This is a genomic window from Aquidulcibacter paucihalophilus (genome assembly GCA_030285985.1).
Lineage (GTDB): Bacteria > Pseudomonadota > Alphaproteobacteria > Caulobacterales > Caulobacteraceae > Brevundimonas.
On sequence record CP127384.1, the window covers coordinates 1,553,919 to 1,667,834 of the forward strand.

A 113,916-nucleotide genomic window follows, 5' to 3' on the forward strand; every position below is an offset into this window, starting at 1 on the left:
ACGGTCGCGAGGAGGCGTATTTCGGCGACTATCCGCCCGACTTCTTCGACTTCATCATCATCGACGAATGCCACCGGGGCGGCGCCAACGCCGAGGGTGAGTGGCGGGAGATCCTGGAGTATTTCGCGCCGGCGGTTCAGCTGGGCCTGACGGCCACGCCGCTGAGGAAGGACGAGAACCGGGACACCTACGCCTATTTCGGCAAGCCGGTTTACACTTACTCGCTGCGCGAGGGGATCGAGGACGGGTTCCTGACGCCGTTCAAGGTGCGCCAGCACAAGACGACGCTGGACGACTATGTGTGGACGCCGGACGATGAGGTGGTTCGCGGGGTCGCCGAGCAGGGCCGGGAGTACAAGTCGAAAGATTTCAACCGGACCATTGAGATCGAGGCGCGCGAACGGTACCGGGTCGGCGTCTTCATGCGGGAGATCGGAGCGCGCGAGAAGGCGATCGTCTTCTGCGCCACCCAGGACCATGCGGCCAAGGTGCGCGACCTGATCAACCAGACGTCAGAGAGTACCGATCCCAACTACTGCGTCCGGGTGACCGCCGAGGACGGGGCCATCGGCGAGGCCTGGCTGAGGCAGTTTCAGGACAACGAGAAGACCATCCCGACCATCCTGACCACGTCGCAGAAGCTGTCGACCGGTGTGGATGCCCGCAACGTCCGGCACATCGTTCTGGTGCGGCCGGTGAACAGCATGATCGAGTTCAAACAGATCGTGGGGCGCGGGACGCGGCTTTTCGACGGCAAGGAGTATTTCACCATCCACGACTTCGAGGGGGCGTATCAGCACTTCCTCGATCCGGAGTGGGACGGTGAGCCGATGGAGCCGGTCGCAGCCCCGCCGAAGGGGCCGTTCGGGCCTCCTGACGAGCCGGAGGGGCCCGGCGAGCCGGGGGAACCGAAGGAGCGGCCGGAGAAGGTCGTCATCAAGCTGGCCGACGGCAAGGCGCGGACCATCCAGCACATCAGCGCGACCAGCTTCTGGGGGCCGGACGGGCGGCCACTGTCAGCAGCGGAGTTCATCCAGACCCTCTTCGGCAAGGCGCCGGAGCTGTTCCGCGACGAGGACGAGTTGCGCCGGCTGTGGGGCGCGCCGGAGACGCGGAAGGCGCTGCTGACATCCTTGGCGGAGGCCGGGTTCGGGCTGGAGCCTCTGAAGGAAATGGCGCGGATCATCGACGCGCCCGACAGCGATGTGTTCGATGTGCTGGCCTATGTGGCCTTTGCCCTGCCGCCGCTCAGCCGGGCGGAGCGGGTGGAGACGCGCAAGGCCGCGGTTCTGGACGGGTATGACGCCGCGCTGACGGCCTTCCTCGACTTTGTGCTGGGCCAGTACGTGCAACAGGGCGTGGAAGAACTGGATCAGGACAAGCTGCCGCGTCTGCTGGAGCTTCGCTACGCCAGCGTCAGCGAGGGCGCGCGGAGCCTCGGCGGCGTGCCGAAGGTCCGCGAGGCGTTCCTAAAGTTTCAGAGCGGGCTTTTCACGCCGTAGCCGTTCTCAGTGCACATTGCGAAAAGTACCCTCAAACCCAACGCCGGCCGCTAAGTGAACATTGCGAGAAGGTACTCTGCCGGGCGGGGGAGGCCGCCCGGCTAGCTACGATACAATTTCGAGATCGCGCAGGTTCGTCAGCGCGCGATTTTTCCTCCGAAGCGGGTTGATGCGCTGCGGATAGTCGAAGTCTAGAGCGCTGAACTCGAGCCATCGTCCGTCTGCCGTCCGGCAAACCGCTACAACGCTGATTGGCTTCTCACCGCCGAAGGGCTCTCGGTAGCGCGTGACGAGGTCATCGAGCAGCGCGGACGCAGCCGCTTCGCCGGCTTTCAGCGCCTTCCGCATGGCCTCATTCAGCTTGGATGTGCCTTCCACGTACTCTCTCACCAATGGTCGCCACTGGATCAATCCCTTCCGATCCGCCCGAGCGATGAGGACATCACGCAAAGAGGGGGGAAGCCCCCGAGCAGTGGCAATCAGCTGAATGTCGAAGGCGGCGGAGTAGGAGTGCTGGCGGCGCGCCTTTGGACCTGTCTTACCGTCCGTCCAAGAACTGTTGAATCCCCAAGAGCTGATCGGGAGTGTCTGGTGAAGCGCTGCGTTGCGTAGCCATCGCATAGCTCTGAAACCTGGGAGTTCCGCCTCGAGGACAGCGCGTGCGTCGATGACCGGCTGGGGGTCAACACGCCATCCGCTGCGAGGCGCGGTTTTGAGCAGCCGGCCGGCATGGTCCGCATACATCTGGCCACTGGCCAGCAAGTTGACTAAGTGACGGTCGAGGTCGCGCCTGAGTTCCTCCCACTCATGCCGGTCCTGGTGGCGGCCGACGACGTTCGACACGGTGGCCGCGAGCGCACCTGTCTCGAAGCTCGTGTAGTTCAGGATGAAGACGTCATAGCTCTCCTCTAACGCCAGGCCCGCCATCAGCAGGTCTTTGGCGCGGCGCACCTCTTGATATTGCTCCGGCGACAGCGGCAGAACGTGATCGCAGCCAAGCCAGGTTGTAGCGACTACATGGTCGGTCATCGCAGCTCTCATCGCAGGCAGAGTTGGCCTCGGCGAGGCCGAGCCTCGGTAGCCTGTGCCTGACGCTACAGCGATGTGATCGATTCGAGGTAGCCAGCCCCTGATAGTGGCCCCTGAGCGAGTGGTCGGGAGGGGAGGGCTTCTGCCCCCGAAGCCGACGTTCTGACTGCCGGCTAAGGGTGGCAAGCGGACGTTAGGCATTATCAATGGGCAGGCAAAGCCCTCCGGCGAGCTGTCGAATTGGCGGCACGGGTTGGTAGATCTGGCTGCGACAGCTACGCTAGGTGCCACGGCAAGTGCCGGCATTCATTCTGGGCTGACAGAGCCGTACTGTTCGCTGGGCGGTCATCCGGTCGAAAAGCCGAAATCGAGAGGCCGTCATGCGTCGGACTATAGCCTTTGTGAGTGTCATCATTGCTGCAGCGCCCGTGGGAGAGGCGGTCGCCCAGACCGCATTCCAGTGTGACCCAGAGGAAATAGTCTCTCGAACAATCCCTAGGGCCCACGCTTGGAGAGCCGCTCCCCGGAGCGAAGGCCCTCAGCCACGAGTGACGAGAAGCTGGTTGACGAAGGCCTTGGGGTTGGAATGGCGCGCTATGGATACGGAAGGGTTCGCAGTGACCGAATATCCGGCTCCAATCGGCTACCAAACCGCATTCTTCGCATCGAGACGTGACAGCGGATATTGCGGCAGCGGTGGCTGTGCGATCTCTCTGTACACGTGCGGCGAAGATGGATGTGAGGAACCGTGGGTGGGTTTTGATGGCCCGATTTCGTATCCGGGCAGCACGTCAAACGGCTATGCGGATTTCATAGTGGATGGATCCAATCTTTGGAGCTTTGAGCGCGGACGTTTCCGTAGCGTTTGCAATGTCTCATATGAGTGAAGTTCAAACAGACCTTAGCGTATATTGGTCGTCGGACCTCACTAAAGATTAGATGTGTACTCCCATGGTTTGGTGAGTGCTGTCAGCTAAACGCTAGAGGTCTTCGGAGGGACCTCTTCAACGCCCGGCTTTCTCGGCAGCGGACAGTTGATAACGGGGGGCAGACATTCAGCCGGATTGGCGACCGAACACGTCACTCAGTGCACAATACCAAAAGTGCCCTGACCAGTGACAGGCAAGATAAACCTCATCGGTACGCTGCGTGACTTCCCTAAGCGTCGTCGTCGCAGGGAAAGGTCGCTTGCATGGCCTTCATAAGAGCAATTGGCATAAGGTCTTCTAACTCGATCGTCCCCGCCGTCAGCTCTGACCGAAGGATTTCGTCAAGCTGCTCGGTAACAAGCGCTAGGTTGGGTGGTGCGCAGAACATTTTGGGGAGGCCATTAACCTCATTGTACGCGGTCGCCCATTTAAGGCCGTCGTACAGCGCAATTAGGTAAAGCGATTGGACGAGCTGCGCATCTTCGTTGGGCGCATTGATGTACTCGTCCAACGTCGGCTCGGCCGCCGCGGACCCAACGCCCAGCGACAGCGTCGCGATAATCGTCATCAGCGTGCGGCGCATTCAACCCTCCATGGAATCAACTGAATAGCCGGTCCCGGCCATCGAACGGTAGCCGATTGTGGAGTCTTTGCGCTTCACCGTTTTCGACAGGGGGGCGGGGATGCTGCGCGCCGTTTCCCGCGCTCAGTGTAGATCGTGAAAAGTGCACTGAAGGGGCGGGCTGCGGCGTGCATCGCGCAACGCCCGCTAGCTGGCGAACAGGCCTGCAGGCATGAACAAGACAGGCGAACTCGTCTCAGAGCGCGCAGCCTCAAGCCATTCGCGCGGTCTGATGGCGCGCTCTTCGAGCTCGAGCAGCGGCGCTGCGCGCGTGATCGCGGCGGCTTCGCGTTGCCTAATCTTCAGAGCGATGGGCCGCATCGATTGGTTGGCCGCAGCCTGTGCGAGCGTCCAGTCTAGGGTCCCTGGCTGAGCCTTAGTCTTTTCAAGAACTCCCTGAGAGAGGTCTGCCAGACCAAGCCCTCCGGTCAGTCTCTCGATGCTCTTCGCCCCGTCTCCCGCAGCTTCGCGCGCAGCCAGAGACTCGTCGCAGGCAGCTAGCGATGCGACACGCAGCGCGCTCGCCAAGCTCACTGCGTCCAGGAATGGATCGGCATCGAGGTAATGGTGGGGGGTGCCGTTCAATACGCGGTCGGCGCGCAGCTCGAAGCGAGACTGCTGGCTAAGCGCCCCTCGGGCGACGTCGTGCCAACGGCGCGTCCCTGCGTCGCCGCTCAGTTGCCACGCCTCATCGAAGCTTTTGGCCAAAGACTTGAGCTCAGCGAAATCGACGTCGATCGCGTCTCGCTGTAGCGCGTCTATCTTCGCACTCACCGTACCGATTTGATCGGAAAGTCCATGCACCGCGCGCTCCACGCCGTCGATTTTCGCCGACATCACCGCAAAGCCTGCGATCGACACGCCGATACCAGTCGCGCCGAGCGCAAGGTTCGCGATGCCGAGACTCTGCAGCAAGCCGACTGCCTGTTCGAGACGCGCGACCCCAGCTTTAATCACTTCATTCTGCGCGACCTGAGCGACGCCGATCCCCACCTCAGCCGCCACGCCAACCGGGCCCAGTGACGCGCCATTCATCGCCATCGACGCCAATGGCGCAGCTTCTTGGAGGAACCCGACCCCTTTGCCAGTGGCCAGGTTCTTGATGACAGAGCCGAACACTTTGTACTGGCCGCTAGCGACTCCCTGCACGAGGTGCTCTGGGATCACGCGCAGAAAGATCTGGCCGGCCAGCTCGCCGATCATGACAAGCTCATTCGCGCTGCGTGTGTCGTATCGTCAATCAGCGACACCAGCTGCGCCAACACCGGTCTTGGCTCGCCCGTTCCGCCCATCCAGCTTTGGGCGATGCGTTGCGTCGCTGCCGATCGAAGCCGGTTTTTCAAACCGAGCTTGTCTTGCAGCAGATCATCCGCGGCGGACCCTGCGCCGTCCGCTAAAGACGAAGCGCGTTTGACCAACATCGCCGAGACCCTTGAGATCCCGCGCTTTTGTGGTTGGGTATCCTCCGGTTCCGAAGTGTTGTCCGAACCGACTTCGACGACAGCGGTTGCCGCGGGCAGGGGGGACGAGGCCAGGGGGAGAGCAATCAAATCGGGCCGCGAGAGGGTGTCGGAAATGTCGCCGAGGCGCTGATCAATCGAGGCGAGTTCCCGGGCGGCTATCCCGAGAAACTCAGGCAAGCTTGCGCTCAGCGAGGCACCCATAAGTGCATCGATACGAGAGTTCGCGAGTGCGGAGGGGTTGAAGATCGTCTCTGCTGCGGTCGCGGTTTCGACCTCGCGATCAAACGCAGCGCGGGCGTCGATGGATTTCTGGTTTAGCAGTGCGGCTGCTGCAAGAATCTGTCGGTCGCGCCATTCGGCGACAGCCTGTCTCGAGATCGCTCGTTCCAACGCACTGCACTCCCCAACCCATTCGATCTCTAAGCAGGTTGGTGAGCTGAAGCCATTGATGGTTGCAACAATGCACAGCGGTAGGTGTCGCTCACGCGCTCGGCCGGCCTGGGTATGCGGGTCTTCAGGCCACGATCGCCGAAGCGCCCGATGCCAACCAGCCGCCAGCCTAAAGCGAGTGACGCCAAAGCCATCGACCGCGCTTGCCTTAAACCCCGCCTCTGCTGTCTACCAAACGAATGGCCAAGCGCGCACCCACCGTGAAAAAGACGGTCACCGAGGTGAACCTGCTCGCCCTTGGACCTGAGCGACTGGCTGCCCTGTTATTCGACGCCGCAAACAGCGATCCGAACTTGAAGCGCCGCCTCCGAATGGAGCTCGCCGCTGAGATCAGCGCCGCTGATCTCGCGTTCGAGCTCGACAAGCGTCTCACCACGCTCGCCACCAGTCGCGCTCGTATCTCTTGGCGCAAGCGACCAGCGTTGCTCGCCGACCTGAGCGCGTTGCGCGCCATCATCATCGATCGCTTGTCCCCGCTTGATGTGAAGCTAGCGCTCGATCGCCTGGTCGCCTGGTTCGATCTGTACCCGTCCCTCAGCGCGCGCGTCAGCGATGCAAAGGGGGAACTGCCGTTGCTGTTTGATGCAGCGTCGGTCGACCTTGCGGCGCTCGCGTCGATGGCTGGACCTGACGTTGCAGCACCGGCGCTCACCGAGGCGCTGTCGACGCGCCTGAACCAATGGGCGTCTTGGGTGGGGCGCGGCGCACACGAACTGAGCACTGAGCTCGCACAGAGACTGCTGGTCGAGCTCACCAAGGGGCGCGCTAAACCAACTGGTCGACTTGCGCTGGTGGTACGCAAGCTTGCTGATCGTAGCGGTGACCTCGATGCGTGGATCCAGTCGATCTCTGAAGACGACTTTCGCAAACCAGACATCGCCGCTGAGATCGCGCGGCGACTGGCCGAAGGCGGTCGCGCCGCTGAAGCGCGCATCGCACTCGATGCGTCGCGTATTAGCAGTGAGCCGGTCTTCACGGCGCGTGCCGGGAGAGGGGACCTGCCGGCGCAATCGGATGCCTGGTCAACCGCAGAGATTGTTGTGCTCGAAGCGGAGGGGCGCGCCGAGGAAGCAGACGAGGCGCGATGGCGCGTGTTTGAACGTACGCTGTCTGCTGACGCGCTGCGCACGCTGATCGCGAAGCTTGCTGACTTCGAAGACGTCGTCGCGCTCGACCGCGCATTCGCGCTCGCCGCAGGTCACCCCGACGCCATGAAAGGTCTGTCGTTCCTCATGAACTGGCCAGCGTTGCGTGAAGCAGCTGACCTGATCGTGGTGCGTCGCGCTCAGCTGAGGGGTGGGCATGACGACATACCGCTTTGGTCGTCGCGGTTGGCGGTGAGATATCCGTTGGCTGCGGTGCTGCTGACGAGAGCACGCGCGAGAGCGCTGGTGACGCTGGGGAGTGGGATCACCGAAGAGGTGCAAGGTTTGATCGGGGAGGCGGAGGCGCTCGCGGGCGGTCTCGACGACGACGCGCTGGTCGACGATCACGCATCGTTTGTGAGTGAGCTTCAGACGCTCGCCTCACCGCGACGTCGGCGATGGTGAGCAAGCAGCTCAGCGGCCGCGGAGTCTAAGCGGCCAAAACCGCCTCTTAGTGCAGATGACGACAAACGAACTGAGGCGGTAGTGGCGTCCACGCTCCGCCATCCTTATTGGGGCCTACGACCGATTTTGACGCGCCGCTGACCTATAGGCCTTTCCATTCACCCGTAACGGTTGTCTTATGAGGTGAAGAGAAGTCTTGGGGGTGTGGGGTGAGCGTACTAGGTCGAGGGGATGCGTCTGTCGTTGGGATGGGACGGGCGTCTGTCAGCGATCTGCGCAAGATCTTCGAGCAGCAACGAAACAATGTCGCCGCGCTCGAGGGCCTCAGCGCTGAACTCAAGAAGCGTTCATGCGACGCTGGTTTTGACCTCTTGGCTGAGGTCGCGCGGGCTCTGGTGGCAGCCCGAAAGGTACAGCCGGTAGACACGCAACATCCTGCCCAAGCGATTCTGAGCGCTCGAAAACTAACGCGGCCGGATGGACGCCCGCTCTTTCGGTATCGACTTGAGCTGACCGAGTGGGAGCGGCTGCGGCGCCACTTGCTTCAACTGACTCGAACAAGAGCGATTGAGCGGGCGGATGAGCGAGATGCAGCGGTCTTTGCGATCTATGCAGCGGAGTGGTTTCGTCGGGAGTTCGAAGGGGGGGCTTACCGATGGGATCAGCTGCTCAAGAGCCTAGGCGGTGTCACGCCCGAGATCACGGCGTCGCTGGCGCGACGTGGATTGAAGTGGTGGGGACGCAGCGCGCATCGCACTGATCACGGCGAACAACGGTTGATGTCTCTCGCGCTCGAGGGAGGGTTTCCGACACGTCTGCTCGGTTCAAGGGAGCAGGGGTGGTTGGCAGGCACTCTGCGTCGCCTGATTGCTCGCACCGCGGTGCTGGGCGAACAGAGCCTCGAAGCGGTTGTCGAACTCGCTGTCGCCGACGCAGCAGTCCCCCAAACCTTCCGCAAGCCCGAGTTCTTCACACTGCTTGCCGAGCTGGCACTGGCCATCGTCGAGCTGCGCGTTGAAGTAGCACCCGACGCCCTCCAAGCAGGTGTACCGACGTCGGCTTGGTTGGACGCGCGTCGGGAAGGATGGCGGGACGAACTGCCGATCGCGCTTGAAGGCGAGGGGGCAAGTAGGCTCATTGACGAGCTCGTCAGCCAAAGCCTCGATCGTTTAGGCGGTTCGGCTGCTCGTTGTTGGCGCATGCTCGTCCGAAGGGATGGCGGTTGGTCGCCGGGGCTAAGGCTCGCGGTCGACGGTGAGATTCGCGTCCCCGCGTCGATACGTACGATCCAAACCAGACTGCGCGTTCATGCCATTGGCGATCTTGGCGATCGGCTGGCTGGTGAGATCGCGCTTCTTGATCCGCCCGGTGAAGAAGGCGCTTGGATCGCTCGGCCGCGCCCCGCAGCGCCTCGGCGTTCGTTGCGCAACTTCGCATTCTCCTCCCCCGTGCAGGTGGAGCTACGCTCTGACGGTCAGCGTGTGGCGGCCTTGACCTGGTCGCCGGCTGGGGAGCCGATTCATGCCGAGGTTCTTGCCTTCGTCGACGAGCGCGACACCGACTGCGAGACGGCGGAAGAGCTGATATTGCTAGGGTGCGGCTCGCAGCGAGCACGACACAAGGCCATTTATGTTTGGGCTCCTGCCAGCCACGTCGCAACTACAACAAAAGGTGATGCTCTAGGCAGCATATGGGAGGGCTCGGGGCGCAGGCTCTTTCACATAACCTCACCGGCACTTGTTGGGTCACCTGATGAAGATTTGGGCTTCTATTACGAGCCGAATACCGCCGCTGGGCGCGCAGAGATTCTGCACCTGGATGGTCCGGAAAGTCGAGCCATAAGCGCAGGCTGTCAGGTCTTCATCGGCGTGCCCGCGGTCTTTCTTCAAACGGGCGTGGCGAGGACGGCGTACGGGTTTGGTGAAGTATTCTGGCGTCTTGTCGGGGAACGCGCGTGGACTGACTTGAAGCGTCAGCGACTTGGGTTCGGGCTCGTCGACTTGGTTTGGCGTTCGGCTGACACACGTGCTGCTCGCGACCGTCGTCGCTTCATTATTCTTCCAACCGACCTGGTCGTTCGAAGCCGCGCCATCGCAAACGGGGGTGCGGAGTTTTGGTTGGAGGGTGCAGAGGGCTGGCGTCTCGAGGCGGATCCAACCTTCGGCTATGGAGCTGAAGCGATCGACCGAGGTTTTCGGGCCGTCTGGTCAATCGATCGCCGCAAGACAATCGCTCTTCGCTTGATTACGCCCGAGGGGCGCACGGTGGAGGTCACGACCCGTTTTCCGCTGGGTGACGGGGCCTTGGTCGGCGCCAATGGCGATGTTTTGGCTGACAACGCGTCGGTGACGTTGAAGCAACTGCGGGGGGCGCGAGCGTTTGCTCGGGGCAAAGGCAAGCTCGCGATTGAAACGACAACCCGTGAGAACCGCACTGTTTATCATCAGGTCTTTGAAGACGAATGCTCCCTGTGGTCGCTGAGAGAGCGGATTGCCGCGTTGATGGAGGCGTCTGACGACCTGGATGCCGAGGTGCGTGTCGCTTTCGAACCCAACGGTCCAAGTCTGCGAGTTAGACGGTTTGCTTATGACATCGAGTTAGCTAGTGGCACGGTACGACTGAGCAGGCCGGTGTCAGGGACTGGGGAACAGCTTTCGTTCGAGTGGCGATCGTTGGCCGATATGACAGGGACCGGACAACGGACGATCGCCGAGTTGAGCGTCGCCGACGCAATGTCGATGCGCGCTTTTGCTCTTCCGACTGATCTTTCCGGCCCAGGGATTGTCTATCTGTGCGAGGGAGAGGCGGTTGTCAGCCGTCCCCGGTTTGTTCGGGGTCTCGCCGTGTCTGAGCACGACCTCAACAGCCTCCAGAAGGCAGTTGTTCAAGAAGGTGCGGACTACGATGCATCGCTTAGGGCCGCTTTCGAATTCATCGAGGATTCCGCGAATGACTCGTCGGAAGGTCTGCGGTGGCTGCATCAGCTCGTTGCCGTCAGCTCACGCTTCCCCGCTACAACTTTTAACGTCCTGAAGAACCTCGGTCGTCGGTCCCGCATGTTGGCCCACTTGATCGCTTCAAGCACCACCGATGAAGCGCTTGAACGTGTATGGGCGTTGGAGCCCGAACTGCCCTTCCTCTGGGTTTTGGTTTCGTTGGAAGACTGGCGCCAGGCGTTCAGCAGTCAATACCAACGCACGTACCAAGGTCTGCGGTCGATTGGATGGGATGAATCGAAGGCGCAGGCGACTGCGGCGGCGCAGATCAACGTGACTATCGACAAACTCATTTCGCTCGATGAAGATTTGCGAGCGCCTATTGTAGCAGCTGGGCTCCGGCAACAAGCAGGCGAGAGCGACCTCCGATCACCGCGCGATCTAGGCCAAGACCGGATTCGTAGATTGGCCGGCTCTGATCATGAGCGTAGGCGCAGCTCGTGCTTTATGACCGATGACGTCCTTCGCAATGAGCTCGAAAAGCTCCCTCAGTGGTTCATCGATTTCCATGAGGACCATTGGGAAGGCTTACAGGCCCCCGTGGTCGCTGCACTAAGAGCTGCTGATTTAGTGAAGCTCCTGGCACGTCAACGGCTCCGCATCAGGGAGGCCATGCTGGAAGACCCAGAGCATTTTTCCGAAGCCTATGAGGCCTGTCTGCTGAGTCTGGCCAAAGTTCCCCACGTCGAGGTTTCCGCATGACGCAGGCAAGCATATTTCAGACGCTAGACGACTTGCGGCAGCGTACCACTGAGGCGGTGATTGGCCAGTCGGGCCTCAACCACCCGGGCCTATCCGCAGAAATCCGCCGTCGCTTTGGTTCGTCCGACCCGCTGCACGGCGGGGTCATGCAGCAGCCGGTCATCGAAGCTGCGCCGAGCTATGCTGAAGCTGATGAAACCATGGCCGAACTTGCGGGGTCGCTACTTCATCAAGCGACTGTAGATGCACTGGACGGGGGTTCGGATGACCGCCCAAATCGCTACCGCTTCCGCGCTGAGTGGCGACCTTACGAACATCAAATCTCTGCCTGGCGAAAGCTGAGCGACCCCAGCAGCCCCCAATCTGTTTTGGTCACAAGCGGAACGGGCTCGGGCAAAACAGAGTGCTTTCTCGTACCGATTATCGACGACCTGGCAAGACAGTCAGCCGGATCCGGGCTTGAAGGCGTCCAGGCGGTGATCCTGTATCCGCTTAACGCTCTGATCGCGAGCCAGGAGGAGCGGCTGCGGGACTGGACCGCGCCGTTCAAGGGCAGGCTGAGGTTTTGTCTCTACAACGGACTGCTGCCTGAGGAACTGCCTTCCCACCAACGTCAGGGGCGACCGGAGGCGGTTCGAGATCGTAAATCGCTGCGTGAGAGCCCACCCCCCATCTTGGTGACCAACGTCACCATGCTTGAGTACATGCTGCTGCGAAAAGAGGACGCTCCGATCCTCGCCAAGTCGCAGGGCAAGCTGCGGTACATCGTGCTTGATGAAGCGCACAGCTATGTCGGCGCACAGGCGGCCGAAATTGCACTGCTTCTTCGCCGAGTGTGTCTAGGTTTTGGGGTGTCGCCAACTGATGTGCGCTTCATTGCGACCTCAGCGACGATCGGGGGGACGGATGCCCAGGTTCAGTTGCAACGGTTTCTGGCGGATGTCGCTGGTGTCGCACTCGAGCAAGTGACGGTCATTGAAGGACGCCAGAAATGGCCGGAGTTGCCGTCGATAAGTGATACCGGGCACTTGGCTTCAGCATTTGATGACCCCACCGCCGAAGGAGCCTTTGACACGCTGGCGAGCAGCGCGAACATTCGCCCACTCCTCAACCAGCTGCGTAAAGGGCCGGTCCCGTGGCCGTCGGTGGAGGGCGTGGCGGAAGCCGTCGGTGTTTCGCCAGATGTGCTCCTCCATGCAATCTCAACCGCGCGCAGAGACGATGAAGGTCTATCTCCGCTTCGCGTTCACGCTTTCCATCGGGCAATCCCTGGGATTTGGACTTGCCTCAACAACGCTTGTCGGCGCCCGATCCCGGCAGATTGGCCTTTCGGGTCGATCTCAACAGAAGACGTCGAACGATGCGTTTGTGGTTCACCGACGTTTGATATCGTTCTCTGCAACGCGTGCGGAGAACCCTACGTCGATGTCGCGGAGCGGGGCGATGGTGCTCTGGTGCGAGCGACGCGCGCGGTCGTTTCGGATGAGTATGCGCTCGATGCTGATAGCGCGGATGGTGCCAACGACGACCGCGAAGGTGACGACGAGGGAGACCTCGAGGGTGCCACAGTCAGCTCCAACTTTCATCACCGCCTTGTATGCCGCCCACTGTCTCAAGCTCGATCACTGCACGTCGATGTGCAGTCGTCGAAAGCGTACGACAGCGCAGGGGAGGGCCGAGTCTCATTTCAACGCGTCGATGGCGAAGACTGCCGCTGCTGCCAAGTCTGCCACGCCTCCCGCAAAAACGGACCCGACCTCATAAGGCCGTTGCGATTTGGAGCGCCGTTCATTCTCCAGAACGCCACGCCGGTCCTTTTGGACAGTGCAGCCTCTGCCGCCGACGAAACGACTGCGAAATCGGTTCCGATGGGTGGTCGTCAACTGCTGTCTTTCACCGATAGTCGCCAAGGCACCGCTCGATTTTCAGCGAAGCTGCAGGTTGGCGCGGAACGAAACTTCGTACGGTCGTTCGTCTATCACGCGATGCAGGCTGTGCTCGGGCATCGACCTGACACGACGGAGTTGGACGTTGAGATCGAGCAGCTCCGCGGACCTGCCGCCAGCATGCCTCAACTCCAAGGTCTGCTCGCAAAGCTCGAAGCCCAACGCGCAGCGGCGCTGTCCGGCTCGAGCGCCGGTCTTGGGTGGCAGGAACTCGTGTCCGCGCTCAGCAAGCGGCCAGAAGTACAGCGTTGGTTGGGTGAGCTTTGGTCTCGCCGAGACAGGCGCTTTGAGAACCCTGAGGCACTCGCGCATTTCCTACTCTTGAGAGAGTTCTTCCGGCGGCCTCGCCGAGCGATTTCGATCGAGACGCTTGGTCTGGCTCGATTGAGTTTCGCCGAAGTCGACGCAATCCCGGATGTGCGAGTTCCTACGAGCTTCACGACTTTCGGCGGCTCTGGGGCTGACTGGCGCGACTATCTCAACATCATTCTGACCTATCTCGTGCGTGAAAACGCAGCAGTGAACGTGCCTTGGAATGACCGGCACTGGATCCAACCAAGTGTCTTCTCCGCCGAGTACGTGAAGGGCGCGGACGCCAAAACTGAGAGCTGGCACAAGCTATGGCCGTCAATCCGGCAAGGCGACCGAGCGCTAGGCCCGTTGAGCCGACCGGTGATCTTGCTGGCCCAAGGTCTCGGCGTCCCACTTGACGACGTCGAGGCGAGAGCGGCCGTCCAGGAATGCCTTGATCAGGCGTGGATGCAGACTGCTGGCGTGATGGCCACTGTCGGCTCGAACGGTCGGCAGCTTGAGTTTACCAAAGCGCGCATTACGCCGGTGACTGCTGCCTACATCTGCCCGATTACGAGGCGTGTGCTGGACACCAGCTTCCGCGGCCTGACCCCTTACGGCGCTGAATCACGTCACGCGCCTCCACGTTCAGCTGCGAAAGTTGTCTTGCCTGTGCACCCTCATCCCTTCCTCGGCATGGGGGAGCAGGCAGACCCTGAGACAGCGCGTGAGCTGATCGCCGACTGGTTGAACACCGATCCGGGGATCGCCGAGTTGCGTCTAAGCGGCGCGTGGTCAGACATTTCGGACCGCGTCGCATTGTTTGCCGACTATTTCCGCTCCGCTGAGCATTCCGCTCAGCAACCGCCGCATCGCCTCCGTGAGTACGAAGCTGAGTTCAAGCGCGGCGAGATCAATGTGCTCAACTGTTCGACGACCATGGAGATGGGCGTTGATATCGGCTCGGTCAGCCACGTGATGATGACCAACGTACCGCCTTCTCTCGCATCATACCGTCAACGCATCGGCCGAGCCGGACGCCGTCGCCAGGCCGTGTCGCTAGGGTTTACCTTCTGCAAAAATCGACCACTCGATCGCGCTGCCTTTTCAGACCCGATTGGTTTTCTCCAACGAACCGTTGCAGCGCCAAGAGTCGCTCTCGACAGTACGGTCATCGTTCAGCGTCACGTCAACGCTCTGCTCTTCTCGGTCTTTATCAAGAACCAGGCCGGTAACGCGCTGAAGATGCAGGCTGGGGGGTTCTTCGGCTGCACCTCGGCAGCGGGTGCCCAAGAAGACATCAATAACCCCGCGAAGCAGCTGGCTGACTTCGCAGAGCAATCTTCAACGCGGGAAGCCTATGCCCCTCACGTTGCCAAGCTTGTTCGAGGTTCCGTGCTCGAAAACGACGCGGAGGTTTTTGATCGCGCCGCTGCTGAGATTCGTCGCATTCGCGCTGCTTTCCGCGACGAATGGGCCGCCCTCCAGTCAGTGCGAGCGCTCGGTGGAGCGGATGACACGGCAATTAACCGTGGCCTGGCTATCCAGCTGAAGCGAATGTGCGACGACTACCTGCTTAGCGTCCTCAGTGGTCGTGGATTCCTGCCGGGTCATGGCTTCCCGACGGGTGTGGTCTCGTTCGTTTGTCGAGGCGACGGTCCGAAAGACGCGGGAGCCGAGCGCGCTCGCTTTAACAGCTATCCTCAGCGGCAGTTGGACGTTGCCATCCGTGAGTATGCTCCCGGTTCTGCTGTCGTTATCGATGGTTTGGTGCACCAATCGGCCGGTGTGACGCTGAACTGGCGCCGGCCCGCTTCTGCCGACGGCATCAGAGAAATTCAGAACCTATTGTGGCGTTGGCGTTGCGGCTCTTGCGGGGAATCCGGCACTTCGAGGAGCCGCGAACAAACCGATTGTCCAGCATGTCTCGCGCCCTCACTGAGGTGGACAGAGTATCTGGAGCCTGCCGGCTTTGCCGCCGACCTTATGAGCGAGCCTCACGCCGACCCTGATTTGGTCTCACACGTGCCTGCCGAACCACCAGCAGTCACAATCCAAGACACAGAGTGGACCTCGCTGATCGACCCCGCCTTCGGCCGGCTGAGATCCAGTCGGCACGGTCGCGTTTTCTTCTGCAACACAGGGCCTGCCCGCAAGGGGTACAAGCTCTGTCTGTATTGCGGTCGAGCCGAGCCAGGAGCCAATGCGAGCGATGCGGTTCCCGAGGTCGACGATGGAGTGGTGTGGCGACACAGACCACTGCTCGCGAAGGCCGATGTCGCCGGTGATTGTCCAGGTTCTCTCAAGCCGTTCAGCGTCAAACCATCGCTGAGACTTGGCTATGAGATATCGACCGATGTGTTCGAGCTGCAGGTTTCGGGGATCGAACAGAGCGGTGCTGGTTTGGCGTTGGTGATCGCCTTGCGCGAGACATTGGCCCGCCGGCTGGGCGTTGAACCTGAAGAGATGGGGTTTGCAGTTGAACCTCGTGTCGGAGCGTTTGGGCGTCGATTTAGCCTCTTCCTGTTCGACAAATCTGCGGGAGGCGCTGGCTTTGCAGTGCAGGCCGCCGACATGATTCCTGAGCTGCTGCGTGACTGCGCGAGGTTGCTAGATTGCGCCGTGCCTGGTTGCCAGAACGGCTGCCCGGCGTGTGTTTTGGTCGGTGATCTGAATGATACAGAAGCGCTGTCGCTTGACCGACAAAGTGCGCTGCAAGTGGTGCGGAAGCTTGCTGACAACACCGCCCCGCAACCCGCCGATATGGCGGCCCCTAATGCCCGTCTCATCGCCAACATGTTCGACGCGATCGACCGCTCAGTGGTGAACGGTGCGCATACGGTGCGTCTCAGGCTCGAAGGACCACTCGACCTAGGAGAGCTGACGCAGTGGAGCGCTGCTAAGTCGTCGCGGCGTTGGGCAGGGCTGAAGCGAGCTGTGGTCGTTTCGATCGGCCGTGACGACCTTGCATCGCTCGACGGTGCGTCAAGGTTGGCGCTGCGGGACCGCCTACACGAATGGGGAGCGCGGCTTGAGGAGGGCGACGGCGTAGAGCTGGCGAACGGGGCTAGGGTTCTGGCCGAAGCAGAGAGCGAGACTGAGGTGTTGGTCATCGCGACGCGAGATGCTGACGCGGCGGTCGGTGGCGCGGGTTGGGGGCGGGTCAATGAGTCGCCGCTGGTGGCCTACACGACTGAAACCTCTCTCGTCGGCGGCGATCCGGTGGGCCTTGATCGACTGCAACCGTCACCAAGCGCGCTCGTCAAAGCGATCGACGGGGAGCTCGACGGCGACCTAGCGCGCTTTGGAAAGAAGTTCGCAGCGGAGCTCCAACAGCTGTTGGCCAAGGCCGGTACACCCGATCAACGCATTATCGAACTGAGCTACAGCGATCGGTATCTGAACTCGCCGCTCGTGGTGCGTATGGCGCTCGATTGCTTCAAAGAGCTCTGTCGCCCCACCCCCGGTGAACCGGTCCCGGTCACGCTTCACCTTCAGAATCTGAAACCGAGCGATCGGTCGATGAGAGCGGTTTGGGATGACTGGAAGAAGGGTGATGACCGACTAGATGTCATCAGTCTGTTCGGACGACGGATCGGCCTGGCGGTCACCAGCCGCGAAGGGGCCCTTCGTCACGGCCGCATACTCGAACTGACCTATGCGAATGGCGCAAAAGCGTCAGTGCTGTTGGATCAGGGTTTCGGGGCTTGGGGTGCTTCCGGCTCGCAAGCGTCGTTTGATTTTCACGCCGCGCCTGCTCAACAGACCAACGCGCTTGGAATGACCAATGTGGTGCTGAAGAGTCGACCGGGGGGGACATACGTCGTTGCGCAACTTGGTCATGTCTGAGTTCTGTGCGGCCGCCCAATCATCAGCTCAGTGCAGATCAGCAAAAATGCACTGAGCGGGCAGGGGTGGGCTAGAAGTCCACCCCTTGCGGTCGCGCCTCTTTGCACGCTTTGGCTGTTGATCGGACGACCTTTGCTCTAAGTCGAATGCGAGGGTGAGGCGGAGCTTATTGGCGAACGTTCTCGCGGGCGTGGATTTTGAGGTCCATGCAAAGGGGTGAGTGCGTGAGGCCGTATTTTCAAACGGGAATCGTTGAGCTCGAACGGCTAGTGTCGGCCCACCAAGCCGACCGCGCCGTCCTTGAAGCGATCTCGGCCGAGCTTGCGCATCGCAAGACCGATCGCGCTGCAGCGCTGCGCGCCAAGGTGGACACGGCCCTGAAATCGCATGGTGGTTCCCCCGGCAGAGAACCTGACAAACCTGCCGCTTCGAACGCGCGTCGTCCTTCACCCGCGAGACCTGCCGCAGTCGACACGGACGATCTCTTCGAAGAGAGCGAGAAGCTCGATTCTGACGACGTTGAGACCGTTTCCGGCGCTACAGTCCAACCGACGACAAGTTTCAAAGCGCCGCCCACTGGCCCGCTCACCAACGAGCCTGTGAACATCCTCGCTGCTTGGACGGTCTTGGAGGTGCTCAGTCCAGCGACCTATCTGAGACCAGCCCAACTCGCGGGAGGGGACGCGCGAGCGATCGCAAAACTTTCAGGCGCTCTACCGTGGTCCGGTGACGGCGAAAAATCGCGTCCGGGGAAAAGGCTTTTCTATCATGTGGTGCTTGGTTCGATCGACATGGCGCCGGCCGTTGATCGACTGAGCAAAGCCTACGTCGATCTGCGCGTTGAACGACCACAGGCCCGCGGTGAGAGCATCGTTGCGAGCATCATCGTTGATCGCCAGGGCCGTCCCATCGAGGAGAGCGCTTTCTCGATTTCCAGCTTCGCGTGGGGGCTGCCGATCGCGCTCGCAGGTGATCTAAAAGGTTTGGCTAACTGGCCCGACCAAGAGCGGCAACTCCTTGAGCAGCTCGACAAGCGAGTGCGCCGGCGCAATGCAGACGGTGAAACGCTTTCGCTCACGCGCAAAGACATAGATGACGCGTACAAATGGCTAGCGAGCTGTCTTGGCTTGCCGAAAGAGCTGACGAGCGCTCCGTCGTTCGCTGTTCGCGTCTACCCCTATTACCGGAGCAATGAGCCGCCTGACGCGCTGCTGCTCAATAGCTTCTTTTTGAATGACCTCAGCAAGGCCGCTGCGCTCATGCGCGACGGATCGGCACCAGGCAATCTTTCGCGATATCTCGGCGTGATCAAACCAAGTGCGCGCGACGATCTGCTGCACGACGACACCGCGCTTGCTCGCGCCATCGAGCCTGCGCGGTTCCCGCCGGCCCGATGGCCGAGCCACGGTGGGCATCCATTGGTTTTGCTTCAGCAAGCGGCCGTCAACCTTGCGCTCGACGAACTCAGAGATGGTGGTGTTCTCGCGATCAATGGACCGCCAGGCACCGGGAAAACCACACTTCTGAGAGATCTAGTGAGCGGTCTTGTGACCGACCGCGCCCTGGCGATGGCTCAGTTTTACGATCCCAGCGAAGCCTTCGTGCACAGTGGCGAGAAGGTGAGGGCGGGGAACAGCTGGATCCATCTGTACGAGGTTGATGAGAGCATTCGCGGTTTCGAGATGCTGGTCGCTTCATCGAACAACAAGGCGGTTGAGAACGTAAGCGGTGAAATCCCAACGCTCGGCGCGATTGCCGACGACCAGCCAACGCTTCGATATTTTAGATCGCTCTCTGACGAACTCTGCGGCCAGGCGACATGGGGGTTGGGGGCTGCGGTCTTGGGCAACGGTGGAAACCGGTCGCGTTTTCGTCAGACATTCTGGTGGGATGCGGAGGTCGGTCTCTCGACCTACCTCGCCGCCGCTTCTGGGGCACCGCAGGTCATCGAAGATTCGGCAGAGGCCGCCGCTGCTCTCGCCGAGCGTCCCCCACGCATCGTGACCGAAGAAGACGCACCGACAAGCAATGCCGACGCCCTACGTCGCTGGCGTGTGATCCGAGAAGCCTTTCTGTCGAGTCATCGCGCAATGCAGGATGAGCTTGCGGAGCTGGAGCGGGTGCGTGTGGCATGGTCGCTTCTCCCTGGGCTTCTCCGCGAACTGGCTGATTGGAAGGCGATGGTTGCCCAACGACCCGGCTTCTGGTCGCGATTGTTCGGGACTCGGCGGTGGCGTGTATGGGTGGTGCGGAAGGACGGCGCCGGCGCTCGGCTTCACAGGCAGACCGATGAGGCTGAGGCGGCCAATGTTTTGGCGCGTCAAGCGGCGAGCACCATTCGCTACGAACTTGAGCGAGCGAGAGAACCTCAATCAAGTTGGGCAGCCGCCGTCCACACGCTGTCCGAAACTCTGACCAGCGCACAAGCTCGGCGCGCGGAAATTGGCGATCGGTTCGTAGATGCTGAGTTTTTCAGTCGATCACACGCAGACCGCCATCGAGCGTCGCCTTGGCTGAGCGCTGACCTGCAAAAGAGGCGTGACGGCCTGTTCGTACAGGCGTTGGCGGTTCACAAGGCTTTCATCGACGCCAGCGCCAAACCGCTGCGACATAACCTCGGCGCGATGATGAATGCGCTCGGCGGTGGATCACTCGGATCTCCGCAGAAGGATGCTCTCCTGCCGCATCTCTGGTCGTCTCTCTTCCTTGTGGTCCCCGCGATCTCGACCACGTTCGCGTCGGTCGATCGGATGCTTGGGCGGTTGCCGCCGGAGTCGCTGGGATGGCTGCTGATTGACGAAGCCGGTCAAGCGACGCCCCAGTCTGCCGTCGGTGCACTCATGCGTGCCAAGCGCGCCATCGTCGTCGGCGACCCCCTTCAGATCCAACCCGTCGTGATGCTGCCAGAGACGTTGACCGACGCCATCCATCGTCAGTTCGGAGCAGATCCCGATCTCTACAACGCACCAGGCGCGTCAGTGCAGACACTCGCGGATGCAGCGACGGCGTACGTCGCGGAGTTTGCAGGCCGGAATGGCAGTCGCACCGTGGGCGTCCCTCTCTTGGTGCATCGTCGCTGTTCCGAGCCGATGTTCTCTGTCGCAAACGCGATCGCTTACGAGCGACAGATGGTTCAGGCGAAGACTCCAAAGGAGTCCGCCATTCGCGACGCGCTGGGTGCGTCGCGTTGGATCAATGTGAATGGTCGAGCAGTCGATAAGTGGTCTGCGGCGGAAGGGCAGGTGGTGCTCGATCTGCTCGTAACGGCGACTGCGGGAGGCGGTCTACCAGACCTCTACATCGTAACGCCGTTTGTGGTCGTTCAAGACAACTTGCGTCGCTTGATTGCCGAAAGCGGGATCCTTGCGGCTTTGGTCCCTGACGCCACCGCGTGGCTGCGCGAGAGAGTGGGGACTGTACACACCGTGCAAGGTCGAGAAGCGGAGGCGGTTATCTTTGTTCTGGGGGCGCCGATGGCGTCTCAGACAGGCGCGCGAGGTTGGGCTGGTCGTCAGCCGAACTTGCTCAACGTCGCGGTCACACGGGCCAAGGAAGCTGTCTATGTGGTCGGTTCGCGTGATCGCTGGAAGGATGTTGGGGTTTTTGCGGAGCTACATCGCAGACTGCCCGACTGACCGACTTAGTCGCGACGCAGCAGTGAGCTGCAAAGGGATTTAAGAGTGCAGATCACGACAATCGCCCTGAAACGGCTGAGGCGCGCGCTCGCTGCGACGCTCGTTGCGATCGCGCTCGGTTCGGTCACTGCGTGTGAGCAGGCGGCTACGCTGGTCGCACAGGCCGGCGGAGGGGCTCGAGCTGAGACCATATCGTTTCGGGCGCGGGTGGTTGGGATCACCGACGGAGACACGGTGACTGTGCTCGACGAGCAGAACCAACAGCATACGATCAGACTCGCTGAGATCGACGCACCAGAGCGAGGGCAGCCGTGGGGGGATCGTTCGCGGCAGGCGCTTTCGGCGCTGGTGTTCAGCAAGACGGTCTCGGTGCAGCAGACCGACACCGACCGCTACGGTCGCGTGGTCGCGCGTCTGTTCGCCGACGGTCGCGACGTCAACCGAGCGATGGTGGAGCAGGGGCATGCGTGGGCGTACCGGCAGTACCTGACCGATGAGACGCTGGTCGCGACGGAGACTCGGGCGCGCGCCAGCAGGGCAGGGCTGTGGTCGATGAGCGACCAGCAGACGGTGGCGCCTTGGGAGTGGCGCCAAGGGGTGCGGACCGGAACCGGTGACCAACCCGTGGTTCCTTCGCAGGGGCTGTTCAGTCCAGCGCCTGGTTCGCCTCGGGCCAATGCGCAGTTTAGCTGTTCGGGAAAGCGGTTTTGTCGGCAGATGAGCTCTTGTGCTGAAGCGCACTTTTACCTGGAGCGATGTGGGGTTTCTTCGCTCGATGGCAACGACGATGGCGAACCGTGCGAACAGCTCTGCGGTACGATCAGTCGGTAGAAGAAGCGATACGAGGGGACGCTCTTAGGGCTCGGCCGAGCTTGTCAGTGCACATGTAGAAAAATGCACTTTGGGCTGCTGTGCGATCGGCTGCCAACGACACACGATCAACGGTCCGCACCGCGCACAGGAGGCGATTTGGAATATCAGACTCCGCTTCAGCAACGAGCATTCTGACCGTAAGCTCAGGCTACTCCAACTTTGGGCGAGCCGGCGTGACCGAACTCATCTTCTTCAACTTTGACGTGGACTGGCCCGCTTGGGTCCAAGCCGTTGGTTCCGTGCTCGCCATCCTCGTCGCGATTGCTGTTGCTGCCCATCAGTCTCGTGTCCAACAGCGACGGGATGACGCTCGGGATGACTCATACGTTCGCGGCGCAGTGATCGCCCTGGAACACGCAGAAGCGGCGATGAGCCAGACCCAACTGGATCTCGGCGGTATGAAGTTAGTGTCGAGGGATCAGGTTCTGATCTCGCCCAGTCTTCATCTGCTCGATGCCGTCGACAACGTGCTGTCTTCATTCCCTATTGACCGAGCGCCCTCGGTCGAGGTCGCACGGGCTCTAACGACCTCCCGATTTACGATCCGCAAGGTGAGCGGAGGAATTCGTGCCTTCCTCTCGTCGGACAACACGGGATGCCGGACGAACTACGATGAAGATGAGGCGGAAATCGCCCGTGCAGCAATCGCCCTGCGAGCTGAGGCGAAAAAGCGAGAAGACTGCGTCCGAGACCCGCTCCCCTCAGACAAAGTGTAGATCCAGACAAATCCACTCACGCCAGCCATCACGTTGTCGGCGATCGAACGGACGTTCATGCGGCACCGGTCCTCATTGATGCTGTGCGCCCCTCTCGCGGTCGGGGGAAAGGACGTGCGGGAGGTGTGGAGAAGTCTGCCAAAGCTCTTGGTCGGATTGTAGAGGTTGGTAACGTGTAAGCGTACACACTCAAAAAGAGCGCGCTTATGTCCGAGACGGATTACCCCATCCTGATCATATTTTCTCGGGAGCCTGATGATGAGATGGTGGAACTACTCCGGTTAGCCTTGCGCGCGGAAGGGGCTGAACCCGAAGAAGGCACAGGGGCCGGTCGGTTAAATGGCAGACAAGCTGAGAAATGGCATTCTTCACGCGGCGAATACCTACTCACGCACCACGACGGCCTTGTCCTGCTAGAAGCCACGGCTCCACTGATTGAAGCCATTCGCATGCATGTTCAGCCTCGCGATTTTGATGCCAATGAATAGGAAACGGGTTGCAGGCATTGCGCTCACGATCAGTCTGACTCTCCTGGCAGCGCCTCTCTTCTGGGGCTGTAAGGCGGCTTCGCAGCTCCCGGCGTTCAGGCCTGCTGAGGCGGTGCTGAATAGCTGCGTCGTCGCGCCATACACACCGATGGCGCTCCCGCTCCACTCTCTTGCCAACACGCTGGAGCAAAGAGGACTCGTGATCGCCTGGGAGGCTCATGGATCCAACTTTGTTCTACGGAGCCGGAAGGACGACCACCTGACAGGCGAGGCGTTGCTGATCGATTTCGATATCCAGTTTGACGGAGGGCAGGGCGAGACCACCGCTTCTGAGTCATGTGGACCGGGGCGCGCCATCATCACCCGCATTCAAACCAACGACGGCGTCCATGAGGGGCTGGCAGTCGACCAGCTCCTGGTAGCTTTGGCGATGGTAACTGAACCGCCAGCAAGTCCAACTCAGCAGGACGTGACGGGGAGCCGAGAGGTTGATGCCGTCATTCCAAAGACCGGGGAAGCACGCGGCACGTGCGACGTAACCCTTGAAGGTCTCACGCTTATGTCAGGACCTTGCCAGGGGCTTTTCCACGAGGACCGGGTCGTCCTGAGCAGCCAGCAGGCTGGAGGATGTCACGTCGATCTTCGATGGGACGGCAATGCAGCTGCGGCCATCGTCTACAGCTATCGGAACCCGTGTCTGTCGCCGGTCACCGGAGAATCCCTCGACGCCGATGTGCCCCTAGGGAGCGTGATAAGGGAAGGCCAGTGCTGGACCAACGAGGCGGTTCGAGTATGCCTTGAAGGCTAAGGACGCTCGCGGCCAACGCGTCGCGCAAGGGGCGGATTCACCAGCCCGTCATTGGCAGCGTGCTGTGTATACCCCCACTACCCAGACTACTACTTGTATATAGCTAGTGGGTGGCGTGATGGCGCTGGCGCGACGATCCTTAGAATTCGCGCGACGGAACTGAAGGCTGCGTCTCGCGACTGAAGGTCCGGGTTTTCATTCAACGGGATCGCCTATAGTATCCTCGTTGATGCGGGCATCTGGCTTGGCCAGAAAGCGCCGACCGCTCTTCCGGGCGGCTGAGCTGATATAGCGGACTAACCGCTGACCGGCGCGTCACTCTCATATCATTTCAATCAGCGGGCGCCCGACGTGCCCCTAGGAGTAGTGACGACATGACGCCCAAAAAGCGTGCACAGTTGGCTGCCGATCGTCGATCGGCCGCGGCCATATCGAACCGATGCTGGACTTCAGCCGAGGCAGCGGGAGTGGTGCCAAAATCCGGGTTCGGACGTGATCACATCGAGCTGCCGGACACCCTTGAGCCTTTGCTTGCTATCCGCGAGCGCCGGCTAATGCACAAAGCCATGAAGTATTTCGAGGCCGCATTTCGTTCGGGGTGGGATGTATATCACCTAACGTGGTGCCCTCCCGAGTTCCGAGTGCCTCCGGGTTCGTTGACGCCCGATGTGGTGAAACAGCTCAGGACGATCGCCAGCCGGCGAGCGAGGAATATTCCAACGACCTTGGGGCGACGTTTGATTGGCGGTGTCGATATCGCGTTCAACCCCGATGGTACCCAAGCTGACTGGGGCGTTTGGTGTGTTCATTTGCATGCGCTGGTGATTGTAAGAGACCTAGACGGAGTCAGCGCACAAAATGCCATCAAGTCTGCATTTCGCGTGGACCCGAGGGATCGTGAGGTGCTCGACATCCGGCCTAGGAAGGCGGTCAAGATCAAGGATCTGGCTCACCTTCTGAAAACCATGTCCTACATCTCCGGAGTCCTCGCGTTGGTCGACCATAACCCGCGCCAGAACCGACATCGCCGCTACCGCGAAGTTCGACAGGCGACTTCTTACAAATCCTATCAGATGCTCCCAGGCCATCTTCAGCAGGAACTAACCCGCCTGTACGCGGCGTTGGGGCCCAAGGGCTTTTGGGTACTATCGGGCTTTCGCCGGCGGGGCGATCGGGTCGAACCCGAGCCAGGGTTCACTCAAGCTGAGACTGATGTGCTCAAAGACCTGCGCGGACAGCGCAAATCGGCTCGCAAAGTCCACGGTGGGTTTGGAATGGCCGTGAACGACCTTCGACTCTTTTAGACGACGATGGAGGGGGCGGCTCCGAAGGGGGCTATTTAGTCCACCCGGCAGGTCAATGCTAAGGTGGCCTGATAGACCAGTCGGTACCGCCCCTTCGGTCCAAATCGTCGAAAGTCGAGCGAAGTCATGCGGCCTGAATCCCTGACTAGGGCGGTCTGGTCCCCGAGCTTGCTAATCACGGTCCAGTGCCGATAGCCGGGGCAGGCGATTTGAACGATCACTGCAGTGCCCGGCTTGGCAACAACCTCTCGGAGCTTACTGAGCATCTCAGCCGGGCAAGAAACTGCGCTTCGCTGTAGTGGTTGGTTGAGGCACAGCTGCACGTGGCGGGATGGGGGCCAATGCGAAGCGACTTTCCGGACGGCAAGCCGCAGATCCGCGGCTGTTAATCCGTAGTCCATGGCGGCACGCAGCCTTGGGGCAGGAAGAGCGCTGGTAAGCAGGACGAACAGCTCTTTGTGTGTCCTGCCCCTGGGCTCGCACAAGCCCGCGATGTCCAGAGCGTTAATGATGGCATAGACGCCGCAAAGACCGTCAAAAGTCCCTTGTTTGGCGGGCCTCACGTTCGGTGCCCCACTGGGTGCAGCAGCACGTCAGTACTCTTCCGCCAGCATGATGCTCAGGACCCGCACGCAGGCGGCCGGGTCCGACGGATCAACAGCGTGTGAGGTCATCGAGGCGTCGTAGTAGTCGATCTTCCAGAAGATCCGTTGAGCGCCGACGGTCACGGCCCCGAAGTCGTGTTCGCCGTAGGGGTCGTTCCGCTCGTCGAATTTGTCGAAGTGACGAACAGCCACCAAAGCAGCTGCCGCCATGCCAGGCCCGCCGGCCATGATGCCTGAGCTGACGAGGATGCGCCCTCCGACGTGCTGACGCCGCAGTCGGTCGTTGAGCGCACGGATGCGCTCGCGTCTTTCAACGTTCATGTGTTTTGTCCTGTGGAATGGGCAGCGGTGCGGGTGATCGCAAGCACTGGCTTGAGTGCTGCCGGCCTGTTGGAGGCCGTCCTAGAGACGGCCTATGGGTAGTGGGCTACAGCCCGAGGACGAGCCGACGTTGGGCGTCTGAGTCGCCGTCGATGTATCCTTGGGTCACTTCAATTGAACGGTGACCTGCAAGCAGTTGGATGTCGCGGAGGCTCGCGCCGGCGCGATGGGCGTTGCGGGCCGCAAAGGTGATGAAAGTCCTACGGCCGGAGTGAGACGAGCAACCAGACGCTCCGATGTCGTGGAAGAGGGTTTTGAACCAGTTCACCAAGCTATTGGCCTGCATCCGGTGCCCACTCCGTAGCGAGCGGATGACGGGGCCGCACCGGTCGGTCCTAGCGAGAACGAGGAGTGCGGTTCTTAGCTCCGGGTGGAGGGGTATCCTTCGGCCGCCGCTCTTTTTGGCAATCCTATTCTCTACAGTGAGGCTGGTGCCGACGCGCCCTAACGGGTCAAGCAGCATGGACCAGTCAAGCGCTGCAATTTCACAAGCCCGGAGACCCGCCCGAAGAGACAACAGGAAGATCGCAATATCTCGCTCGGCTGAATGGCGTTTTGAAAGATGCCGTAGTGCCCGTCGAACAACGGGGTCGGTTAGAAGTTTAGCTTGTTTTCCTGGCATTCTGCGGTCCTTGCGCGCAGCCAAAATCGCTCGCTAAGGGGCGAGGGTCTCGGGCATGAGTTGTGAGGATGTGCTGCCCAGCGCGCACTGGGCTGGCATGCTTATTATAGCATAAGCCACGGATAACGCAATAGAAAAAACAATGTTCGTGCAACATCGGGGGCGGTACGAGCGATGACGCATGCGGCTTGCATGCGTTAGACAGACCTGTCATAAACGCATGCAGGAAGGATGTTTTTATGCGCAGAGCTGAGCTACTTCAGATCGTGGGAATACCCGCGACGACCTACAACGCCCTAAACAACCGCGGCCACCTCCCTTTTGCGGGCCGCGCCACGGCCACGGGCTGGACTGACTTCCAGGAGGAACAGGCGGTCCGCCTCGCTTTGCTAATGGACCTCGCAAGGGCCGGCCTGCCGCAGAGTCATGCTGCAACTCTGGTGCGCAATCATTTTGATGACCTTTTAGATCTGGCAAACGAGGGCAGACCCAGCGACGCCGGCCGCTTCCTGTTTGGGGGCGCAACCCTTGAAACCACTGAACCGGTCAGGGCCGCGGAACCCGTCATAAGACCAATCATCGCGGTAACCGGCACCCTTGATAAGGCCATTCGACGTGTCGCCGTTGATCACGGCAGCGGGTCGGACGTTCAGATGTTAGCCATCGTTCTGGTGGACGTGACCACCACCATTTCAGCGCTCTATAGGCGTGTCCGCACCTCCGACGTTCCCAACGCCGAGATGCAGCAGTGGGCCATTCTGTTTGGGGCAGAGAAGGGCCGATTGATTTCGCCGCGGGGGGAACGGTGGTGAGCTCAACCAGTGCAGGTGGTGAGGAAAGCGTCGGCCGGGTTCGCCGGTCTGTATTGCCGTCAAGTTGCCCTCCACGAGGTTTGGGGCGGGCGGCAGCGGCGGAATATATTGGCGTTGGGGTCAGCAAGTTCGACCAGATGGTTGCGGACCGCCGTATGCCGACCGCCAAGGAAATTGACCGCCGCAAGGTATGGGACCGCATAGAACTGGATGAGGCATTCTCGGCTCTGCCGGCAGAGGTTCCCGAGAACCCCTGGGATGCAGTGCTGTGAAGCGCCGTCCGCCATACGCAAGCTACTATCGCGACCGTCACGGGGTGGTTCGGTGGCGGTTCCGGAAGAAGGGCTGCCAGGAAAGCCAGACCCGGGAGCCTTTCGACAGCCAAGCATGGTGGGCTTGGTATGAAGCAGCCAATCTAAATTTGGTCCCTCCCATAGGGTCTTCCCGAACCCGGCCAGGTTCAATCGATGCTCTAGCCGTAGAGTTTTACGCCTCTGCAGAGTGGCAGTCGCTGCGGCCTACGACGCGGCGCACGTACAAGGGGATCCTCGACCGGTTCCGCGACCTGAAGCTCGCTTCAACACGATGCGGCTTCCTGCCGGTTGCTCAGCTGCAGCCCAAACATATCCGTAAGATAATTGATGGGATGGCCGACCGCTCCGCGGCAGCCAACAACCTGCTCAAAATCATACGGGTCGTCTTGGGGTTTTCTGTCGACCGGGGTTGGCGGGACGACAATCCCGCGATTCACATCAAACCTCTTAAGCGCCGGACGGATGGCTTCCTGACTTGGTCGGAAGAAGACATCAGCAAGTTCGAGACCCGCTGGCCGCTTGGGTGCAAGGAGAGGCTCGCCTTCGACTTGCTACTCTACACGGCACAGCGTTCAGGTGACGTTAGGCGTATGGGGCCGCAGCACGTTCAGAACGGCTACATCCGGGTTGTCCAGGAGAAGACGGGTGAGGCGCTGGAGCTCCCCGTTCATGCAAGGCTGCTGGCGTCCCTCGACGCGGTGCCGACAGCCCACCTAACGTTCATTGTGACAAAGCACGGCGAACCGTACACCGCGAAAGGGTTCAGCCAGTGGATCAGTGAGGCGGCCAATCAGGCCGGCTTACCTCGTGCCGCTTCCGCGCACGGTCTCCGGAAAGCGGCCGCGCGGCGGCTCGCGGAAGCTGGCTGCTCGGCTCACATGATCATGTCCGTGACCGGGCATCGAAGCCTCAAAGAGGTCGAGCGCTACACCAGGGCAGCGGGGCAACGCCTCCTGGCGACATCGGCGATGAGCCGCATTACGGGAACATAAGCAGCACAACCGTTGTCTAACTCTGTCGACCGACCTCGGGAAGTTAGACAAAAACGCGTGTAATGTTTTGTTATATAACGTAAAAACAGCGCGCCTGGCGGACAGGGTGGGATTCGAACCCACGGTAGGCTTTCACCTACGGCGGTTTTCAAGACCGCTGCCTTAAACCACTCGGCCACCTGTCCGTGTTCATCGAGCGGACTGGCCGCATAGCGCCAAACGGGTCGTTAACCAAAGCGGAAATGTCTTTGGCCATGCTGATCGTCTTCACAGGCGGGGACATGGCCGGAATTATTTCCAGGAAAGCGCTTCGGGGCGTCGTCGTTGCGGCCTTGCTGTCGCTGGTCGCGGCCTGCGCCGGCGTTGCCCGGCCCGAGGCGTCGCGTCTGCCTGTGGTGACGGATCCGGCCCCCATCGTGCCCGGCGCGATGCGCCGGTATCAGGTGCGCGGCCGCTGGTATCAGCCGGCCGAACAGCCGGGCTATGACGAAACCGGTCTCGCCTCCTGGTACGGGGATCAGTTCAACGGCCGGCCGACCTCCACCGGCGAGCGGTTCGACATGCATGCACTGACGGCGGCTCACAAGACGCTGCCGTTGCCCGGACTGGTCGAGGTGACCAACCTGGCCAATGGCCGCCGGATCGTGGTGCGGGTCAATGACCGCGGGCCCTTTGTCGACAACCGGATCATTGACCTTTCGCGCGGCTCGGCCGAGGCGTTGGGCATGCTGCAGGTGGGTGTGGGAGAGGTCCGGGTCCGCTATCTGGGCCGGGCACCACGGACCGGCGGCGGGACGACGCTTCAGTATGCGGCCGCACCGGATCGAGCCCCACCGGCGGACGCGGAATCATCCTCGCGCGGGGCCTACTGGATCCAGGCCGGGGCCTTCTCGGACCGCCGCGCCGCGCGGCATGTCGCCGATCAGCTCGGTGACCGCGCCACGGTCGACGTCGATCGGACCGATGGCCTTTTCCGGGTCCTCGTCGGGCCCTGGCCCGATCCCAATGCCGCCGAACGGTCGCGGCAGGCGGTGATTGCACGCGGATACGCTGACGCCCTGTTGATATCGGCGCGCTGAGGCTTGCTTGATTGCCCGCCGTCGCCATTGTGCGCCGGTGACCCAGGGCAGATTCATCACGTTCGAAGGCGGCGAGGGGACCGGCAAGTCGACCCAGGCCGCGCGGCTGGTCGACCGGCTGCGCGCGCGTGAGCTGGAGGTCGTCCAGACCCGTGAGCCGGGCGGGTCGCCCGGGGCCGAGGATATCCGCGCCATCGCCCTGAACGGAGATGCCGGGCGCTGGTCACCGGTGACCGAGACCCTGCTGATGTTCGCCGCCCGCAGTGACCATCTGGAGCGTACCATCCGGCCCGCGCTCGAGGCCGGCCGCTGGGTGGTCTGCGATCGTTTCGCCGATTCCAGCCGCGCCTATCAGGGTGTCGGCGGGGGCACGCCGGCGGCGTTCATCGAATCGCTGGACGCAGCTATCGTCGGTGCCACCCAGCCGGACCTGACGCTCATCTTCGACCTCCCGGTCGAGGTCGGGCTGGAGCGGGCGTTCGGCCGCGGTCAGTTCGAGACCCGTTTCGAATCCAAGGGTCTCGAGTTCCATGCGCGTCTGCGTCGCGGCTTCCTCGACATCGCTGCGCGGTATCCCGAGCGGTGCGTCATCATCGACGCTGACGGCGATCAGGACACGGTCGAGGCCCGTGTATGGGCCGCCGTCGAGGCCCGGTTGCCGTGAGTGAACACGCACGGGATCGATTCGACCTGGTCCCCGATGCGGCGGCCGAAGCCGCCTTCCTTGACGCGTTCGGCAAGGATCGGCTGCACCACGCCTGGCTGCTTTGCGGCCCCGAGGGTTCGGGCAAGGCGACCTTCGCCTTCCGCGCCGCGCGCCGCCTGCTGGGGGCCGCGCCCGATCCGTCGCGGGGGCCGCTTGGAACCAGCCCTGAAGATCCGGTGGCGCGGCTGGTCACGGCCCGGTCCCATCCAGACCTGCTGGTGCTTGAGCGGGCCGTCGAGGGCGGCAAGACGAAGAAGTCGATCTCGGTCGACCAGGCCCGCGAGCTGCCCGAATTCTTCGCCAAGAGCCCGTCCCAGGCGCGCTACCGCGTGGCCATCATCGATGCCGCCGACGACCTGAACCTGAACGCCGCCAATGCCTTGCTGAAGGTTCTTGAAGAGCCGCCCGAGCGGGGCGTACTGTTCCTCGTCACCCATGCGCCGGGCCGGCTTTTGGCGACGATCCGTTCCCGCTGTCGTCGGCTGGCCTTTCCGGTCTGGCCGCTGCATGCCCTGGAGGAACTGGTCCGCAATCGCACGGGTGTGAGCTCCGCCGAGGCCGCCCGGATCGCGGGCATGGCCGGCGGCTCACCGGGCCGGGCGCTGGCGCTGGCGTCCGGTGCGACGCTGGAAGCAGACCAGTTGGCGCAGGCCTGGGTTTCGGCACCGAGCGTGGATCGCGCCGAGGCCCTCGCGGTCGCGGACAAATTCCGCGGACCCGAGGGGCAGGACCGGTTCGAGACCCTGATGGACCGGCTCTCGGCGGCCGTGAAGGTGCGGGCGCTGGAGGAGGGGGCGTCCGGCGCGCGCTGGGCGGATCTGTGGAGCCGTCTGGCAGAGTTGCCGGACCGGACGGCCGCAATCAATCTGGACCGGGCGGATGTGCTGGCGGGGGCCCTGGCCGACCTGCAACGGGTCAAGGCAGGCGGCGGATGATCATCGACAGCCACGTCAACCTGCATGCGCATCAGTTCGATGAAGACCGCGATGCGGTGATCGCAAGGGCCCGCGAGGCCGGCGTTCAGATGATGGTGGAGATCTCCGACAAGCTGTCGACCTTCGAGGCCACCCATGGGCTGGCCATGGCCCATGACGACATCTGGTGCACGGTCGGTGCCCATCCGCACGAGGCGAAGGACCATGTCGACCTGACCGTCGACCGGCTGATCGAACTGGCTGGAAGGCCGCGGGTGGTCGGGATCGGGGAGTGCGGGCTGGACTTCCACTACGATCTCAGCCCGCGCGATGTGCAGGCGGCGGTGTTCCGGACCCATATCCACGCCGCGCGCAGGACTGGCTTGCCGCTGGTCGTGCATACGCGCGAGGCGGATGACGTCATGGCCGGCATCCTGGCCGAGGAGCAGGCCGACGGGCCGTTCCGGTTCCTGATGCATTGCTACACCAGTGGGCCAGAACTCGCGGAAAAGGCAGCCAAACTCGGTGCCTGGTTCTCGGTCTCCGGCATCGCCACCTTCAAGGCGGCGAACGAGGTGCGCGAGATCGTGGCCGGCATGCCGCCCGAGCGGATCATCGTGGAGACCGACTGTCCTTATCTGGCGCCCATGCCGCACCGGGGGCGGCGCAATGAGCCGGCCTGGGTGGTTCACGTCCTCGACAAACTGGCTGAGATCCGCGGCTGGAGCCGGGGCGAGGCGGAGGCGCGCACGACCGAAGCCTTCTTCGCCCTGTTCGACCGCATACCGAGGCCGGAGGGCGCATGAGCGAGTCTGGCGCGCTGGAAGTCGTGATCCTCGGCTGCGGCTCGTCCGGCGGCGTGCCGCGCGGAGACGGCGACTGGGGCGACTGCGATCCCGCCGAGCCGAAGAACTATCGTACCCGCTGTTCGCTGCTGGTGCGCCGGCACGGGGCGGACGGGGTGACCAGCGTGCTGGTCGACACCTCGCCGGACCTGCGCGCCCAGATGCTGGCGGCGAACGTCCGCCATGTCGACGCGGTCCTCTACACCCATGACCACGCCGATCAGGTGCATGGCATCGACGATCTGCGGGTCTTCGCCATGCGCGCGCGGCGGCGCATTCCGGCCTGGATGGACGTCGCAACGCGCTATGCCCTGACCGGGCGGTTTCCGTATATTTTCAAGACCCAGGAAGGCTATCCGGCCATTCTGGACGAGATGGCGATCCCGCCGCATGGAGAGCCATGGGCGGTCGGGGGTGCGGGCGGCGCGATCCCGGTCGTGACCTTCGACCAGGCGCATGGCCCGATCCGCTCGGTCGGTTATCGCATCGGGCCGGTGGCCTATTCCAGCGACGTGTCTGACCTCGACGAGGCGGCGATCGAGGCGGTACGCGGCTGCGAGTTCTGGATCGTCGACGCCCTGCGCTGGACCCCGCACCCGACCCACGCCCATGTCGACAAGACGCTGGACTGGATCGCCCGGTCCGGCGTGAAGCGGGCCGTTCTGACCAATCTGCACCTCGACCTCGACTACAACGCCCTGAAGGCCGTCGTGCCGGCCAACGTCGATGTCGCCTACGACGGCTGGTCGGCCCGTCTGTCCCTTGAGACCGGAGCGCCCCGATGAAACGTCTTCTGCCTTTGGTTTGCGGCCTGGCCGCCCTGCTTCTGTCCTCGACGGCGATGGCCCAGCCGGCGCCGCTCGAAGGCGATTTCACCGCGGCCGGTTTCACCCTGACCTCGGGCCAGTCGCTGCCCGAACTGCGGATGCACTACCGCACCCTGGGGCAGCCGCGCCGGGGTGCCGACGGTCGGGTCGAGAACGCAGTCCTGCTGCTGCACGGCACCGGCGGAACCGGCGCGCAGTTCCTGTCGCCGCAGTTCGCGGGCGAGCTGTTCGGGCCCGGCCAGCCGCTCGATACCGCGCGCTACTACATCATCATGCCCGACAACCTCGGCCACGGCGGGTCATCGAAGCCGTCGGACGGGCAGCGGGCGCGGTTCCCGGAATATGGCTATGCCGACATGGTCGAGGCGCAGCGGCGGATGCTGGTCGACGGGCTGGGCGTGGACCGGGTCCGGCTGATGCTGGGCACCTCGATGGGCTGTATGCACATCTTCGTCTGGGCCGAGGCCCATCCCGGGTTCGCCGAAGCGCTCATGCCCATGGCCTGCCAGCCGACGGCCATCGTCGGGCGCAACCGCCTGTGGCGGACCATGCTGAAGGACGCGATCCGCAGCGATCCGGCCTGGGCGGGCGGCGACTATGCGGCCCAGCCGATCGAGGGCCTGCGCACGGCAGTTGATCTGTTGTTGCTCGCGGGCTCCGCGCCGATGGCCATGCAGCAGGATCTGGCGACACCGGCGGCGGTGGACGGCTACCTGGCCGCGCAGATGGACCGACGCCTGCCGGCGCTGGACGCCAACGATCTCTGGTACCAGGTCAACGCCTCGTTCGACTACGATCCCTCGGCGGGGCTGGAGCGGATCACCGCCCCGATGACCTGGATCAACTCCGCCGACGACTTCATCAATCCGCCCGAGCTGGGACTGTCGGAGCAGTTCGTCCCGCGGATCGCCGGCGTCCGCTATCGGCTGGTTCCCAACAGCGCCGGCGGGAAGGGTCACGGGACCCACACCTGGGCGGTGTTCTGGAAGCGGGACCTGATCGACCTGCTGGCGCGGACGGACCGCTAGTCGGCCAATAGCCAGATGGCTCCGAACCAGAAAAGGACGGCGCCGCATACGGCCAGGAACAGGCTCACCGGGCGGACGCGAACCAGGGCGGCCTTGCCGAACCGTAGCTGAATGGCGCCGACCGAAATCATGAACAGGACCATGCCGAGCCCGAGCGCAATGTAGAACAGATAGAATTTCCACTGCTCGACGTAGAATTCCGACCCGTGATTGCTGAAGGCAAAGGTTCGACCAGTCGCCGGGTCGGGGATTGGCGCACTGTCCTTCCCCAGCGCGAAAAAGAACACGAAGGCCCCCAGCCCGATCGACCAGGCCTGATAGGCAACAAAGGTCAGCGCGGTCAGAGTCCCGGGTCGGATGGCCGGGCCCGGATTCATCCTAGGCGCCCAGCAGCCGGGCCGCCTGCGGGGCGAAATAGGTCAGGACCCCGGCGCAGCCCGCGCGTTTGAAGGCGTGCAGGCTTTCGAGGATGGCGCGGTCCTCCTCGAGCCAGCCGTTGGCCATGGCCGCGCGCATCATCGCGTATTCGCCGGACACCTGATAGGCGAAGGTCGGGACTTTGAAAGTCTCCACAACGCGTTGAACAATATCGAGATACAGCATGCCGGGCTTGACCATGACGGCGTCGGCGCCCTCGGCGATGTCCATGGCCACCTCGCGCAGGGCCTCATCGGAATTGGCGTGGTCCATCTGGTAGGTCTTCTTGTCGCCGGTCAGGGCCTTGGCCGAGCCGACCGCATCGCGATAGGGGCCGTAGAAGGCCGAGGCGTATTTCGCCGCATAGGACAGGATCAGGACGTCGTGGAAGCTGTTGGCCTCCAGCGCCTCGCGGATGGCCTGGACCCGGCCGTCCATCATGTCCGAGGGTGCCACGACATCGGCGCCGGCGTGGGCGTGGATGAAGGCCTGTTCCGCCAGCCGCTCGAGGCTGGCGTCATTGAGGATGCGGCCGTTCTCGACCACGCCGTCGTGGCCGTGGTCGGTGTAGCAGTCCAGCGCCACGTCGGTGATGACGCCGATCTCCGGGGCCGCGTCCTTGATCGCCTTGATGCAGTCGGGGATCAGGCCGTCGGGGTCGGTCGCGCCGGTGCCGATGGCGTCCTTGATCGCGCCGTCGACGTTCGGGAACAGCGCGACAGCGGGGATGCCGAGGTCGCGGGCCTCGACGGCGGCGGCGGCGGCGGCCTTGGGCGACAATCGATAGACGCCGGGCATGGAGGCGACCGGAATGCGATCCTCGGCACCGTCGTGCACGATCAGCGGCCAGACCAGATCGGCTGGCGTCAGGACCGTCTCGGCCACCAGCCGGCGCACCCACGGGCTGCTGCGCAGGCGACGGGGCCGGGCGTAGGGAAAGGCGGCGGGGGCGAACGGCTGGGTCATGGTGCGCTCTCTAGCTTCCTTATCCCGCGGGGAGAAGGTTCAAGCCCTCTCCCATCGGAAGAGGGGACCGGATAGAAGCCCTCCAAAGACTCGAGGAAACGCCCCATGGACTTCGCTCTCAACGACGATCAGCGCGCCATCCAGGACGCGGCCCGCCAGTTCGCTGACGCCGAACTGGCCCCGCACAGCGCCGAATGGGACGAGACCAAACATTTCCCCGTCGATGTGATGAAGCACGCGGCCGAGATGGGCTTTTGCGGCATCTACACCGGCGAGGAACACGGCGGCATGGCCCTGGGCCGGGTCGAGGCGGCGCTGATCTTCGAGGAACTGTCGCGCGGCGACGTGTCCACGGCGGCCTTCATCTCGATCCACAACATGGCCACGTGGATGATCGACAGCTTCGGCTCCGACGATCTGCGCGGCCGCTTTGTGCCGCGGCTGACGACAATGGAGCTGATCGCCAGCTACTGCCTGACCGAGCCGGGCTCGGGCTCTGACGCGGCCGGCCTGCGCACCACGGCGAAGCGGGACGGTGACCACTGGGTGCTGAACGGCTCCAAGGCCTTCATCTCCGGTGCCGGCACGTCGGACGTCTATGTGGTCATGGCCCGCACCGGCGCGGACGGCCCCAAGGGCATCTCGACCTTCGTGGTTGAGAAGGACACGCCCGGCCTGAGCTTCGGGGCGCAGGAAAGGAAGATGGGCTGGAACAGCCAGCCCACGGCCATCGTCGCCTTCGACGACTGCCGCATCCCGGCGGCCAATCTGCTGGGAAAGGAAGGCGACGGCTTCCGCTACGCCATGATGGGTCTGGACGGCGGCCGGCTGAACATCGCCGCCTGTTCGCTGGGCGGCGCCCGGCTGGCGCTGGAGACGACCCAGGCCTATGTCACGACCCGCAAACAGTTCGGCAAGTCCCTGGCGGACTTCCAGAATACCCAGTTCAAACTGGCCGACATGGCGACCCAGCTGGAGGCCTGCCGGCTGATGGTCCTGCGCGGGGCCTGGGCCATCGACACCAACCACCCCGAGAAGACCAAATGGTGCGCCATGGCGAAGCGCATGACCACGGACGCCTGTTTCCAGATCGCCGACGAGGCCCTGCAGCTGCACGGCGGCTACGGCTATCTCAAGGACTATCCGCTGGAGCGGATCGTGCGTGACCTGCGGGTGCACCGGATTCTGGAGGGCACCAATGAGATCATGCGGGTGATCACGGCGCGGGAGATGCTGCGGCAGTAGATTTCTTTCGGAGGTCTTCGATGCTTGGATTCGCCATCACTCTTTTGTCCATCGGTCTCTTGGAGCCGCAGGCCCAGCAGGCCGAGGCTCGACACTGGAGTAACGGCCAACTCGCATGGGCGAGGATGCCGTTGCCTGACTTTCCGGTCCGTGAGGCCGGAACGGTCCAGGCGGAAGTGACCTGCACGGTGGCGGAAGCAGGGCGGGTAGAGGATTGTCAGATCCTGCGCACCGCGCCTGATGGGACACGCTTTGGCCGGGAGGTGATCCAGAGCATGCGCCGTGCCCGCCTCGTCGAGGGCCGCGCCAGCACGGGCGACACCATGAGCTTCGTTCTTTGGGCCTGCGATTCCGCCTCCGAGGTCGAGCGCTGCCAGAAGATCGACTGGCCAGCGACTGAACAGTAGCGGCTCGCCATGCCGCGACATCGAGGCTGGACGGGCCGGCCGCCCCCCCTTAGGTCAGCGCCATGAGTGAGTCCGAAGTCCTGACCCGCGTCGATTCCGGCGTCGGGCGTATCACCCTGAACCGGCCAAAGGCGCTGCACGCGCTGAACCGCGCCATGTGCGAGGCGATGACGGAGGCCCTGCTGGCCTGGCGGTCTGACGATGCGGTCAAGTCCGTGCTGATCGATCACGCCGGCGAGCGCGGCTTCTGCGCCGGCGGTGACATCCGGATGATTGCCGAGAGCGGGGCCGGAGACGCGTCGGAGGCGAAAGCCTTCTTCATGGTCGAATACCGGCTGAATCATCTGATGTTCGACTATCCCAAGCCGATCACCGCGATCGTCGACGGCATCGTCATGGGCGGCGGGGTCGGCATTTCGGAGCCGGCGGACGTCCGCATCGCCACCGAACGGACGACCTATGCCATGCCCGAGACCGGCATCGGCCTGTTTCCCGATGTCGGCGGCGGCTGGTTCCTGCCGCGCCTGCCGGGTCAGGCCGGCGTGTGGCTGGCCCTGACCGGGGCGCGACTGAAGGCGGCCGATACCGTCTTCCTCGGCATTCACAGCCACTATCTGCCGGCCGACGCGCTGGATGCCTTCCGCCTGATCCTCGCCGCCGATCCGGCCCATCCGATCGATGTCGCGGACGGTCTCGAGGCCGACCCGGGTGAAGCCCCGGTCGAGGCCCATCTGGCCGCCATCGACCGGCTGTTCGCCTTCGACACGGTCGAGGAAATTTTCGCGGCCCTGGACGCAGACGGCTCCGACTGGGCCCTGGCGCAGCTGGCCACGCTGAAGACCAAGTCGCCGCAGTCGCTGAAGGTGACGCTTCGCCAGCTGCGGCTCGGGGCGGCCATGCCGTCGTTCGCGGACAATATGGCGCTGGAGTACCGGCTCGGCGGGCGCGTGGTCCGGACCCATGACTTCCAGGAGGGCGTCCGCGCCGTGGTGGTGGACAAGGACAATGCGCCGGACTGGTCGCCCGCCGACCTGTCGGGCGTCAGCGAGGCCGACCTCGACCGCCTGTTCGCCCCGCTGCCTGAGGGCCAGGCATGGACGCCGCTGGACTGAGGCCTTGCGTCCGCGACGGTTCCGGGGCGTAGCTGCGCCGGAGCAGGAGGAGAAGATCATGCGTTCCATGTTGATGGCGGGCGTTGCGGCCGTGCTGGCGATGTCCCTGGGCGCGTGCGCCGGATCGCAGTACGCAGGCATCCGGCCGGAGGTTCTGGCACCGCCGCCGCCCGTCGCCTCATGGGCTGAAACAGCCATGAATGACGCCCGGCGGCCGGAAGCGGACCGGGCCCGCGACGACCTGCGCCAGACCCGGGCGATGCTGGAGTTCACAGGGCTGCGGCCGGGCATGGCCGTCGCGGACATCCGGCCGGAGGAAGGCTTCTTCACCCGTTTGTTCTCGGTGATGGTCGGCGAGCAGGGCCGGGCCTATGCCTTCGTGCCCAACCAGACGGCGGCGCGTGAGAATGCCTTCGGCGACGCCCTGGCGACGGACTATCCGAATGTCGTCCGGCTGACCGGCAAGCTCGAGGAGATGAGCTTCGATCGCCCCCTGGACGTCGTCTTCATGGGCGAGGAATACCACGACTTCGCCATTCCGCGTTTCAACGTGGACGTGGCCGCCATGAATGCGGCGGTGTTCGCGGCGCTGAAGCCGGGCGGGCTGTATGTCATCCTCGACCACCAGGCGGCGGACGGCGCGGGGATCAGCGTGGCGGGAACCCTGCATCGCATCGAGGCGGCCGAGCTGCGGCGGCAGGTCGAGGCCGCCGGCTTCATCTTCGACGGCGAGACCGACGCCGTCCGCATGCCGGCGGACGACCACAGCCTGAGCGTCTTTGATGCTAGCATTCGCGGTCGCTCCGACCGGTTCGTCTATCGCTTCCGCAAACCCGGCTGACGACGACCGTCGTTCGGTCTAGGCTGCGCCGTCAGCGCCTGCGCGGCGCCCTGGGAGACATGACCATGCGCCGTTCCGTCATTCTGGCCGCCGTCGCGGCGATGAGCCTGGCGTCGCTGGGCTGTATGGGCGGTATGGGCGCGACGCCTGCCCCGACATTGGCAGACTACGCCGCTGTGCTGGCCGAGCCCTCGCGGCCCGCCGACGACAGGGCCCGCGATGAGGCGCGCCATACCGCCGAGACCCTGGCCTTCGCCGATGTCCGGCCCGGCCAGAAGATCGCCGACATGATCATCGGCGGCGGCTATTTCACCCGCGTCTTCTCCGCCGCCGTCGGCCCGCGAGGCCGTGTCACGGCCTGGCAGCCGGCCGAGTTCATCGCCTTTCAGGCCAGCTATGGAGACAGCCTGACGGCCGTGGACGGCCTGGCCAATGTCGACGGCATCCGGTCGCCGATCGCTGCGCCAGAGTTCCCGAATGGACTGGATCTGGTCTTCACCGCCCAGAACTACCACGACCTTCACCTCAGCATCGCCCCGGCCGACACGGCCTCGCGGGTCAATGCGGCCGTGTTCCAGGCGCTGAAGCCGGGCGGCCTCTATGTGGTGGTCGACCACCATGCCGTGGCGGGCTCGCCCCTGACGGCCTCCAATACGGTGCACCGGATCGACATCGAGGCGGTCAAGCGCGAGGTGCTGGCGGCCGGCTTCGTGCTGGACGGCGAGAGCAACCTCCTGGCCAACGCCGCCGACCCGCTGACGGCCAATGTCTTCGACGGCTCGATCCGTGGCCGTACCAGCCAGTTCATGCTGCGCTTCAGGAAGCCGGCCTGATCGAAAAACTGCCCGGCGCCGCTGGCGACCGGGCGGGCGACCGGCTAACCCTCCCGAAAACCAACAGGGAGCGTACGCCATGACCCACAGGATCGCCTTCATCGGCCTCGGCAACATGGGCGGAGGCATGGCCGCCAACCAGGCGAAGGCCGGTCACGCCGTGGCCGCCTTCGACCTGTCGCAGGCCGCCCTGGATCGTGCCGCCGCCGCGGGCTGCGTGCCGGTCGGGTCGGTTGCTGAAGCGGTCAAGGACGCGGACGTCGTCATCACCATGCTGCCGGCGGGACAGCATGTGCTGAAGGTCTATTCGGAACAGATCATCGGCGTGGCGCCGATCACGGCCCTGCTGCTGGATTGCTCGACCATCGACGTCGACACCGCGCGCAAGGTGGCCGGCTTGGCGAAGGACGCCGGCTACGCCTTCGCCGACACGCCGGTGTCGGGCGGAACCATGGCGGCGGACGCCGGGACCCTGGCCTTCATGGTCGGCTGCGACGAGCCCGACTTCGCCCGCATCGAGGCGGCGCTCGAGCCGATGAGCCGGGCCACGTTCCGCGCCGGGGACCACGGGGCGGGGCAGGCGGCCAAGATCTGCAACAACATGATCCTCGGCATCACCATGCTGGGCACCTGCGAGGCGATCGGCCTGGCCGAGAAGCTGGGGCTGGACCCGGTGAAGATGTTCGACATCGTCGCCAAGTCGTCGGGCCAGAGCTGGTCGACGACGACCTACTACCCCTGGCCCGGGCCGGTGCCGACCGCGCCGTCGAACCGCAACTACGACGGCGGCTTCGCCACGGCGATGATGCTCAAGGACCTGAAACTGGCCCAGGACGCGGCGGCCAAGGTGGGGGCTTCGACGCCCCTGGGCGCCCAGACCGAGGCCCTGTTCCAGATGTTCAACGGCCTCGGCTACGGTGGCCGCGACTTCTCGGCCATCCTGCAGATGCTGCGGGGTCAGCTGGATGAGCTCCCGAAGGGCTAGGCTTGGCCGGGTCGGGAAGGCGGAGCCTGCTGACCACGGTTCAGCGAGATTGAGAACTGTTATCAATTAAGGGCTTGCGGCCTTTTGTCCGGTCCGATTCATGGACAAATCGGCTCGATCGGCGCATCACCCGACCATTGATTTCGCGACGTTCGGGGCCACTCCGCTTGTTCGACTACCAGGCCGCATTCCAGACCGCTGTTGAGCAGGTCAAGGGCGAGGGGCGCTATCGCGTCTTTGCGGACCTCAAGCGCGTGCGCGGTGAGTTCCCGCTGGCGAAGCGGCGTCGCGAGGACGGGACCGAGCAGGACGTCGTCGTCTGGTGCTCAAACGACTATCTGGGCATGGGCCAGCATCCGGCGGTGCTGGAGGCCATGCAGACCGAGATCGATACGGTCGGTGCCGGCGCCGGCGGCACGCGCAACATTTCGGGCACGACGCGGTCGGCGGTCGATCTGGAGGCCGAGCTGGCGAGCTGGCACCAGAAGGAAGCGGCCCTGCTGTTCACCTCGGGCTATGTGGCCAATGAGGCGACCCTGACCACCCTGCAGCGGATCCTGCCCGGCCTGATCATCTTCTCCGACAGCCTGAACCACGCCTCCATGATCGCCGGCATCCGCAACGGCGGCTGCGAGCGGCACATCTTCGCCCACAATGATCTGGAACACCTCGAGGCCCTGCTGGCGGCGGCCCCGGCCGATGCCCCCAAGCTGATCGCCTTCGAGAGCGTCTATTCGATGGACGGCGACATCGCCGACCTGGCCGGCACCATTGCCCTGGCACGCCAGTACAATGCCCTGACCTATCTCGACGAGGTCCATGCGGTCGGCCTGTACGGCGCGACCGGCGCGGGCGTGGCCGAGCGCGACGGGGTGCTGGACGGGATCGACATCGTCGAATGCACCCTCGGCAAGGCGATCGGCGTCATGGGCGGCTATATCGCGGCCGACGCGGTGATCATCGATGCGGTGCGCAGCTGGGCCGCGGGCTTCATCTTCACCACCAGCCTGCCGCCGGCCCTGACCGCCGGGGCCCTGGCCTCGGTGCGCTGGCTCAAGGCCCATCCGGAGCTGCGCGACGCCCACCAGGAGCGCGCCGCCACGCTCAAGGCCCGCTTCCGGGCCGCGGGCATCCCGGTGATGGATTCGGTCAGCCACATCGTGCCGGTGTTCGTCGGCAATCCGGTCCACGCCAAGATGATCTCGGACATGCTGCTGGAAGAGCACGGCGTCTATGTCCAGCCGATCAACTACCCCACCGTGCCCAAGGGCACCGAGCGGCTGCGCTTCACCCCGTCGCCCAACCACACCGACGCCATGATGGACGACCTCGTCCGCGCCATGGACGCCCTGTGGACCCACTGCAATGTGGCGCGCCTCCCTGCCGTCGCCTGAGGACATCGGCGAGGTCATCGTCGAGACCACCCGTCAGGGCCTCTATCTGAAATGTTGTGCTGTGCATGTGGCAACCGCTGTTGAAGCGGTCGCCATCGGCCCGGCGCATGAGCCGAAGGCGGTCGAGCGGTTGGCGATTGCCAAGCTCAAGAAGGCGCTGGCGTCGCGCTGACCCACCAGATGTTGTGGTCGGTCGGCCGGGGGCGTAGAGGAGTCGCCTGTTTCGGCGCAACTCTAGTATCGGGGCTCCTTCGTGACCGCCTTCACCCACGACGCCTATTTCTCGAAGAGCCTCGCCGAGGCTGATCCCGACATCTTCGGCGGGATCCAGGGCGAACTGGGCCGTCAGAAGGAGCAGATCGAACTGATCGCCTCCGAGAACATCGTCTCGAAGGCGGTGCTGGAAGCGCAGGGCTCGGTCCTGACCAACAAATACGCCGAGGGCTATCCGGGGCGTCGCTATTACGGCGGCTGCGAATATGTCGACGTGACCGAGAACATCGCCCGCGAGCGCGCCAAGGCGCTGTTCGGCTGCGCCTTCGCCAACGTCCAGCCCCACTCCGGCGCCCAGGCCAATCAGGCGGTCTTCCAGGCCCTGCTGCAGCCGGGCGACACCTTCCTCGGCATGGACCTCGCCGCCGGTGGCCACCTGACCCACGGTTCGCCCGCCAACCAGTCGGGCAAATGGTTCCGGCCGGTGACCTATACGGTGCGGCAGGACGATCATCTGATCGACTATGACAACGTCGCCGAAATGGCCGAACGCGAGAAGCCGAAACTGATCATCGCCGGGGCCAGCGCCTACAGCCGTCCTATCGACTTCAAGCGCTTCCGCGAGATCGCCGACAGCGTCGGGGCCTATCTGATGGTCGACATGGCCCACTATGCGGGCCTGATCGCCGGCGGCGTCTATCCCGACCCCCTGCCGCATGCCCATGTCGTCACCACCACGACGCACAAGACCCTGCGCGGCCCGCGCGGCGGCATGGTGCTGTCGAACGACATCGAACTGGGCAAGAAGATCAATTCCGCCGTCTTCCCTGGCCTGCAGGGCGGGCCGCTGGAGCACGTCATCGCCGCCAAGGCCGTGGCCTTCGGCGAGGCGTTGAAGCCCGAGTTCAAACTCTATGCGCAGCAGGTTGTGGACAATGCCCGGGCCATGGCGGCGGTGCTGGTCGAACGCGGCGCGGCCATCGTCTCGGGCGGCACGGACACCCATCTGATGCTGGTCGACCTGCGACCCAAGGGCGTGACCGGCAAGGCCACCGAGGCGGCCCTCGAGCACGCCCTGATGACCTGCAACAAGAATGGCGTGCCGTTCGATACGGCGCCCTTCACCGTGACTTCCGGCGTCCGTCTGGGCACCCCGGCGGGCACGACCCGCGGCTTCGGCGTCGGCGAGTTCCAGCAGGTCGGCCACTGGATCGCGGACGTCATCGACTCGATGAAGGGCACGGACGAGGCCGACGCCGGCGTGTCGGAACGCGTTGCCGGCGAAGTGCGCGCGCTCACGCGCCGCTTCCCGATTTACGGATAGATCACTGATGAAATGCCCCTTCTGCGGACATCAGGATACCCAGGTGAAGGACAGCCGCCCGTCGGATGACGGTGCCGCCATCCGACGCCGTCGGTCCTGTCCGCAGTGCAGCGGGCGCTTCACCACCTTCGAACGGGTGCAGCTGCGCGAGCTGATGATCCTCAAGCGCAACGGTCGCCGGGCGCCGTTCGATCGCGACAAGCTGGAACGGTCGCTCAACGTCGCCCTGCGCAAACGTCCGGTACAGGCCGAGCAGATCGAGCAGCTGGTCAGCCGGATCACCCGCCAGCTGGAAAGCCTGGGTGAGACGGAAATCCCGTCCTCGACCGTCGGTGACTTCATCATGAAGGCGCTCAAGTCGGTCGATGAGGTCGCCTATGTCCGCTACGCCTCGGTCTACAAGGATTTCCGCCATACCGGCGACTTCGCCCGGTTCCTTGGCGATGAGGGTCTGGACGAAAGCTGATGGCCGCCTCGAGCCAGAGGGTTCGCGTCACCCTGAAACTGGCCACCTCGCTGGACGGCCGGATCGCCACCGCGTCCGGAGAGAGCCAATGGATCACCGGCGAGGCGGCGCGGCTGGAAGGCCATCGGCTGCGCGCCGCCCATGACGCCATCCTCGTCGGCGTCGGGACGGTGCTGGCGGACGACCCCGAGCTGACCGCCCGCCTTCCGGGCCGACCCGTGGATCAGCCCCTGCGGGTCGTGCTGGACAGCCGCCTGCGGACCCCGGTGACGGCGAAGGTGGCGACCGGCGGGGACAGTCTGATTCTGACCGTCACTGCACCCGCGCCCGTCGGTGGCGCCGTGGTTGAGTGCGTCGAGGCTGAGGAGGGGCGTCCGTCCGCCGCATCAAGCCTGTCGGTGCTGAAGCGCCGGGGTGTCACCTCCGTGCTGATCGAGGGCGGTGGACAGGTCGCGGCCAGCTTCCTGCGCGCCGGTCTCGTCGACCGGCTGGAGTGGTTCCGGGCCCCGATCCTGCTGGGCGGGGAGGGGCGACCCTGCGTGGCGGCGCTCGCCCTGTCGCGACTTTCCGACGCCCCGCGTTTCCGGCGCCTTGCGGTCGAGCCCTGTGGTGACGACCTGTGGGAACGCTACGAGAGAGTCTCCTGACCCCATGTTCACCGGCATCGTCACAGACATCGGCCGCGTCCGTTCGGTCCGCCAGACCGAGCGCGACCGGCGATATGAAATCGAGACCGCCTGGGACACGGCGGGCATCGACCTCGGTGCCTCGATCAGCCACGCCGGCTGCTGCTTGACGGTCACCGAAAAGGGCCCCGGCTGGTTCGCGGTCGAGGTCTCGGGCGAGACCTTGTCGAAGACGACGCTGGGCGGCTGGCGCGAAGGCGATGCGGTCAATCTTGAGCGGGCCGCGAAGCTGGGCGACGAACTGGGTGGCCATATCGTCTCGGGTCATGTGGACGGCCTCGGCCGGGTCGTGTCGGTGACGCCGGAGGGCGGTTCACACCGGATCGATATCGAGGCCCCCGCGCCGCTGCACCGCTATATCGCCGCCAAGGGCTCGATCACGGTCGATGGCGTGTCGCTGACGGTGAACGCCGTCCACGGGCAGACCTTCGGGCTCAATATCATTCCCCACACCTGGGAAGCGACCACGCTGGGCGGGCTGAAAGCCGACGACGCGGTCAATCTCGAGATCGACATGCTGGCGCGATACCTCGCGCGGTGGCAGGAGACGGCGTGATGCAACTGGCCGCAAACATGAACGACAGCCCGATCAGCCCCATCGAGGACATCCTCGAGGACGCCCGCAACGGCAAGCCCTACATCCTGGTCGACGCCGAGGACCGGGAGAACGAGGGCGACATCATCATTCCGGCCCAGTTCGCGACGCCGGACCAGATCAATTTCATGGCCCGTCACGCCCGCGGCCTGATCTGCCTCGCCATCACGGCCGACCGCGCCCGCCAACTGCGCCTGCCGCCCATGGCCGCAGAGAACCGCGAGAGCATGGGCACGGCCTTCACCGTCTCGATCGAGGCCCGTGAGGGGGTCACCACGGGGATCAGCGCCGCCGACCGGGCGCGCACCGTCCAGGTGGCGGCGGATCCGACCAGGGGCGCGGACGACATCGTCTCGCCGGGCCATGTCTTTCCGCTGGTCGCCCGCGACGGCGGGGTTCTGGTCCGCACCGGCCACACCGAGGCGGCGGTCGACATCAGCCGCATGGCCGGCCTGACGCCGGCTGGCGTCATCTGCGAGATCATGAACGACGACGGCTCGATGGCGCGGATGCCCGATCTGGTCGCCTTCGCCCAGCTGCACGGGCTGAAGATCGGCACCATCGCCGACCTGATCGCCTATCGCCGCCGCACCGAACGCTATGTCGAACGTGTGATGGACACGCCGTTCGAGAGCATCCACGGCGGGCCGTTCCGGCTGATGTTGTACCGGAACACGATCGAGGGCGCGGAACACATCGCCCTGGTGAAGGGCAAGATTGAAGCGGGCAAGCCGACGCTGGTGCGGATGCACCAGGTGGATTTCGCCGCCGACATCCTTGGCCATGTCGAGGCGCGACAGAACTATGTGCCCCGGGCCCTGGAGTCGATCAGTCGCACCGATGGGGCCGGCGTCACCGTCTTCCTGCGAGACCCCGATCTGCACGGCCTCGCCGAACGGCTGGCCGGGGTCGAGAAGCCGGCGGCCATTGATCGCTCGATCCGCAACTATGGCGTCGGGGCCCAGATCCTGCTGGATCTCGGCGTGCGCGACATGATCGTAATGAGCTCGACCCGCCCCAACCCCGCCGCGCTTGAGGGCTATGGCCTGCGCATCGTCGGCTGGCGCGACATGGACGGAGAAGACCAATCGTAAGGGATCCCTGGCGCATCCTCATCGTCGAGGCGCGCTTCTATGACGACCTGGCCGACGCCCTGCTGGAGGGGGCGAAGGATGCCCTGCGCGCGCGGGGTGCCGATTTCGACGTGGTCTCCGTGCCCGGCGCCCTTGAGGTCCCGACCGCCATCGCGCTTGCCGAGGAAGCCGGCCGGTTCCCGACCGCGCCCCGCTATGACGGCTATGTGGCCCTAGGCTGCGTGATCCGTGGCGAAACCTACCATTTCGAGATCGTTTCGGATCAGTCCGCCGCCGCCCTGAGCAACCTCGGTCTGAAGGGACTGGTTATCGGCAACGGCATTCTGACCACCGAGGACGAGGCCCAGGCCTGGGCCCGGGCGCGGATCAGTGAAGGCGACAAGGGCGGCGGCGCCGCGCGCGCCTGTCTGGACCTCATTGCCTTGCGCAAGCGGCTGCGCGTAGGACTGGGCGCGTGACCGAACCCGCCAGCCTTCAATCCGTGCTCGAGCAACTCGCCGAGGCCGAAAAACAGCGCGCCGAGCCGCAGCTGACCAGCCGCCAACGGCGTGCCCGCACCGTCGCGCGCCTCGCCGCCGTCCAGGCGCTCTATCAGATGGAGCTGGCCGGTGAGGGCGTGGACACGGTCATTACCGAGTTCTCGAACCATCGTTTCGACTCCGACATGGAGGGCGAACCTCTGGCCGAGGCCGATGAGGACTATTTCGCCGAGATCGTGCGCGGCGTGGTCGGGGGGCAGCGCGACATCGACGCCGCCGTGAAGGCGCGGCTGGCCTCGAATTGGCGGCTGGAGCGCCTGGATTCGACCCTGCGTGCCCTGCTGCGGGCCGGTGCCTGGGAGCTGCGCGACCGCCAGGATGTGCCGCGAGAGATCGTGATCGATGAGTATGTCGAACTGGCCAAGGCCTTCTTCGACGACGCCGAGGCGAAATTCGTCAATGCGGCGCTGGACGGTGTCGCCCGGGACGTCCGCCCGAAAGCCTGAGGTGAACCCATGCCCGCGGTCGATGTCGCCGGCGAGTTCGAGACCATCCGGCGGCTGTTTGCGCCGCTCGCCCACCCGGAATGGGGCCGGGGGCTGGCGGATGACGTCGCCGTTGTTCCCTCACGCGCCGGATATGACCTCGTCCTGACCAAGGACGCCCTCGTCGAGGGCGTCCATTTCCTGCCGACCGATCCGCTGGACACTGTGGCCCGCAAGCTGATGCGGGTGAACCTGTCCGATCTGGCCGCCAAGGGTGCCGAGCCGTTCGGCTATCTGCTGGCCTGCCACTGGTCGCCACGCTGCGGTTGGCCCGAGCGGATGACCTTCGTGGACGGGCTGCGCGCCGATCAGAAAGCCTTCGGCATCGCTCTGTTGGGCGGGGACACGGTCGCCACGCCCGGACCGGCCAGCTTCTCTATGACGCTGCTGGGCTGGACGCCCAGGGGACGGACGGTGGGCCGTGCCGGTGCCAGGCCGGGTGATCTGGTGTTCGTCACGGGCGCGATCGGCGACGGCTGGCTGGGGCTGGAAGCGGTGCAGGGCAGGCTGTCGATCGACGCCGAGCGGGTCGTGGCCCTGTCCGACCACTACCGCGCCCCGATGCCGCGCATCGAGTTCGCGGGACCCGTCCGCGATATGGCCACGGCCTCGATCGACATATCCGACGGACTGATCGCCGATCTCGGCCATATCGCCGAGGCCGGGCGGGTCGGCATTGAGATCGACCTGGAAGCCGTGCCTCTGTCCGCCGCCGGCCAGGCGTGGTTCGACGGCCGGGTCGACGCGCAGGCGGCGCTGGAGAAACTGGTCACCGGTGGCGACGACTATGAGATCGCCTTCACGGCCTCACCGCGTGACGAGCCGGTCCTGCGCCGGGAAGCGGAGCGTCGTCATCTTCGTCTGACCCGGATCGGCCATGTGACCGCGGGGCAGGGCGTCGTCGCCCGTCTCGGCGGCCAGCCACTCACATTCGACCGCCCGGGCTTCACGCACGGCTGACAACGAATTCTCAAGGCGTCGGCTTCACTGTGTCGCCATGCGCCGTCGTGACCTCATAGCCGCCACCGCCGTTCTGTCTGCTGTCGCCCCCGCGGCCCTGGCCGAGGGCGCGCCTGCCGCCGGCGCGACTCTGAGCATGCCTGGCGTCGGCCTGCCGATCATTGCCGGTGGGCGACTGCGCAACTACGTCTTCGTGTCGCTTCGCCTGCATCTCGGCGGATCGGCGACGCCGGAGACGATGCGCGGCAAGGAGGCCTATCTGCGCGACGCCCTGGTGCGCGCCGGTCACCGGACGCCCTTCGTGGTGGCGGGTGACTGGACCCGAATCGATCCAGCGGCCCTGTCCGCCAGCCTGATCCGGTCGGCGGCGACTATCGCCGGACGCGGCTCGGTGACCCGGGTCGAGATCGTCAGTCAGGTTCCGCGTCGTCGCACCGGTGTCCAGACCGGCTGATCAATATCGCCTGTTGCGTCGCCTGTCGGTATTTGGCACGTTTCCGCCGCAATTCCCCAAGGACGCAACATGCGTCCGGTGCGCACGGGGGGACCGGAAGGCGGAAAGAGGCGGCTAACGCCCACCGCGCCAAGGGACCGGGCGTCTGAAGATCACAGGACTTGGAAACGTCATGAGCAACTATCTGTGGCTGGTCATCGCCGCAGGCGCGCTGGGGGTCCTCTATGGACTGATCCAGACCGCCTCGCTGATGAAGGCCAGTACCGGCAACGACAAGATGCGCGAGATCGCCGCGGCGATCCAGGAGGGCGCCTCGGCCTATCTCCGGCGGCAGTACACCACCATCGCCATGGTCGGCGTGGTGATCCTCGTCGCTGCCTATTTCCTGATCGGCGAATGGGCCGCCATCGGCTTCGTCATCGGCGCGGTCCTGTCGGGCCTCGCCGGTTTCGCCGGCATGCTGATCTCGGTCAGGGCCAACGTCCGCACGGCACAGGCCGCGTCGGAGAGCCTGGCCAAGGGTCTGGACCTGGCCTTCCGCTCGGGTGCCATCACCGGCATGTTCGTGGCGGGCGGCGCGCTTCTGGGCGTGGCCGGCTACTACGCCATCCTGACGGCGGGCCTGGGCTTCGAGTCCACCAGCCGCGAAGTCATCGACGGCCTCGTCGCGCTCGGCTTCGGTGCCTCGCTGATCTCCATCTTCGCCCGTCTGGGCGGCGGCATCTTCACCAAGGGTGCGGACGTCGGTGGCGACATGGTGGGCAAGGTTGAGGCGGGTATCCCCGAGGATGACCCCCGCAACGCCGCGACCATCGCCGACAACGTGGGCGACAACGTCGGCGACTGCGCCGGCATGGCCGCCGACCTGTTCGAGACCTATGCGGTGACCACGGTCGCCACCATGGTGCTGGCGGCGATCTTCTTCCGCGACCAGCCTTACGTCGACACCATGATGCTGCTGCCGCTCGCCATCTGCGGCATCTGCGTTGTTACCTCGATCATCGGCTCGTTCTTCGTGCGCCTGGGCAAGAGCCAGAACATCATGGGCGCCCTCTACCAGGGATTGATCGTCACCGGCGTGCTGTCGGCGGTCGCCGTCTATTTCGTCATCGACGGCCTGGTTGCCGGCCCGATTGTCACCAACACCGGCCTGACGATCGAACCGATGAACCTGTTCTGGTCCGGCATGGTCGGCCTGCTGGTCACCGCGGCTATCGTGGTGATCACCGAATACTACACCGGCTCGAACTTCCGTCCGGTCCGCTCGGTGGCCAACGCCTCGGTTTCGGGCCACGGCACCAACGTCATCCAGGGCCTGGCCGTCTCGCTTGAGTCGACCGCCCTGCCGGCGCTGACCATCATCGTCGGCATCGTCGCCTCCTATCAGCTGGCGGGCCTCTTCGGCATCGCTATCGCCACCACGACCATGCTGGGCGTGGCGGGCATGATCGTGGCGCTGGACGCTTTCGGTCCGGTCACCGACAACGCCGGCGGCATCGCCGAAATGGCGGGCCTTCCCTCGGAAGTCCGTCACTCGACCGACGCGCTCGACGCGGTGGGCAACACGACCAAGGCCGTCACCAAGGGCTACGCCATCGGTTCGGCCGGTCTCGGCGCCCTGGTGCTGTTCGCGGCCTATACGTCCGACCTGGACTATTTCGCCGCCAATCCGGACGTCTATCCCTTCTTCGCCGGCATGGCCGAGATCGATTTCGGCCTGACCAACCCTTACGTCGTCGTCGGCCTGCTGTTCGGGGGGCTGCTGCCCTTCCTGTTCGGCGGCATGTCGATGATGGCGGTCGGTCGCGCGGCCGAGTCGGTCGTGGCCGAGGTTCGTCGCCAGTTCCGTGAGAACCCGGGCATCATGACCTATGAGGTCAAGCCTGAGTACGGCAAGGCGGTGGACATCCTCACCAAGGCCGCGATCCGCGAGATGATCGTGCCGTCGCTGCTGCCGGTGCTGTCGCCGATCGTCCTGTTCGTCGCTGTGCTGTCGATCTCGGACAAGGCCACGGCCTTCGCCGCCCTCGGTGCCATGCTGATGGGCGTCATCGTCACCGGCCTGTTCGTCGCCATCTCGATGACCTCGGGCGGCGGCGCGTGGGACAACGCCAAGAAGGTCATTGAAGAGGGCTTCACCGACAAGAACGGCGTCGTTCACGGCAAGGGCTCCGAGGCGCACAAGGCCGCGGTGACCGGCGATACCGTCGGCGATCCCTACAAGGACACCTCCGGTCCGGCGGTGAACCCGATGATCAAGATCACCAACATCGTGGCCCTGCTGCTTCTCGCAGTCCTGGCCAGCGGCAAGGTGTTCTAGGACCCGCTTCCTGTCCTCCCGGGTCGCCCGGGAGGACAACGGCGTCCCGAGAATCAGAAAGGCCCCGGAGAGCGATCTCCGGGGCCTTTTTCTCTGTCGGTAAGGGCTGCGACTATTCCCGGCGCTGCTGGCCCGGCTGGTCTTCGTCGGTGCGCGGCAGCTGGCCGCGGCCCACGTTGCCGAGCAGTTGCTCGAGGATGGTCAGCTGACGTCCGCGCGTCGGCGTCTCGCGATCGTTCATGGCGACCCGCTGGCCGTCCTCGAGGCCGAGGGTGCGGACTTCGGACACCAGACCCGCGTCATTGAAGGTGATCTCGGTCACCGTCCGCTGGGTCACGTGGGGCCGGTTGTAGGTGTATTTCTCGGTCACCTGGCTGATGTAGTACCAGACATTGTCGCGCTCGAAGGTCGAGGTCGTCGACGGGGTGCCCAGTCGGGTCAGCACGGTCTGCTTCGTATCCGTACCGGCGACGATGTCCGCGGGCTTGGCGTCGATCGCCTGGAAGCCGTTCTGGCCCACGACCGGGGCGCAGGCGCTGGTCAGGGCGACAGCCGAAATAGCGGCGATCAGGAGTTTCGTACGGAGCATTTGCGGTGCCTGCGACTTCAACAAGGTCTTTGACCTAACCGGACCCGAGCCTTAGTTCAACGGCACGGCGGAAAAGGGGCCGTTTGATCATGCTTCAGAATCTGTTCCGATCCCGGCCCCGCGAGCGTCTGGGCCAATCGCTGTATGAAGCGGTGGTGCGCCAGGCCCGTGATCCGGCCTTCTACACGCGGTTCGGCGTGGCCGACCGTATCGACGCGCGGTTCGAGCTGTACACGCTCCATATCCTGCTTCTGGTCATGCGCTTGCGCGACGAGGGCGAGCGCGGCGCCGAGGCCGGGCAGGATCTGTTCAACACCTATGTGTCTGCGCTGGACCATGCCCTGCGCGAGCTGGGCGTGGGCGATGTCTCCGTGGGCAAGAAGATGCGGAAGCTGGGCGAGGCCCTGTACGGCCGCATGACGGCCTGGGAGGGCCCGCTGCGCGACGGTGATGCGCCGGCGCTGGCCGCCAGCATCGCGCGCAATGTCTATGAGAGCGAGGACATCGCCACCGGCGAGGCCCTGGCCGCCTATGCCATCGCCAGCCGCGCCCGGCTGGCGGCCCAGTCCTTTGATGCCGTTACACGGGCCCCCGAGTGGGCGGAGACCGCCGCATGACCCTGCCCGATCTGCCGTACAGCGAGCCCGTGCGCCTCCACCAGGTCGCCGGGGGCGTGAAGCGGACGCTGGAGCCCGATGCGGCGGCGCGTGCGCGGATCGTCAAGGCGCTGGACCTTGCATCCCTGGACGCCTTCACCGCGGAGATGGAACTGGCACCGTCGCCTGCGGGCTGGCGGCTGTCCGGGCGGGTGCGCGCCAGCCTCGCCCAGACCTGCGGAATCACTCTCGAGCCACTGCCGCTCGAGGTCGACGCCCCCTTCACCCTGAACCTCGCCGAGGCGGTGGAGGAAGAGTCCGACGAGATCGTCATCACCATGGACGACGAATCGCCCGACCTGATCGAGAACGGCCAGGTTGATCTGGGCCAGTACGCCGTCGAACAACTGGCCCTCCGGCTGGATCCGTTCCCGCGCAAGCCGGGCGCAGAGTTCGTCCAACCGCCCGAACCCGCTGAAATTTCTCCGTTCGCGGTCCTGAAGCAACTTCGGCCTTCCGACGAAGGTTGACGCAGGGGCGACGTGGTTGCATCCCCCCGATGCGGCGCTATCGTCGCCAAAACTGACAAGCGCCGGGCTGACGGCGCGACGGAGTCGAAACGACTTGTCATCCCCTATCCTGATTTCGCTCGACGCCATGGGCGGGGACCACGGTCCGTCCGTTGTGGTGCCCGGCGTGCGTGACTACCGCCAGCGTCATGGCGGCGAAGGCGTCCGGTTCCTCCTCCACGGCGATGAGACCGCGATCCGCGCCGAAATGGTCAAGGCCGGCCTGACCGACGATGTCTGCATCGTGCGTCACACCGACAAGGTCGTGGCCATGGATGAAAAGCCCGCCCAGGCGATGCGGCGCGGCAAGGGCTCCAGCCTCTGGAACGCCATCGAGGCGGTCAAACTGGGCGAGGCCGGGGCCGTGGTGTCCGCGGGCAACACCGGTGCCCTGATGGCCATTTCCAAACTGCTGCTGCGGATGTCTGCGCCCGGACTGGAAAGGCCCGCCATTGTGGCGAGCTGGCCGACTCCCAAGGGCGTCACGGCCGTGCTCGACGTGGGTGCCAATATCGAGAGCGACGCGGCGCAGCTGGTCGAGTTCGCGATCATGGGCGAGGCCTTCATGACCGCCGTCCACGGCGTCGCAAAGCCGACCATCGGCATTCTGAACGTCGGCTCGGAAGACGTGAAGGGCCACGAGGAGGTGCGCGAGGCGGCACGTCTGCTGCGCGAGGGCGGCTTCGGGCTGGACTATTTCGGCTTCGTCGAGGGCACCGACATCGCCAAGGGCACGGTGGATGTGGTCGTGACCGACGGCTTCACGGGCAATATCGCGCTGAAGACGGCCGAAGGGGTGGCCAAATTCATCGCCGGCCTGATGAAGGAGGCCCTGACCTCCAGCCTGACGTCGAAGCTGGGCGCTCTGCTGGCGATGCCGGCCCTGAAGCGCATGAGCCGGAAGATCGACCCCAATGCCAACAACGGCGGCCCCCTGCTGGGCCTCAACGGCATTGTGGTGAAAAGCCATGGCGGGGCGACGGCGGGCGGCTTTGGTGCCGCGATCCGCGTCGCTGTCGAACTGGCCCGCAGCGACTATATGGAAAAGGTCGGGGCGAACCTGCAGCGGCTGACGGCCCTGCTTGAAAGCCCCATCGTCAATTCGGCGGATGAACCCGCCGGGGAGAGCATTCAGTGAGCGTAGTCCGCAGCGCCGTGACCGGCGTCGGCTCCTTCCTGCCGGAACAGGTCGTCACCAACGCCGATCTCGCGAAGATCGTCGACACCTCGGACGAGTGGATCCAGGAACGGACGGGCATCAAGCAGCGCCACCGTGCCCGGGATGACCAGCCGACCAGCGACCTTGCCACCGAGGCCGCCAGACGGGCCCTGGTCGACGCCGGGCGCACCGCCGCCGATGTCGATCTGATCATCGTCGCCACGACCACGCCCGACATGACCTTCCCGTCGGTCGCCTCCATCGTGCAGCGCAAGCTGGGGGCCCCGACCTGCATCGCCTTCGACGTCCAGGCGGTTTGTTCGGGGTTCGTCTATGCGCTCAGCGTAGCGGACGGCTTTGTTGCCCGAGGGCTGGCGAAATGCGCCCTGGTCATCGGGGCCGAGGAGATGACCCGGCTGATGGACTGGACCGACCGGTCGACCTGCGTGCTGTTCGGCGACGGGGCCGGCTGCGTGGTGGTCGAGCCGCGCGAAGGGCAGGGGACCAAGGCGGACCAGGGCCTTCTGGGCTTCGCCCTGCGCTGCGACGGGACCAAGACCGATCTTCTGTATGTCGACGGCGGTCCCGCCACGACCGGGACTGTTGGTCACCTTCGGATGGCCGGGAACCAGGTCTTCCGCCATGCCGTGGTCAATATCGCGGAAGCCATCACCTCCGCCTGCGCCGCTTCCGGCATCGAGGTCGCTGATGTCGACTGGTTCGTGCCGCACCAGGCCAACCAGCGCATCATCAAGGGCGTCGGCGACCGGCTGGGCCTCGACGAAAACAAGGTCATCTCGACCGTGGCCATGCACGCCAACACCTCGGCGGCTTCCATCCCGCTGGCCCTGGATTCAGCGATTCAGGACGGCCGGATCAAGCGCGGCGATCTGGTCCTGCTGGAGGCCATGGGCGGCGGTCTGACCTGGGGCGCATGCGCGTTTCGTCTCTGAGGCGATTTCCGGCTTTCCATTTGACGACGCTTGGCCTTTTATGTCCGTTGACCGACCTTTGGAGGGGAGCGGACCATTGCCCGATCACCAGACCCTGACGCGCGCCGACCTTTGTGAAGCGGTTCACGAAGACGTGGGCCTGTCACGCCAGGAGTGCTCGGCCCTGGTCGAACGCACGCTCGAACTGATTATCGAATCGCTCGAGCGCGGCGAAACGGTGAAGCTGTCAGGCTTCGGCGTCTTCCAGGTGCGCGAGAAGCGCGCCCGCATGGGCCGCAATCCCAAGACCGGCCAGCCGGCGGCGATCCATCCGCGGCGGGTCATCAGCTTCCGCGCCTCCCAGATCATGAAGGGCCGGGTTCACGACGCTGTCGTGAGCGCCTGACGCCCGTGGCCAAGAGCCCGAACGCCTTCCGGACGATCTCAGAGGCGGCGACAGAGGTCGGCGCGCCCCAGCATGTGCTGCGTTTCTGGGAGACCAAGTTCGCCTTCCTCACGCCGCTCAAGCGCGCTGGAGGCCGACGGTTCTACCGCCCCCAGGATGTTGTGCTGCTCAAGGCCGTCAAGCGGCTGCTGCATGAGGAAGGCCTGACCATCAAGGGCGTCCAGCGCCTGCACAAGGAGCAGGGGCTCAAGCGCCTGGCTCACTACGGCGACCCCGAGGGCACCGTGGCGTTCGAACCCGACGGTGCCGCTCCGGCGGCTGTTTCGGCACCCGCCGCCACGGGGCAGTCGTCCATCCGCCTGCGTCAGGTGCTGGCCGAACTGGAGGGCGCGCGCGCCCGTCTCGAAGCCGTCCTGTCGAGAAGCGCCTGAAGGCTGCTTTTTCGGTTTGCGGCGCTGCGAACCCCGTCTATAGGGAGCGCCTCTCGGAGCGTGGCGCAGCCTGGTAGCGCACTTGACTGGGGGTCAAGGGGTCGCAGGTTCGAATCCTGTCGCTCCGACCATCTTCCGCAATGAAGACGGTTGGTTGAAGGGGTCGCTTTCGGGCGGCCCCTTTGCAATTCCGCCTTAGGTTTTGCCGCTCTCGGCCCATTTGAACAGCGGATACAGCGGCACGCCCCAGCCGACGCCGGCCACGGCGAAGACGGCGAGATCGATCAACTGTCCGGGCGGAAGCAGGCCACGCAGGGCGATCGCGCCCCAGATCCAGAATGCCATGAAGAGCAGAACGCCGATCATGGCGATGAAGCGCCGGGTGCGCGGACCCATCAGCGCTTGCTCCGGAACAGGAAGAAGGCACCGAGGCCGAGGGTCGAGGCCGCCAGCGACCAAAGGACCCAGGTCCACTCCTCCATCGTGCTGGCCCCGAAGACGCGCACCGCCAGGAACCAGCCCGAAACGGCCGCAACGGCCGAGACCAGCGAGGTGGCGAACAGGCCACGGCGGCCGCTGACCAGATCCGCCAGCCAGGCCAGGGCGAACGCCCCGAGGCACGCCATGATGATTTCGATGTACGGCAACCGGCCTCTCCAGACTTGCGGCGATGCGACGCCGAAAAGCGACTCGATCTCGCCGCACAGCGGGGGCATACCGCTCGGGCCGGCGTGATCCAAGAACGCAACGGCACTGTAACGGTCGGGACGGCAGGCGTCGAATGAAGCGTTTCATCGGTGGCGATCAGAATCGGGCGGTCGCCATCTGGCTGTTCTCGTGCGCCGTCCTCGTCTTCGCCATGGTGGTGGTCGGGGGCATCACCCGCCTGACCGGATCCGGCCTGTCGATCACGGAGTGGAAGCCCATCATGGGGGCCCTGCCGCCGATGAACACGGCGGACTGGAACGAGGCGTTCGAGAAATATCGCGCCATTCCGCAATACACCCAGGTCAATGCCGGGATGAGCCTGGCCGAGTTCCAGGGAATCTTCTGGTGGGAGTGGGCCCACCGCCTGTTGGGCCGTCTGATCGGCGCGGCGTTCGCCCTGCCGTTCGCTGTCTTCCTGATCCTCCGCAGCCTGCCCCGGCGGCTGATCGTCCGTTGCGCCGTCCTGCTGGCGCTCGGCGGGCTGCAGGGGCTGATCGGCTGGTGGATGGTCTCCAGCGGGCTGTCGGAGCGGGTCGACGTCGCGCCTGAACGGCTGGCGACGCATCTCGGGCTGGCCTTGGCGATCTTCATGGGTCTGATCTGGACCGGTCTCGAGGCCTGGAACGGCGAATCGCACAGTCGTTCGCCGGTGGGCTGGAGCCGGGGTGCCGCCGTCCTGCTGGGCGCGGTCTTCATCCAGTGTCTGCTGGGCGGACTGGTGGCGGGGGCCAAGGCCGGCTTCGTCTATACCGACTGGCCGCTGATGAACGGGTCCGTCCTGCCGCCGGTGGAATGGAGCAAGGGCGGCCTGGCCTTCCTGCACGACCAGGCGCTGGTGCAGTTCAATCACCGGCTCGGTGCCTACGGCCTGCTGATCGGCGGGACCGTCTATGCCGTGCAGGCCTGGCGCTGGCGGCTCGCCGAAGGTCTAGGCGCGGCGGCGTTCGTGGTCGCGGCGGCGCTTTGGCTGCAGGCGCTGCTGGGGATCGCTACCCTGATAAACGGCACGCCGCTATGGCTCGGTGCCCTGCATCAGGCCGGGGCCGCGCTGGTGCTCGCGACGGCGACCGTCAATCTCTGGATGGTGCGGCGCTCGCAGGCGCGCCTGTTTACGTCCGGACCGAGGACCAGGGGCCTCTGATCGCCACGGTGATCCCCGGGTACTGGATATTGACGAACAGCACCTCGCCGTCGGGCGAGAAGACCGCCCCGGCGAATTCGCTGTTCCCCGTGAAGACGTTACGGGCGATGGTGTAGAGCTTGCCGTCCGGCGTGACGCCTTTGACGTGGTTCCGGATCTCGCTTGAATAGTTGTCCTCGCAGACGACCAGATGACCCCAGGGCGCGACGGTCAGGTTGTCGCCCATGTTGATCGTCTTTTCGTCCGTGCTTTCAACGAACAGCTGGATCCGGCCTGGCCGCAGGCGCTCGCCCAGCGCGCCCTCGAAGGGCGACGGAACATATCGCAGGATCTGGCCCCGCTTGATCGGGCCGCCCGAGGTGGCGGTCAGATACAGTTCGCCTTCGCCCCAGAAGATGCCTTCGCCCCGCGACACCAGGGTTGCGCCGGCGGCGTGGCCGCGCATGCGAAGATCGCCGGCCGGGCTCTCGACATCTTCCAGATCGATCCAGACCACTTCTCGCCAGTCGCCCAACGACCAGAGCCGGGTTTCGTTATTGGAACTGTCCGATCCGCGCGCATCGCGGAAGGCCATGGCCTGCAGCCGGCCGCCCTCGGCCAGCTTGCCGGGTGTCGTCGGGATGAAGCGGTAGAACAGGCCGTCGGACTTGTCTTCGGTCAGATAGACGATGCCCGTGCGGGGATCGACGCAGACGGCCTCATGCTCGAACCGGCCCATGGCCTTCAACGGCACGGGATCGGCAAGGCCGGTTCCGTTCGCCGGCACCTCGAAAACATAGCCATGCGATTTGGTGACGTCGGCGTCGGCGGCCGATTCCTCGGTCTCCTCGCAGGTCAGCCAACTGCCCCAGGGCGTGTGGCCGCCGCAGCAATTCGTGCTGGTGCCGGACAGGGACAGGAACTGCCGCACGACCTGACGCGTATCGAGATCATAAACGAGGGTGGTGGTGCCGCCCGGAAGGGGCCGCCCGTCCTTGTAGGTGTCATAACCCTTGGCCGGGTCCAGCAGGCCTAACCGCTCTTGATGGAAACCGCCGGGACCGAGGTTACGGTGCAAGCCGCTTGAGCCCTTCAGCTCGTGGTTCCGCACCAGGGCGACACGCGAACCGTCCAGCGGAAAACAGCCCATCCCGTCGAACTGGCCGGGTACGAACAGGCCATCGTCCATGGTGTCGCCGCCCTGCGAGATGACCTCGTAGGAAAATCCCTCAGGCAGATCCAGAAGGCGGTTGGGATCGCTCACCAGCGGGCCGTAGCCTGTCACCTGATTGACGTAGGTTTCTTCGGTCGCAGCCGTTTGAGCCGCGACGTTTCGGGCCAAACCCGTGAAGGCGAAGGCGGCGGCCGAGCCGGCGATCAGGTCACGACGATGAGGGCGCATGGGAACTCCGGATTGGCTGGTGTCGCTTATGGCGAGGCCGGACCTCGCGGTCATCATGGTTCTGTGACGGCGGCAGCATGCCACAGTCTCAGTCCTTCAGCGCCCGCCCTGCCACGACGGCCTTGTCGCCGAATTTCGCCCGCAGCCGGTCGATCGCGGTCTCGGTCCTGAGCGTTCGGGTCTCGGCCGTTTCGAACAGGGCGTGGGAATCGACGGCGTCCACGACCTCGCCCATGCCAATGCCGATCAGACGGTAGGGCTGCCCCAGTTCCGGAGCCATCAGCGCCCGGCCGGCGGCGAACAGGGCGCGGGCGGTCTGGACCGGCTCGGGCAGGGAGACACGCCGTGTGACGATCTTGAAGTCCGTGCGGCGCAGCTTGAGCACCAGCACCCGGCTGGCCACGCCGTCCCGCCGCGCCTTGGACGCCAGCTTTTCGCACAGGGGCCAAAGCTCGGCCTCGAGGTCCTCGGCGGTGATCAGATCCTCGTTGAAGGTGGTCTCGGCGCTCATCCCCTTGCGTTCGTGGCCGGGGTTGACCGCGCGGGCGTCGCGGCCATGGGCGAGATCGTGCAGGCGCAGGCCGGTCTCGCCATAGCGCCGGACCAGATCGCGCACGTCGGCGGCGGCCAGATCACCGACCGTGGCATAGCCGTCGCTCTGCAGGGTCTTGCGGAACACCGGGCCGACGCCGGGCAGGATGCCGACCGGGCGCGGAGCCAGTACGACGGCGGCTTCGGACCCCAGGACAGAGAAGCCGCGCGGCTTGTCCAGCTCGGACGCCACCTTGGCGAGGAAGCGGTTGGGTGCCAGGCCGATGGAGACGGTCAGGCCGGTGTCGTTCTCGATCTGCTGCTGCAGGCGGATGAGCTGAAAGGCCGGCGGACCGCCGTTCAGCCGCTCGGTGCCGGCCAGGTCGATCCAGGCCTCATCCAGCGACAGGGTCTGGACCAGGGGCGTCAGCTTGCCGACCGCGCCGAAGATGGCCTCGCTGGCGGCGATGTATTTGCTGAAGTCGGGCTTGATGACCACGGCCTCGGGACAGGCCTTGAGCGCCTTGAACATCGGCATGGCCGAGTGAACGCCGTACTGGCGGGCGATGTAGCAGCAGGTCGAGACCACGCCGCGCTTGCCGCCGCCGACGATGACCGGTCGGTCGCGCAGTTCGGGCCGGTCGCGCTTTTCCACCGAGGCGTAGAAGGCGTCGCAGTCGAGATGGGCGATCGAGAGGCGATCCAGCTCTTCGTGCTGGACCAGCCGGCGCGAGCCGCAGGCCGGGCACCGCTCGACCTTCCGGTCGCCGCTTTGCAGGCAGTCGCGGCAGATGGATTTCATCAGAGCTTTCGTGGCGCGGAGGCAGGCCGCAAACGTCGGGCGATCAGCACGCCGACGATGTTAACGGCAACCGCAGCGGCCAGAATCTTCAGGGAGCCAGCGGAGTAGGGTGTCGCGGCGGTGACTGCGTAGGCCATTCCAGTGAGTGCCAGCCCCAAGCCCAACTCCCACCGCAGAGCCTGCTTCCAAGCACCTTCGACGAGTCGGCTGGCGACTACGCCGAGCAGGAGGACCCAGACGAGAGAACTGCCGGTGTTCAAGATGCTGGTGTGATCGAACATCGCCGCCTCCGCCCGGACAGTCTGGCTTCACCCCAACTTAAGACCCGCCGGGTCACAGTGCACGAAGAAGACGCCAAGCCTCCGTGCAGTCGCACCCAGAGGCAACCAGGCCAAGGTGATGATGTCCAAGAAAGTCCTCATCGTCGAGGATAACGAGCTGAACATGAAGCTGTTTCATGATCTGCTCGACTCGCAGGGCTATGAAACGCTGCAGACCCGCGAAGGCCTGCAGGCGTTGGCCCTGGCGCGTCTGCACAAGCCCGATCTCATCCTGATGGACATCCAGCTGCCCGAAATCAGCGGTCTGGAAGTCACCAAATGGCTCAAGGACGATGAGGAACTGAGCCACATCCCGGTCGTCGCCGTCACCGCCTTCGCCATGAAGGGCGACGAGGAGCGTATCCGCAATGGGGGCTGCGAGGCCTACATCTCCAAGCCCATTTCGGTGATGCATTTCCTCGACGTGGTGCGGAAACATCTGGGGTAGGGACCGATGACGGCGCGCATTCTTGTCGTTGACGACGTTGAAGCGAACGTCCGCCTGCTCGAGGCCAAGCTGACGCTCGAATACTATGAAGTGCTGACCGCCGTCGACGGCGCGTCGGCCCTGCAGGTGGCGTCCGACGAACGCCCGGACATCATCCTGCTCGACGTGATGATGCCCGGCATGGACGGGTTCGAGACCTGCCGTCGGCTGAAGGCCGATCCCGTGACCCGGCACATCCCCGTCGTCCTGGTGACGGCGCTGGACGGCCGCGAGGACAAGCTCAAGGGGCTCGACGCCGGCGCCGACGATTTCGTCACCAAGCCGATCGACGACGTCATTCTGTTCGCCCGGGTGCGCTCCCTGCTGCGGCTTAAGTCGGTGATGGACGAGCTGCGCGAGCGCGAGGAGAGCGGTCGCCGGATGGGCGTCGACACCGACGGCGCCGGCCGTCTGCGCGGCTCCGGCGGGCGTATCCTGATTGTCGACGACAACGGGCGTCAGGCGCAGAAGATGGTCGAGCATCTGGCGGGCGAGCATCGCCCCACGGTCGAAAGCGACCCGGCCACGGCCCTGATCGCCGCGCGCGGGCCCGTTGATCTGATGATCGTCAACGTCTCCAGCCCGGATTTCGACGGCCTGAGGTTCGTGGCCCAGACCCGTTCGACCGAGACGTCGCGACGAATTCCCATTCTGGCGGTGGTCGATCCCGCGGATCGTCCGCGCCTGCTCAAGGCCCTGGAACTCGGCGTCAACGACATCCTGCCGCGCCCGGTCGATCCGGAGGAGCTGGAGGCGCGCGCGCGCACCCAGATCAAGCGCAAGCGCTATGCCGACTTCCTCAAGCAGAAGCTGGACTACAGCCTCGAGATGGCGGTCACGGACGCCCTGACCGGCCTGCACAACCGCCGCTACATGGCGGGCCAGCTCCAGGCCCTGATGAGCCGGGCCGGGCAGGGCGGCGAAGGCGTGGCTGTGCTCGTCATGGACATCGACCATTTCAAGCTGGTCAACGACGGCTTCGGACACGACGCCGGCGATGAGGTCCTGCGCGAGTTCGCCGTGCGTCTGGCCACCAATGTCCGTGCCATCGACCTGCCGTGCCGTCTCGGTGGCGAGGAATTCGTGGTGGTGATGCCGGGCGCGAGCCTTGAGGACGCGGCCCAGGTCGCCGACCGAATCCGTCGCGACGTCGGCGCCCAGCCCTTCCCGATCATGAGCGGCACCGAGGCCCTGACCGTCACCGTCTCGGTCGGCGTCGCCGCCAGCACCGGCCCCCATGACACGCCGGATGCCCTGCTCAAGCGAGCCGACGAGGGTGTCTATGAAGCCAAGGCCCGGGGCCGGAACCAGGTCATCGCCCGGGCGGCCTGAGGGCTTCTAACGGCTCATCCAAGGCTTGGACTTGCCGGTCGCGATTCGCGCGGCCTGTTCGCGCTGGAAACGGCCGCCGCGCGGCGGCTTCTCGCGAGCCTCGATTGCCGCCTTCTTCAGGCGCAGCGCCCGCTGGACGGGGCTTTCGGGCGGCAGGTCGTCCGTCGGATCAGTCATTCCAGCAACCTAGCACGCCAGCGATGACCGCATCGCCGCACAAACAAAAACGCCCGGTGTTTCCACCGGGCGTTCTGAAAACCAGCAGGGCGTGAGCCTTACTTGATCTTGCCTTCCTTGAACTCGACGTGCTTGCGCACGACGGGGTCGTATTTCTTGACGACCATTTTCTCGGTCATGGTCCGGGCGTTCTTCTTGGTGACATAGAAGAAGCCGGTGTCGGCGGACGAGTTCAGGCGGATCTTGATTGAAGCCGGCTTGGCCATCGGAATTACCTTTGCGACGGCGAAAGCCGCTGAAATGAGAGGCGCGGAACATACTCAGGCGCGCTCCAAAGTCAACGCCGGTCAGACAGGCCGCCATCCGATGACCGGACGCACCGTGGCGCAGGCGGGGGAACCGTCTTTGCCGCGCCCCGGAAGATGGACCTCCAGCAGGGCGTCGGGGGCCAGCAGGGAGCTCGGGATGTCGTGGATGTCGATCTTGGCGCGCCGGCTCCAGGCCGCGTCATGGTCCCCCGCCGAAGTGCCGATGCGGATGTAGACGAAGCGACGGGCATGGCCTTCCCGCCGAACAAAGGGTCCGGTCATCCGGCCGTCGGGCTGCAGGGTGATCGGAACCTCGAACACCAGCGGGCCTTCGCCGGCGGTGCGGGGCTCGAACGGCATGTCGTCCTTCTGCAGGCTGTAGCGCACGCCCGGAACAGGATCGTCGATGATGAGGCGAAGCGTCACGGTGTCGGCCATGGCGTCAGATTAGGCGAGCCCCTTTGTTCGGGCTAGGCTCGGCAAATGAAACAGATCGTCGCTCTCGCCGCCGCCGCCTTCGCCCTGTCAGCCTGCGCCACCGTGCCTGCGGCCGCGCCGCAGCAGGACGCCTTCATGGCCAGTCTCAATGGCCTGTGCGGCCAGCGATTCGAGGGGCGGGTGGTGACCTCGGACGCCGCTGACGCCGATTTTGCCCGGTCCCGCCTGATCATGCATGTGCGCGACTGTTCGGCCGATGAGGTCCGCATTCCATTCTGGGTCGGCGAGGACAGGTCCCGGACCTGGGTGATCAGCCGCAATGAAGACGGCGGCCTGACCCTGAAACACGATCACCGCGACCCGCAGGGCAATCCGGACGGCCTGCACTGGTATGGCGGCGACACGACCTCGGCCGGGACGGCGAACCGGCAGGAATTCCCGGTCGATGAATTCTCCATCGAGCTGTTCAATGCCGGCAACGCCTCGGTCTCGACCACCAATGTCTGGGCGGTCGAGGTCCATCCGGGCCGGATCTATGCCTATGAGCTCCGCCGCCCGAACCGATATCTGCGGGTCGAGTTCGATCTGACGCGGCCGCTGGCCGACTAGCCTAGCCCGCCGCCATCACCCCGCAGGCGACCCGGGCTCCGGCACCGCCGATGGGTTGGCTGGTGTGATCGTCGGCATTGGCGTGGATGACCAGGGACGAGCCGTCCGAGTCCCACAACCACTGGCCGGGACCCTCGGAGGCGATGCGGGCGCGGGTGGTGAAGACCTCGACGTTCACCCGACCGCCGGCGTCGGCGAAGATATTGGGCAGGTCGCCGTCGTCGGGCCCACCTGCGTTCAGCAGGCCGTGAGGCGCTTGCGGATCCCCATGATTGACGTGGGCTCCGGCCGAAGTGAAGGGCGTCTCGCACTGGCCCGTCGCGTGGATGTGCACGCCGTGCCATCCCGGCGCCAGGCCATCAGCCTCGATCCGGATCAGCAGGCCCGTGGCCCCCTGGGTGAGGACCGCCCGCCCGATCCGGGTGCCCGAGGCATTGATCAGGGACGCCTCGCCGAAAGCGCCTGGCGCGGCGCGTGGCGGCGTGACGGACACGTCATTGGCGGTGACGCTGATACAGCCCGAGAGGGCGGCGGCGAGAGGCAGAAGGGCGAGGGTGGCGCGCATGGTCGGTGTCCTTGTCCGGGCGGGGCTGGGGGGCGTGGCGCCGCTTTGCCACGGCAGTCCCCGGATGCTAGAAAACCGGTTCGCGGATCACGTTCCGATTCCGGCCATTTAAAGCCTGATTTCCTTGACTGACGACAGCTATAACGACGCACTGCCCCCGGCTTCGGGCGGCGGCGGCGACATCTCCACCATCACCATCGAAGACGAGCTGAGACGCTCGTATCTCGACTACGCCATGAGCGTGATCGTGAGCCGCGCCCTGCCGGACGCGCGTGACGGGCTGAAGCCCGTGCACCGCCGCATCCTGTATTCGATGCACGACCTGAAGATGACCCCGGACCGGCCCTATTCGAAATGCGCCCGCGTCGTCGGCGACGTGCTCGGCCGCTTCCACCCGCACGGCGACGCCTCGGTCTATATGGCGCTGGTGCGCATGGCCCAGCCGTTCTCCATGGGTTTGATGCTGGTCGATGGCCAGGGCAATTTCGGCTCGGTTGACGGCGATATGCCGGCCTCGATGCGTTACACCGAGGCCCGGATGGCCCCGGCGGCCTCGGCCCTGCTGACGGACATCGACAAGGACACGGTCGATTTCCAGCCGAACTACGACGAGAAGGAACTGGAGCCCGTCGTCCTGCCGGCGCGGATCCCCAACCTGCTGGTCAATGGCGCGGGCGGCATTGCCGTCGGCATGGCCACCAACATCCCGCCGCATAACCTGGGCGAGATCATCGACGCCTGCGTCGCCCTGCTGGACGACCCGAACATCAGCGACGACGCCCTGCTCGACATCGTTCCCGGTCCCGACTTCCCGACCGGCGGTGAGATCATGGGCCGGACGGCGCCCCGTAACGCCCTGCGCGACGGCCGCGGCTCGGTCGTGGTGCGCGGCCAGGCGACGATCGAGACGATCCGGAAGGACCGCGAGGCCATCGTCGTCACCCAGCTGCCCTATCAGGTCAACAAACAAACCCTGATCGAGCGCATCGTTGAAATGGTCCGCGAGAAGCGGATCGAGGGCATTTCCGATGTCCGCGACGAATCCGACCGCGACGGCATGCGGATGGTCATCGAGCTGAAGCGCGACGCCTCGGCCGATGTGGTCCTGAACCAGCTGTGGCGCTTCACCGCCATGCAGAGCTCGTTCGGCGTCAACATGCTGGCGCTGAACCATGGCCGCCCGATCCAGATGGGTCTGCGCCAGCTGCTGGAGGCCTTCCTCGAATTCCGCGAGGAAGTGGTCGTCCGCCGCATCAAGTTCGAACTGGCCAAGGCCCGTGACCGCGGCCATGTGCTGGTCGGTCTGGCCGTGGCCGTGGCCAATATCGATGAGGTCATTCACATCATCCGCAGCTCGGCCGATCCGGCCGAGGCGCGCGAGCGGCTGCAGGCCAAGAGCTGGCCGGTGGGCGACATGATCGCCCTCATCGAGCTGATCGCCGACCCGCGCTCCATGCTGGTCGACGGCGACAAGCTGAACCTGACCGACGAACAGGCCCGCGCCATCCTGGGCCTGACCCTCAGCCGCCTGACCGGCCTCGGCCGCGACGACATCTTCGGCGAGGCCCGCGGCCTGGCCGACACCATCCAGGGCCACCTGACCCTGCTGAGCGACCGCGCCAACATCCTGGCCGTCATCCGCGAGGACCTGCTGGTCGTGCGCGGGGAGTTCGCAGTTCCGCGGCGGACCCTGATCGGCGAGGGCGACTATGAGCTGGAAGACGAGGACCTGATCCCGCGCGAGGACATGGTCGTTACCGTCACCCATGGCGGCTACGTCAAGCGCGTCGCCCTGAACGCCTATCGGACCCAGCATCGCGGCGGCAAGGGCCGCTCGGGCGTGGCGATGAAGGAGGACGACGCCGTCGTCGGCGTCTTCTCGGCCTCGACCCACACGCCGGTGCTGTTCTTCGCCACCAACGGCAAGGCCTACAAGCTGAAGACCTGGCGCCTGCCGCTGGGCAATCCCCAGTCACGCGGCAAGGCCTTCGTCAATCTGCTGCCCATCGAGCCGGGCGACAGCATCATGAACGTCCTGCCCCTGCCTGAGAACGAGGCGGAGTGGGGCGATTACGACATCATGTTCGCGACCAAGTCCGGCGACGTGCGGCGGAACAAGCTCAGCGACTTCGCCACCGTCAACCGGGCCGGCAAGATCGCCATGAAGCTGGAGGACGGCGACCACATGGTCGGGGTCGCCCTGTGCACCGCCGAGGACGACGTCATGCTGACGACCGCCCTGGGCCGCGCGATCCGCTTCAAGGCCGACGATGTCCGGGTCTTCAAGGGCCGGGACTCGACCGGCGTCCGCGGCGTCCGTCTGCAGAAGGACGACGAAGTCATCTCCATGGCCGTGCTGGGCCGGGTCGACGCGACGCCGGACGAACGGGCCGCCTATGTCAAACACGCCTCGGCCATGCGCCGGGCGGCGGACGGGGCCGAGGACGAACCGGTCGTGGCGGCCGATGACGAGGGCGACGAAGCCGCGGGTGAAGCCATCCTCTCGACCGAGCGGATCGCCGAGCTGGGGGCCGCCGAACAGTTCATCCTCACGGTCACCGAGACCGGCTTCGGCAAACGCTCCTCGGCCTATGAGTACCGGCGGACGGGCCGGGGCGGGCAGGGGCTTACGGCCCACGGTCTGGGCGGTCGGGCGGGCACGCGCCTGGCGGCCTCCTTCCCGGTTGAGGACAGCGACGAACTGTTGCTGGTGACCTCGGGTGGCCAGATGATCCGCACCCCGGTCGGCCAGGTCCGCATCGTCGGCCGGTCCAGCCAGGGCGTCACCATCTTCCGCACTGCCGACGGCGAAAAGGTCGTCTCGGTCGAGCGGCTGCCTGACAGCGGTGGCGATGGGGATCCGGTCGAAGGTGAAGGTATTGAGCCGGGCACCGGGGACGGCGAAGCCTGATCCGTGGCGGGCGCCGTTGAACTGAGTGTCGACGGCGCGCCGGCTACACCCGGCGACCTCGCGCATGTCGCCCTGATCAACTACGGCGCCTACACCTCGTTCCGGGTGGAGCAGGGTGGCGTTCGCGGCCTCGACCTGCATCTGGCGCGGCTGGAGGCCGAGGCGGTTGAACTGTTCGGCGAGGCTGTCGGGAAGTTCCGGCTGCGGGACTTCATTCGGAACGCCGTCGCGGGCCGGGAAGACTGCTGGCTGCGGGCCAGTCTGTTCTCGCCAGACGTCAGCCCGCGGACGCCGGACTGGCAAGGCACGCCGCGCGTCATGATCGCTGTGTCGCCGCCGCCGCCGCCGCTCGCCGACCGCCCGCGCCTGCAACTCCAGCCCTATGTGCGGGAGGCGGCGCAGCTGAAGCATGTCGCCACCTTCGGCCTGATCCGCGCCCGCCGCGCGGCGCGGGCCGCCGGATTTGACGACGCCCTGTTCGTGGATGGTGAGGGCCGGATTTCGGAGGGCAGTCTGTGGAACATCGGCTTTGTTTGCGGTGACGAGGTCGTCTGGCCCCAGGCCGCGATGTTGGCAGGCGTGGCACAGGCCCTGGTTCACGAGGGTCTGGCCGGTGTCGGCCTGACCGGGCGCACGGCACCGGTTCCGGCCGGTGATCTCGCCCGCTTCGATGCAGCCTTCCTCTGCAATAGCGCCACCCCGGCCTGCGCCATCGCGGCGATCGGCGATCAGGCCTTCCCATCACCGGCGGGCCTGATCGAGCGGCTGCAGCACGCCTGGGCCTCGAACCCGGTCCAGCCACTCTAGGCCAGCCGTTTGGTGCCTGCTAAACCAAGGAAGAGACGGGGAGGAAAGTGATGCGCATCGGCCTGTATCCGGGCACGTTCGACCCCGTCACCAACGGGCATATGGACATCATCGGGCGTGCGGTGAAGCTGGTCGACCGGCTGGTCATCGGCGTCGCCCGTAATGATGAGAAGGGCCCGATGTTCACGACCGATCAGCGGGTCGAGATGGTCCGGGCCGAGGTCGCCCACCTGGGGCCGAAGGTCGAGGTGCGGCCCTTTGCCAGTCTGCTGATGCATTTCGCCGAGGAACTCGACGCCGGCATCATCGTGCGGGGACTCCGCGCCGTCGCCGACTTCGAATACGAGTTCCAGATGACGGCGATGAACCAGCGCCTCAATGCCGACATCGAGACGGTCTTCCTGATGGCCGATCCACGGCACCAGGCCATCGCCTCGCGTCTCGTCAAGGAGATCGCCCGGCTCGACGGTGCGATCGACAGTTTCGTCAGCCCCGCCGTCGCCGAAATGGTGCGGGCCAAGGTCAAGGGTTAGAATGAACGTCAAGATCGCCATCGCCGCCGCGCTTTCGACGGCAGTTCTCGCTGCGTCAGGCCCTGTCGTGGCCCAGACGGCGTCGCCGGAATGGCGCACCATCGCGCCCGAGAACCTGCTCATCATCGACACGGCCAAGGGCCGCATCCTGATCGAGCTTGAGCCGCGGATGGCACCCCTGTCTGTCGAGCGTATCCGCACCCTGGCCGACCAGGGCTTCTATGACGGGTTGAAGTTCCACCGGGTCATCTCGGACTTCATGGCCCAGACCGGCGACCCGCTGGGGACCGGAGAGGGTGGCAGCGAACTGCCGGATATTGATGGCGAGTTCCAGTTCCGGCGCGGCCGTGATCTGGGGTTTGTGAACGTGGCTACGGGTCAGGCGGGACTGCTGGGCTTTGCCGGGTCCATGCCGGTCTTCACCCAGCCCGACGCCCAGATGATGGTCACGGCCGACTTCAAGACCGCGGCGCAGGCCCTGTTCTGCCCGGGCGTTCTGGGTATGGCGCGCAATCAGGACCCGCACAGCGCCAACAGTCAGTTCTTCATCATGACCGGAAGCAATGAGAGCCTGAATGGCCTCTATGCGCCGTTCGGTCGTGTCCTGGCCGGACTGGATGTGGTCCGGGCGCTCAAGCCGGGCGCCGAGGCCGCCAATGGCCGGGTCGAGGATCCCGATCTGATGACCCGCGCCCGCACCGCTGCCGCCCTGCCGGAACGGCAGCGCCCCGTTGTCCGGGTCAGAACGACGTCCAGCCCGGCCTTCACCGCCATGGTGGAACAGGTGCGGACCGAACGTGGCGCGCGCTTCACCGTGTGCGATATTCAGCCGATTGCCGAGGTCACGGGCGGATGATCCGCCCAGGGGAGGTTGCCGTGAAGACCATAGCCGGCCTCGCGGCCCTGTCCGTCCTGATCGCCGGATCCGCGCTGGCGCAGGAGGTCGGCGGCCTGCCGCCCCCGCCGCCAGCTCCGGCGACGACCGTGGTCCTTCCGGAATGGCGCGCGGTCCCCGCGGAAAACCTGCTGGTGATCGACACGACGCGCGGCCGCATTCTGGTGGAGCTGGTGCCGGAAGTGGCGCCCCTGCATGTTGAGCGGATCAGGCTGCTCGCGCGCCGGGGCTTCTATGACAATGTGCCGTGGCATCGGGTCATCGACTGGTTCATGGCCCAGACGGGCGACCCCTTGGGCAATGGCGAGGGCCAGAGCCCCTATCCCGACCTGAAGGGCGAGTTCACCTTCCGCCGCGACAGCGCCATGCCGTTCGCCGCCGTCGCCGAACCGTCGGGTGCTCGGATCGGCTTCTTCCGTTCCCTGCCGGTCCAGACCCAGCCTGACGCGGCCTTTGCCCTGACCGGCGACGGCAAGGTGCACGGCTGGGGCCTGTATTGCCCCGGTGTGGCGGGCATGGCCCGCGACGAAGGCAATGACACCGCCAACAGCCAGTTCTTCCTGATGCGCCAGGCCTATCCGGCGCTGGACAAGCGCTACTCCATCTGGGGCATGACGGTGTCGGGCCTCGACGTCGTGCGGTCCCTGCGGGTCGGCGACGGTGACAACGGCATGGTCACGGCCGAGCCGGACCGGATGACGCGGGTGCGGATCGCGGCCGACATCGCGGAGGCCGAGCGGCCGGGCGTGCAGGTGCTGGCGACGGATTCTCCGAGGTTCCGGGCCATGGTGGACCAAACCCGCACTGCTCGCGGGGCGGACTTCTCGGTCTGCGACATCAGCTTGCCGGTTCAGGTCACGAACTAGGATCGGCCCCGGCGGCGTCTCCGGTTCGGTTTCCGGTCCTCACGCATCTGCTGCAGCAGCAGGCCTTCGCGCAGGCCGCGGTCGGCAACACGGACCCGTTCCGAGGGCCAGGCACGCTGGACGGCTTCCATGATGGCGGCGCCGGCCAGGACCAGGTCGGCGCGATCCGGACCGATGCAGGGCTCTGCTGCGCGACCGGCGGCACCCAGGCGCTTCAGGGTGTCGGCGGCAGCCTCGCAGTCGCGCCGGGTCATCCAGAGACCATCCACCAGATTGCGCTGATAGCGGCGCAGACCCAGGTGAATCCCCGCCAGACTGGTGATGGCCCCCGAAGTGCCGACCATGTGGGCACGACCGCTCACAAACAGCTCTCTCAATGCGGGATTGACCGGTGCCTCTGCGATCGCGACGCCCATGTCGACGACCATGGCCTCATACCAGTCCTCAAGGCCGCCATCGGGCTCCGGATGGCGCTCGGCGAGCGTGACGACCCCCACTGGCGCTGACATCCAGCCCTCCAGCACGAAGCTGTCGCCGCGTTTCGAGAGCCAGTTCAGCTCGGTCGATCCGCCGCCGACATCGACCACCAGCACCGCCTCGGCCGAGTTGTCGAAAAGGTTCAGGCAGCCGCGCACGGCAAGGCGGGCCTCCTCGACCGGGTCGATGATCCGCAGTTTGAGGCCGGTGCCCACGCGCACGCGTTCAATGAAGGCAGGACCGTTTTCGGCCTGACGACAGGCCTGGGTGGCCACCGCCATGAGGCGCGAGGAGTCGACGCCCTTTTTTGCGACCCGTTCGCCGCACAGCATCAGGGCCTCATAGGCCCGGTCCATGGCTGCGTCATCCAGCCGGCCGGTCCGTGACAGGCCTTCGCCCAGACGCACGATGCGGCTGAAGGAATCGACGACGCGAAAGCCGTCTCGCGCCGGCTTTGCAATCAGCAGCCGGCAGTTGTTGGTCCCGAGATCGAGCGCGCCATAGAGCGGCGCATCGCGACCTGACGCTCCTGGGTCCCCGGCGGCACCGTTCGCGGCGCGCTGCCCATCGGACCTTCGGGGCTGGGACCGGTCGTCACGCCGTGGCGGCGCGCCGTCGGTCTCCGGCATGGGCCGAACTTTCATGGTGGGCGGTCCGAAGCGGCGCCCGTCCCAGACACTCTAGGACTGTGCAGTGCTCCACGCCAAGCGTGTCTGTCGCGAAAATGAACAGCATGCTGCAGACGAGGCTCAGGTTCGGTCAGGCACTCTCTCGCCATGACCCAGGAAACCGTTGCAAAATTCGGGCTCGGCCAGATCGTTCGTCACCGCGACGCCGCCTTTCGCGGCGTGGTGATCGACATCGATGCCTCCTACGCCGGCCTGCCCGGCGAAACGGGCGAGGTCACCCCGGATCAGCCCTTCTACCAGGTCCTCGCCATCGGCCCGGACGGCGGCTTCATCGCCTATGCGGCCGAAGCGGCGCTGGAGCAGGATCCGGAGCTGTCTGCGCTTACGCGTGAAGCCGAGACGCGCTGGTTCACGGTCGACTCCCGGGGCCGCCACGCGCCCCGGGCCCACGCCATTCACTAGGCCGACTCTGGCGCGTGCGGCGCGAGGGGCCTAGATTGGGAGCAAGGGCCTTTGAGAGCCCGCAGGTTGCAGGAGCAGGTCCATGTCCGACTTCGAACATGTGTTCGACGCGCCCCCGGAAGGTGCCGCGGCCGACTGGACGATCCCGCAGGACTGGGCCGCCTATACCGAGGTTGAGCACCGGACCTGGGACACCCTTTACGCCCGACAGATGAAAATCCTGCCCGGCCGGGCTGCGGATGTCTTCCTCAAGGGGCTGACCGCCCTGGACCTCAACACCGGCGGCATCCCGGATTTCGCGGTGATGAACCCCAAGCTCCGGGCCCTGACCGGCTGGACCGTTGTCTGCGTGCCGGGCCTGGTGCCCGATGACGTGTTCTTCGACCATCTGGCCAACCGCCGCTTCCCCTCGGGCCAGTTCATCCGCAAGCCCGACCAGCTCGACTATCTCCAGGAGCCCGACATCTTCCATGATGTTTTCGGCCACGTTCCGATGCTCTCTGACCCCGACTTCGCCGACTATATGGAGGCCTACGGCAAGGGCGGTCAGCGCGCGGCCTCGCTGGGCGTGCTCCAGAACCTCGCCCGGCTGTATTGGTACACCGTGGAGTTCGGCCTGATGCAGGACACGAACGGGCTCCGCATCTACGGGGCCGGCATCGTGTCTTCCGCGACCGAGAGTGTCTTCTCCCTCGAGGATGCGTCTCCAAACCGCCTCGGCTTTGATCTCGAGCGTGTGATGAAGACCCTCTACCGGATCGACGACTTCCAGCAGGTCTATTTCGTCATCGACACCATCGAACAGCTGAAGGCCGAGACGTTGAAGGATTTTGGCCCCATCTACGAGCGACTGAAGGGGGCCGACGCCATCGCCATCGACGCGATCCTGCCGACCGACCGGGTTTTCACGCGCGGGACCCAGGCCTATGCGGCGCGCGGCGGCCGGTTCGCGGCCTGACTGAACCTGATTCGCGGCGTCCGCCGCTTGTGGTGAGGCACCCGGCGGCGAAGATGGAGGCTTCCCGGAGGAGGCACGCCATGAAGTCTGTCATGTTGTTCACTGCGGCCGTCGCGGTCGCCCTGGTCATTGCCGACGATGCCCAGGCCCAGTCCCGTAACCGCACGCTGGCCGACGGCCGGGTTCTGACAATCCCGGGCTCGATCACGGACTGCCGTCTGACCGGGTCGCCGGCCGACACGCCGGCGCAACTCGCCCTCGACTTCGACTGCCAGGCCCCCTCGCGGGAGGGCGGGCCCGCGGATACGTCCGGGCAGGCGGGGCTCGTCATTCTGGGCCAGGCAGGCGCCATCTCGCCCGACGCCTTCCTGGCGGGCCAGCTCGAAACCTGGTGGCCCGGGATCGACGCCGCGGGGCGCGCGTCCAATATCCGGCGATCGCGCAAGGCGACGGCGAACGGCGAGGCGGCCGTGGTCTGCATTCACCGGGACGATATCGCGGCGCTTGCCGGTGACGCCGTCTGCGTTCTCGATCAGCCCAGGATTCAGGTCTTGATCGCCGGCCGATCGACCATGGCCCTGACCGCCGACAATGTGGTCGATACCCTGATGAAGGGCATGACTCTGCGCTAGTCGTGTGTAATCAGGCTGTTGCGGCCCGTGTCTCGCATCCGGATGTAGGTCAGTAGCGACACGCCGATCAGGCCGGTGACGTACCAGAAATAGACGCTCTCCATCCCTTCGCCCTTGAACCAGAGGGCGGCGTATTCCGCCGTGCCGCCGAACAGGGCGTTGGCGATGGCATAGGGCAGGGCGACGCCCAGCGCGCGGATATGGGCCGGGAACAGCTCCGCCTTCACCACGGCGTTGATCGAGGTGTAACCGCTGACGATGATCAGGGCCGCCATGGCCAGCAGGAAGGCCATGAAGGGGCTTTCGACACCCGAGAGCGCGGTCATGATCGGCACGGTGAACAGCACACCCGCCACGCCGAAGGCGATCATCACCGGCCGCCGTCCAACCCGGTCCGACAGGGCCCCCACGGCCGGCTGCAACAGCATGAAGACGAACAGGGCCGCGGCGCTGACCTCGGTCGCCGTCGCCTTGGAGAAGCCGCTCGTATTGACGAGGAATTTCTGCAGGTAGGTCGTGTAGGTATAGAAGGCGATCGTCCCGCCCGCCGTCAGGCCGAGCACCATCAGCGCCTCCTTCGGATGCTTCAGGATCAGCAGCAGGGCGCTGGATTTCGGTGCCTCGTTCGCATCGGTGGCGATGAAGGCGGAGGTCTCGTCCAGCCGCCGCCGCAGCCAGAAGACGACCACAGCCAGCGCCGCGCCGACGAAGAATGGAATGCGCCAGCCCCAGGCCGCCAGATCGCCTTCGGCCATGGTCTTCTGCAGCACGATCAGCAGCAGCAGGGCCAGAAGTTGCCCGGAAATCAGGGTCACATACTGGAAACTGGACCAGAAGCCGCGATGCTTCGCCGTGGCCATCTCCGACAGATAGGTGGCCGAAGAGCCGTACTCGCCGCCCACGCTGAGACCCTGCAGCATGCGGGCGAACAGCAGCAGGGCAGGGGCGGCCAGGCCGATACTCCCATAGCCGGGCGTGCAGGCGATGATCAGGCTGCCGGTGCACATCAGGGTGACGGACAGGGTCAGGCCCGCCTTGCGCCCCTTGCGGTCCGAATAGACGCCCATGACCCAGGCCCCCACGGGCCGCATCAGGAAGCCGACGGCGAAGACCGCTGCCGCGCTGAGCAGCTGGGCGGTGCTGTCGCCCTCGGGGAAGAAGATCGGGGCGAAATAGACGGTGAAGGCGGCATAGGCGAACCAGTCGAACCACTCGACCAGATTGCCGGCCGACCCGCCGATGATGTTGCGCAGGCGCCGGGCGGGGGTCATGGCAGGGTCCTCCATGCGGTCAGGGTTCCGATGGCATAGGTCAGGCCGAAGACCAGCACGAATGCCGAACTGATCCATGCAAAGGCGTAGGCGCGGCCGGTCCGGATCATCACAACCGGCACAAACACCACGGCGCGGATCAGGTAGACGGCGCTGATCGCGACAAGGGCGGGGCGAAGCAGGGGGAGGGGCGGCAACCGGCCGGCCCCTGACAGGGCGTAGGCCGACCAGACCGCCAGCACCGCCGCGATGCCGAGGGTGATCAGCGTGGCCGACGCCGCACCCTGCTCGGCCAGTCGAACCATACGCTTGCCGGCACCAAAGAAGGCGTACCAGCGCGGCCCGCCGATGATGATGGCCAGATGGGTTAGCGATGCCGCCGCGCTGAGCGCGCCGCCGGCCAGCAGCCATGGGTTGGAAATCAGCAAGCCCTGCTCCCCTTTATCGCGGGGCATCATCCAGCCGTTTGCCCATTCTGACCAGCGGCACGGGCGCGCCGCCGCGGTCGTCCTCGAACCGTTCGATCTCGCGATATCCCGCGGCGAGGTACAGAGGCTCACCACCCATCGTCGCGACCAGTTCGGCGCGGTCATAGCCCGCGGCCCGGGCGGCGGCCTCGCACAGGTCGAGGATCAGCCGGCCGATGCCCCGGCGGACGAACTCGGGGGCGGTGTACATGGCGCGGATGCGGGCGGCGTCGACGCCGGGCGTGAGGGGGGCAGGCTTCCGTCCGGGTGTGTGGTCGCCGCCGTACTCGGTGATCCGCCCGCTCCAGCCGCCGCAGCCCGCGAGTTCGCCGTCAGCCTCGACGAGGACATAGGTCCGGTCGGCGATGATCTGGCTGTCGATCCCCATCAGCTTTCGGCTGGCGGCGATCTGGTCCGGTGTCAGGAAGGCGGCCAGCGGCCCGGAGATCGACCGGTCCACAAGGGCGACCAGCGCCGGAATATCGACCTCGGTGGCAGTGCGGTGCGTGAAGTCGGCCACGGGTCTCGCTCCTGAACGCCCTGAAATCCGGCCTAGGTCCGCTCTCTGGCCATGTAGACGAGTTCGATACCCTCGTCCGACCATCGCCGCTCAAACTCCTCGAATCCGAGCAGCCAGTACAGGGCGATATGGCGCTCGCTCTTGGCACCGGTGAACAGCTCGAAGCGGCGCACGGACGGCGGCGCATGCTCCTGTACCGCCTTGATCAGGCGGACGCCGAACCCCGTACCCTCGCGGTCCGGCGCGACCACCAGCCGCCCCATATGACCCACGGAGCCTTCGATGCGGATCCGGGCAGATCCGACAATGCGATGCCCGTCGACCGCCGCCAGGACGATCTCCGACCGGATAGCCTCGGCGACCTGGTCCAGGGTTTCCAGGAGGGGCGGCAGGAACGGGTCGCGATACAACTGGGCCGTGGTCACATAGGCGGCCCGCTGCAGCGTCAGGAGCTCCCCGGCGTCCGCCTCGACGGCCCTGCGCAGAACGACGGCCATGCGAGTCAGCCCCGCTGGAAGGGATAGAAGCCACCGCCGAGGTCGAGCAGGCCGGTCAGTTCGTCCAGTGCGACGCGGCTCTCTTCCAGCAGGGCGGGATCGGCCAGGTCGGCGGCCGTCAGCCGGTCGCGGTAGTGTCTGGCACCCCAGACCGACAGCCTGCCGTGCAGGTCGTCGGTCAGCCGCATGGCCGGGTTGGCCGCCGCCTGTTCGGCCTCGGTCAGCACCACCCGCAGGCGCAGGCAGGCCGGCCCGCCGCCGTTGCGCATCGACTGGCGTACATCGACGTATTCGACCTTGCCGATGGGCCCGTTCGAGGCGGCCAGCCGCTCGGCCACCGCATGGCTGCGCGGGTTGTCCCGGGTCTCGGTCGGGCAGATCAGGGTCAGGCGGTCCTCGCCGGGAATCCGCACCAGCATGGAGTTGAACAGATAGCTGGAGATGGCGTCGGCCAGGGGCAGGTCCGCGGAGTACACCTCGACGAAGATCGGCTCGAACCGGTCTCCGGCGGCGGCGCGGATGGCGGCCTTCGTGCCGGCCGTGTCCTCGAAGGCCAGCTCGTGGAAGAACAGCGTCTCCAGCGCCCCGACGCAGACCACGTCATTGTGGAAGGTGCCGCCGGCGATGGCCGCCCGCGACTGGCGGGCCAGCACCGCGCCGGACGCGCCATGACGGCTCGCGACGGCCTGCGAGGCCTCGCGCGTCTGGCGGGCCGGGAAGGCGTCGGCCCAGGGCTCGAAGGCCTCGCGGCCCCAGACCAGCAGATTGACCCCCGGCTCGCCATGGTCGGCGCAAAGGCGAACGTGATTGGCCGCGCCCTCGTCGGCGAGGTGGGCGACAGAGGGCAGGGCGTCATGCACCGCGAAACGGTCGGGATCGGGGAAAAGGGCGTCCAGCGACCGCTTCGTCTGTTCGTGCTCCAGCGAGCGGTGCAGGTTGGTGACCAGATTGGCCGGGGTGAAATGCACCCGGCCGTCGGCGCTGTCGGCGCTGGGCGTCACCGTAGCGGCATTGGCGGCCCACATGGGCGAGGCAGAACAGGCGGCGGCGGCGAAGGACGGCGCGTCCTTCCACGCCTGTTCCAGCACCCGGGCGTCGGAGCCCGTGAAACCGAGGCTGCGCAGGAAGGGGATATTCGGCCGCTCATGCGGCGGCAGGACGTATTGCGGCAGGCCGAGGTCGGCCAGGGTCTTCATCTTGTCGAGACCCTGTAGCACCGCCGCGCGCGGGTTTGAGGCTTCGCCCTTGTTCAGGCTGGACGCGAGGTTGCCCGGCGACAGGCCTGCATAGGAGTGCGTCGGCCCGATCAGGCCGTCAGCGTTGGCTTCAACAGCTGAGGTCACGTCTTCAAGCCCTTGATCTCGCTTTCGATGTTCTTCACCGCACTCGCCTCGAAACTGGCCACCGGATAGGCGCAGTAGTCGGCGGCATAGTAGGCCGACGGCCGGTGATTGCCGCTGGCCCCGAGGCCACCGAAGGGCATGTCGCCGGCGGCGCCCGTGGTCGGGCGGTTGAAGTTCACGACGCCCGCGCGGATGCGGCGGATGAAGCGGTCCCAGTTGGCCGGGTCGTCGCTGACCAGACCGGCGGACAGGCCGTAGCGGGTGGCATTGGCGGCCTCGATGGCGGCCTCGAACGAACCGACGCGGGTCACCGCCAGGAAGGGGGCGAACATCTCTTCGTCGGGCACGGCGATGCCGGTGACGTCGATGATGGCGGGGGCGACAAAGGCCCCCGGCAGATTGCCGACCGGGCCCGAGGCGCGGATGACCTTCGCGCCCATGTCGATCCGGTCCTGCAGCGCCTTCAACGCGGCTTCCGCCGCCTTCACCGAGATCAGCGGCCCGGCATAGGGCTCGGGCGTCGAATTCCACGGGGCGAGGATCAGCCGCTCGACCATGGCGTTCACCGCCTCGACGATGGCATCGCCCTGCGGCCCGTCCGGCACGATCAGGCGGCGGGCGCAGGAACAGCGCTGGCCCGTCGTCACAAAGGCCGACTGGACCACAATTCCGGCCACGGCCTCGGCGTCGGCGGCGTCCCAGACCACCAGCGGATTATTTCCGCCCAGCTCCAGCGCCAGGATGACATGCGGATCATCGGCGAATTTGCGCCGGAAATGCGCGCCCGCCGCGCCCGAGCCGGTGAACATCAGGGCGTCGATGCCGCTGTCCAGCAGGGCCGCGCCGGTCTCGCGGCCACCCTGGACGACATTGACCACGCCCTCGGGCATGTCCGCGTCGGCGAAGGCTTCGGCCATGAGCTGGCCGATGAAAGGCGTCTCTTCGGACGGCTTGAACACCACCGTGTCGCCCGCCAGCAGGGCCGGGACGATGTGGCCGTTGGGCAGGTGGCCGGGGAAGTTGAACGGCCCCAGCACTGCCGCCACGCCATGGGCGCGGTGACGCAGGGTAGCGTGGCCGAAGCCGGTCTCGGCCGTGCGCTCGCCCGTGCGTTCGTCATAGGCGCGGATCGAGATGTCGACCTTGCCGGCCATGGCGCCGAGTTCGGCCGTGGTCTCCCAGAGAGCCTTGCCGGTCTCTCTGGAGATCGCCTCGGCCATCTGCGGGGCGCGGGTCTTCAGCACAGCCTGATAGCGTTTGACGGCGTCGATCCGGTCCTGACGCGGGCGGTCGGCCCAGTCCGGGAAGGCGGCGCGGGCGCGGTCGGTCGCGGCCTGGACCTCTGCGGCGCTGGCGGCGGTGCCCTCCCAGACGGTCTCGCCGGTGGCGGGGTCGATGGATTTGAAATGGGTCATGCTGTCGCTCACGTCTTCACCCGCACCGTATCGCCCGCCCGGACCCGCAGCGCGTCCGCGGTCTCGTCGTTCAGGGTGACGACGTCGCCCTCGATCACCGCGCGCTGGCGCACGGAGCGGAAGCCGCCGACGCTGTCGGTCGAGATCAGGGCGGGCAGGTCGGCCTCGACCTCCTGCGCCACCGCCACCTTCAGGCTCCGGGCGTCGCGCACGGTGCGGATGTTGTCGCGGCCGCAGGTTACCGTCGGACCGGCGTCAAAGATGTCGATCAGGCCGTTGGGCCGGAAGCCCTCGCTCTCCAGCAGGGCCATGGCGGGCACGCCCTGCGGATGCACCTTGCCGATCACGGCGCGGGCGGGCTCGGGCAGCAGGTCCATATAGATCGGGTGGCGCGGAGCCAGGTCGAGGATGAACTGCTTGTCGGTCGAGCCGGTCATCCGGTCCGCCTCGTCGAAATCCATGGGGAAGAATTTGTGCGCGACATGGTCCCAGAACGGGCAGGCGCCGTCCGGCGTGAAGACGCCGCGCAGTTCGGCCAGCACCGTGTCGGCGAACAGATCCGGCTCGGCCCCGATCAGCATATAGCGTGACTGGCTCAGCAGGCGTCCGGCCCCACCCTTGCGCCGGTCGGCCTTGAGGAACAGGGAGCCGACCTCGCTCCAGCCGGTGCATTCATTGACCAGCACCAGCGTCTTCTGTTCCAGCTTGATGCCGAGCGAGGGCGAAGACTGGGTGTTGGTCACCACGCGGAAGGAGAAGAAGGGCCGGTTCAGACCCACCGCCGCCTTGACCGAGCCAATGCCGTCGACGTCGCCGGTCTCGGTCTCCTCCAGCATGAGGGTGTACCAGCGGTGCTGAGGGTCCATCTTGCCGGCGAAGCTGTCGCGGCTCAGGTCGAGCCGTTCGGCCAGTTGGTCGGGGTCTTCGGGCAGGCTGGTGAAGCCTGGCCCCGACAGGATGGCCAGCTCCAGCAGGAAGTCGAGGTCGGCAGGGCCGGCGGGTCGGACGACGAGCATGGGGTTACATCGTCTCCAGACGCAGGGCTTTGAGTTTCAGCGCGTCGATCTCGCCCGAGGCGATCTTGCACAGGATCAGGGCGCTCAGCTGGGCGCGTTCGACGAAGCTGGCGGGCCAGGCGAACTCCTGATCCGAATGGATGTCGCCGCCGAGGACGCCGAGGGTGTCGATATTGGGCAGGCCGGCCGCGTGCAGATTGTTGCCCTCGCAGACGCCGCCCGACGGCTTCCAGGCGATGGGCTGGCCCAGCAGGGCACCGGTCTCGCGCACGGCCTCGAACAGGGCCGTCTGGCTGGCGTCCATCGGCTTGGGCGCACGGGTCATGCCGCCATGCAGGTCCAGCGTCAGGCCGGGGAAGGGGGGCTCGGTCGCAATCTGGCGCACGGTCTCGGCGATCCAGGCCGATGACTGGGCGTCGGGGACGCGGACGTTGAAACGAACGACGGCATTGTCGGCGACGACGTTGAGGGCGCCGCCGCCGCTGATCTTCGCGACATTGACGGTCACGCCCTCGCGCTGGCCGTTCAGGGCGTGCAGGCGGGCGGCGATCATGGCCGCACCGGCCACGGCATTGGCACCCTCATGGAAGGCCCGGCCGGCGTGGGCCGCCTTGCCGGTGACGATCAGGTGGTAGTTGCCGCTGCCCTTGCGCGCGCCTGCGAGGGTGCCGTCGGCCAGCGCCGGCTCATAGGTCATGCCGACATGGCCGCGCGCGCCCAATGCCGCCAGCAGCGGCGCCGAGGCGGGCGAACCGATCTCCTCATCGGGCGAGAGCAGCACGGTCCAGCCGACACGCGCGCGGTCCGGATGGGTCTCGAACGCCTCCAGCGCCGCGAGCAGGACGGAGATGCCGCCCTTCATGTCGGCGATCCCCGGGCCGTTCAGCGCGCCGTCCGCACGGGTCACGACCGTCTGGAACGGGCTCTCGGCCGGGAAGACGGTGTCATAGTGGCCGGTCAGAACGACCTGGATCGGGGCGTCTGGGCGGGCGGTGATCTGCAGGGCGTCGGCATGGGCCTCGGCCCGTACCGCGCCATCATCACCGACCGTCGTCGATCCCTGCGTCGGAAGGCGCACGACCTCGGCCGGCAGGCGGCGCGCCTCGGCTTCCAGCAGGGCCAGCACCTCGGCCAGACCACCGGCGTGACGGCTGCCTGAATTGACATTGGCCCAGTCGACGGCGCGGCCGACGATGGCAGTTTCGCGCGCTGCGACATGGTCGAGCACGATCTGGTCGGGGGGCAGAATCCGCATACCGGCGAACCCTAGCGGTCCGGACCGGAAAGGTGAAGGCGAGCCATGGGTTTCGCCCTGGGCGCGAGCGGGCTAGGCTTCGATCATCTTCAAGGGAGGAACCCACCAATGACTGACTGGATCAAGGCGTCGAATCCGACGGCATCGATCACCACCGAGGCCGAGGCGATCGGTGCCGCCCGTGCCAGCGCCCTGGCGATCTTCCTGGGCGTGATCTGGGGCGGCGTCGGTGTCTTCATGCTGATGAGCGGCGGCTCCGCCGAGATCGAGGCGGCCATGGCCCAGGCCTCCGCTGATGCGCCGGAAATGGCCGGCATGGGCGGCGCGGTGATGCAAATCGCCATGTGGAGCGCGATTGGCCTCTGCGTCATTCAACTCGTTCTGGGCCTGGTGCAGTGGGCCAAGCCCAACATCGTCATCCCGATCATCTTCGCCATGCTGGTGGCCTTCGGCCTGGTGTCCGGCGTCTTCGGGATGATGATGGCTGGACAGGAAGGCATGCCGGAAACGGCCGCGACGCCGACCTGGCAGGTCTATGTCGGGTTCGTGATCCTGGTCGTCCAGCTGGTGCTGCACATCGCTGGCATTCGCGGCGCTCGCGCGCTCGACCGGATCCGCATGGCGGCCGCCCAGTAGGCAGCCATCACGGGTTCGGGCGCCGGTCCTCGCGACCGGCGCCCGCCTCGCGTGACTGACGTCGCCAGCGGATCGACAGGCTGGCGTCGCCCTGTCCCCCGAATTTCGAACTCACTGTCAGGTTCCGGCGGACCTGCCATTCGACATTGACCGCCGCACCGTTCTCGCCGCCGCCGATGATCTCGAGATAGACGTCATCGGTGATGTAGCGGCCCCCGGCGACCGTCAGGCTCGAGGCCTCGCCGCCGAAGGACAGCCGGTCCAGTCCGGCCAGTTCCCTCAGATTTCCGATCACATCGAAGCCGCCGCCCCCGGCCAGGGCCGCCACGCCCGCGGCGAGCTGGGCCGCCTCGAACGCTGACAACTGGGAGGCCGAGCGCCCGAACAGGACCTGGGACAGGATTTCGTCCTGGGGCAGGGCAGGGGTCGAGGTCAGGACGATCTCGGGCCGCGCCGCCGTGCCCGTGACGCGGATGGTGGCGGTCAGGGACGGGTCATCGCGGGTGGCGGTCAGGTTCAACCGGATCTGCTCCGGGTTGGTCGACAGGGTCACGGTTCCGCGCTCGTCGAAGACAAACCGTTTGCCGGCGAAATCATAGTCACCGCGCACCACACGGGCTGTGCCGCTCAGCGTCGGTCGGGCGATGGTGCCGGTCACGCGGGCGTTGACGTTCATCTCGACGTTGAGCCCCCGCCCGATCACGCGGACATCGCCACCGGGCGAGCGCAGGGCGATGTCGAGGCCGAACTGCAGACCGCGCTGACGGTTCTGTTCCTCTTCAGGCACGTCGCCGCCCGGCCGGTTGATCTCGATCACATCCATACGGACGATCCCGTTCGATCCGGGCGGATTGGCCTGGATGCGCGCCTGGTCGATATCCATCTCGCCGCTGAGGGTGATGTTGCCCTCTGTGCCGCGGGTCACGGTCAGGAGGCCCGATGCCTTGGCCTCGGCTATGTCATTGTCGATGATTCGGAAGCGGTTCAGCAGCAGCTGGAAGCTGGAGCCGGAGCCCTCCTTCAGGCCGATCCGCCCGTTTCCGCTGATCGACCCGCCTGCGCCGTCGACGGCGCTGAAGCTCTCGACCAGCCCCGTTGTGTCGTCGAACCGGCTGGCCAGGGCGACATTGTCGAGCAGGACACCTGTGGCGCTGTCCCGGAAACGGCCCTGTTGCAGGTCCAGTCTTCCGTTGAGGCGGGGCTCGGCCATGGAACCGGCGATGGTGGCGCGGGCGTTGACCTGGCCCGAGAGCGAGCGTTCGCCGCCGGCCAGCAGGTCCCAGATCGGCTGGATCTGGCCCTGGATCGAGATCTCTCCCGACATGTCGCGGGTGCGGATAATCGCCAGCCGCAGCGGAGCCGCGGAGGCCTCGACCGGCAGGGTGATATCGGCCGCGGCCCGGACGGCGTCCCCGTCAGCGGCCTGCGCCTGGATGCGCAGGGTGTTGTTGACCAGAAGGGCGTTCAGCGTGCCGTCGACCGCGATCCCGCGTGGAGCGTCCACGCTGCGCATATCGTCGAGGGTGATGTTGGCCGACCCCGACAGGTCCTCGCCGGCGCCGCGCAGCGACAGACGGCCGGTGACCCGTCCGCGCATGTCCTGGACCAGCGAGCCGAGGTCGACGCTGGTCAGATTGGCCTCGATGATCGCGGCCCGGGAATCCTGGCGCAGCTCGCCGAGCAGCACGCCGCCGCCGATGCCGAGATCGACGCGCGCGACCCGTCCGTCGCCGGACAGGGCGATGACCGCCGGGTTGCGGGTGGTGAAGGCGATTTCGCGCACGCGACCGCCGCCTTCGAGAACCACCGTCTGCGACGGGCCGGCGCGCGAATAGACGCCCGTGCCGTCGAACGACACCGGCGTGGCTCCGCCCACGTCGGCCTTCAGCGTGAAGGGCAGGCGCTCCAGCGTACCGCGGCCGTTCAGGTCGAGGGTGCGGACCACCCAGGTCGACCCGGCCAGTCGCACATTGCGGCCGGTCACATTGAGGATCGCCGTCTCGGCCCCGCCACCGTCGGTCAGGCGGATGCGGCCGTCCGCTGTCCCCGATGCCAAGAAGGCACCCGGCCGGGCGGTAAAGGTCAGGTCCGCACTGGAGGGGATGTTGTTCGACAGGTCGATCGCACCCTGGGCGGTCACCCCGCCCGCGTTCAGATCCACCTCGGTCAGCCTCAGCTTGTCCCCGCCGAGGAAGAAGTTTCCGCTGGCCCGGGCCGGCCCGTAGTTCGAACCGGCGGTCAGGGCGATCCGCCCGTCCGAGGCGTCGGGGCCGCGGCGGAAGCTGAGAAGCATCTCGGCGTCGGTCAGGATCAGGGCCCCGGCGCTGACCTTGCCGAAGGATGCGGTCAGGTCGGCGCGCGGCTCTGCGAGGGTCCCGGTCAGGGCTCCCTGGCCGGTCATCGCGCCGTCGATGGCCACGGGGCCGACGCCGAAAGGCCCGGTGGCATTCCAGTCCAGGGCCAGACGCAGGCGGCCGTCGCTTTCGATCAGGCCGCGGGCCGCTGCCGTGCCCTGCGCCCCGGTCAGCTGCGCCCGTTCGACCGCGATCCGGCCCGCGTCCAGCGCACCGGTCAGCTGCAGGCGAGGGGTCGCGCCCAGCAACCGGTCCATCTCATCCATCCCGATCGACAGCCCTCGACCGCGCCCGTCGAAGGTCAGCCGCCAGGGTGCGCCGGTGCGCGCTGTCGAGGCGGAAATCGGTCCTCCAAACCGGCCGCGCGCGCCGGTGCGCAGGCGCGAGGCGTCGGTGATCTCGGCGCGGCCGCGGAAGCCGAGCGCCCCGACGAGATTGCGCCCGCCGGAGCCCGTCACCGTGATGGCCTGCCCGGCCAGATTGACCCGCTCAAGCAGGATGGCTCCGTCCGCCTGACGCAGCGCCTCGAACGACAGGCGCGGCGCGGTGCCCAGAAGGCCGCCGACCAATCCTGCGCTGGACCCGCCGGCGACCCGGATGTCGCCGTCCAGATCGATGCGGCCCTGCCTGACCTGAACGTTCAGCGGTCCCCGCAGACGTTGCGCCCGGTAGCTCGCGACCTCGGCGGCGATCAGGTCGACCGATCCGTCCATGCGCCATTGTGCGGCGTCGCCACGGAATACCCCCCTGTAGGCCGCCGGACCGCCCACGCCCTGACCGACCAGCCGCGTCAACGACCGGGTCGACACATTGAGGGTGATCCCGTCGGGGCTGCTCTGGTCGCTCAGCCTGATCTCGCCGCTGGCGCGCGAGTCGAGATTTTCGGCGATCAGGCGCCAGCCGATGCCGATGCGGCCGTCGTCGTCGCTGTCGCTCGAGGTGGCGAGGCCAAAGCGCACGGTGCGGCCGATCCGCTCGGCGAACGGCGCCAGCAGGTCCGACCCGGAGAAGTCCGCGAAGCCGGAGATTCGGGTGCGGGTCTCGCCATAACGGCCCTTGATCACCAGCGGCACGAAGTCACCGGTGCGCACGACGGCATCGATCACCTCGCCATTGACCAGGGCGGTGGCGAAAAAGGGCTGGTCCGGGGAATAACCCAGCGCGCCGGCCAGCGGTCCGCCGCGGGCCTCATTGGCCCGCAGGTTCAGGCGCAGGTCCTCAAGACCGTCGCCGATCGTTGCGGTCAGGCGCAGGTAGTCGCCCGGGCGGCTGTTGCTGAGGGCATTGACGATCGCCGTCTTGGCACCCTTGCGCGGCACGTTCGCCTCGCCCGAAAGCTTCCAGCGCCCGTACTCCTGGCTGAAGCCCTCCAGCAGTTCGACATCCGCGTTGAACCGGTCGATGTCGATAGACAGAGGCTGCGGGCCCGGCGGCTCGGTCGAGGGCTCGACGTCGGGCCGACGGATCAGGCGGATGACTTCGGCCTCGACCTCGGTGGCATGGAAGCGGCGGGTGATCAGCGGCCACCAGTCCCAGTCGACGCGTACCTTGCGCGCCTCAAGCCAGACGCCCCGGGCGTCGGTGACCGTGACGCGGTCGATGGTGAAGTCGTCGAACAGGTCGCCGCGCACGCCCTCGACATTGATGCGGCCATAGCGGCCGAGCTTCTTGCCGGCGACAAAGCTGGTTACCAGCCCCCGGCCCGAATCCGAGAGCAGATACATCCGCCCGCCGACCGCGAGGACGATGAACAGGGCCGCAAACGCAGCCGCCGCCATGCCGCCGAAGAAGGCCAGGGCCTGCAGGCGCGTGCGCGTCTTCTTGGCCGCTTCGGCCGGCGTTTCAGGCGCATCCACAGGCGCATCCACAGGCGCATCGTCGGGAGGCGGGGCGGCGTCGGTCAAAACGCCTGCCCGATACTGACGTAGATCTGGAAGTCGGCGTCGCCGTCACGCCGGTCCAGCGGGAAGGCGATGTCGGCACGGATCGGGCCGAACGGCAGCTTGTAGCGCACCCCGAAACCCGCGCCGTAGCGCAGGTTGCTGAAGTCGGGGGTCTCCTGGAACCCGATCGCCCCCGCATCGACGAACCCTACGGCCTGGAAATTACGCCAGACGTCGCGCCGGACCTCGATCGATGTCTCGAACAGGCTCAGGCCACCGCGCGGCGTGTTGTCGGGCAGGCGCGGCCCCACGCCCTGGTATTCGAAACCGCGCACCGAGCCGCCGCCGCCGGCATAGAACAGGCGATCGGACGGGACGGTCAGTTCCTCGCCGCCGATGATCGAGCCGATCCGCATGCGCCCGGCCAGGACGGTCTTGCCGCCCGCCTGCAGCGGCAAATAGGCGGTCGCCTGGGCCTCGGTGCGCAGGAACAGCACCGTGTCCTCGCCCGTCACCGCGGTCGGCTGGGCCGATGCGGACAGGCGCCAGCCCGTGACGGGGTCCAGTGGATCGTCCGAGCGATCGATATAGGCGCTGGCCCGTCCGGTCAGGATGACCAGATCGCGGTTGAAGTTCACCGGCATCCTGGTGAGCGGGTCGAACCGGTTCTCGTCATACTGGCCGGTATCGAGGCCGACGCCATAACTGACCCAGGACGTCTTGCCGAGCCGCTGCTGCAGGTCCGCGGAAAGGGCCACAGCGGTGCGCCGGTAGGCGTCCGTATCCTCGTTGAGCAGCGCACCGGACAGTCTCAGCGTCTCCCCGGGGCGCCGCCAGTGGGGCAGGCTTAGCGAGAGGCCCAGCCGGCTGTCGACGTCGGCGGCGCGGGCCTGCCAGACGAGGGTGTCGGCGCGGCCGAAGCGGTTATGCCAGGTCCAGATCAGGTCGAGGCCCGATCCTTCTGCGGTTGAGAACGTGGCCCCGGCCTCGAGAATCCGGCGCGGACGGTCGGTCAGAGTGACGATGATAGGGCGATTGCCGTCGGCGTTGGTCTGGTCGGTCGTCGCCAGGGCCACCCCGACACCGTCATAGACGCCGGTTTCGAGCAGTCGTCGTTCCAGCTCGGCCACGTCCTCCGGATCATAGACGTCGCCCTCGGACCAGGGTGCCAGACCGGCGACCCAATCCGGATGGGTTGGCCCCCGGGTTTCCACCCTCACCCCGTCCAGCCGTACCAGCGGCCCCGCGGCAATGCGGAAAGTCGGCTGGACCGTGAACGCGGCGTGGTCGACCACCACGCGTCGTGGCTGGGCGTCGGCGTCGGCATAGCCCCGGCGGGTCAGTCCGGCGACGATCCGGCCCTCTGCCGAGATGATGTCGCCCGCGCGACCGGGTTGTCCCGCGCTCAGTCCGATCTCGCTGCGCACTGCCGTATCGGTCACCGCATCGGGTGAGGGGGCGGCCCACAGCAACTGCACCTCGGAGAGGGCGAAGCGGCGGCCGGGCGTAACGATCACAACGGCAACCGGTGCCTCATCGCCCTCGACGGAGTCTTCGAGCACCGGCTGGTAATAGCCTTCGGATCGCAACAGGGCCTCGGCGGCCTCCATCGCTCCACGCGCGTGTCGTCTGGCTTCAAACCGGTTGGTGGGCGCGGCGTCGACCTCGCCGACGGCCCGGACCAGCTGTGCGCGCAACCCGGCATCCATCTCGCCGCGAATCTGGGCGCGCGGGTCCGCCATGGCCGCGGACGCCAGCACCAGGGCACCCGCCGTGCTGATAAGGAACAGGGCGGGCCTTGGCGTCAAACTGGAACCTTCGTCAGGGTGCGGACGTGCCGACCGTCGCATCCCGCTGTGGCGCCGACGGGGCGGCGGCCGGGATCAATAGAAGAGGGTTTCACTTTCAGGCTGGACCGATTCCGCGGACGACCGCTTTTCCGGCGGCATGGTGGTCGAATCGGCGGGCGGTGCATCAACAGCGCTGGGCGCCGCGACCGGAACACCCATGTCTTCAGCGGCGGGCGCGACCGGGGCTTCGATCGGTGTCTCGGCGATCTCCGAATCAACGGCATTGGGGTCATCGCAGGCGGTGACGCCAAAAGCGGTCGACAGGGCCAGAATGGCGATCAGGCGTTTCATCAGCAGCTTCTCCCCCGGAACGGCATTCCAACGCGCGGTTGGCTCGCCTGTTCCATAACCTTGAACACGCGGCCGGTCACCACGCAGCAACCAATCCTTTCAGAATTTGGCGTAAGCCGAAGTCAGAGGGGTGCGAATGACGACCACGGCCTACGCAATGGTGTCGCTGGTGCGATACCGGGAACTCAAGACACGGATCGCGCTGGCGGCCTTTATCGGCTGCACCGCCTGGTTCGTTGTACCCTCGATCTGGCCGCCGCTCTGGTTTGCGGCGGTTCTGGTCACCCAGGCCCTGGACTGGGCCGTGTTCAGGCGGTTCCGGCTTCAGCAGGACTGGCAGCCGGACCGGCTCTATGTGGTTCTCTGCTGTGCCACGACGGTGCTCGGCGTGACCGTTTATGCCGCCATGAGCGCCTATATGTGGTTCTACGGCGGCGATGTCGGCCGCGTGTTCGCCATGGTCCAGTGCGCCGGCGGACTGCTGCATGTCAGCCTTCACATGCACCATGCCCGGCCGATCCTGATCTCGGCCGTCGCGCCCCATGCGACCTATTTTCTCGGCCTGCCGGTGTTCACCGCGATCTCAAGCCAGAACTGGCAGGAACTGCTCGTCGCGATCGGCTGTATTCTCTACATGAGCCACCTGGTCGTCACGGTGCGTCAGAGCTCATCGACGACCGGCGCCCTCCAGTCCGCCCGGGACGCCGAGAAGAGCGCCCGCCGGAAGGCCGAGGTCGCCAGCGCGGCCAAGTCGGACTTCCTCGCGGTCGTCAGTCATGAAATCCGCACGCCGATGAATGCGGTGATCTCGGCCGCCAACCTGCTGCGTCGCACCCGTCTGGACAGTCAGCAACGCGAGCATGTGTCGATGTTGATCGACGCCGGCGATGTGCTGATGGGTCTGCTGAACGACGTGCTCGACTTCTCCAAGATCGAGGCCGGCAAGATGGAGCTGGAGAGCGCCGACATGGTCGTGCGCGACCGGCTGTCGACGATCGTCCGACTGTGGGAACCGCGCGCCCTGGCCAACGGGGTCCGGCTGAAAATGCGGATCGCCCCCGATGTGCCCGCCGCCGTGCGGACCGATCCGCTGCGCGTGCAGCAGATCCTGTTCAACCTCATGTCCAATGCGGTGAAATTTACCCACGAAGGCGAGATCCGGATCGATGCCGGCTGGGCGGATGGCCGCCTGAACCTGGCGGTGAGCGATACCGGCTGCGGCATCCCGGCGGACCGGCTGGGTCAGATCTTCAACAGTTTCGAACAGGCGGACGTCGGGACGACGCGCCGTTACGGCGGCACCGGCCTCGGCCTGGCGATCAGCCGCAGGCTGGCCGAGTTGATGGGCGGTTCACTGTCGGTCCAGAGCGTCGACGGCGAGGGCTCGACCTTTACGCTCAGCCTCCCGATGACCGCGGTCGAGACGGCACCGGCCCAGCCGGTTCGTGCGATCGAGACCAGCGGATCACTGGCCGGCCGTTCGATTCTGGCCGCTGACGATCACGAGGTGAACCGCCGCATCCTGCAGCTGTTGCTTGAGCCTCACGGCTGCCGCCTGACCCTGGTCGAGAACGGGGCGGAGGCGCTTGAGGCGGCGTCGGGCCAGCGGTTCGATGCGATCCTGATGGACATGCAGATGCCGGTCATGGACGGGCTCGAGGCGACGCGCCGGATCCGCACCGGCGAGATCAACGGCGACACGCCGGTGATCGCCCTGACCGCCAATGCGCTGGATGTGCATCGCGCGGCCTGGGACGCCGCCGGTGTCCATGCCTTCCTGACCAAGCCGATCGACCCCGTCCTGCTGGCCACAACCCTGGCCCAGGCCTGTGCGGTCGAGCGGCCCCGGGCCGAGTCCGCCGTCGCCTGATCCCTAGCGCCAGAGACGCGCGGCTTCGTCGAGGGATACCGGTGCCGGCTGCGCCACGGGATCGGCCGGGGTGCCCTCGAACCGGGGCGCGGGCGCAGCCTGAACCACGCCCTGGTCGACAAAGGTGCCGCGCGCCAGGTTGTGAGGGTGACGGGCCGCTTCAGAGGCGCTCAGGACCGGCGTGACGCAGGCGTCCGTGCCTTCAAAATGGCTGGCCCAGTCGTCCCGGTCGCGGGTCGCAAAAATGGCTTCAAATCGCGCATGGAGAGCCGGCCAGCCCGGCAGGTCGAACTGCGGTGCCTCATCCGGAGTCAGGCCGAGGCCTGTGATCAGGGCCGCGTAGAACTGCGGCTCCAGCGCCCCGACGGCCACGAACCGTCCGTCCCTGCAGGTGTAGCAGCGATAGAAGGGCGCGCCGCCGTCCAGCAGATTGGCTCCGCGCGCCTCGCTCCACAGGCCCCGTGCGCCAAGGGCGTGGAACAGGCTCAACAGCAGGGCCGAACCGTCGGTCATGGCGGCATCCACCACCCGGCCCCTGCCGGTCGTTTTCGCTTCCAGGAGGCCGGCAAGCACCCCGGTGACCAGCATCATCGCGCCGCCGCCGTAGTCGCCGACCAGATTCAGCGGAGGGCGCGGCGGCCGGTCCGGCTCGCCCATGGCATGAAGCGCCCCGCCCAGGGCGATGTAGTTGATGTCGTGGCCCACCTGTTGCGCCAGCGGACCGGTCTGGCCCCAGCCGGTGATCCGCCCGAACACCAGCCTCGGGTTCAGCGCGGCACAGGTCTCGGGCCCGAGGCCCAGTCGTTCCATCACGCCGGGCCGAAAACCTTCGATCAGGGCGTCGGCGGCCCCCACGAGCTCCAGCACGGCCGCGCGGTCGTCGGCATCCTTCAGATTGACGCTGACCGAGGCGCGGCCCCGGTGCAGCACGTCGCCACCGACTTCGCTGAACACCGCCGCGCCGGCGCCGGCGCTCCGGCTGAGGCGCAGGACGTCGGCCCCGAGGTCGGCCAGCATCATGCCGGCGAAGGTCACCGGCCCGAGACCGTCAAACTCGAGGATGCGCAGGCCGGACAGAGGTTTCATGGTCACTGCCTATCCTTCGCTCGCCCGCGCGTCGAGCCAGCCCTTGACCCCGGCGACGGTTTGCAACAGAAGGCGCGTCGCCGGTCCGCGAACGCGCCCGGCTTGGTATGCGCCCTTAGCTCAGTTGGTTAGAGCATCTGACTTTTAATCAGAGGGTCCTCGGTTCGAGCCCGAGAGGGCGTACCATCCCTTTCCCCGTACTGGTCTCCGTCCCGTCGGGGCCTCGTTCGCCCCACCATATGGCGACGGCCCGGTTACCGCGGCCGGGGCTGGCGCTTGCGGCAATACTTGCAGACCAGCGTCCCCGGTTTGCTCCGGCTGTAACGGTAGTGATGCTTGCACCGCAGCTGTGCCAGCCAGGCTCCAAATCCCTGCATCCTGGTGCCCCCACACCCGCTCGATAAACCGTACACCGACTGTATATGGCAAAGCTTGATCGGTCGAATTTCGACCCCCGCTTCCGGTCCGGCCCGCGACGTGATTGAAGGAGGCATGCGCGCCGCCAGTCTCATTCTCGCTCTTTGCATTCCGCTGTCGGCATGCGGTGCCGTCGCCGGCGGGGCACAGCAGTTCGGTGCGGGACTGGGGGCCGCGGCCACGGCTCCGCTCGACGACCTCAACCTGCGCCGCCAGTACATCCCGACGGTTTTGCTGCAGGCGGAAGCCAATCCCTACGACCTGCGCAATCTGAACCAGTGCGCCACCATCGGGGCCGAGATCGCCCGGCTGAACGAGGCGCTCGGCCCCGATACGGACGAGCCACCGGCGCAGGATGGCTCGTTCCTGAGCGAGCGGGCGGCCGACGCCGCCTCGGCCGCCGCGTTGGATGCCATTCGCGACGCCACGACGGACTTTATCCCGGGGCGCAGCTGGATTCGCCGGCTGTCCGGCGCCGAGCAGCACAGCCGCCATGTCCAGTCGGCTATCCAGGCCGGCCGGATGCGCCGGGCCTTTCTGAAGGGCACAGGGATGCAGCGGAACTGCGCACCGCCGGCCGCGCCGGGCTGGTTCCGCCCGCGAGGCCGCAGCCAGAGGTAGACCGGATGATCGTCAGCCAACCCGTTCCGAGGCTGGTCACGTCATTGGCTTCGAGGGCCTGACGGTCTCGCGCTGGCGATGCGGCGGACCTTGTCGCTGCGGTCGCCTCTGATTTCGCGGTGGCCGTCCCTGGTGAAGGCTTCGAACGACGGCTTGTCGATATTCCGGAATGTCCCGGTCTTGTCCCAGTCCCAGTCGAAAGAGATCCGTTCGCCTTTATGGGCGAACTTCCCGGACCAGTGGGCGAAGAACGAATACTTGTCGCCGCCTATGATGATGACGTGGCGATGCAGAGCGGTCTCGTTGCCGTCCGGGCGGGGCGGTTCCTCCAGATAGGTATTGTAGGCGTGGAAGCCTGATTTCTCGATGCGCATGGCTAGTTCGACGTATGCCGGGCGTGGAAGTCGCGGCGGAAGGCCTCGAAGCGGTTCTCGGCGATGGCGGCGCGCATGGCCGCCGTGAGAGCCTGGAAGAAGGCGATGTTGTGCCAGCTCAACAGCACCTTGCCGAGAATCTCGTCGGCCCGGATCAGGTGATGCAGGTAAGCTTTTGAATATTGAGACGAGGCCGGGCAGGGGATGTCGGGCTCCAGCGGGTCCTGATCCTCGGCGAAGCGGGCGTTCTTCAGATTGATCGGCCCGGCCCAGGTCCAGGCCTGCCCGTGGCGGCCGGCGCGGGTGGGCAGGACGCAGTCGAACATGTCGACGCCGCGATACACCGCCTCGACCAGATCCACCGGCTTGCCCACGCCCATCAGATAGCGGGGCCGGTCAGCCGGCAGCATCTCCGGGGCGTAGTCCAGCACCTCACACATGGCCTGGTGCCCCTCGCCGACGGCCAGACCGCCGATGGCGTAGCCGTCGAAGCCGATCTCCTGCAGCCGGTCCGAGGACTCACGGCGCAGGTTCTCGAAGGTCGATCCCTGCTGGATGCCGAAAAGGGCTTGGGTTTCGCGCGTTCCGAAGGCGGCTTTCGATCTTGCCCCCCAGCGGGCCGACAGCTCCATGGCCGCGCGGGCGGCGGGCTCCTCGGCCGGCCAGCTGACGCACTGGTCCAGCTGCATGGAGATGTCGGCGCCGATACGGTCGGCCTGGATCTCGATCGAGCGTTCAGGGCTGAGGACGTGTTTCGAGCCGTCGATATGGCTGGCGAAGGTGACAGCGTCCTCCTTCACCTTCGAAATTCCGGCCAGCGACATCACCTGGAAGCCGCCGCTGTCCGTGAGGATCGGCTTCGTCCAGCTCATGAAATTGTGCAGCCCGCCCAGTCGCTCCATCCGCTCGGGGCCGGGGCGCAGCATCAGGTGGTAGGTGTTGCCCAGGATGATGTCGGCACCCGTCTGCCGGACCTGGTCCACCGTCATGGCCTTGACCGTGGCGGCGGTGCCGACGGGCATGAAGGCCGGCGTGCGGATGTCGCCGCGCGGCGTCTTCAGCACCCCGGTGCGGGCGCGGCCTTCGGTGGCGGTGATATCGAACGGAAAGGGCATCAGGCGGCGCGGAATAGCAGGCTGCCATCCCCGTAGGAATAGAACCGGTATCCGTCCTTCACCGCATGGGCATAGGCCGCCCGCATCGTCTCCAGCCCGGCGAAGGCGGAGACCAGCATGAACAGGGTCGACTTCGGCAGGTGGAAATTGGTCATCAGCACGTCCACGGCGCGGAAGGCGTAGCCGGGGGTGATGAAGATGGCCGTGTCGCCGTGGAAAGGCCGGACCTCGCCCTCAGGTGTCGTGGCGCTTTCCAGCAGGCGCAGCGAGGTGGTGCCGACGCAGACAATCCGCCCGCCGGCGGCCCGCACGGCGTTCAGGGCCGCGGCGGTGTCCGGAGCGACCTCGCCCCACTCTGAGTGCATCCTGTGGTCGGCCGTGTCCTCCGCCTTGACCGGCAGGAAGGTCCCGGCACCGACGTGCAGGGTCACGGCATGGGTCGAGACGCCCCTGGCCTTGATCGCCTCGATCAGGGCCGGTGTGAAATGTAGTCCCGCCGTCGGCGCCGCGACCGAACCGTCCAGCTGCGCGAACATCGTCTGATAGTCCGACCGGTCGCGATCGTCCTCGGGCCGCTTTGCCGCGATATAGGGGGGCAGGGGCATGACGCCGACATCGCGGATGGCCTCGTCGAGCGCCGGGCCGGCGAGGTCGAAGCGCAGAGTTACGAGGCCATCCTCGCCCTTGTCGACCACCGTGGCGTCGAGACGCCCGAGCAGACAGGCACCGTCGCTATCGCTTCCGAAGCGGATACGATCGCCCGCCTTGATCCGTTTGCCGGGCTTCATGAAGGCCGACCAGACATCCGGGGCGTCCCGATGATGCAGCGTGGCCTCGACCACGACGGTCAGGGTCTCTCCCTCAGCGCCGATCCGCTCCCGCACGCCCGACAGGCGCGCCGGGATCACCCGCGTATCGTTGAAGACCAGGGCGTCGCCGGGCTGAAGGAAGTCCGGGAGGTCGCGGATGATCCGGTCCTCCAGCCCGTCGTCCCGCACCACCAGCAGGCGCGCGGAGTCGCGCGGCTCGGCGGGGCGAAGCGCGATGTGGCTTTCAGGCAGGTCGAAGTCGAAATCGGCGGTCTTCATCAGGCGGCGCAGAGGCCACGGGGACGGTGCGGGGTCAAGGCGGTTAAATGTTGCTTCAGGGGCTCCCCGCTATCACGCAGAAATGAGCTCTGCCGCCAATCCGGAATTGTCATCGGCGGTGCGCGGCTGGGATCGGCTGCGCCGACCCGTCTGGATGTTCGATCCAGCCAGTTCCCGCGGCGTCTACGCCAACGCCCCTGCCTTGACGCTGTGGGGCGCGGACTCGCTGGACGAACTGCTGGCGCGCGACTTTTCCAACCTGTCGCCCGCGGTCAGGGCCCGCACCGACCGTCTCAGGGACGCCACCGCAGACGGCAGCGAGGTCAGCGAACGCTGGACCTTCTATCCCAACGGCCGGCCGGTGACGGTGCAGGCGACGATCTCGACCTTCCGGCTGGTCGACGGCCGCGGTGTCCTGCTGTTCGAAGCCGCGCCGCTTGACGTCGAGGCCGGGGAGCGCCGGGCGGTGGAGGCGTTGCGGCATACTTCGGCGCTGATCACCCTGCTGGACGACACCGGCACCATACTGTTCTCCAACCCTGCGGCCTACGCCGCCTACGGACCCGACGAGGACGGGCTTTCACGGCGCTTCGTGGATCCCGACCGCGCGCGCTGGTTCCTCGACGAGGTCCGGAATGGCCAGATGGCCAGCCGCCTCTGCGAGGTCGAGACCACGGCGGGCCGCCGCTGGCATGATGTGGACGCCCGCCCCGTGTCTGATCCGGTGACGGGGGGGCTGGGTGTGCTTCTCAACGAGCAGGACGTCACGGCGCGCGTCGAGGCCGAGGGGGCGCAGGCCACGGCCGAGCAGAAGACGGCGATGGCCGAGGCGCGGCAGAAATTTCTTACGGACATGTCGCATGAGCTGCGGACGCCGCTGAACGCCGTGATCGGCTTCTCCGAACTGTTGTCCGGCGCGGGGCTGGCTCCGGAGCAGGGAGAGCAGGCGCGGCGAATTCATCAGTCGGGCCAAAGGCTCCTGGCCGTCGTCAACCAGATGATCAGTCTGTCGGAGCAGGGCGGCGATCCGGCCCCCGCGCTGTCGCCCGAGCTGGATCCCGTGTCGGCGGACCCGGCCCCGGAGCCCGCCGCCGGGCCCCGGGACCGCGCGGGACTGCGGGTGCTCTGTGTCGATGACAACCAGACCAACCGCATGCTTATGACCGCCATCCTGTCCGGGCAGGGCATGATCTGCGAGACCGCCGACGACGGAGCCCAGGGGCTGGCCGCGGCCGCGTCCGGTGATTGGGACGTCGTATTGATGGACATCCAGATGCCGGTCATGGACGGGGTGGAGTCGGCCCGCCGCATCCGCGCCCTGGGCGGCGAGGCCGGTGCCGTGCCGATCATCGCCGTGACCGCCAACACCCTGGCCAGCCAGGTCGAGACCTATGTCGGGGCGGGCATGGACGATTTGGTCGCCAAGCCGGTGGACATGGCAGAACTGATCCGAAAGGTCGGCTACTGGGGCGGCTGCGGCTGGCGCGAAGCCCTGGCGAGCCAGCCGCCCGGGACGGCCTGATCGCGCCCGTGACGGTTGACGCTGGGAGGCGGACGCTCCAAACCCCGCTCATGCTGCAGAACCTCGAAACCCTCGCGCGCGACGCCAGGTCGTGGCCGTTCGAACAGGCCCGCAATCTTCTCGCCCATGTGCTGAAGAAGCGGCTCAGTGACGCCGAGCGGAATGCGGCGAAGCTGCTGATCGACGAGGGCAAGGCGGACGAGGCCCTGGCGACGTTCGAGGTGCTGCAGAAGCCCGTCATCTTCGAGACCGGCTATGGCCCGTCGGGCCTGCCGCATATGGGCACCTTCGGCGAGGTGGCGCGCACGACCATGGTGCGCAACGCCTTCCGCGCCCTGACCGGCGACCACTGGCCGACGAGGCTGATCGCCTTCTCGGACGACATGGACGGGCTGCGCAAGGTTCCGGAGGGCGTGCCCAATCCGGAGATGCTGACCGAAGATCTGCACAAGCCGCTGACTGTGGTGCGCGACCCGTTCGGGACGCATGACAGTTTCGGTGCCCACAACAACGCCCGCCTGCGCGCCTTCCTCGACGGCTTCGGTTTCGAGTACGAATTCCTGTCATCAACGGAGCAGTACCGGTCCGGCCGCTTCGACGCGACGCTGCTGACGCTGCTCGAGCGGTTCGACGCCGTGCAGGCCATCATGCTGCCGACGCTCGGCCCGGAACGGCGCGAGACCTATTCGCCCTTCCTGCCGGTCAGCCCCGTCACCGGCCATGTGCTGCAGGTGCCGACGCTGGAGCGCCATGTGGAGAAGGGGACCATCGTCTTCGACGATCCCGCCGGCGGTCGTACCGAACTGCCCGTCACCGGCGGCCACGTGAAGCTGCAATGGAAGCCCGACTGGGCCATGCGCTGGACGGCGCTGGACGTCGACTACGAAATGTCGGGCAAGGACCTGATCGAGAGCGTGCGCGAGAGCTCCAAGGTCTGTCGCGCCCTCGGCGGCACGCCCCCCGAGGGCTTCAACTACGAGCTCTTCCTCGACGTCGAGGGCAAGAAGATCTCCAAGTCCAAGGGCAACGGCCTGACCATGGACGAGTGGCTCCGCTACGGCACGCCGGAGTCGCTGAGCTGGTACATGTTCCAGTCGCCGAAGTCGGCCAAGAGCCTGCACTTCAACGTCATCCCGCGGGCCATCGACGACTACCTGGCCTTCATCGAGGCGTACAAGACCCAGGAGCCGGCCAAGCAGATCGACAACGCCGTCTGGTCGATCCACGCCGGGTCGCCGCCGACGCATACCTCGCCGGTGTCCTTCGCCCTGCTGCTGAACCTCGTCGCCGTGGCCAACGCCTCGAACAAGGATCAGCTCTGGGCCTATTTCGCCAAATACCTGCCGGAAGCGACCCCCGCCAGCGAGCCGCTGCTCGACCGTTTGATGGGCCATGCGCTGAACTACTACGAGGATTTCGTCCGGCCGACGAAGTCGTACCGCGCGCCGGACGACAAGGAGAGGGCGGCGCTTCTGGATCTCGCCACGCGGCTCAAGGCCCTGCCGGCCGATACGACCGACGGCGAACTGATCCAGACCGAGGTCTATGCCGTGGGTAAGGAGCACGCCTTCGAGCCTCTGCGTGGCTGGTTCGGCGCGCTCTACGAGGTGCTTCTGGGTGCGTCGCAGGGGCCGCGGTTCGGCTCGTTCGCGGCCATCTACGGCCTGCCGCAGACGATCCAGCTGATCGAAGCCGGCGCGAAGGGCGAGCTCGCATCCTGACGGGCCGCCGTCAGAAGGCTCCGCCTTCTCGACCTGACGCGGCCTGGCGCTTCACCCGGGTCCCACGCCCAGGCAGCGAGCGACCGCGTCGCGAGCGTTGGCGCGCTGACCGTAGATGAACCGAACATAACGGCGCGGCTCCGGGAGCCTTCATCCGCCGTCGTGCATTCTCCCTGACATCGACCAACCTCGATGAAACGGAGAGAGCCATGTCGAAATTCATGAACACCACCCTGGCCACCGCCGCCGCCCTGGCGGCCCTGGTGACGGCGGTCCCGACCGTTTCGCTGGCCCAGCAGGCCAACGGCATCACCAACTGCGACGCTCCCGGCGGCCGCCAGCGCACTGGCGCGGTGATCGGCGGCGTCCTCGGAGCCTTGGCCGGCAGCCAGATCTCGGACAATGAACGCACGCTCGGCGCGGTTGCCGGCGGTGCGGCCGGGGCCGCCGCCGGGTCCTATATCGGCTGCAACCAGCAGCGCGCGCGGGCGACAAATGCCTCTGCCGGCGGGGCCTACCGGGCTACCTCCAACCTGCGCATCCGCTCGGGTCCCGGCACCAGCTACCGTCAGGTCGGTACACTCTCGGCCGGCCAGCCGTTCAGCGCCACCGGTTCGCAGGGTGAGTGGGTGCAGATCGCCGGCGGCGGCTGGGTCAGCGCCCGCTACGTCGCCGCCAACTAGGCACCGCTGCCTGGCATGATGAAGAGGCCGTCCCGGAAGGGGCGGCCTTTTCCTTATTGGCTGACCCAGAGGATACGGCCCATCCATAGGATGTCCCTGCGCGCCAGGTTGCGCCCCTCATAGGCCGGATTGACCGAAGCCAGGGCCACGCTCTTCGCGGTCAAGGCCGTCACTTCCTTGGCGAGGGTCTCGCCGCCCGTTGTGCGGACGACCACGCGGTCGCCCTTGCGGACCTCGGTCGCCTCACGGTCGACAATGACGCGGTCGCCCTCCCGGTACAGGGGGGCCATCGAGTCTCCCACGATCCGCAGGCTCAGCAGACTGTCCCGGGGGCGGGGAAGATCGGTCTGCTCCCAGCCGTCTCCGACCGGAAGGCCCGCATCATCGAAATAGCCATCCTGCCCCGCCTGGGCCATGCCCAGCATCGGCACGGTCGCGGGGCGTTCCACCGCGTCCCTCGCCAGGGTCGCGAACTCGCCGAGCGAGAGGCCGGTCGCTGTCAGAATCCGGGTCAGGCTCTCGGTCGAGGGCCAGCGCGGCCGCGGGGGATCGCCGGGGCCGAACCGCTTGGACGGGTTGAAGCTGGTGGCGTCCAGTCCGGCGCGCTTCGCCAGCGCGGAGACGCTGAGGCCCTCATGGCGGGCGAGGCCGTCGATCGCCTTCCAGAGCTGGGCATGGGAGAGGGGCATGGGGGCACCGCAGCCGACAGGGCCGATCCGCTAAAGCTGCAGGAATAAATGCCTAAAGGCAACGCCCGGCGACTATTCCAGTCCGGCGGCGCGCCGCTCCTGCCAGGCCCAGAAGGTGCCGATGGCGATGACCAGAAGAATGCCGGTGCTGGCCAGATTGATGACCGCATAGAAGGCGGAGACCGACGGCCGGATGTCGACGAGCGTCAGGATGTGGCTCATGACCGTCAACGACTGAAGAGCCACGGCCCAAACCGGCCAAGCACGCTGGCTCTTCCACGACAGGGCGGCGAACACCGCCAGCATGACGGAGTCGATCGCCATCAAACCCCAGTTGGTGCCCCCGACCGCTCCATCGCCCTGGATCAACAGGGAAGCAAACCACGACAGGACATAGCCGCCAGCAGCGATGCGCTCCGGTTCATCCCCCTTGAGGAAAGCGAACGCCACTACCAGTACGGTCAGGCCAGCCCCAATCTGGGTTGGCAGGGTGTCAAACATGAAACCGCCCCCATGCCTTGTGGCATGAGGGCGATATATCATTGAGTCTGCCCGGATCGGAACGACCGGTCTGGGACATTACAGCGAATTAAACCGCGCGGAGACCCCGGGGGCGGGCCAGCTCGCCCGTGGTCGGCGGCGAGGCTTCGGCCGGCTTGTTCATGTGGCCGATGGCGTAGACGCCGTAACCGAGGCGACGGTGATCCTTGGCGAGCTCTTCGTGGCAGGCCACGAGGGCTTCACGGGCCGTGGCGAGGGCGGCGACAGCTTCCATCGCCTTGCCCTGGGAGACTGCGCCGGCGACCGGCGACAGGGTCAGGGCCGTGCGAGCACCGATCATCGACTGGATGAGCGTGGTCGCCTGGGCGATGGCGGCATCCAGCGATTGTTCTGCGGAGTTCAGGTCGCCGGCAACGCTGGCGATCACTTCAGCCTTATTCATGTAAGCCTCCCACTGAGATCAGAGTAAAGGAAGCGTTAACACACCTAGGACGCGAACGGTAGGGATTTGTTAGCCATGTCGGGCGTGATCCCACCCCCATCGCCGCCCCCTCCACCGATCGGCGGACCGTCTCCGGGTTTGTCCAACGGACCGACCGCCAGAGTCTCAAGGCCAAGCCTGCGGGCAAGGGCCGTGAGGGTCTTGTGGGTCTGCACAATATGGGCCCGTGCCTCCGACAGGGCGGTGATGGCCCCCGCCGTCCCGGCGAAAGCACTCTGACCCGAGACGGCGGACAACCAGGCGTCTGCACGCGCCGCGGGCAGGGCGGCCGCCAGGGTCGCTGTCTCGATCAGGGCCTGGTCGATCGCTGATTCAGCGGCATAGAGGCGGGCGGCGAGAGCTTCGCCGATGGACGATCTGTTCATGCTTGCATCTCCCTGTGACCGGGCGTCACCGGAACAAAACAAGCACAGAGTGTTGCCGGATGCAACTAATGGTCGTCTTCGGCCATCAGGAAATGCGCGGTCAGGGCGGCGATTGGCTGGGCCTCATCCTCCTGCCAGGCTTCTGCGAGAACGTGGGCGACGGTCCGTCCGGCCTTGCTGATCCGTGCGCGGGCGTGAACATCCACCGGCCGGCCCGAGCGGAGATAGGCCACGGTCACATTGATCGGTCGCGGCAGCCGCAGCCGCGGATACAGGGCGGCCACCTGGGCGACGGCGGTCAGTTCAAGCAGGGCGGCGGTCGACCCGCCGTGCAGGGCGGGCAGGACGGGATTGCCGATCAGCTTCTGGTCGAACGGCATGGTGACGGTCAGGGCCTGTCCGTCGGTCGCGGTGATCAGGCCGAGGAAGCGGGCGTAGGGCAGCCGGTCCAGAAGGTCGCTCATCCCTTGGCCTCCCGCCCGGCACCGAGATTGGAGCCGATCCCGCGCCTGCGAAACGTGGACAGCATATAGGCGCTCTGGGCCGCAGCCACCGGATCATCCGGACTGTCCTCGAAGGCCCAGGCGCGGACAAAGGCGACCGATCGGCTGAGGTGATAGCAGCGCGCTTCCGCGATCAGATCAGAGCGCGCCCGGGCCGCCCGCATGTAGTCGACCCGCAGGTCGAGGGTCGCGATCGACTCGAACTGGCCGAGCGCGAGCCACACCGCGAGGCCGCCGACGTGGTCGAGCAGGGTGGTGACCAGACCGCCCGAGAGGACGCCGGTATCGGGATCGCCGACAAGGTCCTCGCGCCATGGCGCACGGATCCGGACGCGGTCGCCGTCGACACCGTCATAGACGAAGCCGAGGGCATGGGTATGGGCTGCGCCGGCGGCCAACTGGGGAAGAATGGCGTGGATCGGAGAAAGCATTGCATGCTTCTCGGTCCGTCCGGATACGAGCGCAAGGGCGCCCGGGCATCGATCGCCGGATCAGGCGGCGGAGCGGCGCTTGTGATTGCGTTCCGGAACGGTCTCGGCCTCGACCTCGACGGCCGCAGCGGCCTGCTCCAGCGCGAGGTTCATCGCCATACGCAGGCGCTCGGGCTTGATCGGCTTCTCGACGACTGCGGCCATGCCGATCGTGAGGTATTTGCGGGCATCATCGGGATCAGCGTTGGCGGTCAGGGCGACGATGGGGATGTTGCGCGCCGGGCCGGTGAGGGCGCGGATCGCCTGGGTCGCCTGGACGCCGTCCATACGCGGCATCTTGATGTCCATCAGGATCAGGTCGAAGCGACGTTCCTGTACGGCCTCGAGGGCCTCGACGCCATCCTCGGCCGTTTCCGAGGTGCAGCCGAACATTTCGCACAGGGCCTGGGCCACCACGCGGTTGGTCGCATTGTCGTCCACGATCAGGATGTGGGGGCTGGTCCCGAGGTCGCCCTCGCCGCCGAAATTCTCGACATTGGATGCTGCGGCGGCCTCGACCTGGGTCCGCTCGACGTCCAGGTCGAAGGCGAAGGTGGCACCGCGGCCCGGGTTGTTTTCAGCCCAGATCCGCCCGCCCATGCGATCAACGATCTGGCGGCAGATGGCCAGGCCGAGGCCGGCTCCGTCCTGACCAGAGCCTTGTACGAACGGCTCGAAGATGGCGTCGACGCGATCGGCATCGACCCCTGTGCCGTCATCACGAACGCGGGCTTCCAGTCGGATACGGTCACCGTCCGCCACGGCCTTCAGGCCGGCCTCCACCACGCCATTGCGGGCGAAGTTGAGGGCGTTGCCGATCAGATTGTTGAACACCTGGGTGACCCGGGTGCCGTCAATGACGGCCGCCAGCTCGGTGTCGCCCTCATAGCTCACCATCAGGGTCACATTATCCTGCGATGCCCGGGGAGCCCAGGTCGTCTGGATATCGTCCATCAGGGCGCGCAGCGGCGTGGCCACGGGATGAAGATCCAGTTCGCCGGCCTCGGCGCGCGACAGGTCCAGTGCGTCCTGCAGGATCTTCAGCAGGGTCTCCGACGACTCCACGATCGTGGTGATATGGGCGTGGGACTGGGCGTTGAGGGGTTGCCGGCGCAGCAGTTCAGCCACCGCCAGGACGCCGTTCATCGGCGTACGCAGCTCGTGGCTCATGATCGCCAGGAACTGACTCTTGGCCCGTGCGGAGGCGAGGGCCTGGGTTCGGGTATCGGACAGGACGCGGGCCTGTTCGGTCAGTTCCAGGTTCTGCTGACGCTGGAGCTCATTGACCGCCTGGAGCAAGGAGCCGGCCGTGCCGACGCCGTGATAGCGGCCCTCGCGGGTGACGATGAAGCCGCGCATCAGGGCTTCCGGGCCGCCTTTCAGCAGCACATCGCAGAAAGCGTCGATACTGACCCCGGCTTCCACGACCGCCGGCTCGGGGTCCATGACATGGAGGACCGGGCGATTGGCAAACTGGGCATGACCCAGCGGGCTGGCAATTTTCAGCAGGAAGGCGTTGCGTTCGACCAGACCCACCGGCCGGCCGTTCTCGACGACCGGGATCACCAGAGTCGCAGGTTCACGCTCGAAGCGCGCGAAGACGTCGATTCCCGGCGTCTCGGGCGAAACCGCCTCGGCGCGTTCGGTCAGGACTTCTAGGGTCGGCATGAGAGGCCGCTACTCCACTGGGACCTGTGGACAATGCAGCAGAACCGTTTGCGGAAGGGTTAAGGCGGTAACCGCCATTTTTGGGTCGCTTTTGCTCTGTCCGCGGGGCTGGTGTAGAAGGCCGGCCCCGCCGATCAGCGGCCCATCCCCTTGTCCATGCGCGCGGCCGACCGGCCGACCGCAGGTTTGTCATGAGCGATTCCCAAATCCCTTACACCACGCCAACGTCCGCGACATCGGCCCTCGTCCTGTTCTCCGGCGGGCAGGACAGCGCGACCTGCCTGGCCTGGGCGCTGGAGCGGTATGCCCGCGTCGAGACGGTCGGGTTTGACTACGGCCAGCGCCATCGCGTCGAGATGGAGGCCCGGCTGGCGGTCCGCGCCGGCATGACCGGGGTGCTGCCCCAATGGGCCGAACGGCTGGGACCGGATCACGTCGTCGACCTGACCGGCTACGGCCGGATTGCCGAAAGCGCCCTGACGGCCGACCGGGCTATCGAGATGGATGCGCGGGGTCTGCCGACCACCTTCGTCCCCGGCCGCAATCTGGTCTTCCTGACCTGCGCCGCCGCACTGGCGGACCGCCGGGGACTGGATGTGCTGGTTGGCGGCATGTGCGAGACCGACTATTCGGGCTACCCCGACTGCCGGCGCGACACTATCGACGCCATGGCGACAGCACTCAGCCTCGGGCTGGACAAGCCGGTTGTCATCGAGACGCCCCTGATGGCCCTGACCAAGGCCGAGACCTGGGCGCTGGCTGATCGCATCGGGGGTGCGGCGCTGGTCGAGCTGATCATCGAAGCCTCGCACACCTGCTACCGGGGCGACCGGACCCATCGCCACGCCTGGGGCTACGGCTGCGGCGACTGCCCCGCCTGTGCGCTGCGTGCGGCGGGTCATGCCGAGTGGGTCGGTGCATGACCTATTCGGCCAAGGAGGTCTTCCTGACGGTGCAGGGCGAGGGCGGGCAAGCCGGACGGCCCGCCGTCTTCCTGCGGTTCGCCGGCTGCAACCTCTGGAGTGGGCTGGAGCGTGACCGGGCGGCCGCCGTCTGCACCTTCTGTGACACGGACTTTGTCGGCGTGGACGGCGACGGCGGCGGCAAGTTCGCGTCGGCCGACGCGCTGGCGGACCATGTCGCCGCCCTGTGGCGGGGGCGGGCAGGGGACCCGAAGCTGGTCGTCTGCACCGGCGGTGAGCCCCTGTTGCAGCTGGACACCGCTCTGATTGAGGCCCTGCATGCGCGTGGCTTTGAGATTGCCGTCGAAACCAACGGCACGCTCTCCGCACCGGCCGGGATCGACTGGGTCTGCGTCAGCCCCAAGGCCGAAGCGCCCGTTCTTCAGACCTCCGGCCAGGAGCTCAAGCTCGTCTTCCCCCAGGCCTCGGCCATGCCCGACCGGTTCGAACACCTCGCCTTCGAACGTTTCTGGCTCCAGCCCATGGACGGCCCGGACCAGGCGGCCAACACCGCGGCGGCGATCGACTACTGCCTGACCCATCCGAAATGGCGCCTCAGCGTCCAGACCCACAAATACATCGGCGTAAGATGAGCGTTTTCGAGATCACCAAGGCCGCCACTTTCGACGCGGCCCATCACTTTCCGAGCGAGCCCGAGGGCAGCCCCTACCGCCGCATCCACGGTCATTCGTTCCAGGTCGAGGCCACGGTGCGCAGCGAGGTTCTGGACGCGGAGCATGGCTGGGTCGCTGATCTGGGCGCGCTGGACCGGGCTCTGAAGGCTGCCGCAGAGGAACTGGACCACGGCATGCTCAACGAGCACGCCGGCCTGGAGCTGCCGTCGCTGGAGCACCTGTGCCTGTGGTTCGCCGGACGTTTGAAAGCGGACTGGCCGGGCCTGAGCCGGATTACGGTCTCCCGGCCGACCATCCACGAACGCTGTGTGCTGACGCTCTAGTCTAGCAGCCGCGACCCTGCCGCTGGCGCTGTTCGCAACGGCGCTGTTCGCGCTCCCGGGCGCGTTCCTCGCGCTCACGTTTGGCGCGGGTTTCCTCGTCAGAGGTCGTGACCGCATCCACGCCGGCACCCACGACGGCGCCGGTGGCCTGGGCCGCGCCGCCCACGATCGCGCCGGCTGTGCCCACGACGGCCCCGACGAGGCAGCCCTGCAGCATCAGGCTGACGCCGAGGATGGCGACGATGGTCGCGCCGGATTTGATGGTCTTGAACATGACGCCTTCTCCCTGTCGCGCAGGGTTAACCGGCAATGGTGAACGACGTCTGATCGGCGAACGGGCACGGTCATGCCGGGGACGACTGGTGGGCGGCGAGGGGTTCGAACCCCCGACCCCCTCGGTGTAAACGAGGTGCTCTGACCAGCTGAGCTAGCCGCCCGTCCGCTGAAACCCGAAGGCTTCCTGTACCCTAGAACCGGAAGCTGGCTCGCAGGAACAGCATGTAGCGGATGTAGTCCTCGATCATCTCGGCATCGGCGTTGATGGACAGCATGCCAAGTTCGTTGCCGATGTTCAGTCGGAACCCGACGATCGGACCGCCGCCTTCGATCGAGCCGCCGTCCAGGGTGAAGTCCGGACCGCCCGAGCGGAAGCGGGCGATGGTCTCGCCCGGATCGACCGAGATGTTCTGGCGCCAGCCGACGCGGAGTTCGGGACGAAGCCAGTTGTCCTCGCCCATCGACATGCCGAGGTTGATGGCCGCGGTCGCCGAGAACAGGTGACCATCGCGATCGTCGATCTCAAGGTCGAAGCCGTCGCCGCCGCCGGTTTCGACGTGGCCGTCCTCGCTCAGCGAGAAGAACTCGGCATAGGCCTCCGGCCGAACGCTGAACCGTCCGAAACTGCGCTCGTAAGAGACGCCGCCGGCCGCCGCGAGGGAGAAGCCCGACCAGTCGGATTCATTGGTCAGGTTCAGCCCGGAGCCGACGAAGCGGCGCTCGGACTCAAAGGTCGCATAGCCGGCCGCAGCCCGTGCCCAGGTGGTCCAGTACTGGCCCTGCGCGCGCCAGTAGACGCCCAACTCCAGCAGGCTGGCCGTCAGCACTTCCTCGGCCGCTGATTCGGGATCCTCGAGGTCGGACGAGGTGAAGGCCAGCGAAAGCCCGACCGCGCCGAGGCCCGTGCCCTGCTCGATGCCACCGGCGACGCCGAAGCCTTCCGAGCGGAAGCCGTAGGTGTCGGTCTTGTCCTTGTCGGCGTAGAAATTGATCTCCTGCACCCAGGCGCTGGTTTCGCCGGGGGCCGCGGAGGCATTGCGGCCCGTCAGGGCGCGGGTCACGGCGTCCACACCCGACGACAGCGAGAGCAGGGGGCCGCCGGCATGGTCGGGCAGCAGCTGCTCATACAGGTCGATGAAATCCTCGCGCCCGGTCTGTGACAGGAAGGCATTGCGGACATTCGCCGCGCCCGTGCCGCCGAGGGCCGAATAGAAGGAATCGTACATCGCGGCCTCGACCGGGATGAACTCGGCCTCATCGGCGGTGCGACGGCGCACATCCACGAAGACCTGACCGGCCGGAACGTTGGCACCGGCCTCGACCATGTAGAGATAGGGCGAGTTCTCCTCGATCGAGCCGAGGTCGATGGCGCCGTAGTTCAGCGTTCCCGCATCAATCAGCGTGAAACGCTCGGGACCCGTGAGCAGCGAGGTGAAGCGCACGCCGATGCCGGCTCCGTCCGCAAGGGTCGCGGTCCCGGAGACATTGAAGCCGCCCGAGGCGCTGTTCGCGGGGTCAACGGTGATGATGAGGTCGCCGGCCGCGCCCACGTTCAATGTGGTCACGTTCAGGGGTGCCGTGTGCCGGGCGTCGAGGATGCCGTTGCTCACGTTGATGGTCAGGTCGCCGCCCACGTCGGACAGGGCGCTCCGGACGATGGACCCGCCCGAGATCGAAAGCGTATCGGCACCCAGTCCGAAATCGATGTCGCCGAAAACGACGCCGTTGCGGATGTCGACCACATCGGCACCGGTACCGAGCCTGATGTCACCGACGATGATCGGCTCGATGCTGTCCGGGACGCCATCGCCGTCGCTGTCAGGGTCCTGGGCCGTCGGGGTGGCGGCGACGCCCGTCTGCAAGATTGTGACGCCGGTCGTATTGGCCGCGACGTTGATGGCCGTCGTCGAACCCGTGACCGCATCGCCGGCCGCATTGGGATTGAGGGTCGCCTGGAGCGAGCGGGTGTTGGTGATCGAGGCGAGGGTGCCGCTGAGGTCGTTGATGGCGGTGACATCGGCGACGCCGCCGCCGGCCGAAGCAAGGATGGAGCCGTTGTTGGTAAAGCTCAGCAGGGACGCGCCGGCGTCGATCTGGATGGCGACCGCATTGGCCGCGACCTCGCTGGCGACACCGCCGGTAATGTTGCCGACGTTGATGAAGCGCGGCGTGGAGGCACCAACGCCGAAACGATAGGCCGTGGCGTTGGCCCCGTTGCCGAGGGCTGCGACAGTGCCCTGGTTGCGCACGCCGCCGGCAATGACCACCGACTGGCCGGCGTTGCCGCCGAACAAGATCGCATTGGCCGTGATGCCCGCATAGATGCCCTGGCCGGTGACCGTGCCGCGGTTGATGAAGCCGAAGTCGTTGTCTCCCGTGCCGACGACGCCAAGGGTGATGTTCTGGGTCGTCGAGGCGACGAGAATGGCGGGCGCGGCACCGTAGCTGTTGATGTTGCCCGTGCCTTCGGTGCTGTCGGCGATCCCGTCGGCGTCCTCATCCGTATTGGCGGTGTCCGTATCGGTCGGCGCGCGGTCGACGACGACGCCGCCGGCGACATTGCCCGCGATGATGACCGCGGGCCCGCCCTGCAGCCGGTCTTCGGCGTCGAGCCTCGACTCAAACGTGTCATTGCCGAGGCTGGTGTAACGATAGCCGGTGGCGTTGATTTCACCCTGCAGCGTCAACCGGCCGCCGACGTCGCCACCGATCGAGACTGCCGATGTATTCTGGCCGCGCGCCGTCACGCTCCCCAGAAGGGCGATGTTGCCGGTCACGGCGCCCTGGGTCCGGATGGCGACGGAGTTGTCGCCGAAGACGCGGATGTTGCCCTGGGACTGGATGTTGCCGATCAGGCCGGATTCGATCGAGATGGCGTAGGAGTTGTTCCCGTCAACGCCGATCGAGCCGAGGTTGCTGACGATCAGATTGCCCGTGACGGGCGCGCCGGCCGCATAGCGGACGCCGTAGCGACCCGTGCCCGTGGCCCAGGGTCCGTCGATATCGCCGTCATTGTCTGTGTCAGGATAGGTTTCGATCGTGTCGATGATCGAGATCGTCGACCCGATGGTCACGTTGGAGGTCACCCCCGCGTTGACCAGGATCGCCGTGGCCCCGTCCGCGGCCGGGGTCATCGTGATGGAACTGGTGCCTTCCATCGTGAAATCATGGTTGGAGTTCACCGTCACGGCCGTTCCCGACGTCAGGGAAATGCCGCCGCTGCCGGAGATACGGATGCTGTCGGCCGTGCCGCCGTCCGTCGCGTTCAACGTCGTGATCGGCGCGGTGCGGACCGTCGTAATCACGACTTCGGCCATGGCCCCGGTGGCTGCCAGCAGGGGAGCGATCGCAACCGCGGTCGCGAGTAGAATACGCATTCGGTAGAAACCCCTGTGGACGACACACGCAGAGACGCCGACGATCCTCTAACAGGGACCGTGTCAGCCTGCCTCAAGTTTCTCGAATTTGAGGCGAATGCAAGGCCGAACCCGCTGGCGGGGCGTGTTCGGCAAGCGCGGCTATTGCCAATATCGCAATCAAAGTGATATCACTTACATATCGACTTTGGGAGGGAATGATGACCCACGAGCATTCAAGATCCACAGAACGCCCCGCCAACACCGCCAACGGCATCCTGATGCTGCTGATCGGACTGCTGCTGCTCGTCGCCGGGCCGGCCGTCGTGGCGCAGGATCCGGACTCGGCCGTGCGCGTGGTCGCCGGGATCGCCGCGGCGACCGTCGGCCTGTTGCTGGTGTGCGGACTCTATTCGCTCCAGACCAACGAAGGCATGGCCATCATGCTGTTCGGGGACTACCGCGGCACGGATCGCAAGACCGGCCTGCGCTGGGTCCTGCCCTGGTACAGCCGGAAGAAGATCTCCCTGCGGGTGCGCAACCTGACCAGCGACAAGCTCAAGGTGAACGACCGGCGCGGCAGCCCCATCGAGATCGCCGCCAACGTCGTGTGGCGCGTCCAGGATTCGGCCCAGGCCCTGTTTGACGTGGATGACTACCAGGCGTTCGTGAACATCCAGGTGGACACGGCCCTGCGCGATATCGCCTCCCACTACGCCTACGACCACGGCGATGAGACCGATGTGCCCGAACTGACCCTGCGCGCCGACGCGGAGGACGTCGCCGGCCGTCTGCGCGAGGAACTGGTCGGCCGGGTCAGCGTCGCCGGCGTTGCCATTGACGAGGCCCGTCTGGCGCACCTCGCCTACGCCCCGGAAATCGCCGGTGCCATGCTGAAGCGACAGCAGGCCGAGGCTGTGCTGTCCGCGCGCCGTCTGATCGTCAAGGGTGCCGTCGGCATGGTCGAGAGCGCCCTGGCTGATCTGAACGAGCGCGGCGTCGTCGATCTGGACGAGGACCGCAAGGCTGCCATGGTCTCGAACCTGCTGGTGGTGCTGTGCGCCGACCGCGAGGCCCAGCCCGTGGTCAATACGGGCACCCTGTACGGCTGACATGGCCAGGCCCCGAAAGCCTTTCCTGATGCGCACCTCTCCCGGGGTGATGGCGGCGGTCGAGCGATTGGCCGCCGCCGAACTGCGCTCGGTCAATGCCCAGCTCGAATGCCTGCTCCGCGAAGCCCTCGCGCGGCGCGGTATTTCGCCCTCGGAAGACGTTCCGCCGACGGACAGCGCTTGAGCTTCGCCGTCGGCGGCGTTACGGGCCGGGCATGGTGAAGTCGCATATGTCCAAGGTCCGCAAGGCGCGTCGCATCCAGCGGCGGGTCCGACGGGGCGGCGCGTCCAGTATCAGCGCCACCGAGCGGGAGCTCATGACCCTCGCCGGGCTTGAGGTCCAGGAAGGCGAGCTTCGCCTGTTCCCCGGCTGGGATGAGGAAGTCTCCGAGACGCTCGCGGCTACCAAGGCCGCCGGCGAGGATGTCCGTCCCCGGCTGGTCGACACCACAATGCTCTATGCGCCCCGGTCCGGCGGGGTGAAGCGCTACCTGCTGTCGAAGAAGGCCTGGCTGGAAGCGAACCGGCCGGATGTCGCCCATTCGCTGGTGGTCCCCGGTGCGCACCACAAGGCCGGCGACGACGGCATCGTCCAGCTTCACGCTACCAAACTGCCCTTCGGCGACGGCTACCGCTGGCCCACCTCGGTGAGTCGCTGGGCCGCCTGGGTCGCGTCTCTGAACCCGTCAATCATCGAGGCGGGCGATCCCTACACGCCGGGGCAGGGGGCCCTGGCCGCCGGCCAGCGCGCCGGTTGCCCGGTTGTGGGGTTCTGCCACTCCGATCCCGCCGGTCTCGCCGCCCTGCATTTTGGCGAATGGGCCAAGAAGCCGGTCGAGAAGCGTTGGGCCCGCCTGTTCGGCCAGTTCGACCGCGTCGTCTCGCCCAGCCGCTACATCGCCCGTCGGCTTGAAGAGGCCGGCGTCGGCAATATCGTCATCCGGCCGCTGGGGGTCGAGATCGACACCTTCCGGCCTGACCGCGGCGACCGCGACTGGCTGCTGAAGAAGCTGAACCTCCCGGCGTCTGCGCGGCTGCTGTGTTTCGCGGGCCGTCCGGCGCGGGAAAAGAACATCGATGTCCTGATCCAGGCCGTTCAGGCGCTGGGCGACCCCTATCACCTGATCCTCGTCGGTGCCGGCGCGGGCATGCCGGCGGAAGAGCGCGTCATCTCCCTGCCGTACGAAGCCAATCCCAAGGCGGTGGCGAAGATCATCGCCTCCTGCGATGCCTTCGTGCATGCCAATGACAAGGAGCCCTTCGGCCTGATCGTGCTGGAGGCCATGGCCTGCGGGCGCCCGGTCGTCGGGGTCAATGCCGGCGGGGTCAAGGAGACGGTTGACGACACCGTCGGCCAACTGGCGAAGAGCGCCGACCCTCGCCACTACGCGGCGGCCATCGAGGCCCTGTTCGCGCGCGATATCGAGGCCCTCGGCGTCGCCGCCCGCCTTCGTACGGTCGAGCGGTTCTCCTGGAACCGCGTCTTCGAGGATCTCAGCTCGGTGTATGCCGAGGTCAGCGGCGAACCGGCCTTCGCCCGGGTCCGCGACAGCCAGGCGAACTGATCCCTCGACAGCTGCGGTCGCGCCATCCAGTCTGCCGGGAAACAGGGAACTGAGACGATGAAACGCCTCCTGCTGGCGACCGGGCTGTCGCTTCTCACCGCCAGCTCGGCCATGGCCCAGACCGTGATCCTGGTGCGGCATGCAGAGAAGGTCGACGCCAGCGCAGATCCGCTGCTGTCCGAAGCGGGGCAGCGCCGGGCCATGGACCTAGCGGTCGCGCTCAGCGACGCCGACCTCACGCACGTCTTCACCTCTCCGCTTCAGCGCACCGTTCTGACGGCACGACCGGCCGCCGAGGCCCATGCCATCAACCCTGAAACCATCTCGTTCGAGGGCGGGACGGAGGCCCATATTCTCCGGATCGCCGAGCGGATTCGCGCCCTTCCGGATGACGCCGTTGTTCTCGTCGTCGGACACAGCAACACCGTGCCGCTGATCGCCCGGGCGTTGGGCGAGACCGGCCCCTCGGAGATGGCCGATTGCGAATATGACCGGTTGACGGTGATTTCGGTCGAGGATGACGGCGACTCGCCCGCCGTCATCGGCCGCTACGGCGAGCCTGCGAACTGCGGCTAAAATAATATCCGGGTAATATAGACAAGCGGGTTTCGTCCGGGTAAATCCAGATCGATCGGCATGGGCAGTCCATGCGTGGAGACGGACGACTCGCGATGCAGCAGGACCTGACCCAGGGCTCCATCAGCAAACAGCTGATCGGCATGGCGGCCTTCATCGGCCTCGGCCTGCTGTTCCAGACCCTGTATTTCCTGATCGACCTGTATTTCGTCGGCTCTGTGGGGCCCGACGCACTCGCCGGCGTCGGTTTGGCGGGGGTGGTCTTCTTCCTCGTCATGGCTGCGGCGCAGATGGTGAGCGTGGGCTCGCTTTCGCTGATCGCGCGCGCCATCGGCGGCAAGGATTTCAGCAAGGTGGACGGGGTCTACCGCCAGTCGATGCTGCTGTCCGTCGGCCTCTTCCTTCTGACCCTTGTGCTTGGCTACGGGCTGGGTGGCCGGGCGATCGACGCCCTGGCGGCAGACGTCGCGACCGCTGAACAGGGCAAGGCCTATCTGTACGGCTTCCTGCCCGCCCTGGCTCTGATGTTCCCAACGGGAGCCATGGGTGCCGCCCTGCGCGCGGCCGGGGTCGTCCGTCCGACCATGCTCGTCCAGACCGGCACAGTGCTGCTGAATGCCGTCCTCGCCCCCATTCTCATCGCAGGCTGGGGGTCGGGCCTTCCGCTCGGTGCCTTCGGAGCGGGCCTCGCCAGTTCCATCGCTGCCGGGGCGGGCTTCCTCGGCTCGGTCTGGCTGTTCGGCCGGGTCCAGACCCTGATGCGCGCGCCCCTGCGCCTCGACCGGCCCAGCCCCGCCATCCTGACGCGGATTGTCGGCATCGGCCTGCCCTCGGCGGTCGAGTTCCTGCTCAT

At 66.0% G+C, this 113,916-nt stretch carries 111 protein-coding genes and 4 tRNA genes (2 of these 115 running past the window's edge); 70 read left to right on the forward strand and 45 right to left on the reverse strand.

Annotated features, from left to right (window positions below):
• Positions 1-1,502 carry the 3' portion of a DEAD/DEAH box helicase family protein gene (locus KB221_07445; protein WIY67954.1) on the forward strand. The gene continues 805 nt to the left of window position 1, outside the view, so only the last 1,502 of its 2,307 coding nucleotides appear in the window; the start codon falls outside the window, past its left edge; it ends in the stop codon at positions 1,500-1,502.
• 105 nt (positions 1,503-1,607) lie between these two features.
• Here the strand turns inward: KB221_07445 and KB221_07450 are convergent, their stop codons facing one another.
• From KB221_07450 to KB221_07465, 4 genes are all read right to left on the reverse strand, one after another.
• Positions 1,608-2,531, reverse strand: a complete 924-nt coding sequence (locus tag KB221_07450) for a hypothetical protein (GenBank protein WIY67955.1) — start codon at positions 2,529-2,531, stop codon at positions 1,608-1,610.
• 1,158 nt (positions 2,532-3,689) lie between these two features.
• Positions 3,690-4,043: a hypothetical protein gene (locus tag KB221_07455; protein ID WIY67956.1), complete on the reverse strand. Its 354-nt coding sequence runs from the start codon at positions 4,041-4,043 to the stop codon at positions 3,690-3,692.
• A gap of 186 nt (positions 4,044-4,229) precedes the next feature.
• The gene (locus tag KB221_07460) at positions 4,230-5,285 is read right to left on the reverse strand and encodes a hypothetical protein (GenBank protein WIY67957.1); all 1,056 of its coding nucleotides are present in this window, start codon (positions 5,283-5,285) and stop codon (positions 4,230-4,232) included.
• A complete protein-coding gene (locus tag KB221_07465) occupies positions 5,282-5,935 on the reverse strand; it encodes a hypothetical protein (GenBank protein ID WIY67958.1) in 654 nt (217 codons plus the stop codon). Before KB221_07465 ends, KB221_07460 begins: the two co-directional genes overlap by 4 nt.
• Before the next feature lie 239 nt (positions 5,936-6,174).
• Here KB221_07465 and KB221_07470 point away from each other — a divergent pair, with 239 nt between their 5' ends.
• The 9 genes from KB221_07470 to KB221_07510 all read left to right on the forward strand — a co-directional run bounded on the left by KB221_07470 (position 6,175) and on the right by KB221_07510 (position 25,153).
• The gene (locus tag KB221_07470) at positions 6,175-7,545 is read left to right on the forward strand and encodes a hypothetical protein (GenBank protein WIY67959.1); all 1,371 of its coding nucleotides are present in this window, start codon (positions 6,175-6,177) and stop codon (positions 7,543-7,545) included.
• Positions 7,546-7,793: 248 nt separating this feature from the next.
• Positions 7,794-11,243: an STY4851/ECs_5259 family protein gene (locus KB221_07475; GenBank protein ID WIY67960.1), complete on the forward strand. Its 3,450-nt coding sequence runs from the start codon at positions 7,794-7,796 to the stop codon at positions 11,241-11,243.
• On the forward strand, positions 11,240-17,329 hold the full coding sequence (locus KB221_07480; protein ID WIY67961.1) for a DEAD/DEAH box helicase: 6,090 nt from the start codon (positions 11,240-11,242) through the stop codon (positions 17,327-17,329). Before KB221_07475 ends, KB221_07480 begins: the two co-directional genes overlap by 4 nt.
• 269 nt (positions 17,330-17,598) lie before the next feature.
• Positions 17,599-20,964 carry an AAA domain-containing protein gene (locus tag KB221_07485; GenBank protein WIY67962.1) on the forward strand — a complete coding sequence of 1,122 codons (3,366 nt, stop codon included), beginning with the start codon at positions 17,599-17,601 and terminating at the stop codon, positions 20,962-20,964.
• Between the two features lie 45 nt (positions 20,965-21,009).
• On the forward strand, positions 21,010-21,795 hold the full coding sequence (locus tag KB221_07490; protein WIY67963.1) for a thermonuclease family protein: 786 nt from the start codon (positions 21,010-21,012) through the stop codon (positions 21,793-21,795).
• Between the two features lie 215 nt (positions 21,796-22,010).
• On the forward strand, positions 22,011-22,553 hold the full coding sequence (locus tag KB221_07495) for a hypothetical protein (GenBank protein ID WIY67964.1): 543 nt from the start codon (positions 22,011-22,013) through the stop codon (positions 22,551-22,553).
• Positions 22,554-22,759: 206 nt separating this feature from the next.
• A complete protein-coding gene (locus tag KB221_07500) occupies positions 22,760-23,041 on the forward strand; it encodes a hypothetical protein (GenBank protein ID WIY67965.1) in 282 nt (93 codons plus the stop codon).
• Positions 23,007-23,849 (forward strand): hypothetical protein, encoded by an 843-nt coding sequence (locus tag KB221_07505; protein ID WIY67966.1) that lies wholly within the window; start codon positions 23,007-23,009, stop codon positions 23,847-23,849. The genes KB221_07500 and KB221_07505 overlap by 35 nt, the downstream gene beginning before the upstream one ends.
• Positions 23,850-24,223: 374 nt before the next feature.
• A complete protein-coding gene (locus tag KB221_07510) occupies positions 24,224-25,153 on the forward strand; it encodes a hypothetical protein (GenBank protein ID WIY67967.1) in 930 nt (309 codons plus the stop codon).
• A gap of 593 nt (positions 25,154-25,746) precedes the next feature.
• On the opposite strand, the gene KB221_07515 is transcribed toward KB221_07510, so the two are convergent.
• Both KB221_07515 and KB221_07520 read right to left on the reverse strand, forming a co-directional pair.
• Complete coding sequence (locus KB221_07515) at positions 25,747-26,079, reverse strand: DUF3768 domain-containing protein (protein WIY67968.1); 333 nt, start codon at positions 26,077-26,079, stop codon at positions 25,747-25,749.
• 106 nt (positions 26,080-26,185) lie between these two features.
• Positions 26,186-26,761, reverse strand: coding sequence for a site-specific integrase (locus KB221_07520; protein ID WIY67969.1), 576 nt, complete (start codon positions 26,759-26,761; stop codon positions 26,186-26,188).
• Between the two features lie 239 nt (positions 26,762-27,000).
• On the opposite strand from KB221_07520, the gene KB221_07525 reads away from it, so the two are divergent.
• Both KB221_07525 and KB221_07530 read left to right on the forward strand, forming a co-directional pair.
• Complete coding sequence (locus KB221_07525) at positions 27,001-27,573, forward strand: hypothetical protein (protein WIY67970.1); 573 nt, start codon at positions 27,001-27,003, stop codon at positions 27,571-27,573.
• A gap of 646 nt (positions 27,574-28,219) precedes the next feature.
• A complete protein-coding gene (locus tag KB221_07530) occupies positions 28,220-28,879 on the forward strand; it encodes a tyrosine-type recombinase/integrase (GenBank protein WIY67971.1) in 660 nt (219 codons plus the stop codon).
• Between the two features lie 95 nt (positions 28,880-28,974).
• Here the strand turns inward: KB221_07530 and KB221_07535 are convergent.
• A tRNA-Ser gene (locus tag KB221_07535) sits at positions 28,975-29,064 on the reverse strand.
• A gap of 57 nt (positions 29,065-29,121) precedes the next feature.
• Here KB221_07535 and KB221_07540 point away from each other — a divergent pair.
• From KB221_07540 to KB221_07565, 6 genes are read left to right on the forward strand one after another with little or no spacing between them, the layout of a single operon-like run.
• A complete protein-coding gene (locus tag KB221_07540; protein ID WIY67972.1) occupies positions 29,122-29,958 on the forward strand; it encodes a septal ring lytic transglycosylase RlpA family protein in 837 nt (278 codons plus the stop codon).
• A gap of 37 nt (positions 29,959-29,995) precedes the next feature.
• Positions 29,996-30,622: a dTMP kinase gene (gene tmk, locus KB221_07545; GenBank protein ID WIY67973.1), complete on the forward strand. Its 627-nt coding sequence runs from the start codon at positions 29,996-29,998 to the stop codon at positions 30,620-30,622.
• On the forward strand, positions 30,619-31,599 hold the full coding sequence (locus KB221_07550; protein ID WIY67974.1) for a DNA polymerase III subunit delta': 981 nt from the start codon (positions 30,619-30,621) through the stop codon (positions 31,597-31,599). The genes tmk and KB221_07550 overlap by 4 nt, the downstream gene beginning before the upstream one ends.
• Complete coding sequence (locus KB221_07555) at positions 31,596-32,384, forward strand: TatD family hydrolase (GenBank protein WIY67975.1); 789 nt, start codon at positions 31,596-31,598, stop codon at positions 32,382-32,384. Before KB221_07550 ends, KB221_07555 begins: the two co-directional genes overlap by 4 nt.
• Positions 32,381-33,208 carry an MBL fold metallo-hydrolase gene (locus tag KB221_07560; protein WIY67976.1) on the forward strand — a complete coding sequence of 276 codons (828 nt, stop codon included), beginning with the start codon at positions 32,381-32,383 and terminating at the stop codon, positions 33,206-33,208. Before KB221_07555 ends, KB221_07560 begins: the two co-directional genes overlap by 4 nt.
• Positions 33,205-34,278 carry an alpha/beta fold hydrolase gene (locus KB221_07565; GenBank protein ID WIY67977.1) on the forward strand — a complete coding sequence of 358 codons (1,074 nt, stop codon included), beginning with the start codon at positions 33,205-33,207 and terminating at the stop codon, positions 34,276-34,278. Before KB221_07560 ends, KB221_07565 begins: the two co-directional genes overlap by 4 nt.
• On the opposite strand, the gene KB221_07570 is transcribed toward KB221_07565, so the two are convergent.
• Both KB221_07570 and hemB read right to left on the reverse strand, forming a co-directional pair.
• Entirely contained in the window at positions 34,275-34,655 is a 381-nt protein-coding gene (locus KB221_07570) for a hypothetical protein (protein WIY67978.1), read from the reverse strand. The two genes, KB221_07565 and KB221_07570, sit on opposite strands and share 4 nt — an antisense overlap.
• Position 34,656: 1 nt before the next feature.
• Positions 34,657-35,661: a porphobilinogen synthase gene (gene hemB / locus KB221_07575; GenBank protein WIY67979.1), complete on the reverse strand. Its 1,005-nt coding sequence runs from the start codon at positions 35,659-35,661 to the stop codon at positions 34,657-34,659.
• A 105-nt stretch (positions 35,662-35,766) separates the two neighbouring features.
• Between hemB and KB221_07580 the strand changes: the two genes are divergently transcribed.
• From KB221_07580 to KB221_07665, 18 genes are all read left to right on the forward strand, one after another.
• The gene (locus KB221_07580; protein WIY67980.1) at positions 35,767-36,906 is read left to right on the forward strand and encodes an isobutyryl-CoA dehydrogenase; all 1,140 of its coding nucleotides are present in this window, start codon (positions 35,767-35,769) and stop codon (positions 36,904-36,906) included.
• A 20-nt stretch (positions 36,907-36,926) separates the two neighbouring features.
• Positions 36,927-37,313 carry a hypothetical protein gene (locus KB221_07585; protein ID WIY67981.1) on the forward strand — a complete coding sequence of 129 codons (387 nt, stop codon included), beginning with the start codon at positions 36,927-36,929 and terminating at the stop codon, positions 37,311-37,313.
• Positions 37,314-37,375: 62 nt separating this feature from the next.
• Complete coding sequence (locus KB221_07590) at positions 37,376-38,425, forward strand: enoyl-CoA hydratase/isomerase family protein (GenBank protein WIY67982.1); 1,050 nt, start codon at positions 37,376-37,378, stop codon at positions 38,423-38,425.
• A 58-nt stretch (positions 38,426-38,483) separates the two neighbouring features.
• Positions 38,484-39,266, forward strand: a complete 783-nt coding sequence (locus KB221_07595; GenBank protein ID WIY67983.1) for a hypothetical protein — start codon at positions 38,484-38,486, stop codon at positions 39,264-39,266.
• Positions 39,267-39,331: 65 nt separating this feature from the next.
• Entirely contained in the window at positions 39,332-40,099 is a 768-nt protein-coding gene (locus KB221_07600) for a methyltransferase (protein WIY67984.1), read from the forward strand.
• A 79-nt stretch (positions 40,100-40,178) separates the two neighbouring features.
• Complete coding sequence (gene mmsB, locus KB221_07605) at positions 40,179-41,084, forward strand: 3-hydroxyisobutyrate dehydrogenase (GenBank protein WIY67985.1); 906 nt, start codon at positions 40,179-40,181, stop codon at positions 41,082-41,084.
• Positions 41,085-41,251: 167 nt separating this feature from the next.
• On the forward strand, positions 41,252-42,478 hold the full coding sequence (hemA, locus tag KB221_07610; GenBank protein ID WIY67986.1) for a 5-aminolevulinate synthase: 1,227 nt from the start codon (positions 41,252-41,254) through the stop codon (positions 42,476-42,478).
• Positions 42,450-42,650, forward strand: coding sequence for a hypothetical protein (locus tag KB221_07615; protein ID WIY67987.1), 201 nt, complete (start codon positions 42,450-42,452; stop codon positions 42,648-42,650). The genes hemA and KB221_07615 overlap by 29 nt, the downstream gene beginning before the upstream one ends.
• Before the next feature lie 81 nt (positions 42,651-42,731).
• The gene (gene glyA, locus KB221_07620; protein ID WIY67988.1) at positions 42,732-44,015 is read left to right on the forward strand and encodes a serine hydroxymethyltransferase; all 1,284 of its coding nucleotides are present in this window, start codon (positions 42,732-42,734) and stop codon (positions 44,013-44,015) included.
• A gap of 7 nt (positions 44,016-44,022) precedes the next feature.
• The gene (gene nrdR, locus KB221_07625) at positions 44,023-44,481 is read left to right on the forward strand and encodes a transcriptional regulator NrdR (protein ID WIY67989.1); all 459 of its coding nucleotides are present in this window, start codon (positions 44,023-44,025) and stop codon (positions 44,479-44,481) included.
• Positions 44,481-45,128, forward strand: coding sequence for a RibD family protein (locus KB221_07630; protein ID WIY67990.1), 648 nt, complete (start codon positions 44,481-44,483; stop codon positions 45,126-45,128). Before nrdR ends, KB221_07630 begins: the two co-directional genes overlap by 1 nt.
• A 4-nt stretch (positions 45,129-45,132) precedes the next feature.
• Positions 45,133-45,723 carry a riboflavin synthase gene (locus KB221_07635; GenBank protein WIY67991.1) on the forward strand — a complete coding sequence of 197 codons (591 nt, stop codon included), beginning with the start codon at positions 45,133-45,135 and terminating at the stop codon, positions 45,721-45,723.
• Entirely contained in the window at positions 45,723-46,856 is a 1,134-nt protein-coding gene (gene ribB, locus KB221_07640; protein ID WIY67992.1) for a 3,4-dihydroxy-2-butanone-4-phosphate synthase, read from the forward strand. The genes KB221_07635 and ribB overlap by 1 nt, the downstream gene beginning before the upstream one ends.
• Positions 46,850-47,314 (forward strand): 6,7-dimethyl-8-ribityllumazine synthase, encoded by a 465-nt coding sequence (ribH, locus tag KB221_07645; protein WIY70885.1) that lies wholly within the window; start codon positions 46,850-46,852, stop codon positions 47,312-47,314. The genes ribB and ribH overlap by 7 nt, the downstream gene beginning before the upstream one ends.
• Positions 47,311-47,841 (forward strand): transcription antitermination factor NusB, encoded by a 531-nt coding sequence (gene nusB / locus KB221_07650; GenBank protein WIY67993.1) that lies wholly within the window; start codon positions 47,311-47,313, stop codon positions 47,839-47,841. Before ribH ends, nusB begins: the two co-directional genes overlap by 4 nt.
• A 9-nt stretch (positions 47,842-47,850) precedes the next feature.
• Positions 47,851-48,840 (forward strand): thiamine-phosphate kinase, encoded by a 990-nt coding sequence (thiL, locus tag KB221_07655; protein WIY67994.1) that lies wholly within the window; start codon positions 47,851-47,853, stop codon positions 48,838-48,840.
• 37 nt (positions 48,841-48,877) lie between these two features.
• Entirely contained in the window at positions 48,878-49,294 is a 417-nt protein-coding gene (locus KB221_07660) for a hypothetical protein (GenBank protein WIY67995.1), read from the forward strand.
• A gap of 172 nt (positions 49,295-49,466) precedes the next feature.
• Complete coding sequence (locus tag KB221_07665) at positions 49,467-51,614, forward strand: sodium-translocating pyrophosphatase (protein WIY67996.1); 2,148 nt, start codon at positions 49,467-49,469, stop codon at positions 51,612-51,614.
• A gap of 112 nt (positions 51,615-51,726) precedes the next feature.
• Here the strand turns inward: KB221_07665 and bamE are convergent, their stop codons facing one another.
• Positions 51,727-52,203, reverse strand: coding sequence for an outer membrane protein assembly factor BamE (bamE, locus tag KB221_07670; GenBank protein WIY67997.1), 477 nt, complete (start codon positions 52,201-52,203; stop codon positions 51,727-51,729).
• 89 nt (positions 52,204-52,292) lie between these two features.
• On the opposite strand from bamE, the gene KB221_07675 reads away from it, so the two are divergent.
• The 7 genes from KB221_07675 (at position 52,293) to KB221_07705 (ending at position 56,427) form a co-directional block, all read left to right on the forward strand.
• Complete coding sequence (locus KB221_07675; protein ID WIY67998.1) at positions 52,293-52,820, forward strand: ubiquinol-cytochrome C chaperone family protein; 528 nt, start codon at positions 52,293-52,295, stop codon at positions 52,818-52,820.
• Entirely contained in the window at positions 52,817-53,329 is a 513-nt protein-coding gene (locus tag KB221_07680; GenBank protein ID WIY67999.1) for a DUF177 domain-containing protein, read from the forward strand. Before KB221_07675 ends, KB221_07680 begins: the two co-directional genes overlap by 4 nt.
• 127 nt (positions 53,330-53,456) lie before the next feature.
• Positions 53,457-54,506 (forward strand): phosphate acyltransferase PlsX, encoded by a 1,050-nt coding sequence (plsX, locus tag KB221_07685; GenBank protein ID WIY70886.1) that lies wholly within the window; start codon positions 53,457-53,459, stop codon positions 54,504-54,506.
• Positions 54,503-55,480, forward strand: a complete 978-nt coding sequence (locus KB221_07690; protein ID WIY68000.1) for a beta-ketoacyl-ACP synthase III — start codon at positions 54,503-54,505, stop codon at positions 55,478-55,480. The genes plsX and KB221_07690 overlap by 4 nt, the downstream gene beginning before the upstream one ends.
• Positions 55,481-55,556: 76 nt before the next feature.
• On the forward strand, positions 55,557-55,865 hold the full coding sequence (locus KB221_07695; protein WIY68001.1) for an integration host factor subunit alpha: 309 nt from the start codon (positions 55,557-55,559) through the stop codon (positions 55,863-55,865).
• Positions 55,866-55,870: 5 nt separating this feature from the next.
• Positions 55,871-56,296, forward strand: a complete 426-nt coding sequence (locus KB221_07700) for a MerR family transcriptional regulator (protein WIY68002.1) — start codon at positions 55,871-55,873, stop codon at positions 56,294-56,296.
• Between the two features lie 54 nt (positions 56,297-56,350).
• Positions 56,351-56,427: transfer RNA gene (locus tag KB221_07705), tRNA-Pro, on the forward strand.
• Positions 56,428-56,491: 64 nt separating this feature from the next.
• Here KB221_07705 and KB221_07710 read toward each other — a convergent pair.
• The gene (locus tag KB221_07710; protein ID WIY68003.1) at positions 56,492-56,692 is read right to left on the reverse strand and encodes a DUF2842 domain-containing protein; all 201 of its coding nucleotides are present in this window, start codon (positions 56,690-56,692) and stop codon (positions 56,492-56,494) included.
• Entirely contained in the window at positions 56,692-56,943 is a 252-nt protein-coding gene (locus tag KB221_07715) for a transglycosylase (protein WIY68004.1), read from the reverse strand. The genes KB221_07710 and KB221_07715 overlap by 1 nt, the downstream gene beginning before the upstream one ends.
• Before the next feature lie 134 nt (positions 56,944-57,077).
• Between KB221_07715 and KB221_07720 the strand changes: the two genes are divergently transcribed.
• Positions 57,078-58,145: a COX15/CtaA family protein gene (locus tag KB221_07720; protein WIY68005.1), complete on the forward strand. Its 1,068-nt coding sequence runs from the start codon at positions 57,078-57,080 to the stop codon at positions 58,143-58,145.
• Here the strand turns inward: KB221_07720 and KB221_07725 are convergent.
• From KB221_07725 to KB221_07735, 3 genes are all read right to left on the reverse strand, one after another.
• Positions 58,114-59,526, reverse strand: a complete 1,413-nt coding sequence (locus tag KB221_07725) for a DUF839 domain-containing protein (protein WIY68006.1) — start codon at positions 59,524-59,526, stop codon at positions 58,114-58,116. The two genes, KB221_07720 and KB221_07725, sit on opposite strands and share 32 nt — an antisense overlap.
• Positions 59,527-59,614: 88 nt before the next feature.
• Positions 59,615-60,859: a DNA polymerase IV gene (locus KB221_07730; GenBank protein ID WIY68007.1), complete on the reverse strand. Its 1,245-nt coding sequence runs from the start codon at positions 60,857-60,859 to the stop codon at positions 59,615-59,617.
• On the reverse strand, positions 60,859-61,140 hold the full coding sequence (locus tag KB221_07735; protein WIY68008.1) for a hypothetical protein: 282 nt from the start codon (positions 61,138-61,140) through the stop codon (positions 60,859-60,861). The genes KB221_07730 and KB221_07735 overlap by 1 nt, the downstream gene beginning before the upstream one ends.
• 121 nt (positions 61,141-61,261) lie before the next feature.
• Here KB221_07735 and KB221_07740 point away from each other — a divergent pair, with 121 nt between their 5' ends.
• Entirely contained in the window at positions 61,262-61,627 is a 366-nt protein-coding gene (locus KB221_07740; GenBank protein WIY70887.1) for a response regulator, read from the forward strand.
• A gap of 6 nt (positions 61,628-61,633) precedes the next feature.
• A complete protein-coding gene (locus KB221_07745) occupies positions 61,634-62,998 on the forward strand; it encodes a PleD family two-component system response regulator (GenBank protein WIY68009.1) in 1,365 nt (454 codons plus the stop codon).
• Between the two features lie 6 nt (positions 62,999-63,004).
• Here the strand turns inward: KB221_07745 and KB221_07750 are convergent, their stop codons facing one another.
• The 3 genes from KB221_07750 to KB221_07760 all read right to left on the reverse strand — a co-directional run bounded on the left by KB221_07750 (position 63,005) and on the right by KB221_07760 (position 63,921).
• Positions 63,005-63,175 carry a hypothetical protein gene (locus tag KB221_07750; protein WIY68010.1) on the reverse strand — a complete coding sequence of 57 codons (171 nt, stop codon included), beginning with the start codon at positions 63,173-63,175 and terminating at the stop codon, positions 63,005-63,007.
• A 98-nt stretch (positions 63,176-63,273) separates the two neighbouring features.
• Positions 63,274-63,441 (reverse strand): 50S ribosomal protein L33, encoded by a 168-nt coding sequence (gene rpmG / locus KB221_07755; protein WIY68011.1) that lies wholly within the window; start codon positions 63,439-63,441, stop codon positions 63,274-63,276.
• Between the two features lie 81 nt (positions 63,442-63,522).
• Positions 63,523-63,921: a DUF5990 family protein gene (locus tag KB221_07760; protein WIY68012.1), complete on the reverse strand. Its 399-nt coding sequence runs from the start codon at positions 63,919-63,921 to the stop codon at positions 63,523-63,525.
• A 45-nt stretch (positions 63,922-63,966) separates the two neighbouring features.
• Between KB221_07760 and KB221_07765 the strand changes: the two genes are divergently transcribed.
• Positions 63,967-64,530: a hypothetical protein gene (locus tag KB221_07765; protein ID WIY68013.1), complete on the forward strand. Its 564-nt coding sequence runs from the start codon at positions 63,967-63,969 to the stop codon at positions 64,528-64,530.
• Between the two features lies 1 nt (position 64,531).
• Here KB221_07765 and KB221_07770 read toward each other — a convergent pair whose 3' ends face one another.
• Entirely contained in the window at positions 64,532-65,095 is a 564-nt protein-coding gene (locus KB221_07770; protein ID WIY68014.1) for a superoxide dismutase family protein, read from the reverse strand.
• A gap of 124 nt (positions 65,096-65,219) precedes the next feature.
• On the opposite strand from KB221_07770, the gene gyrA reads away from it, so the two are divergent.
• Genes gyrA through KB221_07795 form a run of 5 tightly spaced genes read left to right on the forward strand, consistent with a single transcriptional unit; the run spans position 65,220 to position 71,107 of the window.
• Complete coding sequence (gene gyrA / locus KB221_07775; GenBank protein ID WIY68015.1) at positions 65,220-68,006, forward strand: DNA gyrase subunit A; 2,787 nt, start codon at positions 65,220-65,222, stop codon at positions 68,004-68,006.
• 3 nt (positions 68,007-68,009) lie between these two features.
• Entirely contained in the window at positions 68,010-68,813 is an 804-nt protein-coding gene (locus KB221_07780) for an aminotransferase class IV (GenBank protein ID WIY68016.1), read from the forward strand.
• Positions 68,814-68,863: 50 nt separating this feature from the next.
• Positions 68,864-69,346, forward strand: coding sequence for a pantetheine-phosphate adenylyltransferase (gene coaD, locus KB221_07785; protein ID WIY68017.1), 483 nt, complete (start codon positions 68,864-68,866; stop codon positions 69,344-69,346).
• A gap of 1 nt (position 69,347) precedes the next feature.
• Positions 69,348-70,202 (forward strand): peptidylprolyl isomerase, encoded by an 855-nt coding sequence (locus KB221_07790; protein WIY68018.1) that lies wholly within the window; start codon positions 69,348-69,350, stop codon positions 70,200-70,202.
• A gap of 29 nt (positions 70,203-70,231) precedes the next feature.
• Positions 70,232-71,107 carry a peptidylprolyl isomerase gene (locus tag KB221_07795; protein ID WIY70888.1) on the forward strand — a complete coding sequence of 292 codons (876 nt, stop codon included), beginning with the start codon at positions 70,232-70,234 and terminating at the stop codon, positions 71,105-71,107.
• On the opposite strand, the gene KB221_07800 is transcribed toward KB221_07795, so the two are convergent.
• Positions 71,104-72,213 carry a Ppx/GppA phosphatase family protein gene (locus tag KB221_07800; GenBank protein ID WIY70889.1) on the reverse strand — a complete coding sequence of 370 codons (1,110 nt, stop codon included), beginning with the start codon at positions 72,211-72,213 and terminating at the stop codon, positions 71,104-71,106. The two genes, KB221_07795 and KB221_07800, sit on opposite strands and share 4 nt — an antisense overlap.
• Before the next feature lie 147 nt (positions 72,214-72,360).
• Between KB221_07800 and hspQ the strand changes: the two genes are divergently transcribed.
• The 3 genes from hspQ to KB221_07815 all read left to right on the forward strand — a co-directional run bounded on the left by hspQ (position 72,361) and on the right by KB221_07815 (position 74,265).
• Positions 72,361-72,675 (forward strand): heat shock protein HspQ, encoded by a 315-nt coding sequence (hspQ, locus tag KB221_07805; GenBank protein WIY68019.1) that lies wholly within the window; start codon positions 72,361-72,363, stop codon positions 72,673-72,675.
• An 82-nt stretch (positions 72,676-72,757) separates the two neighbouring features.
• Entirely contained in the window at positions 72,758-73,633 is an 876-nt protein-coding gene (phhA, locus tag KB221_07810; protein WIY68020.1) for a phenylalanine 4-monooxygenase, read from the forward strand.
• A gap of 80 nt (positions 73,634-73,713) precedes the next feature.
• On the forward strand, positions 73,714-74,265 hold the full coding sequence (locus KB221_07815; GenBank protein ID WIY68021.1) for a hypothetical protein: 552 nt from the start codon (positions 73,714-73,716) through the stop codon (positions 74,263-74,265).
• On the opposite strand, the gene KB221_07820 is transcribed toward KB221_07815, so the two are convergent.
• The 8 genes from KB221_07820 to KB221_07855 are packed head-to-tail and all read right to left on the reverse strand — an operon-like array spanning position 74,262 to position 82,049.
• The gene (locus KB221_07820; protein ID WIY68022.1) at positions 74,262-75,536 is read right to left on the reverse strand and encodes an MFS transporter; all 1,275 of its coding nucleotides are present in this window, start codon (positions 75,534-75,536) and stop codon (positions 74,262-74,264) included. The two genes, KB221_07815 and KB221_07820, sit on opposite strands and share 4 nt — an antisense overlap.
• Complete coding sequence (locus tag KB221_07825; GenBank protein WIY68023.1) at positions 75,533-75,964, reverse strand: hypothetical protein; 432 nt, start codon at positions 75,962-75,964, stop codon at positions 75,533-75,535. The genes KB221_07820 and KB221_07825 overlap by 4 nt, the downstream gene beginning before the upstream one ends.
• 13 nt (positions 75,965-75,977) lie before the next feature.
• A complete protein-coding gene (locus tag KB221_07830; GenBank protein ID WIY68024.1) occupies positions 75,978-76,523 on the reverse strand; it encodes a GNAT family N-acetyltransferase in 546 nt (181 codons plus the stop codon).
• A 32-nt stretch (positions 76,524-76,555) separates the two neighbouring features.
• On the reverse strand, positions 76,556-77,020 hold the full coding sequence (locus tag KB221_07835; protein ID WIY68025.1) for a GNAT family N-acetyltransferase: 465 nt from the start codon (positions 77,018-77,020) through the stop codon (positions 76,556-76,558).
• Positions 77,021-77,025: 5 nt separating this feature from the next.
• Positions 77,026-78,363, reverse strand: a complete 1,338-nt coding sequence (astB, locus tag KB221_07840) for an N-succinylarginine dihydrolase (protein WIY68026.1) — start codon at positions 78,361-78,363, stop codon at positions 77,026-77,028.
• Positions 78,360-79,778 (reverse strand): succinylglutamate-semialdehyde dehydrogenase, encoded by a 1,419-nt coding sequence (gene astD, locus KB221_07845; protein ID WIY68027.1) that lies wholly within the window; start codon positions 79,776-79,778, stop codon positions 78,360-78,362. The genes astB and astD overlap by 4 nt, the downstream gene beginning before the upstream one ends.
• An 8-nt stretch (positions 79,779-79,786) precedes the next feature.
• Positions 79,787-80,794: an arginine N-succinyltransferase gene (locus tag KB221_07850; GenBank protein ID WIY68028.1), complete on the reverse strand. Its 1,008-nt coding sequence runs from the start codon at positions 80,792-80,794 to the stop codon at positions 79,787-79,789.
• Between the two features lie 4 nt (positions 80,795-80,798).
• On the reverse strand, positions 80,799-82,049 hold the full coding sequence (locus KB221_07855; GenBank protein ID WIY68029.1) for a hydrolase: 1,251 nt from the start codon (positions 82,047-82,049) through the stop codon (positions 80,799-80,801).
• Positions 82,050-82,157: 108 nt separating this feature from the next.
• On the opposite strand from KB221_07855, the gene KB221_07860 reads away from it, so the two are divergent.
• Positions 82,158-82,685: a hypothetical protein gene (locus KB221_07860; protein ID WIY68030.1), complete on the forward strand. Its 528-nt coding sequence runs from the start codon at positions 82,158-82,160 to the stop codon at positions 82,683-82,685.
• 7 nt (positions 82,686-82,692) lie between these two features.
• Here the strand turns inward: KB221_07860 and KB221_07865 are convergent, their stop codons facing one another.
• The 3 genes from KB221_07865 to KB221_07875 form a co-directional block, all read right to left on the reverse strand.
• Positions 82,693-86,943, reverse strand: coding sequence for a translocation/assembly module TamB domain-containing protein (locus KB221_07865; protein ID WIY68031.1), 4,251 nt, complete (start codon positions 86,941-86,943; stop codon positions 82,693-82,695).
• Positions 86,940-88,730 carry an autotransporter assembly complex family protein gene (locus KB221_07870; protein WIY68032.1) on the reverse strand — a complete coding sequence of 597 codons (1,791 nt, stop codon included), beginning with the start codon at positions 88,728-88,730 and terminating at the stop codon, positions 86,940-86,942. Before KB221_07870 ends, KB221_07865 begins: the two co-directional genes overlap by 4 nt.
• A 75-nt stretch (positions 88,731-88,805) precedes the next feature.
• A complete protein-coding gene (locus KB221_07875; protein ID WIY68033.1) occupies positions 88,806-89,153 on the reverse strand; it encodes a hypothetical protein in 348 nt (115 codons plus the stop codon).
• A gap of 46 nt (positions 89,154-89,199) precedes the next feature.
• On the opposite strand from KB221_07875, the gene KB221_07880 reads away from it, so the two are divergent.
• Positions 89,200-90,933, forward strand: a complete 1,734-nt coding sequence (locus tag KB221_07880) for an ATP-binding protein (GenBank protein ID WIY68034.1) — start codon at positions 89,200-89,202, stop codon at positions 90,931-90,933.
• 3 nt (positions 90,934-90,936) lie between these two features.
• Here KB221_07880 and KB221_07885 read toward each other — a convergent pair whose 3' ends face one another.
• Entirely contained in the window at positions 90,937-92,019 is a 1,083-nt protein-coding gene (locus tag KB221_07885) for a CaiB/BaiF CoA-transferase family protein (GenBank protein WIY68035.1), read from the reverse strand.
• 109 nt (positions 92,020-92,128) lie between these two features.
• Here KB221_07885 and KB221_07890 point away from each other — a divergent pair.
• Together KB221_07890 and KB221_07895 are read left to right on the forward strand one after the other, a co-directional pair.
• A tRNA-Lys gene (locus KB221_07890) sits at positions 92,129-92,205 on the forward strand.
• A 306-nt stretch (positions 92,206-92,511) separates the two neighbouring features.
• On the forward strand, positions 92,512-93,057 hold the full coding sequence (locus tag KB221_07895; GenBank protein ID WIY68036.1) for a hypothetical protein: 546 nt from the start codon (positions 92,512-92,514) through the stop codon (positions 93,055-93,057).
• A 41-nt stretch (positions 93,058-93,098) separates the two neighbouring features.
• Here KB221_07895 and KB221_07900 read toward each other — a convergent pair whose 3' ends face one another.
• From KB221_07900 to queA, 3 genes are read right to left on the reverse strand one after another with little or no spacing between them, the layout of a single operon-like run.
• Entirely contained in the window at positions 93,099-93,431 is a 333-nt protein-coding gene (locus KB221_07900; protein WIY68037.1) for a hypothetical protein, read from the reverse strand.
• Between the two features lie 2 nt (positions 93,432-93,433).
• Positions 93,434-94,549 (reverse strand): tRNA guanosine(34) transglycosylase Tgt, encoded by a 1,116-nt coding sequence (gene tgt / locus KB221_07905; GenBank protein WIY70890.1) that lies wholly within the window; start codon positions 94,547-94,549, stop codon positions 93,434-93,436.
• Positions 94,546-95,634 carry a tRNA preQ1(34) S-adenosylmethionine ribosyltransferase-isomerase QueA gene (queA, locus tag KB221_07910; protein ID WIY68038.1) on the reverse strand — a complete coding sequence of 363 codons (1,089 nt, stop codon included), beginning with the start codon at positions 95,632-95,634 and terminating at the stop codon, positions 94,546-94,548. Before queA ends, tgt begins: the two co-directional genes overlap by 4 nt.
• A gap of 82 nt (positions 95,635-95,716) precedes the next feature.
• On the opposite strand from queA, the gene KB221_07915 reads away from it, so the two are divergent.
• From KB221_07915 to KB221_07925, 3 genes are all read left to right on the forward strand, one after another.
• On the forward strand, positions 95,717-97,156 hold the full coding sequence (locus KB221_07915) for a response regulator (GenBank protein WIY68039.1): 1,440 nt from the start codon (positions 95,717-95,719) through the stop codon (positions 97,154-97,156).
• A gap of 50 nt (positions 97,157-97,206) precedes the next feature.
• A complete protein-coding gene (locus tag KB221_07920; protein ID WIY68040.1) occupies positions 97,207-98,877 on the forward strand; it encodes a lysine--tRNA ligase in 1,671 nt (556 codons plus the stop codon).
• Between the two features lie 209 nt (positions 98,878-99,086).
• Positions 99,087-99,560, forward strand: coding sequence for an SH3 domain-containing protein (locus tag KB221_07925; GenBank protein ID WIY68041.1), 474 nt, complete (start codon positions 99,087-99,089; stop codon positions 99,558-99,560).
• A 53-nt stretch (positions 99,561-99,613) separates the two neighbouring features.
• Here KB221_07925 and KB221_07930 read toward each other — a convergent pair whose 3' ends face one another.
• From KB221_07930 to KB221_07960, 7 genes are all read right to left on the reverse strand, one after another.
• Positions 99,614-100,249, reverse strand: a complete 636-nt coding sequence (locus KB221_07930) for a helix-turn-helix transcriptional regulator (GenBank protein ID WIY68042.1) — start codon at positions 100,247-100,249, stop codon at positions 99,614-99,616.
• A 72-nt stretch (positions 100,250-100,321) separates the two neighbouring features.
• Complete coding sequence (locus KB221_07935) at positions 100,322-100,750, reverse strand: hypothetical protein (protein ID WIY68043.1); 429 nt, start codon at positions 100,748-100,750, stop codon at positions 100,322-100,324.
• 88 nt (positions 100,751-100,838) lie between these two features.
• Entirely contained in the window at positions 100,839-101,192 is a 354-nt protein-coding gene (locus KB221_07940) for a hypothetical protein (protein ID WIY68044.1), read from the reverse strand.
• A gap of 44 nt (positions 101,193-101,236) precedes the next feature.
• Positions 101,237-101,617 (reverse strand): hypothetical protein, encoded by a 381-nt coding sequence (locus KB221_07945; GenBank protein ID WIY68045.1) that lies wholly within the window; start codon positions 101,615-101,617, stop codon positions 101,237-101,239.
• A 65-nt stretch (positions 101,618-101,682) separates the two neighbouring features.
• A complete protein-coding gene (locus KB221_07950) occupies positions 101,683-102,081 on the reverse strand; it encodes a PaaI family thioesterase (protein WIY68046.1) in 399 nt (132 codons plus the stop codon).
• On the reverse strand, positions 102,078-102,551 hold the full coding sequence (locus tag KB221_07955; GenBank protein WIY68047.1) for a PaaI family thioesterase: 474 nt from the start codon (positions 102,549-102,551) through the stop codon (positions 102,078-102,080). Before KB221_07955 ends, KB221_07950 begins: the two co-directional genes overlap by 4 nt.
• Positions 102,552-102,611: 60 nt before the next feature.
• On the reverse strand, positions 102,612-104,258 hold the full coding sequence (locus tag KB221_07960; protein ID WIY68048.1) for a response regulator: 1,647 nt from the start codon (positions 104,256-104,258) through the stop codon (positions 102,612-102,614).
• A gap of 191 nt (positions 104,259-104,449) precedes the next feature.
• Between KB221_07960 and queC the strand changes: the two genes are divergently transcribed.
• From queC to KB221_07975, 3 genes are read left to right on the forward strand one after another with little or no spacing between them, the layout of a single operon-like run.
• The gene (queC, locus tag KB221_07965) at positions 104,450-105,181 is read left to right on the forward strand and encodes a 7-cyano-7-deazaguanine synthase QueC (GenBank protein WIY68049.1); all 732 of its coding nucleotides are present in this window, start codon (positions 104,450-104,452) and stop codon (positions 105,179-105,181) included.
• Positions 105,178-105,813, forward strand: a complete 636-nt coding sequence (gene queE, locus KB221_07970; protein WIY68050.1) for a 7-carboxy-7-deazaguanine synthase — start codon at positions 105,178-105,180, stop codon at positions 105,811-105,813. The genes queC and queE overlap by 4 nt, the downstream gene beginning before the upstream one ends.
• The gene (locus KB221_07975) at positions 105,810-106,178 is read left to right on the forward strand and encodes a 6-carboxytetrahydropterin synthase (protein ID WIY68051.1); all 369 of its coding nucleotides are present in this window, start codon (positions 105,810-105,812) and stop codon (positions 106,176-106,178) included. Before queE ends, KB221_07975 begins: the two co-directional genes overlap by 4 nt.
• A 1-nt stretch (position 106,179) precedes the next feature.
• On the opposite strand, the gene KB221_07980 is transcribed toward KB221_07975, so the two are convergent.
• The 3 genes from KB221_07980 to KB221_07990 form a co-directional block, all read right to left on the reverse strand.
• On the reverse strand, positions 106,180-106,452 hold the full coding sequence (locus KB221_07980) for a hypothetical protein (GenBank protein WIY68052.1): 273 nt from the start codon (positions 106,450-106,452) through the stop codon (positions 106,180-106,182).
• An 86-nt stretch (positions 106,453-106,538) separates the two neighbouring features.
• Positions 106,539-106,615, reverse strand: a tRNA-Val gene (locus KB221_07985).
• 30 nt (positions 106,616-106,645) lie between these two features.
• Positions 106,646-109,831 carry an autotransporter outer membrane beta-barrel domain-containing protein gene (locus tag KB221_07990; protein WIY68053.1) on the reverse strand — a complete coding sequence of 1,062 codons (3,186 nt, stop codon included), beginning with the start codon at positions 109,829-109,831 and terminating at the stop codon, positions 106,646-106,648.
• A 200-nt stretch (positions 109,832-110,031) separates the two neighbouring features.
• On the opposite strand from KB221_07990, the gene KB221_07995 reads away from it, so the two are divergent.
• The 5 genes from KB221_07995 to KB221_08015 all read left to right on the forward strand — a co-directional run.
• Positions 110,032-110,922 carry an SPFH domain-containing protein gene (locus KB221_07995; GenBank protein WIY68054.1) on the forward strand — a complete coding sequence of 297 codons (891 nt, stop codon included), beginning with the start codon at positions 110,032-110,034 and terminating at the stop codon, positions 110,920-110,922.
• Between the two features lie 28 nt (positions 110,923-110,950).
• On the forward strand, positions 110,951-111,106 hold the full coding sequence (locus KB221_08000) for a hypothetical protein (GenBank protein WIY68055.1): 156 nt from the start codon (positions 110,951-110,953) through the stop codon (positions 111,104-111,106).
• Positions 111,107-111,239: 133 nt separating this feature from the next.
• Positions 111,240-112,487 (forward strand): glycosyltransferase, encoded by a 1,248-nt coding sequence (locus KB221_08005; GenBank protein WIY70891.1) that lies wholly within the window; start codon positions 111,240-111,242, stop codon positions 112,485-112,487.
• Positions 112,488-112,544: 57 nt separating this feature from the next.
• Positions 112,545-113,063, forward strand: coding sequence for a phosphoglycerate mutase family protein (locus KB221_08010; GenBank protein ID WIY68056.1), 519 nt, complete (start codon positions 112,545-112,547; stop codon positions 113,061-113,063).
• Positions 113,064-113,158: 95 nt separating this feature from the next.
• Positions 113,159-113,916, forward strand: partial view of an MATE family efflux transporter gene (locus KB221_08015; GenBank protein WIY68057.1) — the 5' portion only. 616 nt of this gene lie beyond the right edge of the window; 758 of the gene's 1,374 nt are visible here — the first part of the coding sequence; its start codon is at positions 113,159-113,161; its stop codon lies beyond the right edge, outside the window.

Coding starts and splice junctions, on each gene's coding strand:
- KB221_07450 (WIY67955.1), bottom strand. CDS start 2,531: ATGACCGACCATGTAGTCGCTACAACCTGGCTTGGCTGCGATCACGTT.
- KB221_07455 (WIY67956.1), bottom strand. CDS start 4,043: ATGCGCCGCACGCTGATGACGATTATCGCGACGCTGTCGCTGGGCGTT.
- KB221_07460 (WIY67957.1), bottom strand. CDS start 5,285: ATGATCGGCGAGCTGGCCGGCCAGATCTTTCTGCGCGTGATCCCAGAG.
- KB221_07470 (WIY67959.1), top strand. CDS start 6,175: ATGGCCAAGCGCGCACCCACCGTGAAAAAGACGGTCACCGAGGTGAAC.
- KB221_07475 (WIY67960.1), top strand. CDS start 7,794: ATGGGACGGGCGTCTGTCAGCGATCTGCGCAAGATCTTCGAGCAGCAA.
- KB221_07480 (WIY67961.1), top strand. CDS start 11,240: ATGACGCAGGCAAGCATATTTCAGACGCTAGACGACTTGCGGCAGCGT.
- KB221_07500 (WIY67965.1), top strand. CDS start 22,760: ATGTCCGAGACGGATTACCCCATCCTGATCATATTTTCTCGGGAGCCT.
- KB221_07505 (WIY67966.1), top strand. CDS start 23,007: ATGTTCAGCCTCGCGATTTTGATGCCAATGAATAGGAAACGGGTTGCA.
- KB221_07510 (WIY67967.1), top strand. CDS start 24,224: ATGACGCCCAAAAAGCGTGCACAGTTGGCTGCCGATCGTCGATCGGCC.
- KB221_07515 (WIY67968.1), bottom strand. CDS start 26,079: ATGAACGTTGAAAGACGCGAGCGCATCCGTGCGCTCAACGACCGACTG.
- KB221_07520 (WIY67969.1), bottom strand. CDS start 26,761: ATGCCAGGAAAACAAGCTAAACTTCTAACCGACCCCGTTGTTCGACGG.
- KB221_07525 (WIY67970.1), top strand. CDS start 27,001: ATGCGCAGAGCTGAGCTACTTCAGATCGTGGGAATACCCGCGACGACC.
- KB221_07530 (WIY67971.1), top strand. CDS start 28,220: ATGGCCGACCGCTCCGCGGCAGCCAACAACCTGCTCAAAATCATACGG.
- KB221_07540 (WIY67972.1), top strand. CDS start 29,122: ATGTCTTTGGCCATGCTGATCGTCTTCACAGGCGGGGACATGGCCGGA.
- KB221_07555 (WIY67975.1), top strand. CDS start 31,596: ATGATCATCGACAGCCACGTCAACCTGCATGCGCATCAGTTCGATGAA.
- KB221_07560 (WIY67976.1), top strand. CDS start 32,381: ATGAGCGAGTCTGGCGCGCTGGAAGTCGTGATCCTCGGCTGCGGCTCG.
- KB221_07565 (WIY67977.1), top strand. CDS start 33,205: ATGAAACGTCTTCTGCCTTTGGTTTGCGGCCTGGCCGCCCTGCTTCTG.
- KB221_07570 (WIY67978.1), bottom strand. CDS start 34,655: ATGAATCCGGGCCCGGCCATCCGACCCGGGACTCTGACCGCGCTGACC.
- hemB (WIY67979.1), bottom strand. CDS start 35,661: ATGACCCAGCCGTTCGCCCCCGCCGCCTTTCCCTACGCCCGGCCCCGT.
- KB221_07580 (WIY67980.1), top strand. CDS start 35,767: ATGGACTTCGCTCTCAACGACGATCAGCGCGCCATCCAGGACGCGGCC.
- KB221_07585 (WIY67981.1), top strand. CDS start 36,927: ATGCTTGGATTCGCCATCACTCTTTTGTCCATCGGTCTCTTGGAGCCG.
- KB221_07590 (WIY67982.1), top strand. CDS start 37,376: ATGAGTGAGTCCGAAGTCCTGACCCGCGTCGATTCCGGCGTCGGGCGT.
- KB221_07595 (WIY67983.1), top strand. CDS start 38,484: ATGCGTTCCATGTTGATGGCGGGCGTTGCGGCCGTGCTGGCGATGTCC.
- KB221_07600 (WIY67984.1), top strand. CDS start 39,332: ATGCGCCGTTCCGTCATTCTGGCCGCCGTCGCGGCGATGAGCCTGGCG.
- mmsB (WIY67985.1), top strand. CDS start 40,179: ATGACCCACAGGATCGCCTTCATCGGCCTCGGCAACATGGGCGGAGGC.
- KB221_07615 (WIY67987.1), top strand. CDS start 42,450: ATGTGGCGCGCCTCCCTGCCGTCGCCTGAGGACATCGGCGAGGTCATC.
- nrdR (WIY67989.1), top strand. CDS start 44,023: ATGAAATGCCCCTTCTGCGGACATCAGGATACCCAGGTGAAGGACAGC.
- KB221_07630 (WIY67990.1), top strand. CDS start 44,481: ATGGCCGCCTCGAGCCAGAGGGTTCGCGTCACCCTGAAACTGGCCACC.
- KB221_07635 (WIY67991.1), top strand. CDS start 45,133: ATGTTCACCGGCATCGTCACAGACATCGGCCGCGTCCGTTCGGTCCGC.
- ribB (WIY67992.1), top strand. CDS start 45,723: ATGCAACTGGCCGCAAACATGAACGACAGCCCGATCAGCCCCATCGAG.
- thiL (WIY67994.1), top strand. CDS start 47,851: ATGCCCGCGGTCGATGTCGCCGGCGAGTTCGAGACCATCCGGCGGCTG.
- KB221_07660 (WIY67995.1), top strand. CDS start 48,878: ATGCGCCGTCGTGACCTCATAGCCGCCACCGCCGTTCTGTCTGCTGTC.
- KB221_07665 (WIY67996.1), top strand. CDS start 49,467: ATGAGCAACTATCTGTGGCTGGTCATCGCCGCAGGCGCGCTGGGGGTC.
- bamE (WIY67997.1), bottom strand. CDS start 52,203: ATGCTCCGTACGAAACTCCTGATCGCCGCTATTTCGGCTGTCGCCCTG.
- KB221_07675 (WIY67998.1), top strand. CDS start 52,293: ATGCTTCAGAATCTGTTCCGATCCCGGCCCCGCGAGCGTCTGGGCCAA.
- KB221_07680 (WIY67999.1), top strand. CDS start 52,817: ATGACCCTGCCCGATCTGCCGTACAGCGAGCCCGTGCGCCTCCACCAG.
- plsX (WIY70886.1), top strand. CDS start 53,457: ATGGGCGGGGACCACGGTCCGTCCGTTGTGGTGCCCGGCGTGCGTGAC.
- KB221_07710 (WIY68003.1), bottom strand. CDS start 56,692: ATGGGTCCGCGCACCCGGCGCTTCATCGCCATGATCGGCGTTCTGCTC.
- KB221_07720 (WIY68005.1), top strand. CDS start 57,078: ATGAAGCGTTTCATCGGTGGCGATCAGAATCGGGCGGTCGCCATCTGG.
- KB221_07725 (WIY68006.1), bottom strand. CDS start 59,526: ATGCGCCCTCATCGTCGTGACCTGATCGCCGGCTCGGCCGCCGCCTTC.
- KB221_07730 (WIY68007.1), bottom strand. CDS start 60,859: ATGAAATCCATCTGCCGCGACTGCCTGCAAAGCGGCGACCGGAAGGTC.
- KB221_07735 (WIY68008.1), bottom strand. CDS start 61,140: ATGTTCGATCACACCAGCATCTTGAACACCGGCAGTTCTCTCGTCTGG.
- KB221_07740 (WIY70887.1), top strand. CDS start 61,262: ATGTCCAAGAAAGTCCTCATCGTCGAGGATAACGAGCTGAACATGAAG.
- KB221_07745 (WIY68009.1), top strand. CDS start 61,634: ATGACGGCGCGCATTCTTGTCGTTGACGACGTTGAAGCGAACGTCCGC.
- KB221_07750 (WIY68010.1), bottom strand. CDS start 63,175: ATGACTGATCCGACGGACGACCTGCCGCCCGAAAGCCCCGTCCAGCGG.
- rpmG (WIY68011.1), bottom strand. CDS start 63,441: ATGGCCAAGCCGGCTTCAATCAAGATCCGCCTGAACTCGTCCGCCGAC.
- KB221_07760 (WIY68012.1), bottom strand. CDS start 63,921: ATGGCCGACACCGTGACGCTTCGCCTCATCATCGACGATCCTGTTCCG.
- KB221_07765 (WIY68013.1), top strand. CDS start 63,967: ATGAAACAGATCGTCGCTCTCGCCGCCGCCGCCTTCGCCCTGTCAGCC.
- KB221_07770 (WIY68014.1), bottom strand. CDS start 65,095: ATGCGCGCCACCCTCGCCCTTCTGCCTCTCGCCGCCGCCCTCTCGGGC.
- coaD (WIY68017.1), top strand. CDS start 68,864: ATGCGCATCGGCCTGTATCCGGGCACGTTCGACCCCGTCACCAACGGG.
- KB221_07790 (WIY68018.1), top strand. CDS start 69,348: ATGAACGTCAAGATCGCCATCGCCGCCGCGCTTTCGACGGCAGTTCTC.
- KB221_07800 (WIY70889.1), bottom strand. CDS start 72,213: ATGCCGGAGACCGACGGCGCGCCGCCACGGCGTGACGACCGGTCCCAG.
- hspQ (WIY68019.1), top strand. CDS start 72,361: ATGACCCAGGAAACCGTTGCAAAATTCGGGCTCGGCCAGATCGTTCGT.
- phhA (WIY68020.1), top strand. CDS start 72,758: ATGTCCGACTTCGAACATGTGTTCGACGCGCCCCCGGAAGGTGCCGCG.
- KB221_07815 (WIY68021.1), top strand. CDS start 73,714: ATGAAGTCTGTCATGTTGTTCACTGCGGCCGTCGCGGTCGCCCTGGTC.
- KB221_07820 (WIY68022.1), bottom strand. CDS start 75,536: ATGACCCCCGCCCGGCGCCTGCGCAACATCATCGGCGGGTCGGCCGGC.
- KB221_07835 (WIY68025.1), bottom strand. CDS start 77,020: ATGGCCGTCGTTCTGCGCAGGGCCGTCGAGGCGGACGCCGGGGAGCTC.
- astD (WIY68027.1), bottom strand. CDS start 79,778: ATGACCCATTTCAAATCCATCGACCCCGCCACCGGCGAGACCGTCTGG.
- KB221_07850 (WIY68028.1), bottom strand. CDS start 80,794: ATGCTCGTCGTCCGACCCGCCGGCCCTGCCGACCTCGACTTCCTGCTG.
- KB221_07855 (WIY68029.1), bottom strand. CDS start 82,049: ATGCGGATTCTGCCCCCCGACCAGATCGTGCTCGACCATGTCGCAGCG.
- KB221_07860 (WIY68030.1), top strand. CDS start 82,158: ATGACTGACTGGATCAAGGCGTCGAATCCGACGGCATCGATCACCACC.
- KB221_07880 (WIY68034.1), top strand. CDS start 89,200: ATGACGACCACGGCCTACGCAATGGTGTCGCTGGTGCGATACCGGGAA.
- KB221_07885 (WIY68035.1), bottom strand. CDS start 92,019: ATGAAACCTCTGTCCGGCCTGCGCATCCTCGAGTTTGACGGTCTCGGG.
- KB221_07895 (WIY68036.1), top strand. CDS start 92,512: ATGCGCGCCGCCAGTCTCATTCTCGCTCTTTGCATTCCGCTGTCGGCA.
- KB221_07900 (WIY68037.1), bottom strand. CDS start 93,431: ATGCGCATCGAGAAATCAGGCTTCCACGCCTACAATACCTATCTGGAG.
- queA (WIY68038.1), bottom strand. CDS start 95,634: ATGAAGACCGCCGATTTCGACTTCGACCTGCCTGAAAGCCACATCGCG.
- KB221_07915 (WIY68039.1), top strand. CDS start 95,717: ATGAGCTCTGCCGCCAATCCGGAATTGTCATCGGCGGTGCGCGGCTGG.
- KB221_07920 (WIY68040.1), top strand. CDS start 97,207: ATGCTGCAGAACCTCGAAACCCTCGCGCGCGACGCCAGGTCGTGGCCG.
- KB221_07925 (WIY68041.1), top strand. CDS start 99,087: ATGTCGAAATTCATGAACACCACCCTGGCCACCGCCGCCGCCCTGGCG.
- KB221_07930 (WIY68042.1), bottom strand. CDS start 100,249: ATGCCCCTCTCCCATGCCCAGCTCTGGAAGGCGATCGACGGCCTCGCC.
- KB221_07935 (WIY68043.1), bottom strand. CDS start 100,750: ATGTTTGACACCCTGCCAACCCAGATTGGGGCTGGCCTGACCGTACTG.
- KB221_07940 (WIY68044.1), bottom strand. CDS start 101,192: ATGAATAAGGCTGAAGTGATCGCCAGCGTTGCCGGCGACCTGAACTCC.
- KB221_07945 (WIY68045.1), bottom strand. CDS start 101,617: ATGAACAGATCGTCCATCGGCGAAGCTCTCGCCGCCCGCCTCTATGCC.
- KB221_07950 (WIY68046.1), bottom strand. CDS start 102,081: ATGAGCGACCTTCTGGACCGGCTGCCCTACGCCCGCTTCCTCGGCCTG.
- KB221_07955 (WIY68047.1), bottom strand. CDS start 102,551: ATGCTTTCTCCGATCCACGCCATTCTTCCCCAGTTGGCCGCCGGCGCA.
- KB221_07960 (WIY68048.1), bottom strand. CDS start 104,258: ATGCCGACCCTAGAAGTCCTGACCGAACGCGCCGAGGCGGTTTCGCCC.
- queC (WIY68049.1), top strand. CDS start 104,450: ATGAGCGATTCCCAAATCCCTTACACCACGCCAACGTCCGCGACATCG.
- queE (WIY68050.1), top strand. CDS start 105,178: ATGACCTATTCGGCCAAGGAGGTCTTCCTGACGGTGCAGGGCGAGGGC.
- KB221_07975 (WIY68051.1), top strand. CDS start 105,810: ATGAGCGTTTTCGAGATCACCAAGGCCGCCACTTTCGACGCGGCCCAT.
- KB221_07980 (WIY68052.1), bottom strand. CDS start 106,452: ATGTTCAAGACCATCAAATCCGGCGCGACCATCGTCGCCATCCTCGGC.
- KB221_07990 (WIY68053.1), bottom strand. CDS start 109,831: ATGCGTATTCTACTCGCGACCGCGGTTGCGATCGCTCCCCTGCTGGCA.
- KB221_07995 (WIY68054.1), top strand. CDS start 110,032: ATGACCCACGAGCATTCAAGATCCACAGAACGCCCCGCCAACACCGCC.
- KB221_08000 (WIY68055.1), top strand. CDS start 110,951: ATGCGCACCTCTCCCGGGGTGATGGCGGCGGTCGAGCGATTGGCCGCC.
- KB221_08005 (WIY70891.1), top strand. CDS start 111,240: ATGACCCTCGCCGGGCTTGAGGTCCAGGAAGGCGAGCTTCGCCTGTTC.
- KB221_08010 (WIY68056.1), top strand. CDS start 112,545: ATGAAACGCCTCCTGCTGGCGACCGGGCTGTCGCTTCTCACCGCCAGC.